The organism is Mycobacterium sp. 852014-52144_SCH5372336, from assembly GCF_001665615.1.
GTDB classification, from domain to species: domain Bacteria; phylum Actinomycetota; class Actinomycetes; order Mycobacteriales; family Mycobacteriaceae; genus Mycobacterium; species Mycobacterium neumannii_A.
In genome coordinates, this window is the sequence record NZ_LZSW01000057.1 from 56936 (window position 1) to 169651 (window position 112716).

Sequence of the window (112716 nt, forward strand, 5' to 3'; positions counted from 1 at the left end):
CATCGCCGCGGTTTCTGAGCTCGCTCATGCCGCGGGTGCAAAGGTGGTGCTGGACAACGTGTTCGCGACGCCGATCCTGCAGCAGGGTTTCCCGCTGGGGGCCGACGTCGTCGTCTACTCGGGAACCAAGCACCTCGATGGGCAGGGGCGTGTGCTCGGCGGTGCGATCCTCGGCGACAAGCAGTACATCGACGAGCCGGTGCAGAAGTTGATGCGCCACACCGGGCCCGCGCTGAGCCCGTTCAACGCGTGGACACTACTCAAAGGACTGGAGACGCTCGCGGTGCGGGTGGACTACCAGAACACGTCGGCGCAGCGAGTTGCGGAGTTCCTGGAGGAACACTCCGCGGTGAGCTGGGTGCGCTATCCGTTCCTCGAGTCACACCCGCAGTACGACCTGGCCAAGCGCCAGATGACCGGCGGCGGAACGGTTGTCACGTTCGAGGTTGCCGGCGGCAGCAAGGAGCGCGCGTTCGCGGCGCTCGACAAGCTGCGCATCGTCGACATCTCGAACAACCTCGGCGATGCCAAGTCGTTGGTCACCCACCCGGCGACCACCACCCACCGCGCGATGGGGCCGGAGGGCCGCGCCGCGATCGGGTTGGGTGACGGTGTCGTGCGGATCTCGGTGGGCCTGGAGGGAACCGACGACCTGCTCAACGATCTCGATCAGGCGTTGAGCTGAGTGTCCAAGCGCAGCGACGCAAAGAAGGCCCGCCGGCGCAAGCGGCAGGCGGCCCGCAACGAGCGTTGGATACCCGACACGGTGATGGACGCGCTGACCGAACAGACCGCGACGGCGGCGGTGCTCGAGGCCTTCGACGAGCGAATCACCGAGCGCGGCTGGGTGTTCGACGACGATCTCTCCGACGAGGAGTCCGCGCTGTGGTTCTACCCTCCCTCACAGGCCGAGGTGGCTGACGAAGATCTGGTGTCGGTGACGACCGTGGTGCTGACCGCTGACGACGCCGCCGACGTCGCGCACGTGGTGTTCGTGGGCACGGCCGACGACTACCAGTTCAACTTCGACGAGTTGTTCGAGTCGCTTGACGTCGTCGAGGCCTACCGGTTGGGCGATCCCGCACCGACGTTCCCGGTCTAGCGCCGGTCAGTCCTCGACGACGCCCTGCGCGGTGCGCGCCCGGTCCTCGTACTTCTTGCGGGCGGTCGTGTCGAAATCGAGGAACACCCGGTCCAGTCCCAGCTTGTTGTTGAGCCAACGACGCCCGCGCGGGCCGAGCATCTGCGCGGCCTGGGCGGTGAAGCGCAGCGGAGTCGGCACGGAGACATGGGTTTTCGGCTTGTCGAGGGTTTTGACGATCGCCGCGGCGATGTCCTCGGGCTCGACCGGTTTGATCGCCCCGCCGCTCTTGGTGCCCGAGATCAGCTCGGTATTGGTGAACGGCGGCATGATCACCGACACGTCGACGTTGTGCGCTGCGACCTCGTCGGCCAGCGCGGCCGTCAACCCGACCACACCGAACTTCGCGCCCACATATACGACCTGGCCCGGCACCGGGATCAGCCCCGACAGCGAGGCGATGTTGATGATGTGTCCGCTGCGCCGCGCGATCATGTCCGGCAGCACCAGCTGACAGCCCGTGATCACGCCGTAGAGGTTGACCTCAAGGGTCGACCGGATCGACTGCTCGGTCTCGTCGACGAACGGCCCGATGGGCATGACACCGGCGTTGTTGATCAACACGTCGATGCGACCGCCGCCCTCGGTGCGGGCCTTGTCGAGGAACGACGCGAACGACTCCCGGTCGGTGACGTCGAGCGGATAGCCTGACGCCTGCCCCAGGTTGCCCAACTGGGCGACGGCCGATTCCTGCAGTGCCACGTCGCGGTCGCCGATCACCACGCGGGCGCCGCGCGCCAGCAGCGCCTTGGCGGTCGCAAAGCCGATCCCGCGGGCGGCACCGGTGATCGCGATGGTCTTGCCCCTGATGTTGTCCATGCGGCCAAACTTTACACGTGTCAAGTTTGGTTGGGGAAGTGGTCATTCTCGGATCGGGCCGAGCCCTCGCGAGGTACAGGAATGGACGGGCCCGGTTCGCGTTGGACAGTGAGGTGAAACCCGTGTCGACCCAGCTCACGTTCGTCGCCGTTCGCCAGGACGACCCCTTGGCTGAGCCGTTGCTGGCCGAGTTGGCGGTCGAGTACTCGCAGCGCTACGGCTCGCCTGAGGACGCTGTGAGCAGGTGGCTGCGGGGACATCCGGCCGACGCGTTCGCCCCACCCGACGGAGACCTGGTGGTCGGGCTGCTCGGCGACCGGCCCGTCACCGGCGGTGCCTTCTGCCGGTTCGACCACACCACCGCCGAACTGAAGCGGATCTGGACCGACAGCCGACACCGTCGACAGGGCCTGGCGAAGGCGTTGCTCGGCGAACTCGAGGCCCGAATCGTCAGGCGCGGTTATCGGCGGGTCTACCTGACCACCGGTGACCGCCAACCCGAAGCGGAGGCGCTGTATGCCTCCGCCGGGTACCAGCGGCTGGAGCCGCTGCCCGCCGAGGGCGATGTGTTCCCGGTGGCGTTCGCGAAGGCGCTGCGATGAGCCGGCCGCCCGCTCTGAGACCGGTCAGGTCTGCAAAGCGGCCTATAGGCTGGGCTGCGGTGCCGGCCCGGAACGGACTTCCGCGGCGCCGGGGGTGATGGTGGCGTTGTCGCAAACGATGATCGGCTGGCTGCTGGTGCTGGGCGGTCTGCTGACGTTCCTGTTCGGAGTGGCGTCGCGGGTGTTCATCGGGCGTCGCCGCGAGACGAGGGCCGTCCGGATCATGGTGCACACCTTCCGCCGGACGGGCCTGGCCCGCCTGCTGTTCGGACGGTTCGAGAGCGATGTGCTCGATGACGACGAACTCGACGCCATGATCCTGATGCCGACCATCGTGATCGCCTGCGGGCTGTGCCTGACCGCGGTGTTCCTGCTCGGGTACCAGAAACTGGTCTAAGCGCGAGCCGCCGCTTCGGCCGCGTCGCGAATCGACCCGCGCCACACCGGGCCGTGCCCGGGCAGCAGCACCTCGGTGTCGAGCAGACCGAGGGCGGACAGGCTACGCACGCAACCGTCCTGGTCGTGGTTGAACAATCCGGGCAGAAGCTGCGGGCCGCCGCGCGTCGAGAGCGGGTGCCCGGTGACCAGCGCGTCGCCGCTCACCAGGACGCCGTCGACGAGAAACGAGCAGTGCCCACCGGTGTGTCCGGGCGTCGGGATCGCTATCGGCGTGCCCGGAAGCTTCGCCGCAACGTCCTCGGTCAGGGCCTGCGCGGTGGAAATGCCGTCGCGCAGCATGCCGCCCTTGCGGGTGATCGCCACCGACCACGTGAGATAGCGGGGGCGCCAGATGTGCTTGGCGATGTCGACCGGGGAGGCCTGTTCGAGGTACTCCCGTTTGGCGTGACCGACCTCGGCCGCGTGGCAATAGACCGGGGTGCCGTGTGTCTTCGCGAACCAGATCGCGGAGCCGAAATGGTCAATGTGCGCGTGGGTCAACAGGATTGCGCGCAGATCGTCGACGCCGAAGCCGAGCTCACGCAGCGACTGCAGAACGTCGTCGCGGTTGCCGGGGAAGCCGGTGTCGATCAGCATCACGCCCGTCTCGTCGGTCACGAGCGTCCAGTTGACGAGGTCCGTGTAGGCGAAATGGACGGTGTCGGTGATGGCGCTCAAGCCTGCTGCCATGCCGCGAGTCTATGCAAGGGAGTAGAAACGAACCCGTGGCTGAACTCAAACTCGGATACAAGGCGTCGGCGGAACAGTTCGCGCCGCGGGAACTGGTCGAGCTGGCCGTGGCGGCCGAAGAGCACGGGATGGACAGCGCGACGGTCAGTGACCACTTCCAGCCGTGGCGCCATGAGGGCGGCCATGCGCCGTTCTCGCTGGCGTGGATGACGGCGGTCGGTGAGCGGACCAAGAACCTCATCCTCGGGACGTCGGTGTTGACGCCGACGTTCCGATACAACCCCGCGGTGATCGCGCAGGCGTTCGCGACGATGGGGTGTCTGTACCCGAACCGGATCTTTCTCGGAGTGGGCACCGGTGAGGCGCTCAACGAGATCGCCACCGGGTACGAGGGCGACTGGCCGGAGTTCAAGGAGCGCTTCGCGCGGCTGCGGGAGTCGGTCAAGCTGATGCGCGAGCTGTGGCTGGGCGATCGGGTCGACTTCGGCGGCGAGTACTACCACACGAAGGGCGCCTCCATCTACGACGTGCCCGAGGGCGGAATCCCGGTGTACATCGCCGCCGGCGGGCCGGTGGTGGCCAAGTACGCCGGCCGCGCGGGTGACGGGTTCATCTGCACCAGCGGAAAGGGGGCGGAACTGTACAAGGACAAGCTGATCCCTGCCGTGAAGGAGGGTGCGGAGGCCGCAGGCCGCAACGCCGACGAGATCGACCGGATGATCGAGATCAAGATCTCCTACGACACCGATCCGGAGCTGGCGCTGGAGAACACCCGGTTCTGGGCGCCGCTGTCGCTGACCGCGGAGCAGAAGCACTCCATCGACGACCCGATCGAGATGGAGAAGGCCGCCGACGAGTTGCCCATCGAGCAGGTCGCCAAGCGCTGGATCGTTGCGTCGGACCCGGACGAGGCCGTCGAGAAGGTGAAGGACTACGTCGACTGGGGGCTCAACCACCTGGTGTTCCACGCCCCGGGCCACGATCAGCGCCGGTTCCTCGAACTGTTCCAGCGCGACCTCGAGCCGCGTCTGCGCCGTCTCGGCTAGGTCTCACGAGAAACCGTAATCACACACCATGATTCGAGTGCCGGCGACGGTTCTCGGCGTGCTTGCATTCGCGTTGGCGTTCGCGGGGCTGGCGTCGCGCTATCTGCCGGTCGACAACGAGATGGTGCTGGTGTTGGCCGCTGCATCGCCCTACCTGACCACAGCGGGTGTCGCGTCGATGGCGCTGTTCGCGGTGGCGCGGCGCTGGGCGGCGACGATCCTGGCCGCGACCCTGTGCGTGGTGATGCTCGCGGTGCTCGCCCCTCGTTATCTCGGGCCCGAGAAGACCGGTGTCCCCGCGGTCGCGTTACGGGTGCTCACTGCAAACCTCGGAATGGGCGGCGCGGACGCGCGGGCGGTGGTGGAGTTGGCGTCATCGACGGCCGACGTCCTCGTCGTACAGGAGATGACTCCGCAAGTGGCAGAGGCCATGTCGGGTGCCGGGCTCGACACGATCTTCGGCCACCGGGTGATCGACCCGCGCCCGATGGCTCATGGGATCGGGGTGTGGAGTCGTCATCCGATCGTGGCGTCGGGCACCGTCGACGGCTATCAGATGCCGATGCTGCGCACTCAGATCCGGGTTCCCGGGGTGAGATTCGACGTCACCGCGCTCGCGGTTCATCTGGCCGCTCCTTGGGTTCAGCCGCTGCGCTGGTTCACCGACGACATCGCGCGATTTCCCGAGACGTTGCGGGCGTTGGCCCATAGCGCCGGCTCCGGCGCCGTTGTCGTGGCCGGCGACCTCAACGCGACCTACGACATGAGTCCCTTCCGGCTGCTGTTGGACGCGGGGTACCGGGACGCGGCCGAACAAGCCGGCGCGGGCCTGGCCCGCAGCTACCCGAGCAGGCCGTGGCTGCCGCCGGTGGTCGGGATCGACCATGTGCTGCTGCGCAATTGCGCGGCCTCATCGGCGTACACCGTTGAAGTGCCGGGGTCCGACCACCGCGGACTCGCGGCCGTCGTCAACATTCCCGCGGACCCGACCGCGAGCTGAAAGTTGCGTCTCACGGAGCCGGGGCGGTCGGCGTCCCGACGTGCGATGGATCGGGAACCCGTCATCACCGGTCGCGCTGGTGATCACGAACAGCTGCGGGCTATCCGAAGCAAGCCAGATGTCCCACGTGTTGAAGGTTCGTAGTTGTCCTAGGCTGACATCCGTGTCTTCGCGCGACCCCGCTTACGCCGTCTACGTCGCATCCCCGGAAGGCGACACCGGTAAATCCACGATCGCGCTCGGCATCCTGCACCGGTTGACCGCCACGGTGGCCAAGGTCGGTGTCTTCCGCCCGATCACCCGGCTCGGTGAGGACAGTGACTACATCCTCGAAATGCTGTTGGACCACACCACGGCGGCTCTGGCCTACGACGATTGCGTGGGCGTCGGCTACGAGCAACTGCACGACGACCCCGACGGCGCACTGGCCGAGATCGTCGACCGCTACCACCGGGTGGCCGACCAGTGCGACGCGGTCCTGATCGTCGGCAGCGACTACACCGACGTCGCCACGCCCAGCGAGTTGTCGACCAACGCACGCATCGCGGCCAACCTCGGCGCTCCGGTCGTGCTGGCGGTCAAGGCCAAGGATCGGCGTCCCGAGGACGTCGCGAACATAGTCGATATCTGCCTCGACGAGATCGCCGCCCAGCATGCGCACACCGCAGCAGTCGTCGCCAACCGCTGTGACCCCGCGCAACTGACCGCGGTGCTCGACGCGTTGAAGGACTTCGAGCCCAAGTGTTACGCGCTGCCGGAGGAGCCGCTGCTGGTCGCCGCGTCGGTCGCCGAACTGCAGCAGGCCGTCGAGGGCGAATTGATCAGTGGCGATCCGGCGCTGCTTTCGCGTGAGGCGATGGATCTGATGGTCGCCGGGATGACGGCCGAACGCGTCCTGGAGCGGCTCAGTGAGGGCGTGGCCGTGATCGCGGCCGGCGACCGATCCGACGTCGTGCTCGCGCTCGCCAGTGCCCATGCCGCCGAAGGCTTCCCGTCGTTGTCCTGCATCATCCTCAATGGCGGGCTGCAACTACATCCCTCGATCTCTGCCCTCGTGTCGGGGCTGGGGCTACGGCTGCCGATCATCGCCACCGAATTCCGGACGTTCGAGACGGCAAGTCGGGTGGCCTCCGCCCGCGGCAGGGTGACGGCGACCTCCATGCGCAAGATCGACACTGCCATCGCGTTGATGGAAACCCACGTCGACATCGCGGACATGCTGGACCAGTTGGCCATCCCGATTCCGCAGGTGGTCACCCCCCAGATGTTCACCTACAAGCTGTTGGAGTGGGCGCGGTCGGACCGTAAGCACATCGTGTTGCCGGAGGGCGACGACGACCGCATCCTGACCGCGGCCGGTCGACTGCTGCACCGCGGCGTCGCCGAGCTGACAATCCTGGGCGAAGAATCTCAGATACGGGCGCGCGCAGCGGAATTGGGTATCGATCTCTCTGACGCCGTCGTTCTCGACCCGCAGACCAGCGACCTGTGCGACAAGTTCGCCGAGCAGTATGCCGAGATGCGCAAGCACAAGGGGGTCACGGTGGAGCAGGCGCGCGAAATCATCCATGACGTCTCCTATTTCGGCACCATGCTGGTGCACAACGAGATCGTCGACGGCATGGTCTCCGGTGCTCGGCACACCACCGCCCATACGGTGCGGCCGGCCTTCGAGATCATCAGGACGCTGCCCGACGTGTCGACGGTCTCCAGCATCTTCCTGATGTGCCTCGCCGATCGAGTGCTGGCGTACGGGGACTGCGCGATCGTGCCGGATCCGACCGCCGAACAGCTGGCCGACATCGCGATCTCGTCGGCGCGCACGGCGGCCAGCTTCGACATCGAGCCACGAGTCGCGATGCTGTCATATTCGACAGGCACCAGCGGATCCGGCGCGGACGTCGAAAAGGTGCGAGAAGCAACCGAATTGGTCATCCAGCGGGAGCCGGACCTGCTGGTCGACGGTCCCATTCAATACGACGCCGCCGTCGACGCCTCCGTGGCCAAGTCCAAGATGCCCGACTCGAAGGTGGCCGGCCGGGCGACAGTCCTGATCTTCCCCGACCTCAACACCGGGAACAACACGTACAAGGCGGTCCAGCGCAGCGCAGGCGCCATCGCGATCGGACCGGTGCTGCAAGGTCTGAAGAAGCCGGTCAACGACCTCTCACGCGGGGCGTTGGTGGAGGACATCGTCAACACCGTGGCGATCACCGCGATCCAGGCGCAGACGCTCTGATGGCTCGCAGCGTTCTGGTTCTCAACTCGGGGTCGTCGTCGCTCAAATACGCCGTCATCGAACCGGATTCGGAGACGATGGTGGTCGACGGCATCGTCGAGCGCATCGGGGAGGGGGAGGTACGCGACCACGCCGAGGCGCTGCAGACTGCGTTCGGCCAGATGGCCGAGGCGGGCCGGGGCCCCGACGCCCTCGATCTCGTCGCCGTCGGGCACCGTGTGGTCCACGGCGGCCCGGATCTGTACGAGCCGACGCTGGTCGACGACGCCCTGGTCGCCAGGATCGACGAGCTGTCTCCTCTTGCCCCGCTGCACAATCCGCCCGCGCTGCTGGGGATCAAGGAGGCGCGCAAGGCGCTGCCCGATCTACCGCATGTCGCAGTGTTCGACACCGCCTTCTTCCACGACCTGCCGGCCGCCGCGGCGACGTACGCGATAGACCGCGACATCGCCGAGCAGTGGCACATCCGTCGTTACGGCTTCCACGGCACCTCGCATCAGTACGTCAGCGAGCAGGCCGCGGCTTTCCTGGGCGTCCCGCTGGATTCGGTGCGCCAGATCGTGCTGCACCTGGGCAACGGCGCATCGGCCTCCGCCATCGTCGGGGGAAGACCGGTGGACACCTCGATGGGGCTGACGCCGATGGAGGGGCTGGTGATGGGAACCCGTTCCGGCGACATCGATCCCGGTCTGATGTTCTATCTGTGGCGCACGGCGAAGATGACAGTCGAGGACATCGAGGAGATGCTCAACCGTCGCTCCGGGGTGCGTGGGCTCGGCGGCGAGGTCGACTTCCGGATGCTGCATCAGCGCATCGAATCCGGAGACGCTTCGGCGCAACTGGCGTACGACGTCTACATCCACCGACTGCGCAAGTACATCGGTGCCTATCTTGCGCTGCTGGGCGGCGCGGACGTCATCACCTTCACTGCCGGAGTGGGGGAGAACGACGCGGCGGTGCGGCGTGACGCGTTGAGTGGCATGGCGCCGTTGGGCATAGAACTCGACGAGGTGCTGAACACCGGCCCCGACAAGAAGGCCCGGCGGATATCGGCCGACCGGTCTCCGACGACGGTGCTAGTTGTTCCCACTGATGAGGAGCTGGCGATCGCCCGCGCTTGCACGAACCTCATCGAGCACTGAGCGCGGCTTCTCGAGCGGGAGTTCCTGGGCGGAGTCGCAGATGGCCAGCAGCCGACGGACCTGCCTGCCACAGCGCACCTGCCAGTCGATGCCGTTCCGCGAGCAGATCACGTTGATGTAGTGCAGCGCGGCGAAGCCGGCGGTGCCGAAGAAGTCGACGAGCCGCAGATCGATCACCAGACGCCGAGTGCCCGCGACCTGACCTTCGACGTAGGTGGCCAGTGCCCGGCTGTTGGTCGCATCGATCTCCCCTTCGACCGTCACGAGGACCGTCGAACCATGCCGGTGGGACGCGGTGAAGCTGGCGCGATGGTGGTGTTCGCACTGATCGAAGGACCGAGGGTCGGGACGGAACACCCGGCAGGTTCCTACAGCGGACACGGTGCACTCCTGTTGTCGAGATGCAATTGAAGCCGCAGAGGCCGTCAGCAATGGCTGGCAGATGCTCAGCCGAGAGTTGGTCTCCAATGACCTCTGCATTTCGGCTGTGACCTCAACCTGTGATGCAGATTACTACGAAATCCGCGGCATGACCATTGAGTGTTACGACATGGGCAAACCCCGTAACGTCGGCGCCTCGCGCTTCGCGATTTGCTGTAAGCGCGACTGAATCCGTAGTTCTCACTCCCGCCGGGGTCACGGTGGTGAGATGGAATTTGCCCCGCTGGCAACGCGTCGAAATCCGCATGCAACCGCCGTCGGCTGGAATGTGCCCATCCGGTGCGACGAAGGAGCACACATGCCGAGTATCTACGAGCAGATCGGCGGCCACGAGGTCCTCGAAGGCGTCGTCGAGGACTTCTACATCCGCGTGCTGGCCGATGACCAGCTGGCCGGTTTCTTCACCGGAACAAACATGGCGCGGCTCAAGGGGCGACAGGTCGAGTTCTTCGCCGCCGCGCTGGGCGGGCCCGAGCCCTACACCGGCGCGCCGATGCGCCAGGTTCACCAGGGCCGCGGAATCACCGTCCACCATTTCAACCTCGTCGCGGGGCATCTGGCCGCGAGCCTGGCCGCTGCGGGGGTGCCTGCGGAGACGGCCGGTCAGATTCTCGAAGCCATCGCCCCGCTAAGCGACGAGATCGGCGGCCACGCCAGCGTCGCCTGACCGTCAGAACGTGCTGGTCGGACGGACGCTGTTGGCCAGATCCACAAGCGCGTAGCGGTGCGCCTGGGTCGGCGCCACCCGCGCGAGGGCGCGTAGTGAGGCCTCCACCCCCAACTGCAATCCGTGCTCGGTGAACGGGAACCCGAGGATGTGATTGGTGCTGGCGGTGTTGTCGGCCAGCCAGTCCATCGCGGTGCCCAGCACCAGCGCACGGATCTGCAACACTCGCGGCTCGGTGTCCGGCAGCGCCTCGACGCGCCGTGCGGCGTCGCGGATCTGTTGTTCGGTGATCTCACTCGACGACCGACCGGACAGCAAAGTGACCGCACTGGTCAACCGCGCCGTCGTGAAGTGCCGGGACATCGCGGGCACCTTGTCGAGGGTCTTCACCGCGGCGTCGCGCTCACCGGCGGCCGACTGCGCGCGGGCCAGGCCGAACCCCGCCGAGATCACCCCGTTGTCAGTGGACCACACCGTGTTGTAGAACTTGCCCGCGTCGGGGGTGCCCGCCAACTCGGCGGTGGCGGCCAAGGCCAGTTTGGGTGCCAGCTCGCCCGGCATGGTGTCGAGCACCTCGGTGAAATGCTTTGTCGCCGAGTCGTAACCGGCGGTCAGCAGCTCGGACACGGCCTTGAACCAGACGAGCCGCCATGGCCAGCCCACCCGCTCGGTGAGGTCGTCGAGCTTGCGCGTGGCCTTGGCCACGTCGCCGAGGTCGAGCAGCGCGCGCACTTCCATCAGCGGCAGTTCGACCGAGTCCGACAGGTCGATGCCTTCGGAGTCCAGCGCCCCGTGCCTGGCCGCGCGCAGCTGGTCGAGGGTCTGTACGGGCTGGCTCACCACGCTGGCCGACAGCACAGGCGCACCGACGTCGGTCGGGTCGACCAGGGGTACGGGGAGAGCCCTGACGATCTCCTGGGCGGTCAGCCGTTCGGAGTGCACCTGCCCGTCGAGGTAGACGTCGGTGTGGGCGACCAGAAGATCGATGCCGAACGTGGACCGCGTGGGCGAAAACACCGTGGACAGACCGGGTTTGGGGGACCCGGTGTCCTTCGCCACGACTTCGCGCAGCACGCCGAGCAGCTGTCCGGACATCTCGTCGGCGCTGCCGAACCGCCGCCGAGGGTCCGGGTCGATCGCCCGGCGCAGCGCCCGGCCGAACGAGTCGTACTCGGCCAGGACCGGATCGTCCTCGGGCAACCCGTGGACGTAGCGGCCCCTGCGGGTGCGCAGATTCAGCGTCAGCGCCGCGAGCGTGCGCCCGACGGTGTAGATGTCGGTGGCCACCGTCGGCCCCGTCCGCACGATCTCGGGAGCCTGGTATCCCGGGGTTCCGTAGAGATAGCCGAAGGAGTTGATGGTCGACACCGCACCGAGGTCGATCAGCTTGAGCTGTTCCTCGGTGATCATGATGTTCTCGGGCTTGAGGTCGTTGTAGGTCAGGCCGAGCGAGTGCAGATAACCAAGCGCAGGCAGGATTTCGAGCATGTACCCGATGGCCTGGGCCACCGGCAGCTTCTCACCCTTGGCCTGTTTGAGCGACGTGCCGCCGACGTACTCCATCACGATGTAACCGACGGGGTTGCCGTGCTGGTCGGCATGCTCGACGAAGTTGTAGATCTTCACGATCCCGGGATGGGTGACCTCGGCCAGGAACTGGCGCTCGGCCATCGCGATCTTCTGCGCCTCGGCGTCACCGGAATGCACCAGACCCTTGAGCACGACCGGCCGTTCGTTGACGTTGTGGTCGAAAGCCAGATAGACCCAGCCAAGGCCGCCGTGCGCGATACAGCCCTTGATCTCGTACTGGTCGGCGACCATGTCACCCGGATTCAGTTGTGGCAGAAACGAATACGGACTCCCACAGTGCGGGCACCAACCTTCCGACCGGGCGGGCTTGCCATCGCTGGAACGGCCGACGGGGCGCCCGCAGTTCCAACAGAACCGCTTGTTCTCCGCAACCACCGGGTTGGTCATCAGCGCTTCGAGCGGGTCCTTGGCCCGCACCCGCGGGATCTCGACCAGCCCACCGCCCAGGCGGCGCGTCCGCGACAAGGCTCGCGTCGTAGTGGTGGTCTGCTCCTGCGGCTCGGTGTCCCCGGTGCCCACCGACTCGTCGTCGTCGTCGAGGTGGGGCCGGAACACCGCCTCGGTCGCCATCGGGCGGATGGTCGAGGCCGAATCCATGCCCATGTCGTCGAAGCTCGCCGGCTGGGTGCCCGGGCCCTCGTCGTCGTAATCGTCCAGCTGGGTCTCGGCCATCAGTCGGAATACCTCGCGACCGGAGGAGCCGGCGCCGGCCCGAGCACCGTCAACCATTTGCGGTACAACGTGTTCCAGGTGCCGTCGCGGCGGATCCGCTCCAGCGTGCCGTTGACGTACCGGACCAGGCCGGTGTTCTGCCGGTTGACCCCGATGCCGTAGGGCTCCTCGTTGAGGCTCGGTCCGACGATGTGCAGGTACGGATCCTGTGACACCAGACCGGCGAGGATCGAGTCGTCGGTGCTGACGGCGTCGACCTGCCGCTGCTGCACCGCCACCAGGCAGTCGGCCCACGCGACCACCCCGACGATGATCGGCGGCGGCGTGATCTGGCGGATCCGCTCGAGCGATGTCGTGCCCTTCGCGACGCAGACACGGCGTCCCGAAAGGTCCGACGCCTGCCGGATCGTCGAGTCGCGCGGCGCCAGGATGCGTTGATTGGCGGTCAGATACGTCGTCGAGAACCCGATCAGCTTCTTGCGTTCGCACGTGATGGTCATGGTCTTGACGACGACGTCGACCTGATTGTTCTGCAACGCCGCGATGCGGTCCGCCGACGACAGGATGCGGTACTCCACCTGCGACGGGGTTCCGAATATGTCGCGGGCGATCTCACCGGCGATGTCGACGTCGAACCCGGTGATCTGCCCGGTGATCGGGTCCCGGAACGAGAACAGGTTGCTGCCGATGTCCAGCCCGACGATCAGCCGCCCGCGCGCTCGGATGTTCGCGACGGCCCTGTCGGCCTCGGCCCGGTTGGTGAACGGGCGAAGGCTCGCCGTGCGCTCACAGTCCTCGGTGTCGTCGCCGGGCGGCTGCACCGGTTGCGGCGGCAACTCCTCCATACCTGCCGGCGTGGGTGGTGGAAGCGTCACAGCCGGTGTGGGGATCACCGACGTCGCCTGCCCGCACCCGGTGAGCACCAGCGCGGCGGCGACGAGGATGCCGAAGAATTTGGTCACCGGCTGTCTGTTCTTCGCGCAAGCGCTCATCACCGGTACTCACTCAGCCTCGGCCACAACCCCAGCGCCACCGCGACCGCCGCGACGACGCTGAGCACAGCGGCGCCGACGGTCGCACCCGACAGCACCCGGTGTGCGTTGATGATGTCGTCGCGGAGTTGCTTACGGCTCTCTTCGATGCCCTGGCTCAACGCCTCGTCGAGCTTGTTGAACGCCGGCGTCGAGTCGTCTGCCCCGGTGCCCAGCGCCACCTGCGTGGCGGCCTGATAGTTGCCGACGCTGATGTAGGCGTTGATCCGATCGTCGGCGGCGCGCCAGCGCTTCAGCAGCTGCTCGGCCTCGCCGAGGTCGGTCTTGTCGATGGCGTCCTCGCGGGCCAGGTAATCGGCAAGCTGCTGCTGCATCATGTCGATGCGCTGGTAGTACGACTGTTTGCGCACCGTCTCGTCGCCGCGCCGGATCAACGACAGTGTCTCGTCGGCGCGGGCCTGCTGCGCGGTGATGGCCAGGTTGGTCACCGTCTTCAACGACTCGGCGGCCGTGTCCTTGGCGCTGCGACTGTCCGAGGTCGAGATGACCAGGGCCGTGCCCACCCAGATCAGCATGGTCAGAACCGCGAGACCGCCCGCGACGAAGCCGATGTTGATCCGCCTGCGCGTGCGCCTGGCCAGCCAACGGTTGGCGAACACCCCGAACAGCAGGGTCGCCAGGACCACCAGGATGACCGGGCCGGGGATGCGGGTGGACGCGCTGGTCTCGGCGTCCACTCGCTGTGAGGTCTCCTCGTAAAGCCGTTGGGCCCCGGGCAGGATCTGCGTCTGCATCAACGCCGACGCTTCCGACAGGTACGACGAACCCACCGGGTTGCCCGAACGGTTGTTGGTGCGGGCGGTCTCGACCAAGCCCGTGTATACCGACAACTCGGCGTTGATGCGGCCGAGCAACTGCACCAGATCCTCGTCGGTGAGCCCGCTCGACGCCCGAGTCACGGCCACCGACGCGTCCGTGATCGCCTGTTCGTACCGTTGCCGGACGTCGCGCGGTTCCGCTCCGGCGATGAAGGCGGTGGCCGCCGCGGCGTCGGCCACCGAAAGCGTGGTGTAGAGCTGCCCGGCGGCGAAGGAGAGCGGCTCGGTGTGGTTGAGCACGGTCATCAGCGCCTGCTGCCGGTCGTTGATCGTCGTCGAGGTGGCGAACGCGCTGGCGATGACGAGCGCGGACAGCACGACCCCGATGGTCAGGATGCGGCCGGGCGTGGTCCACAGGAACCACCAGCGTTGTTGTGCGGGCGTCGACGGCGACCGCGACGCGAGCGGCTCCGTCGACGGGTGCGCCAACTCCACAGTCACGTGCGCGCGGACCTCATCAGCATCGCTTTCCAGCTCGTCGTTTTCGACCGGTCCCACTCTATGAAAGAAGTCTAAGAGTTTCCGGCAGGCAGGGCGGCCCTATTGTTGAGGCGTGCGTGGCGACGGTGACGGATGGGTGGTTTCCCAAGGCCAGGCCTACTGGGGCAGGTACGGCGCGGCCGGCCTGTTGCTGCGGGCCCCCGGGCGCGACGGCGCGCCGGTGGTGCTGCTCCAACACCGGGCGGCCTGGAGCCATCAGGGCGACACCTGGGGTCTACCGGGCGGGGCGCGCGACAGCCACGAGACCCCGGAGCAGGCGGCCATCCGGGAGGCCCACGAGGAAGCGGGGCTGCCCGCCGAGCAGTTGACCGTGCGCAAGGTGGTGGAGACCAAGATCGTCGCGGGCGACGGGGTCAGCTGGAGCTACAGCACGGTCATCGCCGACGCCCAGGAGATGCTGCACACCGTGCCGAACCGGGAGAGCGCCGAGTTGCGTTGGGTGGCCGTCGACGACGTCGCGAAGCTGCCCCTGCACCCTGGCTTCGCCGCCAGCTGGCAGCGGTTGCGCGACGAGTTCGCCTCGATCCCTCTCCTGGTCAACCGGCACCTCTGAGCGCGGCCTTCAACTCTGCGGCCGCGGCCCGCGGGTCCTCGGCCGCGGTGATCGCCCGCACCACGACGACGCGCCGCGCGCCGGCCGCCAGCACCTGCGGTAACCGGTCGGTGTCGATTCCGCCGATCGCGAACCACGGCTTGTCGCTGTTCAATTCGGCGGTGTGCCGGACCAGATCCAGGCCGGGCGCCGGGCGGCCCGGCTTGGTCGGGGTGGGCCAGCACGGGCCGACGCAGAAATAGTCGACGGCCTCCTCGACCGCCGCCGCGACCTGATCCGCGTCGTGGGTGGAGCGCCCGATCACCGGCGCCTCACCGACGATGCCGCGCGCCACCGCCAGCGGAAGGTCGTCCTGGCCCAGATGAAGCACGTCGGCGCCGGCGGCCAGCGCGATGTCGGCGCGGTCGTTGACGGCCAGCAGCGCGCCGTGGCGGCGGGCCGCGTCGGCGAGCACCTCGAGCGCCTCGAGTTCCTGACGCGCCTCCAAGGGGCCCAACCGCTGTTCGCCGGGCGAACCCTTGTCGCGCAGTTGGATGAGGTCGACCCCGCCGGCGAGGGCGGCGTCGGCGAACTCCGCGAGGTCACCGCGCTCGCGCCGGGCGTCAGTGCACAGGTACAGCGACGCGCTGGCCAGGCGTTCTCGAGGTTCGTGCACACCGCGACGCTAGCGGCTCGTCGTTGGGGGCCTAACCAGCGGGTACTGTGGGTTGACGAACGCGGGAGTCCCGGGAGCGGGGACTGAGAGTGGGCATTCGAACCTGCCTTTACCGTCGCACCTGATCCGGGTCATGCCGGCGAAGGGAGGGATGTTGACCAACGCAAGCCTGGCCGTGATCGGCGGCGGCGTCATCGGGCTGGCCGTCGCCCGGCGCGCCCGCAGCGACGGCTGGGACGTGCGGGTGCACCGCACCGACGATCGCGGTGCGTCGTGGGTCGCAGGCGGCATGCTCGCACCCCACAGCGAGGGCTGGCCCGGCGAGGAGAAGCTGTTGCAGCTCGGCCTGGAGTCGCTGCACCTGTGGCACGGCGGCTTCCTCGACGGGCTGCCCGACGAGGTGGTCACCGCCCGCGAATCAATGGTGGTCGCCGTCGACCGCGCCGACGCGAGCGACCTCAAGACGGTGGGCGAGTGGCTTGCGGCTCAAGGGCATCCGGTAACGGCGACGACGTCGGCGCGCGACATAGAACCGCTTCTGGCCCAGGGCATCCGGCACGGATTCCGGGCTGAAACCGAACTGGCCGTTGACAATCGGCTGCTGGTGCGAGCGTTGGCCGTGCTGTGCGAAGGGCTCGGCGTGCAGTGGGCGCCCCCCGTCTCCGACCTCACCGAGGTGCAGGCCGACGCCGTGGTGATCGCGAACGGTATCGACGCCCCGACGCTGTGGCCCGGCCTGCCGATCCGGCCGGTCAAGGGTGAGGTGTTGCGATTGCGGTGGCGCCGCGGGTGCATGCCGGTGCCCCAGCGGGTCATTCGGGCCAGGGTGCACGGCAGGCAGGTATACCTGGTACCACGGGCCGACGGGGTCGTCGTCGGCGCTACGCAGTACGAGCACGGCCGCGACACCGCGCCCGCGGTGACGGGGGTGCGGGAACTGCTCGATGACGCCTGCGCGGTGATGCCCTCGCTGGGCGAATACGAACTCGCCGAATGCGCTGCGGGTCTGCGGCCGATGACGCCGGATGGATTACCGCTCGTCGAACGCCTCGACGAGCGCACACTGGTCGCGGCGGGCCACGGGCGCAACGGATTTCTTCTCGCCCCATGGACGGCCGAACGGATCGCGGCCGAACTCGATGTCACGATTGGAGCAATCAAATGAAGGTACTGGTCAACGACGAAGCGGTGGAAGTGGACGCCTCGACGACGGTCGCCGCGCTGCTGGCGCGTCTCGGCTTTCCGGAGAAGGGCATCGCCGTCGCGGTGGACTGGTCGGTGCTGCCGAAATCGGACTGGGACACCGCGCTGTCGGACGGTGCTCGCGTGGAGGTGGTGACGGCGGTGCAGGGTGGCTAGGCCCGACACCCTTCGCGCGAGCGGAGCATCGGTCACGAAGTTGACCATCGCCGGCCGCGAGTTCGGCTCGCGGCTCATCCTCGGCACCGGAGGCGCGGCCAATCTCGCCGTGCTCGAAGAAGCGCTTGTCGCATCGGGCACCGAGCTCACGACGGTGGCGATGCGGCGCGTCGACGCCGACGGCGGCACCGGCGTGCTCGAGCTGCTCAACCGGCTGGGTATCACGCCCTTGCCGAACACCGCGGGCTGCCGGGGCGCGGCCGAGGCGGTGATGACGGCGCAACTCGCCCGCGAGGCGTTGCACACCGACTGGGTGAAGCTGGAAGTCATCGCCGACGAGCGCACGCTGCTGCCCGATGCCGTCGAACTGGTAAGGGCGGCCGAACAATTGGTCGATGACGGTTTCACGGTCCTGCCGTACACCAACGACGATCCGGTGCTCGCGCGACGGCTCGAGGACATCGGGTGCGCGGCGGTGATGCCGCTGGGATCGCCGATCGGAACGGGACTGGGAATCGCCAACCCGCACAACATCGAGATGATCGTCGACGCCGCTTCGGTGCCGGTGGTGCTCGATGCGGGCATCGGCACCGCGAGTGACGCCGCGATGGCGATGGAGTTGGGGTGTGACGCCGTGCTTTTGGCCACTGCCGTGACACGCGCCGCCGACCCCCCGACCATGGCAGCGGCGATGGCGGCTGCGGTCACAGCGGGCCGTCTGGCTCGTAAGGCCGGCCGCATTCCGAAGCGGTTCTGGGCGCAGGCGTCCAGCCCGGCTCGATGAGTCGGTATGTCGCACTGGGTAGTTCGATGGCGGCGGGTCCCGGGATCCGGCCTCGCGCCGATGGTGCGCCCTGGGCCGCGGGCCGGTCAGCGCGCAACTATCCGCATCTGGTAGCCGCGACGCTGGGTCTCGACCTCGTCGACGTGACGTACTCCGGCGCGACCACCGCGAACGTCCTGTCGGATCCGCAACACGGTGCGCCGCCGCAGATTTCGGCTCTGACCGGATCCGAAGAGCTGGTGACGGTGACCATCGGCGGCAACGACGTAGGCTATGTGCCGATGCTGTTCGCGGCGGGCCTGCCACGCTTTGCCCGCAAGCTCCCGCTGCTGGGGACGGTGCTGCGCGGGCAACTGGATCCGCGGGCGCGCGATGACGCGCTCACGCAGGTCGCTGTGGCGCTCGAGGAGGTCGGCCGGACGGTGCGTGCCCGCTCACCTCGCGCGACGGTGCTGTTCGTCGACTACCTCACGCTGCTACCGCCGCCGGGCTTGCCCGCACCACCGTTGTCCGACACCGACGTGGCGACCGGACGCCACGTCGCCGACACGCTGGCGCGGCTGACCGCGGAGGCGGCCGCAGCCACCGGCTGCGGTCTCGTGCAGGCCGCCGAGCGCAGCGCCGCGCATCATGCGTGGTCGGCCGAACCGTGGACGACCCGGTTCGGGCTGACCGACTTGGTGAGACCGGGAAGGCCCGCACCCCTGCACCCCAATGCGGCGGGCATGCGCGCCGTGGCCGACCTCATCGTCGCGCAGCTGACGGGTTAGCGCCCGGGCGACGCTAACGTAGTGGGCAATGAGCCACACGAAGGTTTCCAAGCTGTCGAAGACAACGAAGACGATCGCCCTTATCTCAGCCGGCGTCGTCGCACTCGGGGGCTGCGGCCGTGACGAGGAGCCCCAACCGGTGGTGCAGCCGCCCACCACCCAGGCGGGGGTGTCGCAGGCCGCCGTCGAGTTCGCCAGGTCGCTCGCCCAGCGCACCTCCGCCGATGCGATGTACCAGCATCTGGTCCGGTTGCAGGAGATCGCCGACGACAACGAAGGTAATCGTGCACTGGGCACACCGGGTTACGACGCCAGCGTGGATTACGTGGCTGACATCCTGCGTGACAAGGGGTTTGAGGTCCAGACGCCGGAGTTCGAGGTGCGGCTGCCGTTCGCCGACGAACCCGCGCTGACCGTCGGCGGCGACGCGGTCAAGGCCAGACCGTTGAACTTCACGATCGGCACACCGCCGGGCGGGGTGTCGGGCCCGCTTGTGCTCGCCCGCGTCGAGGACTCCCCGGGCTGCACGGTCTCCGACTACGACGGCTTGCCCGTCGAGGGCGCCGTCGTGCTCGTCGACCGTGGCAAGTGTCAGTTCGCCGAGAAGGAGGAGGCCGCCGCCGAACGCGGCGCGGTGGCTCTGCTCGTCGCCAACAGCGAGGACAACGATGAGATGGGCGGCACCCTCGGCGAGGACACGGAGGCGACCATCCCGGTCGTCAGCATCACCAAGGCGGAGGGCGATCGGCTACGGGCCGAACCGGGAGACGTCACCCTCAAGCTGAATGCGGGTGTGCGCAAGGAGCGGACCCGCAACGTCATCGCCCAGACCCGAACGGGCGACACCGCAAACGTCGTGATGGCCGGTGCGCATCTGGACAGCGTCCCGGAGGGGCCGGGCATCAACGACAACGCGTCCGGTGTGGCGGCCGTGCTCGAGTCCGCAGTGCAGTTGGGCGGTTCCCCCGACGTTCAGAACGCGGTACGGTTCGGTTTCTGGGGTGCGGAGGAGGTCGGGTTGTTCGGATCGAACAACTATCTGGAGTCGCTGGATGTCGATGCCCTCAAGGACATCTCGCTCTATCTGAACTTCGACATGGTGGGCTCTCCGAACCCCGGCTACTTCACCTATGACGGGAATCAGTCCCTGCCGCCCGACGAGGAGGGCGCGATCGCCCGGGTGCCGGAAGGGGCCGCGGGCGTGGAACGCACGCTGGTGGACTACCTCGACGCGGCCGGAAAACCAGCCGAGGACACCAGCTTCGACGGTCGCTCCGACTACGACGCGTTCACCCTGGCCGGCATCCCGGCCGGTGGCACCTTCTCGGGCGCCGAGGCCAAGATGACGCCCGAGCAAGCCGAGCGGTGGGGCGGTGAGGCGGGTCAGCCGTTCGACCCCAACTACCACAAGGAATCGGACACCCTGCAGCACATCGACCGCACCGCACTCGGTATTCACGGGGCGGGCGTGTCCTACGCCGTCGGTATCTACGCCCAGGACCAGGGCGGGCCGAACGGAATCCCCACGCGCGATCTGCGCGTCCGTCACCCGCTCGCATCATGAAAAGATGGGCGGCCTCCCTCCGTTTGGTCGGCGTGGCGGGAGTCGTGATCGGAGTCGTCATTGGGGTCGTCGCCGCCATGACCTCGTGCTCATCGCCGGAGCCGGCGCCGCCGTCGCCACAGGAGATAGCGGACAAGGTCACCGCCGACGCGATGTTCACCCACCTGCAGAAACTGCAGCAGATCGCCGACACCAACGGCGGTAACCGCGCCAACGGCAAACCCGGATACGACGCCACCGTCGACTACGTCGCACAGTTCCTGCGCGACAAGGGATTCGACGTCCAGACCCCTGAGTTCGAGCTGCTCGACCGCAGTGTGGGCGGCAATCCGTCGATGCGGGTGAGCGGGCGCGAATATCCGGTCGACCAGGCCTCCTTGCTGATCACCACGCCGCGCGGCGGGCTGAACGCCGTGACCCTTCGCCCGGCGAAGGCCGCCGGTTGCCGGACCGCCGACTACGACGGCACCTCGGTGCGGGGCGCGATCGCCATCGTCGACGACACGGGCTGCTCGGTGGTCGCCAAACAGAACGCGGCCGTGTCGGAGGGCGCCGTCGGCCTGCTCGTCGTCAGCTCGCCCGGCGGCGGCGGGAGCCCGGCGGGCCTGTTCACGCCCGGCTACTACCAGGACCTGACCGTTCCCGTCGGGGTCATCGGCCGCGAAGCCGACGCCGCCCTGCGGCGAACCTCGGCGCCGGTACGCCTCGTGCTCGACCGTAAGCCGGTCATGAAGAAGACCCGAAACCTCGTGGCGCAGACCAAGACCGGGGACACCCGTAACGTCGTGCTCGCGGGTGCGCACCTGGACAGCTCGGCAGCCAGCCCCGGAGTGAACGACGATGGAACGGGTATCGCGGCGCTGCTGGAAGCTGCTGCGGCACTGGGTCCGCAGCCACCGGTCACCAACGCCGTCCGCTTCGTGTTCTGGGCGTCTGAGGAGAACGGGCTGGCCGGACCGACCAGGTATGTGCAAGGGCTCTCGCCCGACGAACTCGGAGACATCGCACTGTATCTGGGCTTCGACATGCTCGGTTCACCGAATGCCGGCTACTTCACCTACGACGGTGACCAGTCCGCGACCCCCAACCCGGCCATCCCCGCGCGGTCGGTGCCCGCGGGTTCGGCCGGTATCGAGCGGATGCTGGCCGGCTATCTCAACACGGCGGGCGTGCGGCCCGCGGACATGCCGCTGAGCGAATTCACCGACTACTACCCGTTTCTCGCTGCCGGCGTGCCGGTCGGCGGCCTGACTGCCGGTTCGTCACAACGTAAGAGCGAGATACAGGCTCGGCTTTGGGGCGGGCGGGCAGGTGTCCCCTTCGACCCGAACTACCGCACCAAGCGCGACACCGTCGAGAACGTCAACCGCGACGCGCTGTCGGTCCTGGGGCCTGCGGTCACCTATGCCGTGGCGACCTACGCGAGGTCGGTCGACGGCGTCAACGGTGTTCCGCCCCGGGACCAACGACAGCGGGCCGCTCGCTAGCCTGCCGGAATCCCAACAGCCGCATGCCGTGATAGACCGCCAGGGCCGCTATCGAACCCAGCGCGATTCCGGTGAAGGTCAAGGTGCCTGCGTGCCAGGTGAAGTCGGCGATGCCGATGATCAGCGGGATGGCCGCGGTCATCTGATTGACCGGCCGGGAGAAGTCGACCCGGTTGGTCAACCAGATCCGGACTCCCAGCACTCCGACGAGGCCGTAGAGCACCACGGTCGCCCCACCGAGCACGCCGGCGGGTATCGCCGAGATCGCCGCGCCGATCTTCGGGCACAGCGAGAGCAGGATCGCCACGGCGCCCGCAACCCAGTACGCCGCAGTGGAATACACCCGCGTCGCCGCCATCACGCCGATGTTCTCGGCGTATGTGGTGGTCGCAGAGCCGCCACCGAAACCGGCCAGCGTGGTGGCCACACCGTCGGCGGCCAGTGCCCGGCCCATCACCGGGTCGACATCGGTGGCGGTCATCTGGCCGACCGATTTCACGTGCCCGATGTTCTCGGCGACCAAGGCGATCACCGCGGGCAGAAACATCGGCAACACCGCGACGGTGAACGTCGGCGCCTGGAACTCCGGCAGCCCGAGCCACGGGGCGGCGGCGATCGGTGCGGTGTCGATCTCACCGAGCACCAGCGCGAGCAGGTATCCCCCAAAGCCGGCCAGGAAGATGGCCAGCCGGCCGATGATGCCGCGGAAGAACGCCAGCGTCGCCACCAGGAGCACCAGGGTGACGAGCCCGACCACCGGACCCTGTTCGAAGTTGGCTTTGGCCGAGGGCGCCAGGTTGAAGCCGATCAGCGCGACGATCGCGCCGGTGACCACCGGGGGAAGTGTGACGTCGAGCCAGTGCGTGCCGACCAGATGGACCAGGCCGCCGATCGCCACCAGTGCGAGACCGACCGCCACGAGTCCGCCGAGGGCGCTCCCCGTTCCGTGCGAGGCGACCGCCGCGGTGACCGGTGCGATCACCGAGAAGCTCGAACCCAGGTAGCTGGGCAGTCGGTTGCCGGTGATGAGCAGGAACAGCACCGTCCCGACGCCCGAGAACAACAGCGTCGTCGCCGGTGGGAAGCCGGTGAGGACGGGGACCAGGAAGGTGGCGCCGAACATGGCCACGACGTGCTGGGCGCCGAGTCCGATCGTCCGGCCCCAGCCGAGCCGTTCGTCGGGTGCCACGACGAAGTCATCGCCGGGGTCGGCGTCGACGCGCTTCCAGCTCAGCTCGATCACGGTCTAAGACGGTAAGCCAGCGCGCCCGCGAGCACCACGCAAGCGCCGGCCAGGACCGACGTTCCCGGAAGCAGCAACGCCAGGACCACACAGCCCGCCAGCCCGACCGCCGGCACCGTTCGGCGGCCGAGGGTCCAGGCCGAGGCGTTGGCGATCGCGTAGTAGACGAGGACGGTGAATGACGAGAAGCCGATCGCGGTGCGGAGGTCCACGGTGGCGGCGAGTGCGGCCACAACGACGCCGACGACGACCTCGGCGCGGTGTGGGCTGCCGAATCTCGGGTGCACGCGCGACAGCGTGTGCGGCAGGTGGCGGTCGCGCGCCATCGCCAGCGTCGTGCGCGACACCCCGAGGATGAGCGCCAGCAGTGACCCGAGGGCGGCCACCGCGGCGCCGACCCGCACGACAGGCTCCAGTGCCGGGAAGCCGGCCGAGGTCACCGCGTCGGCGAGCGGTGCGGCTGCCGAAGCTGTTGCCGCGCTTCCTAATTCAGCGACGACAGCGGCAGCGACGAGAGTGTACACCGCGAGCGTGATGGCCAGAGCGAGCGGTATCGCGCGCGGGATGGTGCGGGCGGGGTCGCGGACCTCTTCGCCCAGCGTCGCGATCCGTGCATAGCCCGCGAACGCGAAGAACAACAGTCCTGCGGCCTGCAGCACGCCGGCGACGGAGACCTCGGCGCCGGGCGACAGGCGGGCCAACTCGACCTCCCCGAAACCGAGGATGGTGACCACCACGGTGCCCAGCACCGCCAGAACCAGGGCGACGATGACGCGCGTCAGCAGCGCCGACTTACGGATGCCCGCGTAGTTCAGTGCGGTCAGTGCGGCGACCGCCCCGACCGCGACGCCACGGGCCGCCTCGGGCCACACGTAGTAGCCGACGGTGAGCGCCATCGCCGCGCACGACGCGGTCTTGCCGACGATGAAACTCCACCCCGCGGTGTAACCCCAGAACCGGCCGAGCCGCTCACGCCCGTAGACGTAGGTGCCGCCGGACTCGGGGTACCGCGCGGCCAGCCGGGCCGACGAGGTGGCGTTGCAGTAGGCGACGACGGCGGCGACCGCCAGCCCGATCAGCAGGCCCGAACCGGCCGCCGCGGCGGCGGGCCCGACGGCGACGAAGATGCCCGCGCCCAGCATCGAACCCAGCCCGATGACGACCGCGTCGAAGGTGCCGAGCCGGCGGGGCAGCGCAGGACCGGCCGGCGTGCTCACGCCGGAATGCTAGATCAGGCGTTGTTGTGGTGCGGATGCAACGACTCGCGGGCGGAGGTCGTCGCGGAGGCGACAAGCGCCACGAGCAGCCCGGCACCGCCGAGCAGCGCCAGCGGCACCGTCCACAGCCGTCGCATCAGCAGCGCCGACTCACACTGCTCGACGTAGTTCGTGTCGCCGCCGGCCGCGGCCGCCTGGGACAGGTCGCTGAGGTACCCGGTTCCACATTTGACCTGCCAGCCGTACTGGTCGTAGCTGTCCAGGAAGACCGGAAAGTTCAGCGCCAGCAGGGCGGCGCCCAGCACGACGGCGGCGATGATCCCGGTCCATGCGAGACGGTGGTGGTGGTCGGACACTGTGTTCCCCCGTTCATGTCATACACACGTCAGCGAACAGCAGCACCGGCCATGAGGCGATCGACCCCAGATACGAAACGACCAGGTCGGCGCCGGTCATGCCGTGCAGGTGGTCGGTGTGGGTGGTCGACCAGAACACGCCGACCAGCAGGTACGGCGTGCCGAGGACGAGCGCCACCACGATCAGCTCACCGATCGTGACCTGAAAGCCCAGAAGCTTGCGGAGCCCGCCGAACACACCATTATGTTAATCGCCATTCCGTGTGGTCTGGCAAGTTCGGAGCGATACCGACAGCAGTACTGGACCGGTGTGGCGGGGCTCGGTCCGATATCGTGTCTGCCATGTCGCGCACTCGGCCGGCGAGCGGTGACGCGGTCCGGCGCCGGCCGAAAGACCGAAAAGCCCAGATCGCCCGGGCATCCGCCGAGGCGTTCAGCACCCTGGGCTTCTACGGCGTGAGCATGGAGTCGATCGCATCGCGGGTGGGAATCTCGGCGGCCGCCCTCTACCGGCACTACGCGAGCAAGTACGACCTGTTCCGCGACGCCGTGCTCAGTCTGGGCCAGCAGCTGGTGGATGCCACCGCGTTCATCGACGAGGCCGATCTCGAGCACCCCGAAGCAGAACTGCGCCGGGTGGCCGCGGCGCTCATCGAGACCGCAATGGCTAACCGGGAGTCGGGCGGGCTGTACCGCTGGGAGGGGCGGTATCTGCGCGGCGACGACCAAGCGTCGCTGATCGCGCAGATGCGTACCGTCAACCGCCGCATCCAACGCCCCATCTGTGCCATGCGTCCGGATCTGACCTCCCATCAGCGCTGGACGTTGTCCATCGCGGTCCTGTCGGTCACCGGCAGCATCGTCGACCACCGGGCGAAGCTGCCCGCCGGCCAGGTGCGGGCGCTGCTGTCCGATCTCGCGACAGCGCTGGCCGCCACCGAGTTGCCCCACGGCGACGACGTCGCCGAGCAGCCGGTGGCACCCGTTCCCACCGCCGTCGAGCCGTCGCGATATGAAGCGCTGCTCAACGAATCCATGCGCTTGTTCAACATCAAGGGATACCGCGACACGGGCATGGAGGACATCGCCGCGGCCGTCGGCATGCCCGCGTCGGGGATCTACCGGTACTTCGCGGGCAAGAGCGACATCCTGGCCGCTGTGTTCCGACGGGCGGCCGACCGGCTCTCCGACGAGCTGACCGCGATCACCGCTGCCAACGCCGACCCCGAGGACGCCCTCACCGCGGTCATCGACGCCTACGTGGCCAGGTCGTTCGCACATCCCGAACTCGACTACGTCTACTACACCGAGCGGCTGCACATGTCGCCGACGGATCAGAAGATCCTGCGAAACATGCAGCGCACCACCGTGGAATCGGTGGTCGAGTTGGTGGTCGCCGTGCGCCCGGAGTGGACGCCGAGCCAGGCCCGATTCGCCGTGCACGCGGCCATGGCGTTGGTGATCGACCTGGGCCGGCTGATGCGGTACGCGAACTCGCCGCAGAACCGGGCGGTTCTGCAGCGGCTGCTGGACGTTACGCTGTTGGGTCGCTACCGGTTACGCGCGACGTTGCCCGCCAAGTAGGCGAGGTAGCCGAGCGTTCCGAGGGCCGCGACTTTGCGGGTCTTGCGGGCGGCCAACCCAAGTCCCAACGCCGTCTCGATACCGCCGTTGACATAAATGAACTGGCGGGTGTTGCGCGGGAACGCCTGCACCGTCACCGATTCGAACAGCTCCGGTTTGACGAAGTGGCTGAGCCCGACCCCGGCCAGGCCCAGGCCGGCCAACGTGGCCGCACGCGAACCGCTGCTCGATTCCTGAAGTGACACAGTCGGTGTTCCTCTCTGCTCACGCAATCCGATAGTCGCTCAGAGGATACTGTGACGCCTCTCTGATGGCTCTGCGGGTCGATACCGGCTGCAGCAGTGTGGCTTCGCCGTTCGGGTCGAAATAGTACGAACGTGAACCCGCGCAGTTGCCGGCCATGAACACCGAGTTGCCCATGAGCTTGGTCATCCGGTCCAGGTACCGAGCGTTGGCTTCCTCGGTGATTTCGAACGTCGTCGCGCCCCGGCGCTTCATCTCGCCGAACAGCCGATCCATGTGGCGCATCTGGTATTCCATCGTGTTGAAGAAGTTCAACCCGAGGAAGGCGTAAGGGCTCGCCATACTCAGATAGTTGGGGAAATAGGGCACCGTGACGCCCTGATAGGCCTGAAACCTCGTGTCGCGCCACCACTTGCCCAGGTTGCGCCCTTTGCGTCCGATGATCTCGATGGCCGGGAAGTTCGCCTCCCACAGGTCGAAGCCCGTCGCCAGTATGAGCGTGTCGATCTGGGTCTTCGTTCCGTCGGCGGCGACGACGCAGTCGGGTTCGATGCGTTCGATCCCCGAATCTTGAAGGTGCACATTGGGTTTCGTGAACGCACGGTTGTAGCTGTTGGAGAACGTCGGGCGTTTGCAGCCGAAGTCGTAATCCGGGGTCAACTTCTTGCGGAGTTCGCGATCGCGCACGGAGAAGAACCGGTGCATCTTGGCCACGTCGGATGCCGCGATGTTGAGGCGGCGAAACAGGAGCTGTCGGTGGCGCAGCCCGACGAAGAGAAAGAACTCGTAGATCGCGTCGGTCACAGCCCGAAGCGCGCGCTGCGTCAATGGGATCCGGGCGAACAGTCGCTTGAGGGCGCCGGGGATCGCGAAGTCGAGCCTGGGTACCACCCAGACCGGCGTTCGCTGGTAGACGGTCAGGTCAGCCGCCTTCTTCGCCAACTCCGGAATCAGCTGCACCGCGGTCGCGCCGGTGCCGATGATCGCTGCCCGGCGGCCCTCGAGGTCGTATGTGTGGTCCCACGCGGTGGTGTGCATGATCTTGCCCGCGAAGCTCGTGATCCCCGGGATGTCGGGTGTGTGCGGCTGCGACAGGAACCCGGTGGCCGTGATCAGGAAGCGCGCCGACAGCGTGTCACCACCGGCCAGCGTGACCCGCCACACCTCGGCTTCCTCGTCCCAACAGGCACCTTCGACGAGCGTGTTGAACCGCATGTGCCGACGTACGTCGTACTTGTCGGCGACGTGGGCCGCGTACTGCTTGATCTCGTCGCCGGTGGAGTACAGCCGTGACCAGTTCGGGTTGGGCTCGAAGTAATACGAGTACGTGGTCGTCGGCACATCGACGGCCAACCCGGGGTAGCGGTTGACGTGCCAGGTGCCCCCTAGGTCGTCCTCGCGATCGAGGACGACGAAGTCCTGATATCCCATCCGCTTGAGCTGGATGGCCGCGCCGATCCCCCCGAAACCTGCGCCCACGATGACGGCGTCGAGTAGTTCCGAAGTCATAGGAAAAACGGTACCGCAGCGACCAGGCAGTATCGGGGAGGCGTCAGCCCTTTAGCGAGCCGGTCCTCGGCGGATCGAGCGTCGCAATGCAGGTCACGGCCCGGTCACCCTGCTCCCAGGTTTCGGCCGTGGGATAGAGCACATACAGCTGAACGGAACTGTCCGTCATCGCGTCCGGTGCGTAAGCAGCCAGTTCGGGGCTGCATTTCTCGGCATAGGCGTCGATCGCCGCCTGGCCGGGGAAGTCGCCGTCGGGCATCTGAAGGACGGCGAAGACCTCACCGGCGTGGGTCTCGTCACACCCGACCGTCTTCACCGTCAGCACGCGGGTATTGGCGGGTATCTCGGCCAGGCAGTCGCCTTGCTTGACATCGGTCGCGGTCACCGTGCCGCTGCCGATGAGGAAGTACACCAGTAACGCCACCACGGCAACGGCCACCCACAGCGCCGACAGCACCAGGCCCGCGATCGCCAAACCGCGGCCGCCCTGACCCTCCCTGGCCTTCTTCAAACCGACGATGCCGCATACGACGCTGATGAGAACGCCGCCCAGCAGGCCGAAGACCAACGAGACGATGGCCCACCAGTTCGTGGGGCGCTGTTGGGGTGGCGCGTAATAGGACCCCTGCTGCGCGTACGGGGGCGGCGGCGGTGGCGGGTAGTTCGCTGGGGGAGGCGGCGGAGGGTGCACAGGTCCGGACGGCGGGTACGGATTGGATGGCTGCCCGCCATGAGACGGCGGTGGTCCGTACGGCGGCGGTCCGTACGGCGGGGGAGGGCCCGGCGGGGTTGTCACGCGGCAACCGTATCGTGGCCACCGCCTTCTAGCTGCGGATCGAACCCCACCGCTCGTTCTTGGCCATCGCGACGCACACCACCGACCGCGCCCCCTGCGACCAGGCTTGCGCGCTCGGATAACCGATGGCGAGCCGAAAGGTCGGTCCCTCCGGGATATTCGGCGCGTAGTCGAAGAACTTTCCGCTGCACTGGTCGCCGACCCTTCTCAGAGCGTCCTCGCCCGGGTACTCCCGCGCATCGGGTGCGCGCACGATCGCGAACACCTCCCCGTAGTGGGGCCCGTCGCAGTCGACTCGTTTGACTTCGTTCGGCAGAACGTCGGACTCACGCGTGCGCACACAATCTCCGAGCGCAAGGAGGTCGGCGCGCACCAGGGTCGTCATGCGTGGCTGGACGATGTAGAACCATCCGATCGCCGCCAGGGCGCCGACACCGGCCACGACGACCGCGACGATCACCCAGTGGCTAGGACGCACCCATCAACCGTAGTGCCGCATCGACCGCCAGCGCAGGCACATCGAGTGTCTTGGAGGCCAGATCGTGCCGGGCGCCGGTGATCTCGACGACTTCCGCGGGTGCGCCGATCAAGGCAGCCGCGGGCCGGAGTTCGTCGATCGAGCCGAACGGGTCGGCGGTACCGTGGGTGAACACCGTCGGTACCGCGATGCGCGGAAGATGTTCGGTGCGTACACGTTCCGGCTTGCCGGGCGGATGCAGCGGATACGAGAACAGTGTCAGCACGTCGATGTCGGCAACCCCGTCGGCCACCGCCATCGATGTCATCCGCCCGCCGTAGGAGTGCCCGCCCGCGATGACGGGGCCGTCGGCGAGCGTGCGGGCGACGTCGATGGCCTCGATGACTCCTTCCTGGTCGACCTTGGCGGATCCAGACGGCGGGCCCTTGGGCCGGCGGCGCCGGTAGGGCAGGTTGTAGCGCACCGCAAGCCAACCGCGTCCGGCCCACTCGTCACAGAGCCTCTTGAGTAGCAGTGCTTCCCTGCTGCCGCCGGCGCCGTGGGTGAGGACGACGACACCGGCGGGTTCGGCGTCGGGTTCGTGGGCGACACCCGCGATCGGTTCGAGGTTCACTCGATGAGCCTGAACAGCGCCGACACCGGGCCGTGACCGCGTCCCAACGGGTAAGCGGCACGCAGACATTCGGTGACCCAGCGTTTACCGAACGCGACGGCGTCGGGTACCGAATAGCCGTGTGCCAGCGCGCTGGCGATGGCTGCGGCCAACGTGTCACCGGCGCCGTGGTCGTGGCCGGTGTCGATGCGCGTGGCGTCGAATTCGTGGAACTCGGTGCCGTCGAACAGCAGATCGGGGCTCTGCGCCGACGCTCGCAGGTGGCCTCCCTTGACCAGTGCCCACTGCGGTCCGAGTGCGTGCAGTGCGCGGGCCGCCTCCCGCTGGGATGGGGGGTCGATGACCTCGATGTCGGTGAGCAGGCGCACCTCGTCGAGGTTCGGTGTCACCAATGTCGCCAGCGGAAACAGCTGTGCCCGCAGTGAATCCAGCGCACTGGGATGCAAAAGGGGATCACCGTGCATGGAGGCGCACACAGGGTCGACGACCAAGGGCACCGAACCGGCCATGCCCTGTGCGCGCCAGGTTTCGGCGACGGTGTCGATGATCTCCGACGACGCCAGCATCCCCGTCTTGGCTGCCTGCACGCCGATGTCGGAGGCCACGGCTTCGATCTGTCCCGCGATGACGTCGAGGGGAATCTCGTGAAAACCCTTGACCCCGACCGAGTTCTGAACGGTGACGGCGGTGACCGCAACCAGGCCGTGCACCGCGAGCAGAGCGAACGTGCGCATGTCGGCCTGGATTCCCGCGCCTCCGCCAGAATCGGATCCGGCGATCGTCATCACCCGCACCGGGGTGGTACGGGGCGGCGGCAGTGGCAGGTAGCTCATGCCAGCGGCAGGTACACGCGGTTGCCGTGTTCGGCGAATTCGCGTGACTTCTCGGCCATCCCCATCTCCATCGCGGCTTCGATCGCCTCCTCGCTGTCGAGCCCGTGCTTGGCAGCGTAATCGCGGACGTCCTGCGTGATGCGCATGGAACAGAACTTCGGCCCGCACATTGAGCAGAAGTGTGCGGTCTTGGCCGGTTCGGCGGGCAGCGTCTCGTCGTGGAACGCGCGGGCGGTGTCGGGATCCAGCGACAGTGCGAACTGGTCGTGCCAGCGGAACTCGAAGCGTGCGCGGGACAGCGCGTCGTCGCGTTCCTGAGCGTGGGGGTGTCCCTTGGCGAGATCAGCGGCGTGCGCGGCGATCTTGTAGGCGATGACGCCATCCTTGACGTCTTTGCGGTCGGGTAGGCCGAGGTGTTCCTTCGGCGTCACGTAACAGAGCATGGCGGTGCCGGCCTGCGCGATGATCGCGGCGCCGATGGCGCTGGTGATGTGGTCATAGGCCGGTGCGATGTCGGTCGCCAGCGGGCCCAGCGTGTAGAACGGCGCCTCCTCGCACCACTCCTCCTCGAGCCGGACGTTCTCGACGATCTTGTGCATCGGCACATGGCCGGGACCCTCAATCATCACCTGCACACCATGCGATTTCGCGATCTTGGTGAGCTCGCCGAGCGTACGCAGCTCGGCGAACTGGGCGGCGTCGTTGGCGTCGGCGATCGAGCCGGGCCGCAGGCCGTCACCGAGTGAGAACGTCACGTCGTAGCGCTGCAAGATCTGGCACAGCTCATCGAAGTGGGTGTACAGGAACGATTCCCGGTGGTGTGCCAGGCACCATGCGGCCATGATGGAACCGCCGCGACTGACGATTCCGGTGACACGCTTGGCCGTCAGCGGAACGTAACGCAGTAGCACGCCGGCGTGCACGGTCATGTAGTCCACGCCCTGTTCGCACTGTTCGATCACGGTGTCGCGGTACAGTTCCCACGTCAGAGCGGCCGGGTCGCCGTTGACTTTCTCGAGGGCCTGGTAGATCGGAACCGTGCCGACCGGCACCGGGGAGTTGCGCAGGATCCACTCCCGAGTCATGTGGATGTCGCGGCCGGTGGACAGGTCCATGATCGTGTCGGCGCCCCACCGGGTGGCCCACACCATCTTGTCGACCTCTTCGGCGATTGAACTGGTCACCGCCGAATTACCGATGTTGGCATTGACTTTCACCGCGAAGGCCTTGCCGATGATCATCGGCTCGGTCTCGGGGTGATTGTGGTTCGCGGGTATGACGGCCCTGCCCGCCGCGACCTCGTCGCGGACCAGCTCGACAGGGACTCGCTCGCGGGCGGCGATGAACGCCATCTCGGCGGTGATCTCGCCGGCAAGGGCCCGCTGCAGCTGCGTTCCGCGGTCGCGCACCACGCCCGGGCGCGCGGGCAAGCCCGCCTGCAGGTCGAGGGTTGCTGTCGGGTCGGTATACGGACCGGAGGTGTCGTAGAGGTCGAGATGCTCGCCGTTGGTCAGGTGCACCCGGCGCAATGGGACCTTCGCGCCGGGCACTTCGTCGAGCTCTCGATACACCTTCGTGCTGCCCTGGATCGGGCCGGTGGTGACGGACGGATTGACAGGACTGTTTGCGACGTGCGTCATTCGAGCTATCTCCCTACGCCGGCATTACCCGGTCAGGTTCGTACGGTCGACGGGCCCACCCGTCCTCTCAGCGCGCTGGTGCGCGCTCCCGTGTGTGGACACCTGTCACGCTAGCGCAGACGCGGAGGAATCGGGAAGGGGCGACGGGAGAATCGTCGGAAGTGGACCGTCGCGGTCACCCCAGTTCGATCAACACCGGGGCGTGATCGCTGGGGGTGCCGATGCGGTCCTTGCCGCTCTTGCGTTCCTCGCGGACGATCTCGGCGTGCGTGACGCGGTCGGCGAGCGCGGGTGAGCCGAGGATGAAGTCGATGCGCATGCCGCGGTTCTTCGGGAACCGCAGCTGTGTGTAGTCCCAATAGGTGTAGACCCCCGGTCCGGGAGTGAACGGCCGCACCACATCGGCGAAACCCGCTTCCACCACCGCGTTGAACGCCTCGCGTTCTGGAGCGGTGACGTGGGTGCTGCCTTGGTAGAACTCGACGCTCCAGACGTCCTCGTCGGTCGGCGCGATGTTCCAGTCCCCGACGAGCGCGATCTGCGCGGCCGGATCATCGGACAACCGCTTGTGTGCCGTATTGCGGAGCGCGGCAAGCCATTCCAGCTTGTACGCGTAGTGCGGCGAGCCGACGAACCGGCCGTTCGGCACGTACAGGCTCCACACCCGGACTCCGTTGCAGGTGGCACCGAGGGCGCGGGCTTCCGCGGCCGCCTCCGCCTCGGGCTTGTCGCTCCAGGTCGGCTGATCGTCAAAGCCCACCTGCACATCCTCGATACCGACGCGGGACGCGATCGCCACGCCGTTCCACTGGTTGAAGCCGCAGTGGGTCACCTCGTAGCCGGCGGCCAGGAACGGCATGACCGGGAATTGCTCGTCGTTGCACTTGGTCTCCTGCATCGCCAGCACGTCGACGTCGGCCCGCTCGAGCCAGTCGGTGACCCGTTCGACCCGAGCCCGAATCGAGTTGACGTTCCAGGTGGCGATCCGCATGGCTTACAGGCTACGAGCGTCGACATAACGGCTGCGGTGCTGCTTCTGGAAACCCATCGACCTGTAGAGGCCGAGAGCCACCGCGTTGTCGACCAGCACCTGCGCGTAGCCGCCGGTCGCACCCCGTTGGGCCCCCCAACCCAACAGCGTCGAACACAGTGCGCGCGCCAGACCCGCACCGCGGGCCCGCTCGTCGACCCGCACCGCCGACAGCCCGACCCAGCGCCGGCCGCACGGCGCCGTCGTCACGGCGGCCCTGCCGACGGCCGCACCGGGGATCGTCGCGAATGCGACCTCACCGTCGATGACGGCGGTCAGTACGTCGACAGGCACGGCGCGGCGGTACAGGTGCAGCCATGCGGCGTCGGGTGTCGTGGTCAGGGTCACGCGTTCGTCGACCACCGTGTCGCTCAAATCGCTTGTCAAGACCTCGGTCTCGAGGTGCGGCGACTTTGCGATCAGGCGGAACAGCCGATCGGGTATGGAAAGCCACGGCGTCAGCCCTCGCTCGCCGTACCAGCTGATGATCGTTGGAATGGCCGTGGCGTCGGCGTCAAAGCCCAGCGGGACAGCGGAATTACCGCGGTGCGTGTGGCCTCCTGAGGCGCGCAGCAGCCAGCCGCCCAGCCATTTCTGATCGACACCCGGCCACGCCAACGCCGCCGCGTGTTCGACGTTGCGGATGTCGGCGGTGCGCACTGGTGCGGCGGGCAGCTTCTTGATGGCGACGACATCGCCGAGGTCTACCCGTACGACGACCCCCCGTTTGGTCCGAATCCGCAGTGCCGCACCGTTGTCGACGACATGACCGACCACGTCGGTCAGCGGGGGTGTCGAACCGGCCGGCCGCCGGTAACGCACGGTCACCCGTGTGCCGATCGCGGGAAGCGCGGGCACGGTCAGTGACCGAACGGATCGGGGTCCTTACCGGGCATCCACGACAACCCCGGCACCCCCCAGCCGTGCGACTTCACCGCACGCTTGGCGCTGCGCGAATGCCTGCCGACCAAGCGGTCCAGGTAAAGGAAGCCGTCGAGGTGACCCGTCTCGTGCTGCAGCATCCGGGCGAACAGGTCGGTGCCCTCGAGGGTGATCGGATTGCCTTCGGCGTCCAGCCCCGTCACCCTCGCCCAGTCGGCCCGCCCCGTCGGGAACGACTCCCCGGGCACCGAAAGGCAACCCTCGTCGTCATCGTCCGGATCGGGCATGGTCTCGGGAACTTCGGAGGTCTCCAATACCGGATTGACGACCACACCGCGGCGGCGGGTGATGCGACCGCGCACCTCGGCGCAGTCGTAGACGAACACCCGCTTGGAGACGCCGATCTGGTTCGCGGCCAACCCAACCCCGTTCGCCGCGTCCATCGTGTCGAACAGGTCGGCGATCAAATCCGCGAGATCGGCGGGCAGCGAACCGTCCTCACCGACCGGGACCGGCTCGGTGGCTGTGTGCAGGACGGGATCTCCTACGATGCGTATCGGAACGACTGCCATAGTCGAAAATCTTAAGTCGGCAATCCTTGCTGCCCGACTCGCGGGCATGTCGAACCGCTCATCAGCCCATCACGTGGTTGAATGAGCGCCGAACCACAGCGATGTCATTCAAGTTGTCGGAAGGGTCCAAGAGCCAGATGGACGGCGCGATCGCGCGGACTGAACAATCCGGAGACAACTCTGAACTCTCCGACGGGCTGACTCGACGCGAGCACGACATTCTCGCGTTCGAGCGGCAGTGGTGGAAATACGCGGGCTCCAAGGAAGACGCCATCAAGGAGCTGTTCTCCATGTCGGCCACCCGCTACTACCAAGTGCTGAACGCGCTCGTCGACCGACCCGAGGCGCTCGCCGCCGATCCGATGCTGGTCAAGCGGTTGCGGCGACTGAGGGCCAGCAGGCAGAAGGCGCGGGCGGCACGCCGTCTCGGCTTCGACGTCACCTGAGTTTCCCGGGCCGTGAGGCCCGCTCGATAAGGTGGGCGCAATGAACCAGCGAGATTCGTCGGGTCTGCCCCTGCGCGCCATGGTGATGGTGCTGCTCTTCCTTGGCGTCGTTTTCCTGTTGGTGGCGTTTCAGGCGATGGGTTCCGACAGCGACGAGGAGGACACGCCGCCGCTGGCGACCGCGACGACCACCACCGCGACCACGACGTCGGAGGCGCCGGCACCGGCCGATGCCGAGGTCCGGGTCTTCAACATCTCCACCGTTGCGGGCGCGGCCGAGGGCACGGCCGGACGGCTGCGCGAGGCCGGCTGGAACGTCACCGAGACCGGCAACCTCGAACTGGCGGACGTGGCGGCCACCACCGTGTACTTCAGCGACGCGCCCGGCGAGCGGGAGGCCGCAGAAGAGGTGGGACGTCTGCTCGAGGCGCCCGTCGAACCGCGATTGCCCGCACTCGCCGAACAACCGCCGGGCGTCATTGTGGTGGTCACCGGTTAGGCTCGTGCACATGTTCAAGACCGTCGCCGCCGCTGCCTTGTTCGCTGTCCCCGCACTCGCCTTGAGCGCCTGTGCGGCGCCCGAGGAGCCCAGCAACGTGCAGGGCACCCCGCCGCCCGTCTGGACCGGATCTCCGCCTCCGTCGGCCCCGCCGGGTGAGGGCGGTGGTCACGGCGGCGGGCAGGCAGAAGGCCAAGGTCAAGGGCAGGGCGAAGGACAGGGCGCAGGCGAAACGCTCACCGCCGAATTGAAGCTTGCGGACGGCACACCGGTGGCGACCGCTGACATCCAGTTCAGTGGCGGCTACGCGACGATCAGCGTCGAGACCACCACGCCCGGGAGGCTGACGCCCGGCTTCCATGGCATGCACATCCATCAGGTCGGCAAGTGCGAGGCCAACTCGGTCGCGCCCACCGGTGGCGCGCCGGGGAACTTCAACTCGGCGGGTGGGCACTTCCAGGTGCCCGGCCACAGCGGTCATCCCGCGAGCGGTGACCTGACGTCGCTGCAGGTCCGCGAGGACGGTTCGGCCAGGGTCTTGACGACGACCGACGCGTTCACCGCCGAGGAACTCACTTCGGGCGCGGGCACCGCGATCATCATCCACGAGAAGGCGGACAACTTCGCCAACATTCCGCCGGAGCGCTACCAGCAGGTCAACGGTGACCCGCCGCCGGATGCGACCACTCTGGCGACCGGTGACGCCGGATCGCGGGTGGCATGCGGTGTTATCCGTACCGGCTAGCAGCCACATCGATTTCGTCGGCTCGCCCCGACCGACGGTCGGGGTCGAGTGGGAGTTCGCGCTCGTCGACGCGACGACGCGGGACCTGAGCAACGAGGCCACCGCGGTCATCGAGGAGCTCGGCGAGAACAACCCGCGTGTGCACAAGGAACTGCTGCGCAACACCGTAGAGATCGTCACGGGCATCTGCGATTCGGTGCCCGAGGCGATGAACGATCTGCGTTCGACGCTGGTGACCGCCCGCGAGATCGTCCGGGGTCGCGGGATGGAGTTGTTCTGCGCGGGCACGCACCCGTTCGCGAAGTGGTCGCCGGGCAGCCTGACCGACGCCCCCCGCTATGCCGAGCTGATCAAGCGCACCCAGTGGTGGGGCAGGCAGATGCTGATCTGGGGTGTGCACGTGCACGTCGGGGTCCGCTCCGCGCACAAGGTGATGCCGATCAACACCTCGCTGCTCAACCACTACCCGCATCTGTTGGCCCTGTCGGCGTCGTCCCCGTTCTGGGACGGTGAGGACACCGGCTATGCGTCCAACCGGGCGATGATGTTTCAGCAGCTGCCGACGGCCGGGCTGCCGTTCCACTTTCAGTCGTGGGCGGAGTGGGAGCGTTTCGTCTACGACCAGAAGAAGACCGGCATCATCGACCACATGAACGAAATCCGTTGGGATGTCCGGCCTTCGCCGCACATCGGGACGGTGGAGATCCGGATATTCGACGGTGTCTCCAATCTGCGCGAGTTGGGGGCGCTGGTGGCGTTGACGCATTGTCTGGTCGTCGACCTCGACCGGCGGCTCGACGCCGGTGAGTCGCTGCCCACCATGCCGCCGTGGCACGTGCAGGAGAACAAGTGGCGCGCAGCGCGTTACGGTCTCGACGCCATCATCATCCAGGATGCCAACAGCAACGAACGGTTGGTGACCGAGGACCTCGACGAGTTGCTCAACCGTCTCGAACCGGTGGCCGCGTCGCTGCACTGCGCCGACGAACTACGGCACGTCGCCGACATCTACGGGGGCGGCGGGTCGTATCAACGTCAACGCCGCGTCGCCGAGGAGCACGACGGCGACCTGCGCGCCGTCGTCGACGCCCTGGTCGCCGAACTGGAGCTGTAGACGTGGCGGCCATCCCGATGTTCCCGCTGCAGGTGGCGATGCTGCCCGGCGAGGAGCTTCCGTTGCGGATCTTCGAACCTCGTTACAGCGCACTGGTTTCGGACTGTCTGGCCACCGAGGACCCGGCGTTCGGCGTCGTGTTGATCACGGCGGGCAGGGAAGTGGGCGGCGGGGACGTCCGCAGCGACGTCGGCGCGCTGGCACACATCGGCGAGGTCGCCGATTTCGGTGATGGTCGCTACCGCCTCAAATGCGCGGTAGGCGAACGTATTCGGGTCATCGAGTGGCAGCCCGACGACCCGTATCCACGCGCAGCGGTAGAACCGTGGCCCGATCAGCCGGGTGAGCCCGTCGAGGCGGACGCCATCCGCGACGTCGAGGACCGCATGGTCGCGCTGTTCGAACGCATCGCCGCCGCACGCGGGGCCGAGGTCAACGGCCGCGAATTCGTGGCGGGTGCGGACGCGTCCGGCGATGCCGGTAAGTGGTTGTACACGTTGACCTCTCGCCTGCCGATGGGGCAGGCCGACCGCTACGCGGTGCTGGCTGCGCCGACCGTCGCCGAGCGGCTGGCTGCGCTGAGCGACGCCGTCGAGACCGTGACCGCAATGGTCGAGTTCGGCCTGTCGGGGGAGTAGTCATTCCGCGGTGAACTGCTCGTTGCGCAACCGTTCGAGCGCACGCCCGTCGGTGAGTTCGAGGCGATCCTCGGGATGCTTCCAGTAGTGGCGGACCATCCAATACAGCGTGCCGAAGCCGGGCTCGTATCGGTCGGCATTCGGTACGACGATCGGCTTACCGTCGTTGAGCACGAAAATAATTGGATTTCGAGTCCGCTTGTCGGCAACGTCGGCGATATCGACAATGTCAGCCCAACGCGCAGTGCGGGTTCGCAAGATGTCAGCGTGCTCAATGACGTCTGGTCCGATCCGAAGTCGGGCCACGCCACGGCCCCTGAGCATCGCCACCAGGCCGGTCAGTGAGAGAACCAGCAGGGTGATCATCAAGTACCGGTTGACGGTATCCCGCCCAGGCGTCGCGAAAGGGAGCTCCGCGACGCCGCGTGAAACGAACGCGAAATAGCATACCGATCCGATCGCGGCACCGACCAATGTGAGACTCCAACACCAGGCGATAAGCGGATTGACGCGCAGCGTCGTCCCGTGGGTGTCTGACTTGGCGTACTTCGTCGGCGATGAGAACCAGGTCGTGGCGAGCGTAACCAGGGCTCCGGAGAAGAACAACGTCAGTCCACCGGACGTTAACGCCGCAAGAACTGAGCCACGCTGCAGCGCCACCACTGTTTGCGCCACGCTGTAGCCAACCCCGCCTACAAAACCTAAGAGCCCGAACTTCGCCAGGGCTGACAACCTGTTGTCCCAGTTGCGCGGTGGCGGCGGTTTCTCTATGCGCCGCACAGCAGCTCACCGACCTTGGTCCCGACCGACTTCATCCACGCACCGCCAGCGACAGAGCCGCCGACCGCGAGAGCCGGAGCGACACCGGGAAACGGAACCGGACCACCCAACATTGCACCTCCCGCCGCACCGCCGGCATTGCCGACGAGCGCGAATGTACCGGCGAACACCGAAACACACTTGTCGGCGGGCGTGGGGGCGGCGAGGAAGTCATACATCGCCGACATGACACCGAGCGCGGGACCACCGTACTTGGCGCCCGCTCCGACTTTCTCCACGGCGTCCACGGACAACATCGGAATCTTGCCGCCCCCATCGATATGCGTTTCCAATCCCGTGAGGACATCTCCGATGCGGTCCGGGACGGTCTGGACGAGTAGCGGACTATCGGGAGGAAGAACGCCGTGGCGGCCGTCGGGCAAATTGAAAGCCGCAGTGCGCACGCCTTCCGGTGTTTCGTCGGTGACGTATTGCGTTCCGTCCGCCCAATTCATGATCGTCTTCTTGTATCCGCCGGGCGTACGCGTCGAACTAGTCCACGAGATCAGATTGCCGTCGGCGGCGTAGTGGTCATCGGTCGTCATGTCGGGAACGCCGTTCTTGTAGTCCGGTTCGTATTCGGTGATGACGTGCCTACTGCCGTCCTGCATGATCAGTGTCTTCTCGAAGTGGCCCTCATCGTTGTACCGCGACGTCGTCTCGCGGACGGTAGTGGCCATCTGCTCACCACGCACCGTCGCTCGCTGCATGAGCCCAATCGGGTTCCGAGGATCGGGTACATCGTCAGCCGGTCGCTGCGTACCGGGGAGCATCAAGCCCGGCAACCCGCCTGTCGCGGGGGGCGCGAAGCCGAACGGCTTCGCCGCGGCCATCACCTTGTCAGCTGTGCTTGTGTCGGCGTCGCCGACAGCGCCCAACAGTTCATTGATGACGGCCTGCTCGGTCGCAACTTGCTCCATCAACTCGGCGATCTGCTCCGCGCTTTGAGCCCCGGGATCGATCAGCACCACCCACCCCTCCAACACGCTGAGAGGGCCGCGGTCGATTTCATCAGCCTTGTCCAGCAGTGCTTTTCGTGCCGCCCCGATGGTGCCGGCGCTTTCACCGAGGGCGTTGCCGATCACGGTGGTGTAGCGGCTGAACTCCGAGGCGGTCTGGCGCGCGCGACCGAACATTGCCGATGCCGCGTCGTGCGCTTGGCCGGACCACGCCTTGGTCTCGGGCATGCGCTTGAGGTTGTTGTTGATTCGATCCACTGCCCGTTCCACCGATTCGCCAGCGGTCGTTACCGGAGGGCCGGTGAAATTCAGAGAGTCTGGGTTCCAGCCTTCGAGCCGGGTACGCGATGGCAGCACGGGTTCAGAAGATTCTCTTGAAATGCCCCGCAAGGTCCGAGTCGGTCACCTCGTAGGTGTTGCCCGCACCGCGGACTGCCTCGCCCATCTTGCTGACATTTGCGGCTATCGCGTCGACCCGCTCCGTCACATGCTCGCCAAGAAGCCGTGCGGCCCACTGAGTGGCGGAGCCGGGTAAACCGTCGGCGGCATCGCTCACTTTGTGGCCCACGTCAGCCTCACGGATCAATGACGACACCGTGTCGACCTGACCGGCGAACGCCTTGAGGATCTCGGGGTCAACCTCCATCGTTCAGAAGTTACCGGACGTCAGAGCCCCGCCGTGACGCTGATTTGGTTGACAGCGGTTGTCAGCAGATCCGTTGTCCCTCGACGAAAACTGTGCGCGGCGTGGTGTCGTCGGGCTCGCCGGCGGCGCACCGGCCGTAACGGTCCATCAGATCAGCGGCGCTGATCGAGGTCACGTCCCAACCACTCTCGGCGAGCCAGTCGGTCACCTCGGTGCGTTCCTCGGTGTACCAGAGGTCCTGTACGTCGAACGCGTCGTCGCTACCGTCGTTGCCGGCCTGTCTGCGGTACTCGGCCAGCTTCTCGCGGCGACTGGCCAGGTACTCCGGCTCGAAGAACTTCGCCCCGAACGACTCGACGGCGATGCGGCTGCCTTGCGCGCTGAGCCTGTGAATCCGTTCGAACAACAAGTCTTGTCCGCGTGCGGGCAGATACGGGAGGAGCCCCTCGGCGGCCCACGCGGTCGGCTCGCTCGCGTCGAACCCCGCGTCCCGCAGGGCCCGCGGCCAATCCTCGCGCAAGTCGATCGGCACCGGGACGTACTTGGCGGCCGGCTGAACTTCGTGTCGGCGCAATGTGTCGACCTTGAACGCCAGCACCCGGGGCTGGTCGATCTCGTAGACGACGGTGCCGCCGATCCACGGCAACCGCCAGGCCCGCGCGTCGAGCCCGGCCGCCAGAATCACCACCTGGTCGATGCCGTTGGCGCCCGCGGCGATGAAGAACTCGTCGAACCATTTGGTGCGCGACGCCGCGTAGCCGCCGATCGAGCGGATGCGTTCGGCCATGTGGGCAGGGGGCGGTTGCCAACCCTGTTCCACCGCCGCGTCGACGAACATCTGGGCGTAGGGATCGGTGAACAGCGGGCAGTCGGTGTTCTGCTCCAGCGCACGAGACCAGGCCACCCCCAGCGCCGTCGCGCCCACACTCTCGGTGATGCCCCAGCTGTCGTCGTCAGTCCTGGCCATCGGCGCCGCTTTCGGTGTGGTCGGCGAACTCGTCAATCTCGTCCGCGGTCAACAGATCGTCTCGGACGTTCTGTTCCCGATACGCGAGCTGGCCAACCCGGTTCGCCACCACCGGTGCGGTGATCACCGTGAACAAGCCGGTGAGTACGAGCATGCCGATATCGGCGTTGCCGCGCAGCCGTATCCCGGCGCCGATGATCACCAGCAGGAGCCCGAGCACCTGCGGCTTGGAGGCCGCGTGCATGCGCGTCAACGTGTCGGGGAAACGGACGATGCCGATCGCGGCGGTCAGCGCGAGCGACGAGCCGCCCAGCACCAGCACGCTCGTGAGGATGTCGAGTCCCGTCATCCTCGCCCCCCGATGGTGCGGGACTTGTCGACGTCGGGGACGCGGAATCGGGCGACGCTGACTGTGCCGACGAAGCTGATCAACGCCAATGCGGCCATGCCGTAGGTGACGGTGCTGTCCAGGCTGTAGGCGCTCCAGATGCCGATTCCGCACATCGCCACGGCGATGAGTGTGTCGACGGCGACCAGGCGGTCCAGTGTGCTCGGCCCGGCGAGGAGACGGAACATCGTGATCGCGGCGGCGGCGGTCATCATCACCGCGGCGATGACCCAGACGGTGATCATGCGCGCTGCGCCTTCGTATCTCGCTGGGGGCTCATACTTCGTGCTCCTCGTGCTCGTGCGCCGGGCGCCAGTCCTCGGGACGCTCGAACGTTCGGACCAGCAACCGTTCGATCACGGCCACCTGGTGGTAGAACGCGTGCAGCGCGCGGTCGGAGCCGACGTCGATGACATGCATGTAGAGCAGCCGGCGGGTCTGGTCGATCTCGAGCACGATCGATCCGGGAATCAGGTTGAAGATGACGACCGCCAACGACAGCACCAGGTCTGACTTCACGGAAAGCTGTGCCCGCAGAACGGCCGACAGTGGAGGGCGGGGTTTCACCGCCAGCAGCGCAACCTGTCCCGAGGACAGCACCAAACGGTAGGCGACCGTGAGGATGAGCCGGATCAGCGACAGCACGTGCACCTTGCCTTCGACCGGCACGGCGGGCAGGGGCAGCAGCCATGTGATCAACGCCGCAACGGCCGCACCCGAGAGCACATTCGCCGCGGAGAAGTTGCCCCACAGCAGGATCCAGACGAACACCAGCCAGCAGAAGATCCAGACGCGCAGCGCAACGCTTCTCATCATCGCGGCCCCACCACGGCAGTGATGTACTCGCTCCGGTCGAGTACCTCGTTGGAAGCCCTTTCGCTGTACGCGAATATCGGTCCGGCGAGCACCGTCAGCGCGAGCCCGGCCGCGATCAGCGCACCCGTGGGCCCGACCATCCCCGCCGGCATGCGGCCGACGTGGTCGCGGTCGACGAACTGGATGTCCTCGGGTTCGTCGAGCAACGCCGACGGCAGCGCCGCGGACAGATGGCCTTCGGGCGCGTCCTCGCGCGAGCGCCAGAACGCCTTGGTCCACACCCGCACGACCACGTACAGCGTCAGCAAGCTCGTCACCACACCGCCGGCCACCAGCGTCCAGGCCAGCACCGAGCCGTCCTGCGCGCCGGCCTCGAGCAGCGCGACCTTGCCGATGAAACCGGAGAACGGTGGTATGCCACCGAGATTGAGTGCGGGGATGACGAACACGAAGGCGAGCAGCGGGCTGGCGGCCGCCAAACCGCCCAGGCGGTCCATGGTCGACGCCCCGGCCTGGCGTTCGATCAACCCGACGACCAGGAACAGTGTGGTCTGCACCAGAATGTGGTGCGCCACATAGTAAATAGCGCCGGACATGCCGAGCTGGTTGGACAACGCGATACCGAACACCATGTAACCGATGTGACTCACCAGCGTGAACGACAGCAGTCGTTTGATGTCGCTCTGCGCGATCGCACCGAGGATGCCGATCAGCATCGTCAACAACGCGGCCACCAACAGCACCGGGTCGAGCCCTCCGTCGGGGAACAACAGCGAGTGCGCCCGAATGATCGAATAGACGCCGACCTTCGTGAGCAGGCCGGCGAACACGGCGGTGACCGGTGCGGGTGCGGTCGGATAGGAGTCGGGCAGCCAGGCCGAGAGCGGGAACACCGCGGCCTTGATGCCGAACGCCACCAGCAGCACGGCGAACATCGCCGAACGGACTCCGCCCGACACCTCGTCGAGTCGCACGGAGAGTTCCGCCAAGTTCAGTGTCCCGGTGGCACCGTAGACGAGGGCGAGGCCGAACAGGAAGATCAGCGACCCGACCATCGACACCATCACATACGAGATGCCCGCGCGCACACGGTCCTTGCTGGCTCCGACTGTCAGGAGCACGAAGCTCGCGGCCAGCAGCACCTCGAAACCGACGAAGAGGTTGAACAGGTCACCGGCTAGGAACGCCATGCAGACGCCGGCCGACAACACCAGGTAGGTGGGCATGAAGATCGACACCGGTTGGCGTTCGTCACCGTCGCGGACACCCTGTCCGATGGCGTAGAACACGACGGCCAGCAGCACGATCGCCGAGACGACGAGCATCAGCGCCGACAACCGGTCCACCACCAGCGTGATGCCCAGGGGACCCATCCCGGGCACGGACTGTCCCCAGCCGCCCACGTGGAGCACGAGCGTGCCGTCCCTGTCGGCGAGGTAGAGCAGCGCGCCACACACTGCGACGACGACCGACAACACGACGAGCGTGAGGAGCCGCTGCAGTCGTGGCCGCCGGCCCGCGATCAGCGTTGCCGCCGCGCCCAGCGTCGGGAGCAGGACGGGCAGGGGTATCAAGGTGGCCGCCAACGTCATGCGCAGTCCGCCTTCACTACTCGCCCCCGCATCACTTCGACCCCTCGTAACCGGGCAGGGCGTCCAGCTCGTCGGGTGCATCGGTGTCGCGGGCGGCTTCAGGCTGGGGCCGGTCCTCTTCGACGGCGGCGATGTCCTTCGAGGCCAACTCGGAGACCTTGGCGTCCTCGGGGTCGTCGCCCACTTCCTCGGCCGTGGTCAACCGATAGGTCCGGTAGGCCATCGCCAGCACGAACGCCGCGACGCCCATCGTGATGACGATCGCGGTCAGGATCATGCCTTGGGCCAACGGATCCGCGGTGGTCGTGTGCTCGTCGCTGCCCCGGCCCCAGATTGGGGGTTTACCGGCCGGGCCGCCGGCGATGAGGATCAGCAGGTTGATCGCATTGCTGATGAGCAAGAGCCCCAGCAACATTCGGGTCAGGTTGCGCTCGAGCAGCAGGTAGACGCCTGCGCTGGTGAGCCCGCCGAGCAGGATGAGGGGCACGAGCGAGGTGGTCATTGCGTAGTCACCACCGTCTTCTGCTCCTGGCCCAACTCCACGTCGATGCGGGCACCGAGGCTACGCAACACGTCGAGCACCAGACCCACGACGATGAGGTACACCCCGAGGTCGAAGAACAACGCGGTGACGAACTTGACAGTGCCCAACACCGGCACGTCGATCTCGATCAGCGCCGATGACAGCGCGGGCGCCCCCACCAGCAGCGAGGCCAACGCGGTACCGGCACACAAAGTGAGGCCCGCACCCAGGATCTTGCCCGCGTCCAGCGGCAGCGTCTCACCGAGTTCGTAGCGACCGCCGGCCAGATACCGCAGCACCAGCGCGAGCCCGGCGGTCAATCCACCGGCGAATCCGCCGCCTGGAGTGTTGTGTCCCGCGAAGAAGAAGTACGCCGACAACACCATGATCAGCGGGAAGATGACGCGGGTGGCGACCTCGAGGATCAACGACCGGTGCCGCGGGTCACGCAGTTCGCTGCCGCGCAGCCAGGTGATGTCGCCGGCCGCCGGGCTGGTGTTCACGATCGCCGGTAGCCGGCCGATGTCGGGCTGACCCGCATCCGAGACCCGCGGCGGTGCCCCGAACCTCCTGTGCCGGAACACCATTGAGGCGACGCCGGTCGCCGCGACCACGAGCACCATGACTTCGCCCATGGTGTCCCAGGCCCGGATGTCGACCAGTAGCACGTTGACGGCGTTGGCGCCGTGGCCGCGGTAGTACGCCGCCTCGGGGATCAACGAGGCGATCGGAGTTCCGGTGCGCGCGGCCATCGCGTACACCGCCAAGGTGGTCACGGTCGCACCCACCGCCAGTGCCAGCGCCGCCCGCGGCCACCGGTATCTGCGGATGTGGACCCGGTCGGCTTCGGCGGGCAACGTTCGCAGCACCAGGACGAACACCACGAGGGTCAACGTCTCGACCAGGAACTGGGTCAGGGCCAGATCCGGTGCGCCGTGCAGCGCGAAGATCACCCCGCACCCGTATCCGGTCACACCGACGAGCAGCACCGCCGCCAGGCGGTTGCGCATCACCAGAGCGCCGAGCGCGGCGGCCAGGATGATCAGACCGATCACCACCTGAAGCGGTGAACCCCACAGCCTGAACTGCGGGTGGTCGCGCGCACCCACCGCGAGCGCGATGGTGGGCACCAGCACCAGCGTCGACAGGATCGCGGCCTGGGTGGCCGGGATGGAACCGCGCTGGGTGACAGCGGTGAGTTCCACCGCCCACAGGTCGAGCCGGCGTATCACGGTGTCGTACACGTGGTCGGCGTTGCCGAGTGGTTCGCGCATCGTGCGGAACCGGCGCAACCGTTCGCGGCCGACGAAGGCCGCCACGCCGGTGGCGATCACCAGCACCGACAACAGCAGCGGCACGTTCACGCCGTGCCACAGCGCGAGGTGGTACTCGTTGTTGCCGCCGGGCACCGTGTCGGCGTAATCCTCCAGCACATCGCCGACCCCGACGGGCCAGATCCCGAAGGCCAGGCCCGCGGCCGCGAGGATGCCCGGCGCGATCATGAACGTGCGCTCGGGCCGGTGCATCTCGGCGACGCGGGTGCTCGGCTCGGGGCGCCCCTTGCGGCCGAACGCACCGAACAGGAAGCGCAGGCTGTAGATGGTCGTGAACACCGAGCCGATCACGACGCCGACCAGCACCACCGGGGCGAAGACCCCGAGGGTGGGGGTATGCAGCACGGTGGCCAGGTCGGTTTCCTTGGCGACGAAACCGAAGAACGGGGGCAGCGCCGCCATGCTGGCCGATGCGCCGACGGCGATGACGAACAGCGGCCGCGCCTTGGCGCCGAGCCAGGCCAGTCTGCGGATGTCGCGGGTGCCGGTGGCGTGGTCGATGATGCCGACGACCATGAACAGCGCCGCCTTGAACATGGCGTGTGCCACCAGCATCGCCAGTCCGCCGAGCATCATGTCGCTGCCGCCGGTGCCGACCATGACCGTGATCAGCCCCAGCTGACTGACCGTGCCGAAAGCCAGGATCAACTTCAGGTCGTACTCGCGCACCGCGCGCCAACCGGCCAGCAGCATGGTCAACAGGCCGAGCGAGACCACTATGGGCCGCCACACCGGGGAGTCGGCGAAACTGGGGCTCATGCGCGCGATCAGATAGACGCCGGCCTTGACCATCGCCGCGGCGTGCAGGTACGCGCTTACCGGGGTCGGTGCGGCCATCGCGCCCGGCAGCCAGAAGTGCAGCGGCACGATCGCCGACTTCGACAGCGCGCCGACGAGGATGAGCACCAGCCCGACCGACGCCGCCACCCCCGTCGGCGGGGATTCAAGGAGTTCGGAGAGCAGGTAGGTGCCCGCCATGTTGCCGAGCACGATGATGCCGACCAGCATGGCCAGGCCACCGAACGTCGTGACCAACAACGCCTGGGTTGCCGCCCGCCTGCTGGTCAGGCGTTCGGCGTAGTGGCCGACCAGAAGGAACGACAGCACCGAGGTGATCTCCCAGAACACGTAGAGCATCAGCAGGTTGTCGCTGGTGACCAGGCCGAACATCGCGCCGGAGAACGCGACCAGTTCGGCGGCGAAACTCGGCAACCGGTTCTCGATGCGGCCGTCGTGGTGGTGGAAGTAGTCGGCGCAGTAGAAAAGGACCAGCGCGCCGATGCCGAGAACCAGCACGCTCATGATCGCGGCGAGCGTGTCGAAGCGCAGCGTGATGTTCATCGACAGCTCGGGCACCCACGGCACGTCGACGGTGCTCGACCCCCCCGCGGACGGCCAGTTCTGCGCCACCCACACCAGGGACAGAAGCGGCACCATCGCCAGCGGATAGAAGGCCTTGCGCCCCCACTTGTGGACAAGCAGGGGCGCCAGCGCGGCGGCGACCGCGTGTGCGAGCAGGACGGCGAGCAGGGCACTCCGATCGGTTGTGTTGGTCAGCACGCGGCCGCCAACCGGAGAACTTATGGTCGGGGTGTCAGCCGAGTAAGGCTTCGGATTGCATTCTACGTGGGCCGATCGGGGCTACTATGCCCCGTCGTTGACACCACCGACCTCGCGGTGGTCGGTGCCTGCCGGACCGCACCGAAGCTCAGAAGTACCGCAGCCACACATATACCCAGGCCAGCAGGGTGCTGAGCAGCGTGACGACGATGCCGTAGCGGGAAAACTGCCAGAAGCTGATTCGGTGGCCGGCACGCTGGGCGATGCCGATCGCCACGACGTTCGCGCTTGCCGCGATCGCGGTGCCGTTGCCGGAGAAGCAGGCCCCCAGAGCGAACGCCCACCACAGCGCCCGCCCGGTCGCGGCATCGGGCGCCTGTGCCGCCATGTCCTCGACCACCGGCGCCATCGTGGCCGTGTACGGGATGTTGTCGACGAACGCGCCCAGGACGGCGGAACCGAACAGCAGGCCGGTGGCGGCAAGGAAGAAATCGTCGCCGAACAGATTGACCGCCGCATCGCCGATCCAGCCGATCACCCCGGTGTGCACGAGGCCGGCGACCATGACGAAGAGCCCCATGAAGAACACCAGGGTCGGCCACTCCACCTCGGGCAGAACCTCGTTGACGTCGACCTTGGTGACCAGCAGCATGATGCCCGCGCCGAGAAGCGCGACGATCGACGGTGCCACGTGCAGCACCGAGTGAAAACTGAACCCGACGATGACCAGCGCGAGCACCGCCATCGACCGCACCAGAAGGCGAAAGTCCTTGATGGCCCGTCGTTCCTGCAGCGCCATCACCTTGTCGACGCGCATCTCGCTGGCGCGCAACTCCGTCCGGAACAGCACCTTGGTGAACAGCACGAACAGCACGAAAATGATCGCCACGATCGGTGCCATGTGGATCAGGAAGTCGTTGAAGGTCAACCCCGCCCGGCTGCCGATGATGATGTTGGGCGGATCGCCGATCAGCGTCGCCGCACCGCCGATGTTGGACGCCAGCACCTCGGCGATGATGAACGGCTGCGCGGCGATCTCCAACCGGTCGCAGATGACGAGCGTCACCGGGGCGACGAGCATGATGATCGTCACGTTGTCCAGCACGGGCGAGGCCACCCCGGTGATCACCATCAGCATCACCATGAGCCGAAAAGGTTTGCCCCTGGCGCGTTTTGCGGCCCAGATGGCCAGGAAGTCGAAAATGCCGGTCTGTTTCACGACTCCGACGATGACCATCATGCCCAGCAGCAGGAAGATGACGTTCCAGTCGATGCCTTCGTGTTCGGAGTAGAAGACCTCCTCGCCGGGCGCGAGACCCAGAAGGGTCATCAGCCCGCCGGCGACCAGAACCGTCGTGACCTTGTTGGCGCGTTCTGTGGCCAGAAACCAAAAGGCGACGACGAAGATCGCTAGCGCCAGAAGCGGAGCCAGCACCGAACCGACGAATCAGTCGCTGGGACCGGCCACGGCCAAGCTGGTGAGCAACCGCTCCAGGGTCACCGCGCCGACGAGCTTGCCGCCGCTGTCGACCACGGCGATCAGCGGGCTGCGCTTGGTCGCCATCACCGTGGCGATCTCGAGCAGGGTGGCATCGGGTGCGACGGTCACCGGTTTGGCCACCGGCGTCGGCAGGCAGTCACCGACCGTCAGCCTGCCCGGCCCGTGCCAGAACAGGTCGGCGTGGATCTCGTCCACGGTGCGCACCAGGGCGGGGTCGTCGCGGTAGGACTCCGGGATGGTGAGTCGCAGCACCTGGGTGCCCGGCAGCACCGCGACGGGGTTGCGGTCGTCGTCGACCACGACGAGTCCGGGCAGTCGGTTGACCACCATCAGCTGCACGGCCTTGGACACCGGATCATCCATGCGGACCGTGGGAGGGGTCACGGCGATCTCATGTGCTTGCATGACTTCGTTCCATCCGGTCCCGGGGGTGTCGGCGGTAAGTGTCATCGTCCTCGATCTCCGTTCAGTTCGTGGACTCTCCGACGTTGTGTGAGCATCTCGGCCAGCCGTTCGGCGTCATCCGGGTCGAGGACGAGCTCCCACCCGGGCGCGTCGAAGCCGCAGCTGTCGGCGACGAACAGGTGGCGGACGCCGTGGTCGTCGATGATCAGGCTCAGCTGCTCGCCGTGCCGGGTGGTCATCTGGTGTACTGCTCGGTCGGCCGGCTCCGCGGTTCGAGAGTCATGCATGGTGAGGAAAGTTTCTGCGCCCGACGGCGGGCGCACCATCAGGGCTGACACCCATTCGGCGGGGGCGGCGCAGTGTATGGACAAATCCCGATCGGACGGTCCACGCTGGGAGCATGAAACGGGCGCGCACGCCGGCGACCGCGCTGTTTCGGCGGGTTTTCCTGATCAACGGGCTGATCTTCGCGTTGGGCACGTTGGCCCTGGCGATCTCACCCGCAACTGTGTCATCACGCATCAAGCCGACCGAGGTTCCAGTGCTTCTCATCGGGTTGGCGGTGATCTTGACCGCCAACGCGCTGCTGTTGCGCTCGAGTCTCGCCCCGCTCGACCGGCTCGCGACCTCGATGCGCAGGGTCGACCCACCGCGCCGAAGCGACCGCGTCGACCACAGCGGCAACGGCGACCTGCGCCACCTGATCGCGTCGTTCAACACGATGCTGGACCGGCTCGAAACCGAACGCACCACGGCGAGCGCGTCGGCGTTGGCCGCGCAGGAGAACGAACGCCAGCGCATCGCGCGCGAGTTGCACGACGAGATCGGTCAGACGTTGACGGTCGCGCTGTTGCTCCTCAAGCGGGCGGTGGACCGCGCACCCGCCGAGATCCACGGTGAGCTCGCCGACACCCAAGACGCTGTGCGCGCAGGCCTCGACGAGGTCCGCAGCATCGCGCGGCGCCTGCGGCCCGAGGCTCTCGAAGACCTCGGCCTGCACAGCGCGCTCAACTCGCTGTGCACCGACTTCACGAACGCGACCGGTCTACCCGTCGTCAAACACATTGTGCTGCAAGCGGATCGGCTGAAGCCCGATGTCGAGCTGGTGTGCTACCGCGTCGCTCAGGAGAGCCTGACCAACATCGCAAGGCACGCAGGAGCCACCAAGGCGTGGCTCGACCTGCACACCACCGCTGATCGGTTGACGATGCGCATCGCCGATGACGGTGTCGGCGGGGTGGTCAGTGAGGGGGCCGGGATCAACGGCATGCGTGAGCGCGCACTGCTGGTCGACGGCGACCTGACGATCACCTCACCGGCCGGTGAGGGCACCGAGGTGCTGCTGGCGATCCCGTCGCGGCGGTGCTGGTGATGCTCGCGCAACCGGCCCGCATCCTGCTGGCCGACGATCACGCTCTGGTGCGCAGCGGGTTGCGGATGATCCTCGACGCCGAGTCCGACCTGCAGGTGGTGGCCGAGGCGGCCGACGGTCACGAAGCGCTGGCGATTCTCGAGAACACCCCGACCGACCTGGCCATTCTCGACATCGCGATGCCGCGCATGACGGGCCTGCAGGCGGCGCGGGAGATGAACCGGCTGCACCCGCACGTCCGGATCCTGATCCTGTCGATGTACGACAACGAGCAGTACTTCTTCGAGGCGCTCAAGGCCGGTGCATCCGGTTACGTGCTGAAATCGGTCGCCGACCGCGACCTGCTCGAGGCGTGCCGGGCCACCCTGCGTGGGGAGCCGTTCCTGTACGCGGGAGCGGTGACGGCGCTGATCCGGGACTATCTACACCGCGCACGGCAGGGCGACGGGCTGCCCGACACCATCCTCACGCCGCGAGAGGAGGAGGTGCTCAAACTCATCGCCGAGGGCTACTCCTCGCGCGACATCGCCAACACGTTGGGCATCAGCGCCAAGACCGTCGACCGGCACCGGACGAACCTGCTGGCCAAGCTCGACCTGCAGGATCGAGTTGCGTTGACCCGCTATGCGATTCGTGCCGGGTTGATCGAGCCGTGACGGCGTTGGCACGGCGCGGGCGCTAACCCGTACCGCACCGGAAGCGCGTGGCCCAACAACCCGATCCCCGCGCCGAGGATCGGCCAGACCGGCCAGAAGTACCACGCACCCGCGGTGAGGCCGACTGCCAACCACACCGTCATCACGATCGCGACCATGGCCAGGTAGCCGGCCAGGTGGATCTGAACGCTGCGACGGGCCATTTGCCTGCGAGCCTCCCGGCGGCGGGGATCGTTGCGCCTGAGGCGCTCGACGGGCAGATCGGCGATGAGCTCGTGCAATTCCGGGCGGGTCGTGGCGGCAAAGGCGGCCTGCAGCCGCGCCTCGTACTCCGGCATCGCGAGGTAACCCTGCGCGAGGGCCTGGCCGAGTACGTCGGCCGTCTTCTCCCGGTCGGGGTCTCCGGCGCGGACGACCGGTGCGATGGCGGACATGCCGACCTCCCTCGATCTTGACAATGACAAGTTATCTCGACTATGCCGCATGAACTTGCCACTGTCAAGATGTTTCCCCTTGTTCCGCGAACGTGGGTTACCCGCACGCGTCCAGGGCGTTTGACGTGCGTCAAGCCCACTCTCGGCGAGGGATGCGCGGGCGTCGGGTGCGCGCCGGTCGAGCACGCGGCCGAAGGAACTGCGGCGGCGGAAGGAACTGCGGTGGCGAAAGGAGTCGCTCGCGGGAGGGCGGCTGGCGGAACCGAGCCGCTCGCGGGGCTAAAGAGTCAGCCGGCGGCCGAGAACGCCCGCAGCGATTCGACCTGTGCCGCGTCCAACGACGGGCGCACCGCCTCGCGCGCGGCCGCGACATCCTTGGCGGTGACATCGGCGGCGTCGATCGAGCGCCGCATCGCGGTCAGCGCCGCCTCGCGCAACAACGCGACGCAGTCGGCGGCGCTGTAGCCCTCGAGTTCCCCGGCCAGGGCGCCGAGATCGACGTCGTCGGCGAGCGGAACGGACTTGCCGGCCGTGCGCAGAATCTCGCGACGGGCCTCGGCGTCGGGCGGTTCGACGAACACCAGCTTCTCCATCCGGCCGGGACGCAGCAGCGCCGGGTCGATCAGATCGGGCCGGTTCGTCGCACCGACCACCACCACGTCGCGCAGCGGTTCGATGCCGTCGAGTTCGGTCAGCAGCGCCGCCACCACGCGGTCGGTCACACCAGAGTCGAAGCTCTGCCCGCGCCGCGGCGCCAGCGCGTCGATCTCGTCGAGGAACACCAGCGACGGGGCCGAGTCGCGGGCACGCCGGAACAATTCGCGCACGGCCTTTTCCGAAGAGCCGACCCATTTGTCCATCAGCTCGGCGCCCTTGACGGCGTGCACCGACAACCGCCCCGAACTAGCCAGCGCCCGCACCACGAACGTCTTGCCGCAACCGGGTGGGCCGTAGAGCAGCACCCCGCGCGGCGGCGCCACGCCGAGACGCTGAAACGTGTCGGGGTGCTGCAGCGGCCACAGCACCGCCTCGGTGAGCGCCTGTTTGGTGTCGGCCATGTCGCCGACGTCGTCGAGCGTCACCGAGCCGACCGACACCTCTTCGGTGGCCGAGCGTGACAGCGGGCGGATGACGGTCGTCGCGCCCAGCAGATCGTCCTGGACCAGCGCGGGCGGCTCACCGTCGGCGCTGGCGCGCGCCGCGGCACGCAGCGCCGCCTCGCGGACCAGCGCGGCCAGATCGGCGACCACGAATCCCGGTGTGCGCTCGGCGATCTCGTCGAGGTCGAGGCCCTTGGCGGGCACCTCGCGCAACAGCACCTCGAGCAGCTGCTTGCGGATCGCGCCGTCGGGCAGGCTCAGCCCGAGTTCGCGGTCGCACAGGTCGGGCGCGCGTAACCGGGCGTCGACGTTGTCTGGCTGCTGCGACGTCGCGACGAACGCCACACCGCGGGTGGCGACCGCGTTGCGGAGTTCGGTGAGGATCAGCGTGGCCACCGGTTCGGCGGTGGCAGGCAGCAGCGCGTCGATGTCGGTGATCAACAGCACGCCGCCGCCGTCGCGGACGGTCGCCACCGCCGACGCCACCCTCGCGATCCGGTCCTCGGCGCGTAGCGAGCCGACCTCCGGTCCGTCGAGTTCGACCAGTCGCCGGTCGGCGCAGACCGCACGCACCAGCGCTGCCTTGCCGACACCGGCCGGACCCGACACCAGGACACCCAGATTGGCTGTGGCACCAAGGGTTTCAAGCAGCTCGGGCCGGTCGAGTGCGAGCTTGAGCCATTCGGTCAGGCGCTGCGCCTCGGCCTGAGATCCTTTGAGGTCGTCGACGCTCAGCGCCGGTCGCGATGACTCCGGCGCGGTCACCACCACCTGACCCGTCGCAGCGTCCGAAGCGGGTGCGACGGATCCGCCCGAAGAGCCGTCGGCCCAGCAGACCGCCGAATTAGGTTGCACGCTCACGGGGCCCGCGGGATCGGTGCCGGTCACCGTCAACAGTTCGGAGGTCCAGGTGATGCCGACCGACGAGGCGAGTGCCGCGGTCGCGCGTGAAGACGGGATGTCGGGTCCCAGCTCCCGCGGCAGGAGCGACACCGTGTCACCGACCGTCATCACCTTGCCCAGCAACGCTTGTCGCAACGTGGCCTGCGAGATCGACTGGCTGGCCAGCCGCGAGCCCGACAGCGTCACCGATCGTGCGCCGTAGACGGTCACGGGCGCGACGAGCACGGTGGTGTCCTCGCGCAGCCCGGCATTGGACAGCGTGACGTCGTCGAGCAGCGCGGTGCCCGCGGGAACGCCGGCGGGCGCCTCGGCAGCCACCGCGGCGGTGGTGCGCGAACCGGTCAGCGACACCGCATCCCATTCGCGAATGCCCAGCGCGGCAATGGCTTCCGGATGCAGGCGCACCACACCCCTGCGCGAGTCGAGCGCCGAGGTGTTCAGCCGCGCGGTCAGCGTGAGGTGCGCCCGGGGAGCCGGGCGGTCGGACTGCAGTTCAGTCATGTCGGGAGCCGGGTCTGCGCAGTCCCAGTCGCATCACCGACCGGCGGTGCGGCTGGGCCCGGCGGATGGCCCGCCGGGCGGCGCGCTGCTGGCGTGGTTTGTCGTCCCAGACCTCCGGGTGCGCTGCCAGGAACCGGCGGGTGCGGATGGCGAACGGGATGTGCAGGACGTAGGCGGCGATGATGATCAGGATCACCAGGTAGCCGTAGAGGATCGCGGCGGCCACGCCGATCGCCACGAACGCCAGCAGCGGCGCGACCATGTTGGGCGGCACCGAGAACGTGTGGATCTTGCGCATCGGGATCGTGCTGACCACCAGCGCCGAGACGCCGAGCATCCAGATGACGACGGCGGGTTCCGAGGTCCACCAGCCGTCGCCGAACTGCATCTTGGCGGCCAGCGGACCGATCGCGCCGATCGCACCTGCCGGCGCGGGCATACCCACGAAGTACTTCTTCTCGTAGTCCGGTTTGTCGACGTCGAGCATCGCGTTGAACCTGGCCAGGCGCAGCACGATGCACACCGCGTACACCAGCACCACGATCCAGCCGGCCTCCGACTTCGACAGCAGCGTGCCGTACACGATGAAAGCCGGTGCGACGCCGAAGTTCACGGCGTCGGCGAGTGAATCGATCTCCTCGCCCATCTTCGACGTCGCCTTCAAGGCGCGCGCGATGCGGCCGTCGAGCGCGTCGAGTATCGCGGCGACCGCCAGAAACGCCATCGCCTCGGTCGGCCGGTCGTCCAGCGCCATCTTGACCGCACTCAGCCCCAGGCAGATCGCGGCAACCGTCATCGCGCTGGGCAGGATGCGCAGGCTGACGACGGAGCGCTTGATGCGGGGCCGGATCATGCCGGAGCCACCCGGTCGGCGACATCGGGCTCCACTTCCGCCAATACCGTCTCACCCGCCAGCGCGCGCTGTCCCACCGTCACCAGGATGCGCGATCCGGCGGGCAGGTACGTGTCCAACCGCGAGCCGTAGCGGATCAGCCCGTAGGTCTCGCCGATCGACAGTTCGTCGCCCACCTTGGCCTCGCACACGATGCGCCGTGCCACCAGGCCGGCGATCTGTACGGCGATCACCTCGACGCCGCCGGCGGTCCGGATCAGCACGCTGTTGCGCTCGTTGTCCTCGCTGGCCGCTTCCAGTTCGGCCGAGCCGAACAAGCCCGGTCGGTGCTCGACCGCGACGACCTCACCGCTGATCGGGGCGCGCTGCACATGCGCGTCGAACACCGACAGGAAGATGCTGATGCGGGGCAATGGTGTTGGGGGCAAACCGAGTTCGGCCGGTGGCGCAGCCTCCTCGATCAGGCAGATCAAACCGTCGGCGGGGGCGACGACCAGACCTGGCCGGGTGGGCGGTACGCGCGGCGGGTGGCGGAAGAACGCGGCGTTGGCGGCGGCCGATGCGAGCCCGGCACCGCGCAGCCACGGGTTCCGGCGCCCGAGCGCGGCCAGCGTCAGGCTCGCGCCGACGAACGGCAGCCCCGCCGGATGCATCGGGGGGATCGTGGTACGGGCCAGCGCCAAGAGCCGCGCGGGGCCGGATTTCAGGTCGGGGCGTCTGGCCATCGTCCCGCGATTCTACGGGCCGGGTGCGCGACGCGGCATTGGCCGGTCCGCCGCGAAATCAGGTCAGGTCCCACACCTGAACCGTCGACCCGGCCGAAAGAGCGTCGACATCCTCGGCGATCTCGAGCAGACAGTTCGCCGAGGCCAGCCACCGCAGGTGGTGTGAGGCCGGCGGTCCGTAGCTGATCACCGTCCCGGCCGCCGCGTCGAGCACGCCGCGACGGAACTGGCGTTTTCCGCGCGGCGAGCTGAGGTTCTCGGTCAGCACTGCGTCCCGGCGCGGCCGGGCGGGGTTCGGCAGCCCCATCGCGGCGCGCAGCGGCGCGCGCAGGAACACCTCGAAAGAGACCAGCGCGCTGACCGGGTTGCCGGGCAGCGTGACGATCGGGATGTCCCGCTGCAGTGATGCGGGCGAGCCCGCGGCGGTGATGACGCCGCAGCCCTGCGGCATGCCCGGTTGCATCGCGACCTTGACGAAGTCCACCGACCCGCCGTGGCCCGATGTCGCAGGCGTCGGAGCTCCGAGCGCATCCTTGACGACCTCGTACGCGCCCGCGCTCACCCCACCCGTCGTGATGATCAGGTCGGCGTCGCCGGTGTGCTCCGCAAGGGCGGCGCGGAACGATTCGACGTCGTCGCCGGTCATGGGGGAGGCCACCACGTCGGCGCCGGCGTCGCGCAGCGCCGCGGCGAGCATCACCGCGTTCGATTCGTAGATCTGACCGGGTGCCAGGGGTGTGCCGGGTGCGACGAGCTCGGTGCCGGTCGACATCACCAGCACACGTTGGCGCGGTATCACCGTCAACTCGGCAAGACCCAGTGCGGCGGCCAACCCGAGCGCGGCCGGTGTGACGAGCTGGCCCGCGCGCAGCACGGCAGTACCGGCCGTGACGTCCTCACCAGCGCGCCGGATGTGCTGGCCGTCCTTCGCGGCTGCGCGGATCTCCACGGTGTCGGTCGCCGCGTTCGTCGCCTCCACCGGCACCACCGCCGTCGCGCCGGTGGGAAGCATCGCTCCGGTCATGATCCGGTGCGCCGCACCGGGGTTCAGCGTCAAAAGGTCAGTACGGCCGGCGGGGATGTCCTCGGCGACGGGCAACCGGACCGGGTTATCGGGCGTGGCCGAAACGACGTCGTCGACCACGACGGCGTAGCCGTCCATCGCGGAGTTGTCGAAACCGGGCAACGACATCGGCGCGACGACGTCCTCGGCCAGCACCAAGCCCAGCGAGTCGGCGATGGGAACGCTGACCGCTGGACGGGCCGTGATCAACGCGGCGACGACGCGCTGATGCTCTTCGACGGTCCGCATCAGACGGGGTACGTGACGCCGGTCAGTTCCTCGGACATGGTCCACAACCGGCGCTGTATGTCTTCGTCGTGCGATTGTGCGCTCGAGGCAACGAGTTTCGGATGACCCTTCACCTCGCCGATACCGTCGGGGCCGTAGTACTGCCCGCCCTGCACGCCCGGGTCGGTGGCAGCGCGAAGCGTGGGCAGCGCACCCTTGTCCGCGGGTTGGGTGAAGATCTTCCACACTATGTCCGGAACGAAAACCGGTATGTAGCGCATCAATTCGGTGTCCGAGAACCCGGGATGGGCAGCGGCCGCGATGGTCGGCGCGCCGTCGGCTGCCAGACGCCGCTGCAGTTCGTAGGTGAACAGCAGGTTGGCCAGCTTGGACTGTCCATAGGCTTGAACCCGGTTGTATCCGGTCTCGAAGTGCGGGTCCTCGAAGCGGATTCGAGCCATGATCCGGTGGCCGACGCTGCTGACCGTCACAATGCGCGACCCGTCGACGCTGCGCAGGTTGTCGAGCAGCAGGCCCGTCAACGCGAAGTGGCCGAGGTGGTTGGTGCCGAACTGCATCTCGAAACCGTCTTTGGTGGTCTCGCGGCTCGGCACGTACATCACGCCTGCGTTGTTGATCAGCAGATCGATGCGTGGGTGCGCGGCGCGCAGCTCGTCGGCGGCCCTGCGGACGCTGTCCAGCGAGGAGAGGTCGAGTTCCTGCAGGCTGACCACGGCGTCGGGACTCGACTTGTTGATGCGGTCGACCGCTTCCTTGCCTTTGTCGAGGTTGCGCACCGCCAGCACCACCGCAGCGCCCGCGCCTGCCAGGGCAGCCGCGGTGTCATAACCGAGCCCGCTGTTGGCGCCTGTCACGATCGCGGTCCGCCCGGACTGGTCCGGCATGTCGGCCACGGTCCATTTGCTGCCCATGACGATCAACATACTCAGCGGCCGATGGACCCGCGGTTACCTAGGCTGGACGCCTGATGACCGAAGTCGTGGAATTCTTGGACCCCGCGAACAAGCCGAGCCGCAAGGCGCCACTGGTGTGGGCGATCGGGGCGGCGATCCCGTGGTCGTTCGCGGTGCTCGGACAACTGGTGTGGTTGGCGGTGGACCCGCGGCCCTGGTGGGTGCATGCGCTCGCGGCGCTGGGCACGCTGCTCGGCATCGTGACGTTCGTCGTCGTCGTTCCGTGGTGGCGGTACCGGGTGCACCGGTGGGACATCGATCCGCGGGCGGTGTACACCCGCACCGGTTGGTGGACCCAGGAGCGCCGCATCGCGCCGATCTCGCGCGTGCAGACCGTCGACACCGAACGCGGTCCGCTGGACCGGTTGTTCGGGCTCACGAACGTGACGGTGACGACGGCGTCGTCGGCGGGCGCGGTCCGCATCGTCGCGCTGGACACCGACGTGGCCGACGCGGTCGTCGCCCGTCTCACCGACATCGCCGCGCTGGGAACCGAGGACGCGACGTGACAGTGACCGGGTGGCAGCAGCCAGCTGGCGAGGAGTGGCAGCGCCTGAGCCCCCGGATGCTGTTGGTGCACCCCGTGCACGAGGTGATCCGTCAGCTCCCGGTGCTCGTCGGCACGTTGGTGCTCGGCTCGGCGACCGGTAACCCGCTTCTGGCTGTCGCGGTGCTGGGCATCACCGTCGCGATCGGCTTGGCGCGCTGGTTCACCACCACATTCCGCGTCGGGCCGAGCGATGTGCAGCTGCGCACCGGTGTGTTGCAGCGCAAGGAACTCTCGGTGCCGCGCAACAGGATACGGTCGGTGTCCACCGACGCCCGCCTGCTGCACCGGTTACTGGGGCTGACGGTGCTGCGGGTCAGCACCGGCCAGGAGGCCAGGGGTGACGCAGAGTTCGCGCTCGACGCCGTGCCCACCGAGCAGGTCGGCAGGCTGCGCGCGGTGTTGCTGGCTGAATCCCTTGCGGTGGAGGAGGACAAGCCGTCGGAACCCGGTCGCGTGCTCGCGCGGTGGACGCCGTCGTGGTTGCGCTACAGCCCGCTGAGCTTCACCGGCCTGGCGATGATCGCCGCCGCGGTCGGCGTGGCGTATCAGGTGGGCGTCGACAGCGGCGTGCACGAATCGGGCCTGGCCCGATCGTGGCTCGACACGGCCAGGAGCCTCGGCGTGGCGGCCGGCATCGCGCTCGGCGTGGCGGTGCTTGTGCTGGCCTCCGTCGTCCTCTCGGTGCTGCAATCGTTGTTGACGTACGGCAACCTCGAATTGCGAAGGGACTTCGAGGTGCTGCATCTGAAATACGGGCTGATCCGCGTCCGCGAAAACACCTTCGACATGCGCCGTCTGCGCGGCGGCACGCTCCGGGAACCGTTGCTGGTGAGGCTGTTCGGCGGCGCACGCCTCGACGCGGTGATGACCGGTGTCGGCGGAGGGGGTGAGTCGTCGCTGTTGTTGCCGCCGTGCCCCAAGCGCACCGCCGACGAGGTGTTGACGAATCTGATCGAATACCCCGACGCGGTGACCGGGCCGCTTCGTGCACACGGCCCCGTCGCCACGCGCAGGCGCTGGACCCGGGCGATGGTGCTGCCCGCCGCGGCGGTGGTGGCGCTGTTGGTGGCGCCGACGCCGATATGGGCGTGGGTGCTCTGGGTTCTGTTCTCCGGGTGCTGCGCGCTGCTGGCGTTCGACCGCGCACGGTCGTTGGGGCATCGCGTGGGAGACGGTTGGTTGGTCGCGCGTACGGGAAGCCTGCAGCGCCGCCGCGACTGCATCGACGCTTCGGGCATCATCGGCTGGACCGTGCGCCAGACGTGGATACAGCGGCGCGCGGGGGTGGCGACACTGGTGGCCGCGACGGCCGCCGGGGTCAAGCACTATCAGGTGATCGACGTACCCGCGGCGCTGGCGTGGTCGATTGCGGCGGAGGCGTCGCCGTGGGTGGCCGACACAGCATGGGCGCGCCGATAGCCGGACCCCTGGGTTCGCAGCACCCTCCACATGAACGCGGGTGCGAAGAGTTTCGCCGGCGGATCCACCATCCCTAGAACGCGCAGGAACCGCAGCGTGACCGCCGCATCTGTTTCGCAGGCCGTCAACACGCGTTCCAGGTAGGCGTTGCTCAGCCGGATCGACAGTGGCACAGTTCCTTCGACTTCGGGCAACGCCAGATCCGATCCGACGGCGGTCTGCCATGCGATGCGGATCGTCTTGGCGCTGGACCGGAAGAAGCGGCGGGCCAGATTCCTGTCGCCGCGCCGCAGGCAGTCGCGCAGCACGGTCGCCTCGACGGCCGCGACAGTCATGCCCTGTCCGTAGATGGGGTTGAAGCTGCACACCGCGTCCCCGAGCACCAGCAGCCCGTCCGGCAGCCGGCGCATCTTGTCGTAGCGGCGCCACCGGTTGGACGGCACACGGTAATTCACCACCGGCCCGAGCGGTTCGGCGTCCGCGAGGGCGGCCAACACATCTGGCGGCACGAAATCATCGACGAAATCCAGCATTTCAACGGCCGTATCCGGTACCTGGTGGCCGGCCATGGCTCCGATCGCGAACATCGTGGCGTCGTTCTCGTAGCACGCGGTCGCGAACATTCTGGGCCTGCCGTGCTCCGGCATGATCGCGATGAAGTGCTCGGCGATCCTGCCGGGTCTGATGCGCACCGGCTGGCAGGCGTACGCCAACTGCACGACCACCTCGTCTACCGGCGGGCGGTCATAGCCCAGTTGTTCGAGGAACAGCGGTGTCCGGGAACCGCGCCCGGTCGCATCGACGACGAGGTCGCCGTCCAGCATTCTCACCTCGCGGGTGTCACGGTCGATCACGTCGACGCCCGTCACCCGGCTGCGGTCGGTTGTCGCCCGCAGAGAGACCACGTCGTGCCGCTCCAGGATCGTCACGTTGGGGACCTCGCGCATGCGCCGCAACACATGCCAATCGAGAAACGGTCGGCTCTGGAAGTAGAAGGGCATCGAGTCGGGGGAGGGGCATCGGCCCGACTGCACGAGCCGGTGGCCGCCGGGCGAGAAGCAGAGCTTGGAGTAGTCGCCGTCCCATTTGACGGCGCCGTCCGCGACGAGTTCGTCGAGGATGCCCGGCAACAACTCCTCGAGCACCTGGGCCCCACGCGCGAGCAGGGCGTGGATCAGCTTGCCCTGCGGGACTCCGCGCCTGGGCGTGGGCCCGGTGGGCAGCGCGTCGCGCTCCACCACGGTGACCGTCCGATAGCTGTCCGCGAGAACCCTGGCGGTGAGCAATCCCGCCATACTCGCGCCGAGAACGACCGCTCGTTCGCCTACGACTGGCATCGCTCACCCCTCACCTCGAGATCCGTGGTCCGGTATCGGCCCTGGTAAGGAACAGTTTTCGGCGTCCAGCGAAGGCGCACTAGCGTAGGCCACTACTCGAATCCGTCAGACCTCCACGATTTGCGCGCACGCTTAGGCCGTTTACTGTCGGGCCATGGCTATCGGTGGGGTGCTGTTCGACATCGATGGCGTGTTGGTGACCTCGTGGCGTCCGATCGAAGGCGCGGCACAGACGGTCCGTTCGTTGACCGACAACCAGGTCGCCTGTGCGTACCTGACCAACACGACGACCAAGACCCGCGTGCAGATCGCCGAACTGCTCTCCGAAGCGGGGATGGCGGTCCGGCCCGACGAAGTCATCACCGCCGCGGTGCTGACCGCGCAATACGTGCGCGACCGGTATCCGGATGCGCGTTGCTTCCTGGTCAACAGCGGGCAGATCGCCGAGGACATGCCCGGCATCGACATCGTCTACTCGCACGAGTACAGCGGTCCCCGCGCACCGGAGACCCCGGACGTCATCCTGCTCGGCGGTGCGGGTCCGGAGTACAGCCACCTGACGTTGTCGTGGGTCTACGACTGGATGGCCCAGGGCGTGCCGGTGGTCGCGATGCACCGCAGCACCGCATGGACGACGACCGACGGATTGCGCGTAGACACCGGCATGTATCTGCTCGGCATGGAGGAGACCTCCGGACGCAAAGCCACCGCGGTCGGAAAGCCCGCCCCCGAGGGCTTCCTCGCCGCGGCGAGTCGGCTCGGGGTCGAAGCCGACGAGATGTACATGGTCGGCGACGATCTCAACAACGACGTGTTGGCGGCGCAGGTGGTCGGTATGACCGGCGTGCTGGTGCGCACGGGCAAGTTTCGCCAGGATACGTTGGATCGTTGGGCGGCAGATGAATTCGCGATGCAGCCGAATCATGTGATCGACTCCGTGGCCGACCTGCCGCAGCTTCTCGGACTGTAGGGGGACATCGATGTGGGAGCGCGTGCAGCAGCTGTTGCTGCAGCGGGGTATCAACACCTACCTGGAGCTGGCGCTGTGGATCACGCTGGTCTACATCGTGATCGGAGTGGGTTACGCGATGTTTCACATCGAGCTGATCGGCCAGCTCGAGGCGGCGCTGTCGGGTGACTTCACGATCTTCGCCAACATCGCGGCCCTGGTCGTGGCCGTCGCACTCTGGCCGCTGCTGTTGATCAGCTCGTGGGCGTGCGGGGTGGCCGGGTGCGGGGTTTTCTGACGATGACTTTCCGTGCCCGCCGCGGTCTGTATCAACATGACAGAACAACGCATCCACGCGACCACAACCGTCAACGCCCCGATCGAGACCGTGTTCGAGGTGCTCGCCGACCCGTCGACGCACCAGGCGATCGACGGCACCGGATGGGTCCGCGAGCCGCTCGACGGTGAATCCCTGACCGAGGTCGGCCAAGTCTTCCGGATGGGCATGTACCACGACAACCATCCCGAGAAGTACTACGAGATGGCCAACCGGGTCGAGGTTCTCGACCGGCCGCGCGCCATCGGGTGGCTGCCAGGCCAGGGTCCCGAGCAGCGCGGCTATCTGATGAACGGCACCGAACTCCAATGGGGCGGATGGCTCTGGCGATACGACCTCGACGCGGTGGCCGAAGACCGGACGGCGGTCACGTTGACCTACGACTGGTCGAACGTGGCGCCGGACATGCGCGACATCGAGTTCCCGCCGTTCGAACCGCAGCACCTCGACAACTCGCTGAAGAACCTGGCCTCGCTCGCCGAGTCGCGCGGGCAGGACCGCTAGGACTGCAGGCTGCGTACCGCCTCGATGCGGGCGCGGAGCTGATCGGTCGTCGCCGCCGCGACCGCCGGGCCGCCGCAGATCCGGCGCAGCTCCTTGTGGATCCAGCCGTGTGGTTTACCGGTGCGGTGGTGGGCGATGGACACCAGCGTGTTGAGTTCCTTGCGCAGCTCGCGCAGTTGGCCGTGGGTGGAGACCCGCGGCACCTCGCCGGAGGCGGTCTGGCGGGTGAGTTGTTCTTCTTGCCTGCGTCGCAACAGGTCCCGCATCTGGTCGGGGGCGAGCAGGCCGGGGATGCCGAGGTAGTCGGCCTCGTCCTCGCTGCCGACGGCCGCTGCCGTACCGAACGACGAGCCGTCGAAGATCACCTGGTCGAGCTCGGCGTCGGCGCCCAACATCTCGAAGCCGTTGTCGGTCTCGCCCGGCTCGTCCTTCGTCTTGTTGGCGTCCTCGAGGGCCGCGTCGTCCCACTCGCCCTGTGACTCGCGGTGCGGCTTGCCGAGCACGTGGTCGCGCTGTGCCTCCATCTCGCTGGCCAGGTCGAGCAGCGCGGGCACCGACGGCAGGAAGATGCTCGCGGTCTCGCCGGGGCGCCGGGAGCGGACGTAGCGTCCGATCGCCTGGGCGAAGAACAGCGGGGTCGACGCGGACGTCGCATACACGCCGACGGCGAGTCGCGGCACGTCGACACCCTCGGAGACCATGCGCACCGCGACCAGCCAACGGCTCGTGCCTGTCGCGTATTCGGCAATGCGGTCGGAGGAGCCGGGGTCGTCGGACAGAACGAGCGTCGGCGCCTCCCCGGTCAGCGTCGTCAGCACCTTGGCGTAGGCGCGGGCGGCTTTCTGGTCCGATGCGATCACCATCGCGCCCGCGTCGGGCACTCCGCCGTTGCGCAGCTGGGACAGCCGGGTGTCGGCGGCCTGCAGCACCGCCGGAATCCACTCGCCGTTCGGGTCGAGCACCGTGCGCCAGGCCCGCGCGGTCTGTTCGGCGTTGAGCGGTTCGCCGAGGCGCGCCGAAAACTCCTCGCCCGCACTGGTGCGCCAGCGTGCCTCACCGGAGTACGCCATGAACACCACGGGCCGCACCACCCCGTCGGCCAGCGCGTCGGAGTACCCGTAGATGTGATCGGCCCGCGACCGCATCACGCCGGTGCCGTCGGGCTCATAGGTGACGAAGGGGATCGGGCTGTCGTCGCTGCGGAACGGTGTACCAGTCAGCGCCAGCCGGCGGGTGGCGTCGTTGAACGCCTCGCGCATGGCCTCGCCCCAGCTCTTCGCATCGCCGCCATGGTGGATCTCGTCGAAGATGACCAGCGTGCGGTAGTTCTCGGTGCGCACCCGGTGCCGGGTGGGGTGGCTGGCCACCTGGGCATAGGTCACGACGACGCCGTGGTACTCCGACGAGTGGTGCGCGGCGCTGTTGGAGAACTTCGGGTCCAGCGACAGGCCGAGCCTGGCGGCCGCCAGCGCCCACTGGATCTTGAGATGCTCGGTCGGCACGACGACGGTGACGCGCTCGACGGTGCCGTCGGCCAACAGCTCGCCGGCCACGCGCAGGGCAAACGTCGTCTTACCCGCGCCGGGGGTGGCGACGGCGAGGAAATCGCGCGGTTTGGCGCCAAGATACCGCACCAATGCCCGACGCTGCCAGCCTCGCAAAGCCTGGGTGTCGGGCGCCGTGTCTGCCCGCACCCAAAGACTCCTCACTGATCGGACAGCAGCCTAGCGCAACGGATTACGGCCGCGCATCTCTGCGTGGCGTGTCGCCGGACCGCCGGTGTGGCGAACATGACCGGCGGCTGCAAACCACCGTTGAGCGCCGCGCCGCCGCCGCTGCGTCGCGACCCGCTGCGAGGTGCCCGCAGCAAACACCGTGCTTGTCCTGGCGCGAGGTGGGTACTCTGCGCCAACCATGTCGGCAACCCCCACTACCCCCAGCGACGACATCGACCCGTGCGTCCGTGTCTTCGGTACCCGCGTGCACAACTTACGGGGCGTCGACGTCGCCGCCCCGCGCGACGCGCTGGTGGCGTTCACCGGCATCTCCGGTTCCGGCAAATCGTCGCTGGCGTTCGGCACGATCTACGCCGAGGCGCAGCGCAGGTACTTCGAGTCGGTGTCTCCGTACGCGCGGCGCCTGTTACTGCCGACCGGTGCGCCCAAGGTGGACGACATCACCGGGCTGCCCCCAGCCGTGGCGTTGCAGCAGCGGAGGGGGGCGGCCACCTCACGGTCCACGGTCGGCACCGTCACGACGCTGTCCAACCTGCTGAGGATGCTGTTCTCCCGTGCCGGGACGTACCCGCGCGGCGCCACCGAACGACTCGACTCCGACGCGTTCTCCCCGAACACGGCCGTCGGCGCCTGCCCGAAGTGTCACGGTCTCGGCCGGATCCATGAGGTGACCGAGCAGACGCTCGTCCCGGACCCCTCGCTGACCATCCGCGAGGGCGCCGTCGCGGCGTGGCCGGGCGCCTGGCAGGGCCAGAACCTGCGCGACATCCTCATCACGCTGGGGTTCGACATCGACAAGCCCTGGCGGAAATTACCCAAGCGGCAACGTGATTGGATATTGTTCACCGACGAGCAGCCCACCGTCGAGATCGATCCGAGCCAGCATCCGGTCACGGCTGACTACTACTACAACGGAACCTTCTCCAGCGCCGAACGCCACGTCCGGCACACGCTGGCGAACTCGCAGAGCGCGATGATGCGCCGACGCGTCCTGCAGTTCGTCGACAGCGTCGAATGCGGGGTGTGTCACGGATCCGGGCTGCGACCCGAGGCGCTGAAGGTCACCTTCGCGAATCGCACCATCGCCGACTACGTGGCGATGCCGTTGGCCGAACTCGCCGATGCGCTGCGGTCGACCGCGGCCCGCAAGGACGCCGCCCCGGCGTTCGAGTCAACCGCATCCGGTGAGTTCACCGAGGTCGCCACGATGATCGCCGCCGACCTGGTCGCCCGCATCCAGGTGCTCATCGACCTCGGACTCGGCTATCTGACGCTGAACCGCCGCACTCCCACCGTGTCACCGGGTGAACTGCAGCGGCTGCGGCTGGCCACGCAGCTGCGAGCCGGATTGTTCGGGGTGCTGTACGTGCTGGACGAGCCGTCGGCCGGCCTGCATCCCGCCGATGCCGAGCCGTTGCTCGACGTGCTGGATCGCCTTCGGCGAGCGGGCAATTCGCTGTTCATCGTCGAGCACGACATGGATGTCGTGCGCCGAGCCGACTGGATCGTCGACGTCGGGCCCGGCGCGGGGGAGCACGGAGGGCGGGTGCTCTACAGCGGACCCGTCTCCGGGCTGAAGGACGCTGACGAGTCGATCACCCGTCGGTACCTGTTCGGTGACCAGGCGGCCGAACCGCGGACCCCGCGCGAGCCGTCGTCGCGGCTGCGATTGCGCGGCATCTGTTTTCACAATCTGCGCGACGTGGATGTCGACCTGCCACTCGGCGTCTACACCGCGGTCACCGGTGTGTCCGGTTCAGGCAAGTCGACGCTCGTCGTCAAGGTTCTCGGTGATGTGGTGAACCGCCATCTGGGCCGTGCCGTGGGTATGGCCGAAAGCGACAGCGACACCGACGATTCCGACGCCGAGATCGTCGACCTCGATCACGACGCCAGCATCGGGGTCAGGGCCGAGGGCGTCGAGGGGATAGACCGACTGGTCGCCGTCGACCAGCGGCCGATCGGGCGCACCCCGCGTTCGACGCTGGCCACCTACACCGGCCTGTTCGACGCGGTCCGACGGGTATTCGCCGCGACGCCGGCCGCACGCCGCCGGGGCTGGACGGCGGGCCGGTTCTCGTTCAATGTCGCAGAAGGCCGATGCGAGACCTGCCAGGGGGAGGGCTTCGTATCGGTGGAACTGCTGTTCCTGCCGGGCACCTACGCCACCTGCCCGACGTGCGGGGGTGCCCGCTACAACGAAGCCACGCTGCGGGTGCGCTACCGCGACCACACCATCGCCGACGTCCTGGCCATGACCGTCGACGAGGCCGCACAGTTCCTCGAAGACATCCCAGGTGCCTCGCGCAGCCTGACGACGCTGCGTGAGGTCGGGCTGGGATATCTGCGTCTCGGTCAGCCCGCCACCGAACTGTCCGGAGGCGAGGCCCAACGCATCAAGCTGGCATCGGAACTGCAGCGGCCCCGTCGCGGCCATACGCTCTACGTCCTCGACGAACCGACGACGGGACTGCATCCGGCGGATGTGGATCTCCTCGACGCCCAACTGCATCGCCTCGTCGACGCGGGCAACACGGTGGTGGTGGCCGAACACGACATGCGGATGGTCGCCGGGGTGGATTGGGTGATCGACCTCGGACCGGGCGCGGGCCACGACGGCGGCCGCGTCGTCGCGGCGGGCACACCGCAGAAGGTGAGCCGGGCGAAGGGCAGTCGCACGGCGCCGTATCTGGCCGCGCGGCTGGTCACTCGATGAAGAAGTTGTCGTTGGTAGAGCGTGAAACGGAGCGAGCGCCCCGGTCTCTTGCGAATATACGGAACGTAGGTCCCGTCAGTATGTTCTCCCGAGGTGACGACGTGAGTGTGACCGGTCGAGCGCCGCGTGCCGACGCCCTGCGCAATCGCGCCCGCGTGTTGGAGGTCGCTTACGACGCGTTCGCGACCGACGGCCTCGCGGTGCCTATCGACGAGATCGCGAGGCGCGCGGGTGTCGGCGCGGGCACGGTGCACCGCCACTTCCCGGCCAAGGTGGACCTGTACCGCGCGGTCGTCGAGAACCGCATCGACAGCCTCGTCGCCGAGGGTCGCGCCCTGACCGAGGATGTACCGCCGGGGGAGGCACTGTTCGTCCTGCTGCGCTCCCTGGTCCTGCATTGGGGAGCGGCCGATCGCGGCCTGAAGGACGCCCTGGCGGGAGAGGGCATCGACGTCGCAGCGGCCATCCCGGAGACCGAGCGGGCCTTCCTCGACCTCCTCGGCGGCCTGCTCGAGGCGGCTCAGGATGCCGGGACCGCCCGGCGCGATGTCGACGTGCTCGACGTGAAGGCGATCCTTGCCGGCTGCTTCGCGATCCAGGACGCCAATCCCGAAGAAGCCGAGCGGCTCACCGAGGTGGTACTGGACGGCCTGCGAGCGGCCTGAACGGGTCGCATGCGATCTTGCACTCGCCATGCCCGAGTGCTAGAAAGGCAATTGGCACTCGCGACCGGTGAGTGCTAGGTCGGGACGGTGAGGCAACGGGCCGCATCTGCGGAGCACACCCGAGCCGTCCGTCGCGGGCACTGCACCCGACCGCAGACGTGCCATCCCCAATCCGGAGGAACACTTCGCAATGGCCAAGACAATTGCGTATGACGAAGAGGCCCGCCGCGGCCTCGAGCGGGGCCTCAACAGCCTCGCCGACGCGGTAAAGGTGACGTTGGGGCCCAAGGGTCGCAACGTCGTCCTGGAGAAGAAGTGGGGCGCCCCCACGATCACCAACGATGGTGTGTCCATCGCCAAGGAGATCGAGCTGGAGGACCCGTACGAGAAGATCGGCGCTGAGCTGGTCAAGGAAGTCGCCAAGAAGACCGACGACGTCGCCGGCGACGGCACCACCACCGCCACCGTGCTGGCCCAGGCGCTCGTGCGCGAGGGTCTGCGCAACGTCGCGGCCGGCGCCAACCCGCTCGGCCTCAAGCGCGGCATCGAGAAGGCCGTCGAGAAGATCACCGAGACGCTGCTGAAGTCGGCCAAGGAGGTCGAGACCAAGGACCAGATCGCCGCCACCGCTGCGATCTCGGCCGGCGACACCCAGATCGGTGAGCTGATCGCCGAGGCCATGGACAAGGTCGGCAACGAGGGTGTCATCACCGTCGAGGAGAGCAACACCTTCGGCCTGCAGCTCGAGCTCACCGAGGGTATGCGCTTCGACAAGGGCTACATCTCGGGTTACTTCGTGACCGACGCCGAGCGTCAGGAAGCGGTCCTCGAGGATCCGTACATCCTGCTCGTGTCGTCCAAGGTGTCGACCGTCAAGGATCTGCTCCCGCTGCTGGAGAAGGTCATCCAGGCCGGCAAGCCGCTGCTGATCATCGCCGAGGACGTCGAGGGCGAGGCCCTGTCGACCCTGGTGGTCAACAAGATCCGCGGCACCTTCAAGTCCGTCGCCGTCAAGGCCCCGGGCTTCGGTGACCGCCGCAAGGCGATGCTGCAGGACATGGCCATCCTCACCGGTGGTCAGGTCGTCAGCGAAGAGGTCGGCCTCTCGCTCGAGACCGCCGACATCTCGCTGCTGGGCCAGGCCCGCAAGGTCGTCGTGACCAAGGACGAGACCACCATCGTCGAGGGCGCCGGTGACTCCGACGCCATCGCCGGCCGGGTGGCCCAGATCCGCGCCGAGATCGAGAACAGCGACAGCGACTACGACCGCGAGAAGCTGCAGGAGCGCCTGGCCAAGCTGGCCGGCGGTGTTGCGGTGATCAAGGCCGGCGCTGCCACCGAGGTCGAGCTCAAGGAGCGCAAGCACCGCATCGAGGACGCCGTGCGCAACGCCAAGGCGGCCGTCGAGGAGGGCATCGTCGCCGGCGGTGGCGTGGCCCTGCTGCAGGCCTCCCCGGCGCTGGACGAGCTCAAGCTGGAGGGCGACGAGTCCACCGGCGCGAACATCGTGCGCGTGGCGCTCGAGGCTCCGTTGAAGCAGATCGCCCTCAACGGCGGCCTGGAGCCCGGCGTGGTGGCCGAGAAGGTCCGCAACTCGGACAAGGGCGTCGGCCTCAACGCCGCGACCGGCGAGTACGAGGACCTGCTCAAGGCCGGCGTCGCCGACCCGGTCAAGGTGACGCGTTCGGCGCTGCAGAACGCGGCGTCCATCGCGGCGCTGTTCCTGACCACGGAGGCTGTCGTCGCCGACAAGCCGGAGAAGGCGGCCGCTGGTCCGGCCGACCCGACCGGGGGCATGGGCGGCATGGACTTCTAAGTCTGGAAACCTACTGGGAAAGCCCGGCTCCTCTCGAGGGGCCGGGCTTTTTCATGTCCGCTCGTATCGCCGAAAGTGGGTTACCCGCACGCGTATTCGCGCAGACCGTGACACAACCCCACTCTCGGCGGAACTACTTTTTCAGCGGGACGCAGTCGTGCAGGCAGTCCGGGCTCGTCGACGGCGACTCCGCGGTCGCCTTGCGGTGCAGAACCGCGCGCGACGGTTGGACCGACAACGACTCGCCCGCCTGATGCGCCTGACCGTCGACGATCAACGAATATCCACCGGCCTCACTCGGCGGCCACACGATGGTGACGTCGCCGTGGCGGGCGGTGTTCTCCCGCGTGTGCCGACCGACGGTCCCGACGTCGAGCCTGCCGTCGCGCAACACCGGGTCGACGGCGACGGTGTGGGCGCGGTAGTCGTCGCCCACGGAGATCAGATAGGCGAAGCCGAAGTCGCCCAGCACGTCGGTCAACCGGTCGAGATCCACCTTCACGCTCATAGGGCGAGGATACGTCCGCGCAGCGGCGCGTTAGGTTCTTGTATGCCCTTACCGCAGCCATCGTCTACCACCACCGCCGTCGTCACCGGAGCGTCGGCGGGCATCGGCGCCGACATCGCCCGCGAGCTCGCCGCGCGCGGTCACGGCGTCACGCTCGTCGCTCGTCGCGAAGAGCGGCTACGCGATTTGGCCGCCGAACTCGGCGACGACGTCCGCACCGAGACCATCGCGTGCGACGTCGCCGACCCCGAGGCCCGCGCGGCCCTGTTCGACCAGGTCGCCGAGCGCGGCCTCACCGTCGACATCCTCGTCAACAACGCCGGGATCGGCACGATCGGGTCGGTGACGAAATCGCCTGTGGCCGACGAGATCGCGCAGGTGCGCGTGAATGTCGAGGCCGTCATCGACCTCACCACCCGCGCGGTCCAGCAGATGGTGCCGCGTGGTCGCGGTGCGATCCTCAACGTGGGGTCCACCGCCGGCTATCACCCGTTCCCCGGCCAGTCCGGCTACGCGGGAACCAAGGCGTTCGTCAAGACCTACACCGAGGGCGTGCGGGCCGAGCTGGCGGGCACCGGCGTCACCGTCGCGATGCTCGCTCCAGGGCCGGTGCGCACCGAGTTCCTCCGGGCGGCGGGCATGGACGAGCGCGCGTTCGCCGCGGCATTCCCCAAGTTCATGTGGGTGCCGTCGCGCGAGGTGGCCAGGATCGGTGTCGACGCGCTCGAACACGACCGCGGCACCGTGATCGCAGGACGTCAGAACGTGCTGAGTACCCGCCTGCTGCAAGCGCTTCCGCGCGCTGTTCTGCTCAGGACGCTGCGCAGTCAGCATCCCGGGCTGCGCCGCGACCGCTCAGCGGTCTGACAGCGGCCAGCGCCGCATCCAACCCTCGACCGGCAAGGCCATGCCGTTGCACAGCGTGCAGATGGTGCGATACCAACCGACCGCGACCAGCAACTCCATCCGCTGCTCGTCATCGAGCTCGTCGCCAAGGGCGTGCCACGTCTGATCCGACCAGGTGCCGGTTCTCTCGACCTCGTCCACGGCGGCGATCAGTATCCGCTCGAAGTCGCTGAAGCCGGGGTCGTCGTCGAGAACCAGTGCGTCACATTCGCGTTCGCTGACCCCGGCGATGGGACCCCAGAATGCGGCCTGGCCGCCCCATTCGTACTCGCACCGCAGCAATGCGCAGATCCGCAGGATCGCGATCGTGCGCAACCGCGGCGGCAGACGCGCGTCGACGTAGAGCGACTCGCCCAGTTTGCGTAGCCGCGCAGCCAGATTCGGGTGCCTTTGCAGGCAGCGCACCAGCAGCAGCGGCTCGTAGGTGCGGGCGGGATGTCCCCAGCCGTTGATGCCTGCGGCGTCGGCCTCGCTCCACGGGGGAGCCAGCGGCGCGACCCTGCTCACGCAGTGGGCGCGGGTCGGCGACCGCGGATCAACTCGCCCGGACGCGCGGCGGTGGGAGTGCCGTTCTCGGCGATGATCTCGCCGGACACGACGGTCGCGACGTACCCCTCGGCACCCTGGTCCAGGCGCCGGCCGCCGGCGGGAAGGTCATAGGCGATCACCGGCCGGTGCAGACGCATTCCGTCGTGGTCGATGACGTTGAGGTCGGCCTTGTAACCGACGGCGATCCGGCCGCGGTCGGCCAGGCCGGCAACCCGGGCGGGCACCGAGGTCAGTTCGCGCACCGCCTCTGCCGCCGACAGTCGACCGGCCCCGCGATCACGTGACCAGTGCGTCAGCATGTACGTGGGAAAGCTTGCGTCGCAGATCATTCCGTAGTGGGCCCCACCGTCGCCGAGTCCGAGCACCACGTCGTCGCGACGGATCAGCTCCGCGACCGTGTCCAGGGTGCCGTCGCGGAAGTTGGCCAGGGTCACCAGGAGGATGGCGTGGCCGTCGTCGTCGAGCAGCCGGTCGTAGGCCTCCTCGAGCGGGCTGACGCCGCGGGCACGGGCGCGACTCGCGATGCTCTCGGACCGCGGGGGTTCGTAGTTCGGGGGATCGCCGAGCGGGAACATCCACTCGAACGCCTGCGCCGCGAACATCAGCGGATGGCCCTCGCCGACCGGCTGGTCCGACAGGATCCGTTGTCGCACTTCGGGTTTGCGCATCTCGGCGACGCGTTCGGCCAGCGACAGGGAAGCCAGTTCCTGGTAGCTGGGGTACATCACGAACGGGTTGCCCGACAACTCGAGGCCGAGCACCAACCCGATCGGCCGCGGGAAGATCTGCGCGGTGATCTCGCCGCCGTCGATGTTGGCCTTCTCGACCATCGTCAGCGCGTCGAGGAAGAACGGGTCGCCGGCGTTGCCGATCGCCAGGGTGAACGTCACCGGCAGGCCGACCTCCGCGGCGACCTCGAACACCGTTCGCAGCACGGGCTCGTAGTCGCCTGCCACCAGGTCGGGCACGAACTGGATCAACCCGCCACCGGCGTCGTCGATTCCGCGGGCGATCGCCTCGATCTCGGCGCGATCGGCGTCGTAACTGGGGATCGGCCGCCCGCTCTCGGTCTTGTGCAGCGTGAACCGCGACGACGCGAAGCCCAGCGCGCCGGCCTGTACGGCTTCGGCGGCGAGTTTGCGCATCATCGCCAGGTCCTCGGCGGTGGCCGGTTCGCGGTCGACACCGCGCTGCCCCATCACGTACACCCGCAGCGGGGAGTGGGGCAGCAGCGCGGCCACATCAATGTCCCGGCGTCGCTCCTCGAGCGCGTCGAGGAACTCCGGGAACGTCTCCCAGTGCCACGGCAACCCGTCGACCATCACCACACCGGGGATGTCCTCGACCCCGGCCATCACGTCGACGAGGACGTCATGGTCCTCCGGCCGGCACGGTGCGAACCCCACCCCGCAGTTGCCCATCACCACGGTGGTCACACCGTGCGCCGATGACGGCGTCAGGCGGTCCGACCAGATCGCCTGGCCGTCGTAGTGGGTGTGCAGATCCACGAACCCGGGGGTGACCAGGAGGCCCGTCGCGTCGATCTCCCGCGCGCCGGGCTCATCGACCCGTCCGACGGCCGCGATGACTCCTGCCGAAACCGCGACGTCACCGACGTAGGGCTCCCCGCCCAGGCCATCGACGATGGTGCCGCCTCTGATCACGAGTTCATATGTCATACGTCGAATCTACGATGAGCCCGTGATCGACCACTTCGGAATCAACTGCGCGGACTTCCAAAGGTCGAAGGCGTTCTACGACACGGTCCTGGGCGTACTCGGCTACACCCGCCAACTCGACTATCAGGTCGCCATCGGTTACGGCAGGGACGGCAAGCCCGACTTCTGGATCGCGGACATGAACGCCGGCGACGCGGCGGGCCCCAACCGCGAGGTGCACTTCGCGTTCGCGGCCGCCGACACCGATGCCGTGCAGGCGTTCTACGACGCTGCGATCCAGGCCGGCGCGGAGTCGCTGCACGCCCCGCGGCTGTGGCCGGAGTACCACCCCGGTTACTACGGCGCCTTCGTCCGCGATCCGGACGGCAACAACATCGAGGCCGTCTTCCACGGGGCGCGACCACCGGACTGACGTATACCGTCGAGGTCATGGCTGACTCAGGCGTGGCAGTGGCCCGCGAAATCCTGCGCGACGCGTTCACCCGGCTCAGCGAGCACGTGGAGAACCTCACCGACGGGCTGACCGACGAGACCGCGTTCTTCCGTCCCACCCCGACCGCCAACAGCATCGCGTGGCTGGTGTGGCACAGCGCCCGTCAGCAGGACGTCCAGCTCGCCGACCTCGCGGGCGCCGAGCAGGTCTGGTTGCGCGATGGGTGGGTCGACCGGTTCGGACTCGACCTCCCCCGCGAAGACATGGGTTACGGGCACAGCCCCGAGGAGGTGGGCCGCGTCCGCGCCCCTGCGGATCTGCTCGCCGGCTACGCGCACGCCGTGCACAAGGTGACGCTGGAGTACATCGCGTCGGTCACCGCAGATGAATTGAGCCGCGTCGTCGACGAGAACTGGGATCCACCGGTGACGGCGAGCGTGCGGCTGGTCAGCATCATCGACGACGGCGCCCAACACCTCGGCCAGGCGGCCTACATCCGCGGAATCACGTGACCCGACTGTGGCCGGCGCTCGCGCTGGTGGCGATGCTGCTGCTCGGCTGGGCGGTCGGCAAATCCTCGACGCCGGTCGACGACTGGTTCCAGGGTTTCGGCGACACCCCGGTGCGGCGCCTGGCCGTGATCGCCGATGCCCGCGTGCTGCTCGCCCTGGCTGTCGTGGTGTTGGCCGCCGCGTGCCTGCAACGGCGATGGTGGCTGGCGCTGATGACGGTCGTCGCGCCGGTGGCCGGAATCGCGGTCGTGCGGGCGCTCAAACCGATCTTCGACCGCCAGAAGGGAGGCGGGCTCGCCTATCCGAGCGGACATCTCACCGCGACCACCATCGTGTGGGGGCTGGTCGTCCTCGTGGCCGGTGCGGCGTGGTGGGTCGTGGTGACCGCGGTTCTCGCCGTGGCGCTGGCGATGCTCGGAGTCGCCACGACCTTTCACTACTTCACCGACGTGGTGGGCGGTGTGCTGTTCGGTTCGGCGGTCGTGTGGGCCGCCGCGCTCATCGCCCGGCGCGACCGCAGCGGGGGCCGCGATTCCCCGGCGGCCTCGGCTGGCTAACTCAAGCCGGTGCAACAATTGGCTGATGGCGTTGTCCGATAAGCCTCTGGGCTTGCGCGAGCGAAAGAAGCTGCGAACTCGTGCGACGATTCGGCGGGAAGCGTTTCGCCTGATCCAGGAGCAGGGTTACCAGGCCACCACCGTCGAGCAGATCTCCGCTGCCGCCGACATCTCACCGCGCACCTTCTCCCGTTACTTCCCGACCAAAGAGGCGGTGCTGATCTCCGACGATCACATCCCGCCGATCATCGACGCATTCGTCGCGGCGCCCGCCGACCTGTCGGTCATCGACGCCTACCGGCACGCCGTCGAGACCACGTTCAATTCGCTGACCCCCGAGCAGCGCGAAGAGGCCATGATCGGGCAGCGGCTGATGTACACCGTGCCCGAGGTGGCCGGCCTGCTCTACACCGAATATGTCCGGCTGATCGGCCTGATCGAAGACGCGCTGACGCAACGTCCCGGCGCGCCGACCGACCCCCGCGAGCGGCGCGTGCTGGCAGGGGCGATCGTCGGGGTGCTGATCGGCGCCTCGCACGGCACCCCACTGCCCGGCGACCCGATCTCGGACAGCCTGCAGGTGCTAGACCGGCTCATGAAGTAGGCGCGCGCAAACTTGACACGTGTCAACCCTGCTGCGATCTAGATCACATGCGACCGCTAGCATGGAGACATGACTGCGACGTCCGACGTTGAGCTGCCCGATACCAGCACCATCCGCAATCCCGCGACCGGAGCCGTCGCGGGCACCGTGCGATGGACCGACCCCGCCGACGTGCCGCGCATCGCGGCCGGCCTGCGCCAGGCCCAGCGCCAATGGGAGGCCCGCGGCGCCAAGGGCCGGGCCAAGGTGCTGGCCCGCTACGCCGTCTGGCTCGGCGACCACCGCGACGAGATCGAGTCGCTGCTGATCAAGGAGACCGGCAAGTCGGCCGTCGACGCGGCGCAGGAAGTGCCGCTGCTGATCATGATCGCGTCGTACTACATCAAGACCATGGAGAAGGCGCTGGCGCCCGAGAAGCGTCCTGCGCCGCTGCCGTTCCTGTCGATCAAGAAGATCGAGGTGCATTACCGGCCCCGTCCGGTCGTCGGCATCATCGCGCCGTGGAACTACCCGGTGGCCAACGCGCTGATGGACGCCATCGGTGCGCTGGCGGCGGGCTGCGCGGTGTTGCTCAAGCCGTCGGAGCGCACACCGCTGACGGCCGAGCTGCTGCTGCGCGGCTGGCTGGACTCGGGTGCACCGGAGGTGCTGGCGCTGGCACAGGGCACCCGCGAGGTGTCCGAGGCCGTCATCGACAACGCCGACTTCATCCAGTTCACCGGTTCCAGTGCGACGGGTGCGAAGGTCATGGAGCGCGCCGCTCGCCGGCTCACCCCGGTCAGCCTCGAGCTCGGCGGCAAGGACCCGATGATCGTGCTCGAGGACGCCGACATCGACCTCGCCGCCCACGCCGCGGTGTGGGGTGCGTTCTTCAACGCCGGGCAGACGTGCGTGTCGGTGGAGCGGGTCTACGTGCTCGAATCCGTCTACGACAAGTTCGTCGACGCGGTGGTGCGCGACGTCGAGAAGCTGAAGATGGGCGCGGGTGACGGCTTCGACTTCGGCTCGCTGATCGACGAGACACAGGTGGCCGTCACCACCCGCCACGTCGACGACGCGCTCGCCAAGGGTGCGCGGGCGCTGACCGGCGGCAAGCGCCCCGAAAGCGAGGGCAACTTCTACCCGCCCACGGTCCTCGTCGACGTCGACCACTCGATGCTCTGCATGACGGAGGAGACGTTCGGGCCGACGCTGCCGATCATGAAGGTCGCCAGTGTGGACGAGGCGATCCGGCTGGCCAACGACAGCCCGTACGGGTTGAGTGCCGCGGTGTTCTCCAAGGACATCGAGCGGGCCAACGACGTTGCGGTCGAACTGGATTGCGGTGCGGTCAACATCAACGACGTGATCTCGAACTTGATGTGCACGACCGCGCCCATGGGCGGCTGGAAGACCTCGGGTCTGGGTGCACGGTTCGGCGGGGCGGACGGCTTGCGCAAGTACTGCCGCCAGGAAGTGGTGGTCGCGCCGCGCACCAACGTCGGCGCCGGCGGCAACTACTACAACAACTCGCCCAAGGCGCTGAAGCGGATGAACACGTTGATGACGAAGCTGGCGCTGATCACCCCGAAGCGGGCCGCCAAGTAGCGAGCTCCTCGCCACCGCGTCGAGACTGGCTTCTGAGGCGGTTACGCGCGGTTCGTGTCAGAAACCGCGGTTTCGGGTAGGAGGATGCGCGTGCGCATGGTGGTGACGGTCTTCTTATGGGTCGTCACGACGGCGCTGCTGGCCGTCGCCGTCCCCACGATGTGGGCGCAGCGCAACGTGGTCGACGAGGGCGGATACGCCGCGCTGGCCCAGTCGGCCGCCGAGGACCCGCAACTGCAGAAGGCGATGGCAGGGGTGCTGGCCACCGAAGTCGCGTCGTACATGGGCGACAACGGCTACGACGCCGACAGCACCATCATCAGCGGGGTGGCCTCGGCCTACACCGCGAACCCGACGTTCCCCGAACAGTTCGCCCTGGCCAACATCGTCGGTCACCGCTGGATGTTCACCGACGGGGCCCAGCAGGTCGAGGGCACCGACGAGTGGATCCTCGACCTGGGCCCGATGCTCGCCGACGAATCGTTCCGCAGGACGCTGGGCAACGTCGGCGTCGCCACCCCCGAGTCGCTACCGGTCTCCGTGTCGATCACCGACAGCTGGCGGCCCGGTCAATTCAAACGGGTGTCGACGTGGGGGCCGTGGGTCAGCATTGGCGCGAGCATCCTCACCGGGGTGTTCGCCCTGTTGACGCTCGCGGCGGCCCGCAGTCGCGGCAGAGCACTTGCCGCCCTTGGCGTTTCGGCGCTCATCGTCGGTGCGGCCGGGTGGGCGGGCCTCGAGGTGGCGCGGCACTCCGTCAACGACACGTTGAACCGGCTGTCGGGGGACATCCGAGTGGTCGCCGACGTGATGGTGGCCCACGCCGAAGACAGCCTGCACCACTGGCTGAACCTCACCCTGGCCGCAGGCGGAGTGCTGGTGCTGTTCGGCGTGCTCGTGGCGATGCTCGGCGGGTTACGGCGACGCGACGTTTAGCCGACCTCGATATTGCTACCGTCAAGCCATGCCGTTCGTCACCGACATCGTGGGCCCGCAGCGGCCCGTCGAGACGTGGCCAACCCTGGTGGCGGGCGCACTGCGGCGGACCAGCACCATCGACACCCATCCCGATGGCGCTGCGGATTCCGATGTGGACCTGAGGGCGCGTGACGTCGTCGTCCGGTGCGGTGCGGTGGAGGTGCTCGACGAGATCGCCGTGCGCGCCCGCTTGGTCGACCGGGCCATCGAGACGATCGAGGCGGTCCCGGGCGACGACCGGCTCGGTCGCCTCGTCGGTAAGCGGGTAGGTCCCGGCTTCCGCTCCACGATCGGTGAACTGCTGCCCGCCGAGGTCCATGGCTCGACCCTGCTGCACCTGCTGCTCGACGATTGGGTCGGTGCGGCGCTGGTCTCCGGTTACGCGCTGCAGCACGCGACGATCATCGCGGGTACCGAGGAGAAGTTGCCGCCCGGCACCGCCGATCGCATGGCCGGTATCTGCGCAGGTTTCGCACCTGAGGCGTCGCTCGTGGGATACGCGCGACGCCTCGGCACCATCCCCTCGGTGCACGGCCCGCAGGCTCCGCCGATCGATATCGACGGTATGCACGCCGTCGAACCTCTTGGTGCACACGGCATGCGGCGATTGCGGCGCCTCGACCTGCACCCGGCGGAGCAGGGTGTGTCACGCTTCGACGCGCACTTCCGCGACTCCCACGTCGACGGCGACGGGGTCGAGACGATCGTGCACGAGTACACGCTCGCCGGCGCGGTCGACGTCGCGACGCGGACGATCAACGCGATCAGCGCGGACGTGCGTGTGCTGCCGTGGCAGGAATGCCCGGGCGCCGTCGGAAGCGCGCAACGCGTGCAGGGGATGAGACTCGCCGAGGTTCGCGACCGCGTCCGGCGAGAGTTCGTTGGCACCAGCACGTGCACGCACCTCAACGACACGCTGCGTGCGATCGCCGATCTGGACGCGCTCTTCGAGCTGCGTTCAGGGCTCGATGACGTGTGACGGATCGGGGCGCTTATCCGGCGGCGCCTGGCTGTAGTCGCCCCAGGGGCCGTCGCGCTGCTCGACAGCGGCCCGAACCCCGTGTGCGGCAGCGGTTTCGATGAAGGACAGCGCATCGGGGGTATTGCGCATCAGCCCGTCGAGGATGCCGCCGAGGGTTTGGGTGGAGGCCAGTCCCATGTTCTCGTAAGCCTGGTTGACGATCAGCTTCTGCGCCTGAAGCTGCGACAGCGGAATCGCGGCCAGCTTGCGTGCGATCTCTTTGACGCGGGCCTCGAGGTTCTCGAACGGTACCGACTCGTTGATGAGTTCGACTGCGGCGGCTTCCTTTCCGGTCAGCGGCTCACCAGTCAACGAGTGCCACTTCACCTTCGCCAGGCTCAGCCGGTACAGCCACATGCCGGTGAGGTAGGCGCCCCACATGCGGGCGTAAGGAGTGCCGATCACCGCGTCGTCACTGGCGATCACGATGTCGGCGCACAGCGCGTAGTCGCTCGCGCCGCCCACACACCAGCCGTGCACCTGGGCGATCACCGGCTTGGACGCCCGCCAGATCGCCATGAACTTCTGCGTGGGGCCGGTTTCGCGCGCGCTGACCATGGCGAAGTCCTTGCCCGGATCCCAACGACCGTCGGTGTTCATCGCATCGCCCCAGTGCGCGAAGCCACCGCCGAAGTCGTAGCCGCCGGAGAACGCGCGGCCGGCGCCACGCAGCACGATCACCTTGACGGCGGGATCACGCTCGGCCGCACCGATGGCCTTCTCGATCTCGTCGGGCATCGGCGGGACGATGGTGTTGAGGTGGTCGGGGCGGTTCAGGGTGATGGTGGCGATGGGTGGCTCGGCGGCATAGAGCAAGGTCTCGAATTGCGGCCCGGATTCTGGCGGCGTCATGGCCCAAGTTTGACAGAGAGGGCGCTGGCGCCGATTCTCGCGCCGAGGCGGTTCGCGCGTGATGGTGCACCCGGCTCGCAACACCGATTTAGGCTTGCCTCGCCTCTGATCAGCCAGAAGTGCTATGTTCAGCCTCTCCTAACTTCGAGGTGCTAATGAACCGGTTTCTTGCCTGGGCAACTCCCATCGCCGTCGTCGGCCTGATCCTGTCCGGATGCTCGAATGAGAGCTCGTCTTCTGGCAGCGAGACGACGTCGGCCACTGGAACCGCGACCGAGACGACGAGCGCCGCGCCCGCAGTCGATCCCGCGGTACTCGACAAAGCGGCCGCCGACTACAAGGCTTACGCGCAGAGCAACATCGACGAACTCCAGCGCGTGGTCAAGGTCTTCACCGATGCGGTGCGCGCCGGAGACCTCAAGGCCGCCCAGGATGCGTTTGCGCCTTCTCGCGCCCCGTGGGAACGCATCGAGCCCATCGCCGCCCTGGTCGAGGAGATCGACGGCAAGATCGACGCTCGCGTTGACGATTTCGCGGGCGTTGACGACCCGAAGTTCACCGGTTGGCACCGCCTGGAATACCTGCTGTTCGAGAAGAACACCACCGAGGGCGGGGCACCGTTTGCCGACAAGCTCGACAAGGACGTCGCCGACCTGAAGGCGCAGTTCCCGGCGGTCGAAGTGAAGCCGATCGACGTGTCCAACGGCGCGGCCGAGCTCATCGAAGAGGTGTCCGAAGGCAAGATCACCGGCGAGGAGGACCGTTACTCCAAGACCGACCTCTGGGACTTCGACGCCAACCTCCAGGGCGCCCGCGATGCCGTGAACACGCTGAGTGCCGCCCTGGTACAAGCCGATCCAGCTTTGCTGGGCAAGATCGAAGCGGGACTCAACTCGGTGTTCGACACGATGCGGCCGTTGCGCCGCGGTGACGGCTGGGTGTTGTTCTGCACCGAGAACGACCCCTACCCGTCGCCGCGCTGCCCCGAGGTCACCGTGACACCGGACATCATCGACAAGCTCAAAGCCGAACTCGCCGGGCTGTCGGAGAACCTGTCGCAGGTGTCGGGAGTGCTGAAACTGAAGTGAGCGAAGGCCGCTCGGGTCTGTCACGCCGAGGCTTCATCACCGGCGCGCTGGGCACGGGTGCCGCGGTGGGCGCCGGTGCAGCCCTCGCCGGATGCTCGAAGGATGATGCCGCTCCGGCCGCTGTCGCGGGGGCGCTCGTCCCGTTCGAAGGCGCCCACCAGACCGGCATCACCGCGCTGCCCATCCCCGAACAGGGATTGATCGCCTCGTTCAACGTGCTGTCGAAGGATCGCGACGGCCTCAAGCGTGCCCTCCAGGAGCTCACCGAAGAGATCCGCGGGCTGATGGCGGGCAGGCCGCCCGAGGTGCGCGACCCGGAGTACCCGCCCGTCGATTCGGGAATCCTCGGCGACCAGCCTCCCGCCGACAACCTGTCGGTCGTGGTCGGTGTGGGCGCATCGCTATTCGACGACCGGTTCGGGCTGGCCGATCGCAAGCCCAGGGAACTGGTCACGATGCCGTTTCTGGCCAACGACCGGCTGGATCCCAAACTGTCGCACGGTGATCTGTCGATCGTGATCGAGGCCGGGCACAACGACACGGTCATCTTCGCGCTGCGCCAGCTGATGCGCCGCACGCGCAGCGATCTGGTGATGCGGTGGATGGTCGACGGATACGCCAGGGGCATCGGCGCCGGGCGGGCCTCAGAGGCGGCGACTCCGCGAAATCTGTTGGGCTTCAAGGATGGGACGGCCAATCTCGATGTCGACGACGGCGCCGTCATGGACCGCCACGTCTGGGTCGGCCCGCAGGACGGCGAACCGCAGTGGGCGGTCGGCGGCTCCTATCAGGCGATCCGCATCATCCGCATGTTCGTCGAGTTCTGGGACCGCACCCAACTCGTCGAGCAGGAAGCGCTGATCGGACGCAGCAAGGTCAGCGGCGCACCGCTCGGACTCAGCGGTGAGTTCACCGACCCCGATTACCCAGAAGACCCCGACGGCAAGCGAATTCCGCTCACCGCTCACATCCGGTTGGCCAACCCGCGCACGCCGGAGACGGACGAGAACCTGATCCTGCGGAGGGGCTTCAACTACTCCCGGGGTTTCGACGGCGCGGGCCGACTGGACCAGGGTCTGGCCTTCATCGCCTATCAGCGCAGCCTGGAGAAGGGGTTCCTGACGGTGCAGCGCCGCCTCGCCGGGGAACCGCTCGAGGAGTACATCCTTCCGGTCGGCGGCGGCTTCTTCTTCATCCTGCCGGGCGTCACCGGTCCCGACCGGTACCTCGGCGACCAGCTGTTCAGCTGAGCATCGACCACAGGAACTCGTAGATGAGCGCCGAACGGAATGCGGTCTGGGCGTTGTCGGCCGCGCCCGCGTGACCGCCCTCGATGTTCTCGTAGTAGTGGACCGGATGCCCCGCATCCTCCAGGGCCGCGGTCATCTTGCGGGCGTGGCCCGGATGCACGCGGTCGTCGCGCGTCGACGTGGTGACCAGCACGGGCGGGTACCGGCGATCCGCCGAAATATTCTGGTAAGGGGAGTATTTCGAGATGAACTCCCAATCGTCGGGATCGTCGGGGTCCCCGTACTCGGCCATCCAGGAGGCGCCTGCGAGCAGCAGGTGGAACCGTCGCATGTCCAGTAGCGGCACACTGCACACCAACGCGCCGAACAGTTCCGGGTACCGCGTCAGCATCACGCCCATCAACAGGCCGCCGTTGCTCCCGCCCTGCGCACCGAGCTGCTCGACGGTGGTGATACCGCGCGCCACCAGATCGCGTGCCACAGCGGCGAAATCCTCGTAGACGAGATGCCGGTTCTCGCGCATCGCCTGCGTATGCCACGTCGGCCCGTACTCGCCCCCGCCGCGGATGTTCGCCAACACATACGTGCCACCACGGCTCAACCACAACCGGCCCAACACACCGGCGTAGCTTGGCGTGTTGGCCACCTCGAAGCCGCCGTATCCGCCCAACAGCGTGGGGCCCGGCGCCTGATTGTGACGGTGCCCCACAACGAAATACGGGATCATGGTGCCGTCGTCGGAGGCCACGAAGAACTGCTCGACCTGTAGGTCAGCGGCGTCGAAGAACGACGGCGCGCGTTTGACCTCTGCGACGGCGTCACCGGCCACGCCCCATAACAGCCGCGACGGCGTGTCGAAACCGCTCGAGTCGACGAAGATCTCGTCACCGTATTCGTCGGCGTCGACCAGCACCGTGTTGGTGTTCGGCGGGATCCCCTCAATGCCGGCTCGCTGCCACGCTGCCGGTGTCACAACCTCGACGTGGCTGACCACATCGACGAGCGTGACGAGGATCAGGCGGTCACGCGTCCACGCGTAGTCGTCGAGGCTGGAGTGCTCGTCGGGTTCGAACACCACGTGCAGATCCCGTGCGCCATCGAGGTATTCGAGGTAGTTCGCGGCAAGCAGGGAACCGGCGCGATAGGTCGTCGACCCGACCGTCCAATCTGTGCGCGGCCGGATCAACAGCCACTCGCGGTGCACGGATATCCCGGCGTCGGTCGGCACGTCGATGGGTATCAGCGTTTCGCCGCGCAACTCGTAACGTTCGCGATTGAAGAAGTCGAAGGCCCGCGTGATCAGCAACCGTTCGAATCCCGGTGTCGCGTCGTAGCCGCATCCCACGCTGACGTCGGCGATCTCACCCTCGAACAGGGTCTGCGCCTCGGCGAGCGGTTGCCCGCGCCGCCAGCGCTTCACGATCCGGGGATAGCCGGAGTCGGTCAACGACCCCGGTCCGAAGTCGGTGCCGACCAGCACGGTGTCGCGGTCCTGCCACGTGACGCTCGACTTGGCCTCGGGAAGTGCGAAACCGTCCGCGACGAACTGCCGTGTAGCCATGTCGAATTCGCGAACGACGGTGGCGTCTGCGCCGCCGCGGGACAGTTCGACGAGCGCGAGGGAGAAGTCCGGTTCGAGCACGTCGGCGCCGGCCCACACCCAGTTCTCGTCGTCTTGGTCGGCGAGCGCGTCGACATCGATCAGGACGTCCCACTCCGGCTGCTCGCTGCGGTAACTGTCCAGCGTCGTGCGCCGCCACAGCCCCCGAGGGTGGTCCGCGTCGCGCCAGAAGTTGTACAGGTGATCGCCCCGCCTACGGACGTAGGGGATACGGGCGTCGGTGTCGAGTACCTCCAGCGCCTCTCGCCGCATCTGCTCGAACCTCTCACCGCCGAAGCGCGTGATCGTCGGTTCGTTGTGCTTGCGCACCCAGTCCAACGCAACATCACCGGTGATGTCCTCGAGCCACAGATACGCGTCCTCATCCACGCGACCCATTGTCGCGGTCCGGTGCCCGACCGGCTCAGCCGGTGTGCCGTACCGGGAGCTACGCCTTTGCGGAAGAGTCAATTTTCTGCCGGAATGCCCCGCGCGAGCGCCCATGGTGAGTGATCATGACCTGGTCATCTTTTTTGTCCTAGTGAAGGAGATCGTCATGGCCGACCCACAGATCGTCGACACCGACGAGGTTCGAGAAGAAGAGGTTCAGCAGGAAATCGACCTGCTGCCGTCCTGATGACTGACGACTCATCGACGGCTCGGCACGTCGGTGAGATCGAAGAACTCGGCTACACCGTCGTCAAGGGAGTCCTCGAGCACGAGGCGATCGACGGCTACCTGAGCGATACGCGTCGGCTCGAGCGTGAACTGCCGACGGTGATCGCCAACTCGAACACCGTCGTCAAAGGTTTCCCCCGCCCGGGACAGAAGGCGCTCAACGGCGCCGATCACGACTGGGTCCGGATCGACAACCTGCTGCTACACGGTGCCCGATACGAGGCGCTCCCGACCAACCCGCGGTTGTTGCCGATCATCGAGGGGGTGCTCGGTCGGGACTGTCTGCTGTCCTGGTTCATGACGAGCAACCAGCTGCCGGGGGCGGTCGAGCAACGCCTGCATTGCGACGACGAGATGTATCCGATTCCGCGGCCACACCAACCGCTGCTCTGCAACGCGTTGATCGCGCTCTGCGACTTCACCGACGAGAACGGTGCGACCCGCGTTGTGCCGGGCACCCACCGGCTGGCAGCGATGCCGGCGGAACCCTATCCGCCGAGCACCCCGGTGGAGATGGCCGCCGGTGACGCGCTGGTGTGGAACGGCAGCCTGTGGCATACGGCCGGCGCCAACCGGACGAACAAGCCGCGTCCCGCCCTCACCGTCAACTACTGCGCGGGGTTCCTGCGCCAACAGATCAACCAGCAGCTCAGCATTCCCCGCGAGTTGGTGCGACGGCTGGACCCGCGACTCCGCGAACTGATCGGCTACGGCTTGTTCGCGGGGAAGATGGGCCGGATCGACTGGCGCCCACCCGCCGACTACCTGGGTTCCGAAGAGCATCCGTTCCTCGACTCGGTTCGCGACCGCTTGGAGCGGCCGCTCACGATCTGACGGTCGGCTGTTCGGGCAGCCGCAACGCGATGATCAGCGCGACCGCCGTGATGGCGGCGGCGACCGCGATGGTCGCCTGCGCCCCTGTCGAGAGTGCCGTCGCGAGCGCGGACGTATCGGCCGAGGGCGTCAGTCGCGAATGCGACGGCACCGCCGCGTCCAGCGCCGACCGGCCGGCCACACCGCTGAAGACTGCCGTGAGAATCCCCGCGCCGAGGGCACCGGCCAGAAGCCGCAGCGCGCTCTGAACGCCACCCGCAACCGCTGAGTCCTGTTCGGGCACTTCGTAATACGATATGTTGACCAGCCGCGCGTATGCGACACCCCAGGCCACGCCGTAGGCGACCAGCACCGCTCCCACGGCGGCCAGCGGTGTCTCCCAGGAGAGCAGGGCGATCAGGCCGAGCAGCAGAAGCGGCAGTGCCGCAAGGGCGTATCGGGCCACCGTGCGGTCGTCGAGTCGGCGAGCTAGGGCAGCCGCCGCCGGGCCGCTGAGCACAGCACCCGCGCCGTAGCAGGCCAGCACGACGCCGACCCCCAATTGGCCCACGCCGAGAACGAACCCCAGGACCAGCGGGAGGGCCAGTTGGAATCCGGTGTCCCCGATGGACATGAACGCGGAGCTGAATGTGGCCAGCCGAAAAGACCGGTACCGGAACAGGTGTGGCGGGGCGATGGTTTCTCGTCGCCGACGGATCCGCCTGCGCTGCACCGCGGCGAAAGCGGCGACGGCCGCGATCGTGACACCGAAAAGGCCGACGGCCGTGCGCACCTGGTCGTCGTAGCCGCCGCCTCCGAGGTCCACGGCCAGCGCAAGGCTGCCCGCACTTGCCGCCAACAGGAGCGCACCCCAAACGTCGATGTCGGCGAGACGCTTGCGGGGGTTCTCGGCCAACGTCGTGGCGATGCCCACCGCGGCCAGCACGCCAAGTAGCGCCGACCCGAAAAAGGCCCAGCGCCAACTGATCGCGGTGGCCGCCGCCGCGCCCCCGACAAGAGGTCCTATCACCGCCGCCAGCCCGATCGCCGCCGCCCACAAGCCGAAGGCGCGCTCCCGCTGCGGCCCACGTTGCGCGAACAGCGTGTTGAGCACGCCGAGACCGTTCGGCAGAGTAGCCGCCAACGCCAGTCCGGACAGCACGCGGCCGGCGAAAAAGGAGGGCAGATCCCAGGCGATGCCGCTGAGCACGCTTCCCGCGATGAACAGGGCAGTGGAGACGAGCAGCACGAAGCGGCGTCCAAGGACGTCACCGAGCCTGCCGAACAGGACCATGAATGCCGCCGCTGCGGCGAAGTACGCCGTGAACGCCAGGCCCAGATCGGCCACGGACAAACCGAGATCCCGTACCAGTGACGGGATGACGGCGTCGGCGATCGTGAAGTCGCTGATCGCCAACGTCACCGCCAGCAACACGAACCCGTAACTTGTCGAGGGCCGCGAACCGGGCGCGCGGTGTCCGGCCGTCGGTGACGGATGCACGCGACCATTGTGGAGGTCGCGAGGCACGGTAGGGGCACGCTGGCGCACCGATGTGATCGCGAGCACAATCGGCCATGATGCGAAAGACCGACCGCCATCGACCCGTCGCCTTCGCCGATGGCGACCGGCCGTCACAGGTCTCGTCAGATGTCTCAACGAGGAGGACACGATGACCGTTTACGCCCGCCCGGGTGCCGCCGACGCCCTGATGTCGTTCGAGTCGCGCTACGGCAACTTCATCGGCGGAGAATGGGTGCCGCCGGCCTCCGGGGAGTACTTCGAGAACCCGACGCCGGTGACGGGCCAGTCGTTCTGCGAGGTGCCGCGATCCGACGAAACCGATATCGAGGCAGCGCTGGACGCCGCACACGGCGCGGCCGCCGCATGGGGCAAGACCGCCGCGGGGGAGCGCGCCGTCATCCTCAACAAGATCGCCGACCGTATCGAGGCCAACCTCGAGTCGCTGGCGCTCGCGGAGTCGTGGGACAACGGCAAGCCCATTCGCGAGACGCTCAACGCCGACCTCCCACTGGCCGTCGACCACTTCCGTTACTTCGCCGGAGCGATCCGGGCGCAGGAGGGGTCGCTCTCCCAGATCGACGACGACACCGTCGCCTATCACTTCCACGAGCCACTCGGCGTCGTCGGGCAGATCATCCCGTGGAACTTCCCGATCCTGATGGCGACGTGGAAGCTGGCCCCGGCGTTGGCCGCCGGGAACGCCGTGGTGCTCAAACCGGCCGAGCAGACGCCGGCCTCGATCCTGTATCTGATGAGCCTGATCGGCGACCTGTTGCCCGCCGGTGTGCTCAACGTGGTCAACGGGTTCGGTTTCGAGGCGGGCAAACCGCTGGCGTCGAGCAACCGCATCGCCAAGATCGCGTTCACCGGCGAGACCACCACCGGCCGGCTGATCATGCAGTACGCGTCCCAGAACCTGATCCCCGTCACGCTCGAACTCGGCGGCAAGAGCCCCAACATCTTCTTCTCCGACGTGATGGCCGCCGCCGACGATTACCAGGACAAGGCGCTCGAAGGGTTCACGATGTTCGCCCTCAACCAGGGCGAGGTGTGCACGTGCCCGTCGCGCAGCCTGATCCAGGCCGACATCTACGACGAGTTCCTGGAGTTGGCCGCGATCCGCACCAAGGCCGTGCGACAGGGCGATCCGCTGGACACCGAGACGATGATCGGATCGCAGGCCTCCAACGACCAGCTCGAAAAGGTGTTGTCCTACATCGCGATCGGTAAAGACGAAGGCGCCCGCGTCGTCACCGGCGGTGAGCGCGCCGAACTCGGCGGCGACCTGTCCGGCGGCTACTACGTGCAGCCGACGATCTTCGAGGGCAACAACAAGATGCGGATCTTCCAGGAGGAGATCTTCGGGCCCGTCGTCGCGGTCACCTCGTTCACCGATTACGACGACGCGATCGCGGTTGCCAACGACACGCTGTACGGGTTGGGCGCCGGAGTGTGGAGTCGCGACGGCAACACCGCCTACCGCGCCGGCCGCGACATCAAGGCGGGTCGGGTGTGGACGAACTGCTACCACGCCTACCCGGCGCACGCCGCGTTCGGCGGATACAAGCAGTCCGGCATCGGTCGCGAGAACCACAGGATGATGCTCGACCACTACCAGCAGACCAAGAATCTGCTGGTGTCCTACAGCAACAAAGCGCAGGGGTTCTTCTGACGAGCGCTTGCGCGAGGAGGCGAGGATTCTGACGATGCCCGGGCGCGAACGTGGGTTACCCGCACACCAAACCGGACTTTCGCGTGCGGGTAACCCACGTTCGGCGCAACAAGAAGAAGAGCCGGCGCCGCCGCGGGCGCTGATCACCGCCGCGGCCGCCGATCTGCTGGCCCGACTGCAGGACAAGCATGGCGCGCTGATGTTCCACCAGTCCGGCGGCTGCTGTGACGGATCGTCGCCGATGTGCTACCCCGACGGGGAGTTCATCGTGGGCGATCGCGACGTGCTGCTCGCGGTGCTCGACGTCGGCGACGGGGTACCGGTGTGGATCTCGGGCTCGCAGTTCGAGGCGTGGAAGCACACCCAACTCGTGATCGACGTCGTCCCGGGCCGCGGCGGAGGGTTCAGCGTCGAAGCCCCCGAAGGGGTGCGGTTCTTGAGCCGAGGCCGGGCGTTCACCGGGGCAGAGATGCAGGCACTGGCCGTGACACCGCCTGTGACCGGAGCGGATTTCGAACGGGGCGTCCGACCGCCACCGCCGGAAACGCATATCGTCGGTAACCCAATCGATGCCTGTCCGATACCTGACGCGCCGGGCGGGTGAGCGGGGCTAAGCCGTTGTCCGCGTAGCCTTTCAACCGTGATACCGCTTCCCCGTGCATGGGTGCTGACCAGCGCGTTGCTGGTCGGTACGGCAGTGGGGCTGATCCTGGGGGTCGCCGCCACGCTGGTGATCGACGCGCCCATCCGGCCCGACGTCGTCGTGGCGCTCGTCGTCGGCGTACCCGCCGCGCTCGGCATGCTGGCGATCCTGGTGTCGGGTCGGCGGTGGGTGACGACCGCAGGCGCCTTCCTGCTCGGCGTCGCGCCCGGGTGGTTCGGGGTGCTGGTCGCGATCCAGGCGGTGCACGGTGCCTGAGACAACCGAAACGCTGCCCGGCGACCCGACGGAGCCGTACACCCCGACATTCACCACCGGTGAGTTCCAGGCGGTGATGGGAACGACGGCCGTCGCCGAGCACCCGTCGCAGCCGGTACCGATCCCGGCACAGCCCGTCGTGGTTCCCGGCAACCACCCCTACCTCAAGCGCTGGATGTTCGCGCTCGTCGTCGCTGGCGTCTGGGCGCTCGCCGCGTTGGCGGGATGGGGTCTGTACCACTGGTGGTACCACTCGATGGACAAGACGGCCCCGGTCTTCGTCGCGCTGGTCTTCGTGGTCACGGCGACGGTGGCCGGTCTACTTCTCGCGATGGTGCCCGACAGGCCCGTGGTGTCCGCGCTCGCGCTCGCGCTGATGTCGGCGCCGTTCGGAGCGGTCGCGGGGGCGGCGGTACTGCACGGTCTTTACTTCTGCGAGTGGGCCACCCGGTGTTTCGCAGGCGTGATCCCCTACTGAGTTGTCTCAGCGGCCGGTAGGTTCCCATGTCCGCATGGCCGCGTCGAGGCCCTGATCGTCCAACGCGCGCACCGGCAACGGTTCGTTGTCGTCGCCAGAACGCATACCGTCCAACAGGATCCCGACATAGCGACGCCACAGATCGGTGTCGACGTGTCCGGCGAACTCGCTGACCATTCCGGCGAGCAGGCTGAGCAGAGGCAGGTCGGTGTGTGAGATGTCCGAGCGCAGACGGCCGTCGTTCTGCGCTCGCTTGACGACTTGCACGGCCACCGGGTGAAGACGTTCCTGTGCCGCCACCACGCGGTCACCGCCGTAGGCTTTGCTGAACGCGATTTCCCGCAAGCCCCGGTCGGTAGCGGTCATCGCGCACAGATGCTCGACGAACCACACGAAGCCCTCCCACGGATCGTCGTGCTCCAGCGCGGTTTCAGCCAACGCAGTCATCTGATCCAGGCCGTCGACGAAGATAGCCTCGAGCAGTTCGTCTTTGGTCGCGAACCGCCGGTACACCGTTCCCACTCCCACCCCTGCGTACCGGGCGACGTCATTGAGGTTGGGCTCCAAACCTTTTGATGCGAACAGTTCACGGGCCGCTTGCAAAACGCGTGTGCGGTTGCGTTCAGCGTCTTTGCGCAGGGGGCGACACCCCAGCCGCGGCGACTCCGTCTCACCCACATCCATCCGGCCGAGTGTAATGCGGTCCACAGGAAAGCGGATTGACCTTGTCCGCTTCGTTCGTTAGCTTGGCTGACTAGCACTGCGCCCCTTCAGCTCGGGGTGGTCACAACGCCGGAAGGCCCGCACATTGACTCCCGTCGATCCATTTCCCGCACTGCTCGGGCGCGCTGATGCCGACCCGGGGGAGCGCCGGTCATGAAGCTGGTGACGCGCGTCTGGCTTCCCGTAATGATCCTGATCGCCGCGACGGCGGGCGTTCTCGCGGTGTCGCATTTCCGGGGCATCTTCGGTGCCGAACCCGCCCTGAAGACCCCGATCGGTGCCGACACCGCGGAGAAGTTCATCCCGAAGGTCGTCACCTATGAGGTCTTCGGTACGGGCACCGCCGTGGTCAACTATCTGGATCTCGACGGAAAGCCGGTGCGCGCCGGAACCGTGAGCCTGCCGTGGTCGCTGACGTTGGAGACCACAGCGCCGTCGGTAGCGCCGAACATCATCGCCCAGACCGACGGCCAGTCCATCGGCTGCCGCATCACCGTGGACGACGAACTCAAGGATGAGAAGATGGCTCAGGGTGTGAACGCCCAGACGTTCTGTCTGGTGAAATCCGCATGAGCGCACCGGTCGACGACGCGCCGACGAACCCCAACCCGATCGCCGCGCCGAAACGTCCGTGGCTTCCGCGGTTGATCCGCCTGTTCGCCCTGCCGATCATCGTGGGCTGGGTCGTCATCATCGGCTTCCTCAACACCGCGGTGCCGCAGCTCGAAGTGGTCGGCAAGCAGCGCGCGGTGTCGATGAGCCCACAGGACGCGCCGTCGATGATCGCGATGAAACGCGTCGGCACCACGTTCGAGGAATACGACACCAGCAGCTCGGTCATGGTCGTGCTCGAGGGCGAGAAGAAGCTGGGTGTCGAGGCGCTGGAGTTCTACGAACAGATGGTGCGCGACCTGCGCGCCGACACCGCACACGTGCAGTATGTGCAGGACCTGTGGTCTGACTCGTTCACCGCCGCGGGCGCGCAGAGCGTCGACGGCAAGGCCGCTTACACCCAGGTGTACATCGCCGGCGACCAGGGCGAGAGGTTGGCCAACGAGTCGGTGCACGCCGTGCGGGACATCGTCACCAAACACCCGACGCCTCCTGGTGTCGAGGTCTACGTCACCGGCGCAGCAGCGACGACGACAGACCAGAACGCCGTCGGCGACAAGAGCATGCGGACGATCGAGATGCTCACGTTCGGCGTCATCGTCGTCATGCTGTTGGTGATCTACCGGTCCATCGCCACGACGCTGGTGCTGCTCAGCATGCTCGCGATGGGATTGCTCGGCAACCGCGGGTTGATCTCATTTCTGGGTTACCACAACGTGTTTGGTCTGACCACCTTCGCCACCAACCTGGTGGTCACCCTGACCATCGCCACCGCCGTCGACTACGGGATCTTTCTGGTCGGCCGGTACCAGGAGGCCCGCCGATCCGGTGAGGACCGAGAATCGGCGTACTACACGATGTTTCAGGGGACCGCCCACGTCGTGGCGGCGTCCGGGTTGACCATCGCGGGCGCCACCTTCTGCCTGAACTTCACCCGGCTGCCCTACTTCCAGAGCATGGGCTATCCGATGGCCGCGGCGATGGTGTTCGGCATCGTGGTGGCCTTGACGTTCGGCCCCGCGTTGATCTCTGTGGTCAGCCGCTTCGGCCGCGTGCTCGAACCCAAGGCCAAGTCATCGACCCGGGCGTGGCGTCGGATCGGCACCTCGACCGTCCGCTGGCCCGGTGCGTTCGTGGTGGTTGCCGTCGCGGCGTGCCTGGTCGGCTTGCTCGCGCTGCCCAGCTACCACACGAGCTACAACGACCGGCTGTATCTGCCCGACGACATCTCGGCCAACGTCGGTTACGCGGCGGCGACCCGCCACTTCTCCGAGGCCCGGATGAACCCGGACGTGCTGATGGTCGAGACCGACCGCGACCTGCGCAACCCGGCAGGGTTCCTGATGATCGACAAGATCGCGAAAGCCCTTGCGGATGTCGAGGGAATCGCCCAGGTGCAGGCGATCACCCGGCCCGACGGCAAGCCGATCGAACACACGACGATCCCCTACATGATCGGCCAGCAAGGCGTCGGCCAGCTCATGTCCAACGACTACCAGCAGGGCGTCATCGACAACATCATGGCCCAGGCCGACGAGATGGCCCACACCATCGAGTCGATGGAGAAGATGAACTCGATCACCCGCGAACTGTCCGTGGTGTCGCGAAGTATGGCCGACAAGATGACCGACACGTCGCTGACTGTGCAGGAAGTGCGCGACAACATCGCCAACTTCGATGACTTCTTCCGCCCCGTGCGCAACTACTTCTACTGGGAGCCACACTGTTTCAACATCCCGGTCTGCTGGTCGCTGCGTTCGATCTTCAACAGCCTCGACGGCATCTCGACCATGTCCGACGACTTCCAGGCGATGGTTCCCGACATCAACCGGATGGCCGACCTGACGCTGGAGATGACCGCGGTGATGCCGGGGATGATCCAGTCGATGAAAAACCAGCGCCAGATGATGCTGAACCAATATCAGGTTCAGAAGGCGCAGCAGGACCAGACCATGGAGCAGCAGGAAGACAGCGCGGCGATGGGGGAGGCGTTCGACGAAGCCCTCAACGACGACTCCTTCTACGTTCCGCCCGAAGCGTTCACGAACGCCGACTTCATCCGCGGCATGGACCTGATGATGTCGCCGGACGGGCACGCCGTCCGGTTCACCATCATCCACCAGGGCGATCCGCTGACCGAGGAAGGCATTTCACGGATCGAACCACTGAAGAAGGCCGCGGCCGCCGCGATCAAGGGCACACCGCTGGAAGGTTCCTGGGTCTACGTCGGCGGTGCCGCGGCGATGTTCGACGACATGCAGCAGGGTGCCGATTACGACCTGCTGATCGCGGTCACAGCCGCGCTCCTGTTGATCCTCGTCATCATGATGGTGATCACCAGGGCCCTGGTCGCCGCTCTGGTCATCGTCGGAACCGTGGCGCTGAGCCTGGGCACGGCGTTCGGGATGTCGGTGGTGCTGTGGCAGCACATCATCGGCATCCCTCTGCACTGGATGGTCCTGCCGATGGCGATCATCGTGCTGGTGGCCGTCGGCGCGGACTACAACCTGCTGCTGGTGTCGCGGATGAAGGAGGAAGTCCACGCCGGACTGCGCACCGGCACCATTCGCGCGATGGCAGGCAGCGGCCCCGTCGTCACCGCCGCCGGGTTGGTGTTCGCGTTCACGATGGCGACGATGGCGGTCAGCGACCTGATCGTCATCGGCCAGGTCGGCACGACGATCGCGCTGGGCCTGATGTTCGACACGTTCGTGATCAGGGGATTGATGACGCCGTCGGTGGCCACTCTGCTCGGACGGTGGTTCTGGTGGCCGCTGCAGGTGCGCCAGCGTCCGCGCCCGGCGCCGTGGCCCCAGCCGATCCAACGCGATCCCGCGGGACATGGCGGACCGTTCGCCGATGCCCATTAGTGTGGGGGCGTGACCCACTATGACGTCGTCGTTCTCGGAGCAGGTCCCGGCGGGTACGTCGCGGCCATCCGCGCCGCACAGCTCGGACTGAACACCGCCATCGTCGAACCCAAGTACTGGGGCGGCGTGTGCCTCAACGTTGGGTGCATCCCGTCCAAAGCGTTGCTGCGTAATGCGGAGCTCGCGCACATCTTCACCAAGGAAGCCAAGCAGTTCGGCATCAACGGCGAGGCGACGTTCGACTACGGCGTCGCCTTCGACCGCAGCCGCAAGATCGCCGACGGCCGCGTCGCCGGCGTGCATTACTTGATGAAGAAGAACAAGATCACCGAGATCCACGGCTACGGCAAGTTCAAAGACGAGCACACGCTCGAGGTCGACCTCAACGACGGCGGCACCGAGACCGTCGAGTTCGACAACATCATCATCGCCACCGGCAGCAGCACCCGCCTGGTGCCCGACACGTCGCTGTCCGAAAACGTGGTCACCTACGAAGAACTCATCATGACGCGCGAGCTGCCGTCCTCGATCGTGATCGCCGGCGCCGGTGCCATCGGCATGGAGTTCGGCTACGTGATGAAGAACTACGGCGTCGACGTCACGATCGTCGAGTTCCTGCCCCGCGCGCTGCCCAACGAGGACGCCGACGTCTCCAAGGAGATCGAGAAGCAGTTCAAGAAGCTCGGCGTCAAGGTGCTGACCGGCACCAAGGTCGAATCGATCAAAGACAGCGGCGACGACGTCACCGTGTCCGTCAGCAAGGACGGCAAGTCCGAGGACATCAAAGCCGAAAAGGTGCTGCAAGCAATCGGTTTCGCGCCCAACCTGGAGGGTTACGGACTCGACAACACGGGCGTCGGGATCACCGAGCGCAAGGCGATCGACATCGACGACTACATGCGCACCAGCGTGCCGCACATCTACGCGATCGGCGACGTGACGGGCAAGCTGCAGTTGGCGCATGTGGCCGAGGCGCAGGGCGTCATCGCCGCCGAAACCATCGCAGGCGCAGAGACTCTGCCGCTCGGGGACTACCGGATGCTGCCGCGCGCGACGTTCTGCCAGCCGCAGGTGGCCAGCTTCGGGCTCACCGAAGAGCAGGCCCGCGAAGAGGGTTACGACGTCAAGGTCGCCAAGTTCCCGTTCACCGCCAACGCCAAGGCGCACGGCGCGGGCGACCCCAGCGGCTTCGTCAAGCTGATCGCCGACGGCAAGTACGGCGAGCTGATCGGCGGCCACCTGATCGGCCACGACGTCTCCGAGCTTCTGCCCGAGCTGACGCTGGCCCAGAAGTGGGACCTCACCGCCGCCGAACTGGCGCGCAACGTCCACACGCACCCGACCATGTCCGAGGCCCTGCAGGAATGCTTCCATGGCCTGCTCGGCCACATGATCAACTTCTGAGCCGGGGCCACACAGCAGCGTGGTTCAGACAACCAGCACGGCGAGGGCACTGTGGGTCGCCGGCATCGGCGGCTTGGTGATCGGCCATATCCTCTGGCTGGCCGGGATCTCCTTCGCCACCTCGACCTCCGACGTCAGCACCTGGGTGCTGGTGGTGGCCGCAGTGTCGTTTGTCGTGGGCGGTGCGGTCGGCTGGCTGGGCTGGCGGGCGTATCAGCGCAGAAGCGAGGTGTGGGCGGTGTTCCTGTGCGCGCTGCCGGTCTCGCCGGTGCTGCTGTCGCTGATCGTCCTCGGTATCACGTACCTCTAGCGCGCCGTTTGTGAAGATGCCGACGCTGACGGGCCGATGAGCGTCGTCGGATTCACAAACGAGCACTAGTCCGGGAAGTCCAGCGGCACTTTCAAAGTGGTGATCGTGGCCGCCAGACCGTCGTACTGGGCGGCCAGCATGCAGAACTCGATCAGCTGCGGTTTGGTCAGGTGCCTGGCCAACACGGCCCAGGTCTCGGGTGAGACGCCGCGGGTCACGACGAACTCGTCGGTGGCGGTGATCAACGCGCGCTGGCGGTCGGTCAGTCCTTCGGCGTCGGGACCCTCGAAGATCTTCTTCTGCACGTCCGGGCCGAGCCCCCGGGTGCGGGCCAAGCGGCGGTGCTGCTGCAGTTCGTATTCGCAGTCCCGGAGATGTCCGACGCGCAGGATGACGGTTTCGGCGTCCTGCACCGACAGCTTGCTCAGCATGCCAAGCAGCACACCGCTGTACGGCAGCCACGCCAGGAACAGAAGCCGGTGTTGGCCAAGCACATTGAAGAGGCTGAAGCGGGGCGCCCTGATCGCGCGGGCGCCGAGCTTGGCGATGGCCCAGTTCAGCGGGCCGAGTTCCTTGAATCCACCGGGCGCGATACGTGCCGACTCGGGTGCGCTCATCACAGCGAGTCTACGTGTGGTCGCCGAATCAAGGTCGACGTACCAGATAGGGCGAGACCGTGCTGCGGTGCTCGTCGATGTCGAGCGCACGGCCGAGGGCGGGGAAGGCCCGCTGCGGGCAGTTGTCGCGCTCGCAGACCCGGCAACCGGCGCCGATCGGCGTCGACACCTCCCCGGACAGGTCGAGCCCCTCCGAATACACGAGCCGATGGGCGTGGCGCAGCTCGCAGCCCAGGCCGATGGCGAACGTCTTACCCGGCTGCCCGTAGCGCTGTGCACGCCGTTCGACGGTGCGGGCCACCCACAGGTAGTTGCGCCCGTCGGGCATCTGCGCGACCTGCACTCCGATCTTGCCGGGGTTGGCGAACGTCTCATAGACGTTCCACAGCGGGCAGGTACCGCCGCTGGAGGAGAAGTGGAAGCCGGTGGCGGACTGGCGCTTTGACATATTGCCTGCGCGGTCGACGCGGACGAAGGATAGCGGCACACCGCGCATCGACGGCCGCTGCAGGGTCGACAGCCGGTGCGCGATCGTCTCGTAGCTGACCGAGTAGAACGCCGAAAGCCGCTCGACGTCGTAGCGGAAGTTCTCCGCGACATCGTGAAACTGCGCGTACGGCAACACCATTGCGGCGGCGAAGTAGTTGGCCAGGCCCAGTCGCGCCAGCCGCGTGGACTCGTCGCTGGTGAACTTGCCCTCGTCGACGAGCTTGTCGATGAGGTCGCCGAATTCCAGATACGCCAGTTCGACGGCCATCTTGAACACGGTCTGCCCGGATGAGAGGTGGTTGTTGAGCTCGAGTGTCTTCGTCTCGGGGCTGTACCGGTGCAGCACCGATTCGCCGAGTTCCATGCGGTGGACGATGCGCACGCCGTGCACCATCGTCAGTCGGTCCGACAATTGGCGGGCGAGCTCCGAGCGGTGCATCGCCATGCGGATGGTGAGGTCTTCGGCCGCGGTGTCGAGTTCGTGCAGATAGTTCTGTCGTTGGTAGAAGTAGTCGCGCACCTCCTCATGGGGCATGGTGATCGCACCCGAGCCAGAACTGAAGCCGCCGCCCGCGGCGAACCTGTCCTCGGTGGCCGCCGCCAGTCGGGTGGTGGTCAGCTGGTAGCGGCGGTGGAGGTTGACCATCGCGCGGGCGAGGTTGGGGTGCGCAGCGACCATGTCCGCGATCTCGGCCAGGTCGACGTCGATATCGAGGTCGCGGTCGAGGGTGACCTCGCGTAGCTCCGCGACCAGACGGGTGTCGTCCTCGGAGGCGAAGAAGGTGGCGTCGACGCCGAACACCTCGGTGATTCGCAGCAGGACGGCCACGGTCAGCGGCCGCACGTCGTGCTCGATCTGGTTGAGGTAGCTCGGCGAGATGTCGAGCATCTGGGCAAGCGCCGCCTGGCTGAAGCCACGCTCGCTGCGAAGTTGCCGAACCCGCGAGCCGACAAACGTTTTCGCCACGTCAGCCAGCGTAGCAACGGTGCGAAGGTGCTCTTCGCATTGTTGGCAATCCGCCGCTGTGGCAATATCGGCGGTCGTGAACGAGAAGCAGGGATCGGGAACGGGCCCGGCCCAGGGCCTGGCCAAGGCCATGATGCCGGTCCCTGATCCGCACCCCGACGTCTTCGACATCGAGTGGCCGCTCCGGGTGGCCGACGTGGACCGCGAAGGCCGGCTCAAATTCGACGCCGCGACGCGCCACATTCAAGACATCGGCTCCGACCAGTTGCGCGAACTGGGGTTCCAGGAGACCCATCCGCTGTGGATCGTGCGCCGCACGATGATCGACATGATCCGCCCGATCGAGTTCCAGGACATTCTGCGGCTGCGTCGTTGGTGTTCGGGAACGTCGAACCGATGGTGCGAGATGCGGGTGCGCATCGACGGCCGAAAGGGCGGCCTGATCGAATCCGAGGCGTTCTGGATCAACATCAATCGCGAGACGCAGGGACCCGCGCGCATATCCGACGACTTCCTCGAGGGATTGCGGCGTACGACCGACGTCAACCGCCTGAGGTGGAAGGAGTACCTGTCGGCGGGCAGCCGCGAGGACGCCGATGACATCCGCGAGTTCCCGACGCGGGTCAGCGACATCGACATCTTCGACCATATGAACAACGCGGTGTACTGGTCGGTGATCGAGGACTACCTGCATCACCATCCGGAGCTGGCGCGGTACCCGCTGCGGGTGACCATCGAACACGACGCCGCGGTCGCCCTTGGCGACAGGATGGAGATTCTCAGCCACACCTATCCGCCGGGTTCGACGGACAAATTCGGTCCGGAGCTGACGGACCGCACTGTTACAACGCTCACATATGCGGTCGGCGACGAGGCCAAGGCCGTCGCCGCGATCTTCAACCTCTGATCATGATCGGTTTAACAGTACGAGCGTACTGACCTGCGGAAATCGCCTACTCATCGGTAACTTCTGAACCGGTCAAGCGCACCCGGTTCTTCGCAAGATTCGCAAATCTGAGGGAGTGGTTGGCGAAAGTTGGCATTCAAAACGGCTGGACCTGCGCTAATGGACTGAGGCATCCTCGTAGTAGCGAAACTGCTAAACCGTTTGGGCGTTAACAAGCCGGGCTACTCCGGCGGCGCCGCGGCGATAGTGAACAGATCGAAGGAGCGCCATGTCAACCGTTGGCAAGCCGAAGAGTGCCGAAGAAATTCAGCGCGACTGGGACACCAATCCCCGCTGGAAGAACGTCACCCGCGACTACTCGGCCGAGGACGTCGTTGCGCTGCAGGGCACCGTCGTCGAGGAGTCCACGCTGGCCAAGCGTGGGGCGGAGATCCTGTGGAACCAGCTGCATGACATGGAGTTCGTCAACGCGCTCGGCGCGCTGACCGGCAACATGGCCGTCCAGCAGGTGCGCGCCGGGCTGAAGGCCATCTACCTGTCCGGGTGGCAGGTCGCCGGTGATGCGAACCTGTCCGGTCACACCTACCCCGACCAGAGCCTGTACCCGGCCAACTCGGTGCCGCAGGTCGTGCGCCGGATCAACAACGCGCTGCTTCGCGCCGACGAGATCGCCAAGGTCGAGGGCGACACCTCGGTCGAGAACTGGCTGGTGCCGATCGTCGCCGACGGCGAGGCGGGCTTCGGCGGTGCGTTGAACGTCTACGAGCTGCAGAAGGCGATGATCGCCGCCGGTGTCGCGGGTTCGCACTGGGAGGATCAGCTGGCATCGGAGAAGAAGTGCGGTCACCTCGGTGGCAAGGTGCTGATCCCGACGCAGCAGCACATCCGCACCCTGACCTCGGCACGCCTGGCGGCCGACGTCGCCGACGTCCCGACCGTGGTCATCGCGCGCACCGACGCCGAGGCGGCCACCTTGATCACCTCCGACGTCGACGAGCGCGATCAGCCGTTCATCACCGGTGAGCGGACCAAGGAAGGCTTTTACACCGTCAAGAACGGCATCGAGCCGTGCATCGCGCGCGCCAAGGCCTACGCGCCGTACGCCGATCTGATCTGGATGGAGACCGGCACCCCCGACCTCGAGCTGGCCAAGAAGTTCGCCGAGGGCGTGCAGGCCGAGTTCCCGGACCAGATGCTGGCCTACAACTGCTCGCCGTCGTTCAACTGGAAGAAGCACCTCGACGACGCGACGATCGCGAAGTTCCAGAAGGAGCTGGGCGCGATGGGCTTCAAGTTCCAGTTCATCACGCTGGCCGGCTTCCACGCGCTGAACTACTCGATGTTCGACCTGGCTTACGGCTACGCCCGCAACCAGATGTCGGCATACGTCGAGCTGCAGGAGCGCGAATTCGCCGCCGAGGAGCGGGGTTACACCGCAACCAAGCATCAGCGCGAGGTCGGCGCCGGCTACTTCGACCGGATCGCCACGACGGTGGACCCGAACAGCTCGACGACCGCGCTGAAGGGTTCGACCGAAGAGGGTCAGTTCCACTAAGTCAGGCCCCCTAGACCAGGCCCAGTAGGCTCACGAGGCCCAACGGCTTGTCATCAGGCCCCGTCCTTATATTGGGCGGGGCCTGATGTTATGGAGAGGACGCAAGTGAGCATTGAACGAGTCGGTGTGGTCGGCGCCGGACAGATGGGCAGCGGCATCGCGGAGGTGGCCGCGAAAGCCGGCGCCAGCGTCGTCGTCTACGAGCCGTCCGAGGAACTCGTCGAGGCCGGGCGCAAGCGGATCACCGGCTCGTTGGAGCGGGCCGCGAGCAAGGGCAAGCTGTCGGAGGCCGACCGCGATGCGACGTTGGCGCGGCTGTCGTACACCACCGATCTGTCCGACCTGGCCGACCGTCAACTCGTGATCGAGGCGATCATCGAGGACGAGGCCGTCAAGGCCAAGGTCTTCGCCGAGCTCGACGCCGTCGTCACCGATCCCGACGCGGTCCTCGCGTCGAACACGTCGAGCATCCCAATCATGAAAATCGCTGCGGCAACTAAGAATCCGAGTCGCGTGCTGGGGCTGCACTTCTTCAACCCAGTGCCGGTGCTGCCGCTGGTGGAGCTGGTCAACACGCTGGTGACCTCCGAGGAGGCGCTGCAGCGGACCGAGCAGTTCGCGAGCGAGGTGCTCGGCAAGCAGGTGGTGCGGTGCAGCGACCGCTCCGGGTTCGTCGTCAATGCGCTGCTGGTGCCTTATCTGCTCTCGGCGATCCGGATGGTGGAGGCCGGCGTCGCCACGGTGGAGGACGTCGACAAGGCAATCGTGGCCGGGCTCTCACATCCGATGGGCCCGCTGCGGCTTTCGGACCTGATCGGTCTGGACACCATGAAGCTGATCGCAGACTCGATGTTCGACGAACTCAAGGACCCGCACTACGCGCCGCCACCGCTGCTGCTGCGGATGGTCGAGGCGGGGCAGCTCGGCAAGAAGTCAGGCCGGGGCTTCTACAGCTACTAGCGCCGAGCGCACGCCCATCAAACGGGGCAGCCGCGGCTCCTGAGCGCCTCGCGTACCCGGCGCACTATCTCGGTTCGTTGATACCGTAGGTGACGCGCGCTGACCCGCACGATAAGCCAGCCTTGCGCGGCCAAGAACTCCAGCCGTTCGATGTCTCCGGCGTGAATGTCCGGACTGGTCCAATGCTGCACTCCGTCGTACTCGACGCCCACTTTCCACTGGCACCAGCCCATATCGATTCGGCGATTGCCAACGCGAATCTGCGTGGCCGGGTGAGGCAACCCATTACGGACGAGCAGCAGGCGAAGCTCGGTCTCTTTCGGCGATTCCGCGCCGCCATCGACGAGATCCATTGTCGCGCGCAGTTCACGGATGCCCCGTGCGCCGGGATAGCGGTTCGCGATGCCCTGCACTTCGGCGACGGTGCACCCGGTCGCGTTGAGCAGGGCGTCGATTCGCATGATCCCCAGATCCCCCGGCACGCGCCGACCTAGGTCATAAGCCGTGCGAGCGGGTGTCGTACAGTCGAAACTTCCTCGCAGGCAGACCTCGTCATCGGCGAGCGTCCCACTGTAGATGACGATTCCGCGCGGAGATCGATGCCGTATTCGTGCCAGTTCCGCCGGTCCGTCGGGCGGTAGCCAGCGAGTTCCGAACATCGCCGCGGCCGAATGGCCGAATAGAGTCGCTTGTCCGCGGGACCAAAGCCATGCGGCATGTGCTCGAACACGCGCGTCGAGTTCCATTCCTGTCGGCGCGTATATGTTGTGGTGCACCTTGAGGTAGTTGGTGCGTAGGTCGTGACGTGTCACGATGCCGGCTGCGAGTGCGTCGCTGCCCACGATGAGACGGTCCATATCCAGTTAGATGCGAAAAGCGCTATACCGGTTCCACGAGACTGCGGTTTATGAGAGGAATCGGCCGAAATTCGTCAGAAACCGCAGTCTCGGCGCCTACGACTCGAGCAGGCGCCTGCGTTCCGCGTCGACGTCGAAATCCGCAGACGGGTATGACAAGTCGAGGGCCTCGAGCGCTTCGATCAGCAGTTCGGTGACGGCGAGCCGGCTGTACCACCGGCGATCGCAGGGCACCACATGCCACGGCGCATAGTCCGTCGACGTGCGGTCCAGCACCGCCTGGTAGGCCTCCTGATACTGGGGCCATTTGAGGCGCTCGTCGATGTCGCCGGGGTTGTACTTCCAGTATTTCGTCGGGTCGTCGAGCCGTTCGAGGAGCTGCTTCTTCTGCTCGTCCAACGAGATGAACATCGCCACCTTCACCAGAGTCGTTCCACCGTCGACGAGTTCACGCTCGAACGCGTTGATCTCGTCGTAGCGCGCACCCCAGACCTCCGGCGGCACCAGGTTGTGCACCCGAACGATGAGCACGTCCTCGTAATGCGACCGGTCGAAGACGCCGATATGTCCCGGCGGCGGCAACGCGCGCCGGATCCGCCACAGGAAGTCGTGCGCCAGCTCCTCCGGTGTCGGTTTGCCAAATGCGGTGTAGCGTACGCCCATCGGGTTGACCGCTCCGACAACATGTTTGACGATACCGCCCTTGCCCGCGGCATCCATGCCCTGCAGCACGAGCAAGACCGAGCGGGCGTCGTCACGGCCTTTGGAACTGGCGTAGAGCATCTCCTGCAGCTCGGCGAGGCGATTGCTGCGGGCCGCTTGCACCGGCGCCGCATCGGCTTTGGCGCCGTCGAAACCCGGTGTCGCCGAGGGGTTCAGATCGGCCACCTTGTCGCCGGTCCGAAACCGCACCGCGTCGGCGATGGGCGAGGTGACCGGGTCCGGGCTCACTGATCGTCTTGCGTCGGGGGCGGAAGCACCGGCGACGGGTGTGGTTGGCCGCGGAACGCCTCGAGTGACCCGCCCACTTCGACGATGCCGCACAACGCATTCCACGACAGCATGGTCAGGTAGTCGATCAGCTCGTCGGAGCTCATGCGCCGGTTGGACATCCACGAGTGCGTGGCAAGCTGAACACCGCCGACCGTGTGGTACGCCCACGGCTCGACGCCGCCGGTGTCCATACCGGCCTCCTGCATCCGGCGCCGCAGCATCACCGCCAACATGCGGGCGATGATCTGCTCGGACGTGGCGACCGCGCGGCTCTTGCTCGCCGAGTTGTTCGCCATCACGAACTGATAGGGCTCGGGTTCGGCCGCCACCGTTTCGACGTAGACCCGGATCACCTCGCGAGTGAGTTCAAAGCCGTCCAGGTTCGACGACAGCGCCGCGGCCATGTTCGGGATCAGCGTCGTCTGCGCGAACCGCATCATCACCGCGGTCGTGAGGTCGTTCTTATCGACGAAGTAGCGGTACAGCACCGTCTTCGAGACGCCGATCTCGGCCGCGATCTCGTCCATACTGACGCCACTACCGAGTCGGCGGATCGCCTCAAGGGTGCCATCCACCAGCTCGTTGCGGCGCTCTACCTTGTGCTTGTGCCAACGCCGCTTGCGGCCGTCTGTCTTGACCGCGATCGCCTCGGACTGTTGTGCCACTATCCCCGTGATCCGTTCCGTAGTTCCCCTCGATAGTACGGCCGATCTTGACACCTCGCGTTGTCGGTCCGAGCTGCCGCGCGTCGTAGCGGATGATGGAGAAGTGGCACATAGACCGAGCGCCGGACGGCACGCCCCGACGGCTCCGCCCGCCCCGCGGAGAAGCTTTGCCGAGTCCCTGGCCGGGGCCGACTCCGTAGCCGATGCGGAGCGCCGCCGTTCGCTGCGGCGCATGAAGGTCGTCGCGCTGAGCTTTCTCGTCGGCGCCTCGGTCATCTTCCTCATCTGCACCTGGGCCCAGTCCGCTGGTATCGCTCCGGACTGGGTGGGCTATGTGCGCGCCGCCGCCGAGGCCGGCATGGTCGGCGCCCTGGCGGACTGGTTCGCGGTCACCGCCCTGTTCAAGCACCCACTCGGCATCCCGATCCCGCACACCGCGATCATCAAGCGCAAAAAGGACCAGCTCGGCGAGGGGCTCGGCGCCTTCGTTCGCGAGAACTTCCTGTCTCCTGAAGTCGTGTCGGCGAAGCTGCGCAACGCCGAAGTGGCAGGCCGGCTGGGCAAGTGGCTCTCCGAACGCTCACACGCCGAACGCGTTGCCGCCGAAACCGCCACCGTGCTGCGGGTTCTGGTGGAGATGCTGCGCGACGAGGATGTGCAGCAGGTGCTCGACCGGATGATCGTCAAACGCATCGCCGAACCGCAGTGGGGTCCGCCCATCGGTCGCGTGCTGGCCACGCTGCTGGCCGAACACCGGCAGGAAGCTCTGCTGCAACTGCTCGCCGACCGCGCCTTCCAGTGGTCGCTCAACGCCGGGCCCGTCATCGACCGGGTGATCGAACGCGACTCGCCCACCTGGTCCCCACGCTGGGTGGACCACCTCGTCGGCGACCGCATCCACCGCGAGTTGATGGACTTCACCGACAAGGTGCGCCGCAACCCGGACCACGAGCTGCGGCGGTCGGCGACCCGTTTCCTGTTCGAGTTCGCCGACGACCTCCAGCACGATCGGGCCACCATCGAGCGCGCCGAGAACGTCAAGGAACAGGTCATGGCCCGCGACGAGGTCACGCGCGCGGCCGAGACGGCATGGACGGCGGCCAAGCGCATCTTGTTCGAGTCGGTGGACGACCCCTCATCGACGCTGCGCACGCGGGTCGCCGACTCGGTGATGCTGATCGGGGACTCGCTGCGCGACGACGCCGACCTGCGCGACAAGGTGGACAACTGGATCATCCGGGCGGCCCAGCACCTGGTCGCCCAGTACGGCGTGGAAATCACCGCGATCATCACCGAAACAATCGAGCGGTGGGACGCCGACGAGGCCAGCCGCCGTATCGAACTCCACGTCGGACGCGACCTGCAATTCATCCGGATCAACGGCACCGTGGTGGGCGCGCTGGCGGGCCTGGTCATCTATTCCGTAGCCCAACTTATATTCTGACCTGCGCTAACGAGTGCTTGCAAAAGTTAGCACTGCGTCGTACGGTAGGGGTGTCGCTTTTTGGATACCCGAGGCACGGAGGGCTTCGTATGTCGCAGGATGACAATCTTGCCGTCGTGGTGTCTAACGCTGCGCAGACCGCCGCCCAGGACATCGGCACGTTCATCCGGACGCAACGCGAAGCCGCTCAGGTATCCGTACGACAGTTGGCCGAGAAGGCCGGCGTCAGCAATCCCTACCTCAGCCAGATCGAGCGGGGATTGCGCAAACCCTCTGCCGACGTGCTCAACCAAATCGCCAAGGCGCTGCGGTTGTCGGCTGAGGTGCTCTACGTGCGGGCCGGGATTCTCGAGCCCAGCGAGAAGAGCGAGGTGCGCGACGCCATCGTCAACGACACGGCGATCACCGAGCGGCAAAAGCATGTGCTGCTCGACATCTACACGTCGTTCTGTCAGCAGAACGAGGCCGAGGTTGACGAGGCAGGTAGCGACACAGAACAGGAGTCGTCGACTGAATAGAGACTCCGGCTTCTGAACACGAACGCAACCGAACCACATCCTCAGAAAGGAACACCATGGCCAAGAACACTCCCGCCAAGAACCAGCCCACCCCCGACGACCTGAAGGCGCCGTTGCTCGCCGCCGTCGGTGCCGCCGACCTCGCCCTCGAGCGGGTCAACGAGATCGTCGCCGCCCTTCGTGAGCGCGCCGACGACGCCCGTACCGACTCGCGTAGCCGCGTCGAGGAGACCCGTGCGCGGATCGACCGACTGCAGGACGACCTGCCGACGCAGTTCGGTGAGCTGCGCGACCGTCTGAGCTCCGATGAGCTGCGCAAGTTCGCCGAGACCTACGCCGAGGCCGCGCAGACCACCTACAACAAGCTCGTCGAGCGCGGTGAGGCCGCACTCGAGCGCCTGCGCAGCCAGCCCGGCTTCAGCGAGGCCGCCGGCCGGGTCGAGGGGTACACCGACCAGGCCGTCGAGCTGACCCAGGAGGCGCTGGGCAACGTGGCCGCGCAGACGCGCGCCGTCGGTGAGCGCGCCGCCAAGCTGGTCGGCGTCGAGCTGCCGAAGAAAGCCGACCAGGGTGCCGCGCCGGTGAAGAACACCGCTAAGAAGGCCCCTGCCAAGACGCCGGCCAAGAGCCCGGCGAAGAAGACGCCGGCCAAGAAGGCCCCGGCCAAGAAGGCGACGGCCAAGAAGGTCACCCAGAAGTAAGGACTCGACAGCGGGTCGCAAGGCCCAAAGTCGACCGAGGGGACGTCACCCGCTTAGTCTTGATGCGTGCAGCTCCAAGGCTTGGTGGGTTACGTCCTCTTCTTTTTGCAGATCGCCGTGCTGGCGACGACGGTGTACGCGTTCGTCCATGCGGCGATGCAACGGCCGGACGCCTACCCGGCCGCCGACAAGCTGACCAAGCCGGTCTGGTTGGTCATCCTCGGGGTCGCAGGGCTGCTCGCGCTGGTTTTGGGTTCTGTGCTGGGCCCCGCCATCGCAGCCGTCGCGGCCGGTGTCTACCTGGTCGACGTCCGACCCAAGCTGCTCGAGGTCCAGGGGAAGTCCCGATAGTGCGCAGAACCATTGCGGTCGTCGTCCTGGCGGCCGGCCTCACCGCGCCTGCGCTGGCGGCGCCCGTGGCATCGGCGAATCCACCTGCCAACCCGACGGTGCCTGCCCCGCCGTTCGTCGATCACGTCGAATGGGCCAAGTGGGGCGATTTGTCGAGTCTGCGCGTGTACCCGACCGCGGCAGGCAGGCAGTCGTCCGGGCTGGCCACTTCGGCCCAGGGCGAGGTGGCCTGGGCCGAGGTGCTGGCGCTCGCACCCGATGCGGATATCCCGGGCATGAGGCCCCAATTCGTCTGTCACTGGGAATTCGCCGAGTACTACCAACCCGGCAAGACCAGTTGGAATCTCGAGCCGTGGCGACCCGAGGTCCCCTACGAGCAGATGGTGGAAACCGGCTGCAACCCCGGCGGTACCGAAGAGCCGTTCTGATGGCACGCACCTACCTACGCGACGAGGTCGCCGGACTGGTCGATCACACACTGCTCAAACCCGAAGCCACCGAGGGCGACGTCGCCGCGGCCGCACAGGAGGCTGCGGCGCTCGGCGCTTACGCCGTATGCGTGTCGCCGTCGATGGTTTCGGTCGCCAGACGGTCCGGTTCGCCGTCGCAGCTGGTGTGTGCGGTCGTCGGATTCCCTTCGGGCAAACATCTTTCGGCGGTCAAAGCCAGTGAGGCACGGCTCGCGGTGGAAGACGGCGCCGGCGAGATCGACATGGTGATCGACGTGGGAGCCGCGCTGGACGGCGACTTCGCGGCGGTGCGCGCCGACGTCGAGGCCGTGCGTACCGAAGTCGGTGCCCGCGCGACGCTGAAAGTGATCGTCGAGTCCGCCGCGCTGCTCCTGCTCGCCGATGAGCAGACCCTGCTGGCCGCCTGCCGGGCCGCGGCGGACGCGGGTGCCGATTTCGTCAAGACCTCCACGGGATTTCATCCCGCAGGCGGGGCGTCGCTACGTGCAGTGGAACTGATGGCGACGGTGGGTCCCCAGGTCAAAGCCAGTGGCGGTATCCGGACCGCCGATGCCGCGATTGCGATGCTGAACGCAGGCGCCACCCGGTTGGGGCTGTCGGGGACCAGGGCGGTACTCGAGGGCTTTCCGAAACCCGACCGCCGCCAGTAATTTACGTTGGTCACCGATATTTGCCGTATAGTGACGTCCGCCCCCGACGGCTGGAACCACCGCACTCTGCGCACGGGAAACCGTGGATAGGACCTGATCATGATGACTCAAAGCGGTTTGCTTCGCCGAGCGCTGGCCGGAGCGGGGGTGACCGCGGTGCTGGCGACGGGCGCGTTCACGGCCGGCTGCGCCTCGCAAGAGGAGAAGGCACCGGAGACGTCGACCACCACGACGACGACCACAACCACCACCACGGCGCCGCCTCCGCCCGCCACGCCGACGGAGAAGGCGCCGCGCATCGATCCCAATGAGCCGAACCCGTTCTCGCCCACCGTTCATGCGCCGCCGGCTCCCGGTCCGACGCCCGGACGACACCGCGGTCCTCACGGCCAGTAGGCGCGGGGTCCACCGGCCCTGGGCCCTCCTCACCGCCGCGCTGCTGATCGCAGCGTCGGGGGCGTGTGCCTCACGCACCCCGGCGGTGATCAGCGGCCCCTATGCGGCGCTGCTGGCGAGCTCGACCGACCTGGGTCCGTCACGTTCGGCGGACGCGCAAGTCACCGTCACGCTCAGCGGACTGCAACGTCCGGCCGCCTTGATGGGCTGGGCGGGCGACCGCGACCTCTGGGTGCGCTGGCGGCCCGGCGACAGGTGGGCGATCGTCGAGGGCGCTGCCGGGGATCTCGCGCGGGCATTCGGGATTCCGTTGCGCGACTACCGGTCTGCCAAAGGGGAGGAGTTCTACGCCTCGCCCGAACAGCCGGCGATACCGCCGCAGGTACGCGGCGACGTCACCGCGGTCGGGCGGGTGATGAGCTACACCCCGTACCGCATGAAGCGGCCCGACTTCGTTCCCCTTGACGTACCCAAGGGCGGGCTGACGCCCGACGGACTGTTGTCGGCGTACAACGCGACGCCGTTGGCGGACGTCGGTTTCACCGGTGAGGGCGCGACAATCGTCATCTTCGCGTTCGACAGCGTCGAACAAGACGACCTCGACCTGTTCGCCGACAGCTCCGGACTACCCCGGTTCATCCCCGAGATCGTCGGCGGGAAGCCGTCCGAGGTGCACGGTGAGACGGCGATGGATCTGCAAGTGGCACACGCCATTGCACCCGATGCACGGCTTGTCGTGGTCAACGCCAGGCCGACGGTGGAGGGCGACGGCACATACGAAAAGCTCGGGAGGCTGTTCGAACAGGTCGACCGCGACTACCCCGGAGCGGTGTGGAGTCTGTCGATCGGATGGGGATGCGAGGCGTTCGTCACCGCGGCGGATCTGGCTCCGGTCGAGGCGGCGTTGACGGCCGCCCAGCGACGCGGCACCACGGCGTTCGACGCCAGCGGGGACACCGCGGGCCTGGAGTGCAAAGGCGGAGACCGATGGTCGGCTCCGCCCGGCCCCGACGACATCGGTGTCGATGCGGTCGCATCACTTCCCACGATGACGTCGGTCGGAGGCACCACGTTGTCGACCGGTACGCGCGGGCAGTGGCTGGCCGAACACGCGTGGGTGGATTCCCCGCTGTCGCAGGGCAGTAGCGGCGGGGTGGCGAAGCTGTTCGCCCGTCCGGCGTGGCAGGACAAACTGGATGTCGAGCGTGACACCGAGCGCCGCCGTCTGCTCCCCGACGTCTCCGCGGTCGCCGATCCGTTCACCGGTGTGCGGTTCATCTTCGGCGAGCGCGAGGTGGTCGGCGGCGGTACGTCGCAATCGGCGCCGATCTGGGCGGCACTCACCGTGCTGATGAACCAGTACCTGCTGGCCAACGGTGGACGGCAGGTCGGAAACTTCAATCCGGTGCTGTATCAGGTGGCCTCCGGGTCGCGTCTGCCCGGCTTCCGGGATGTGACCAAGGGCGGCAACGCGGTCGATCTGGCGTCACCGGGGTACGACCTGGTGACGGGCCTCGGCACCCCTAACACCGAGAACCTCGCCCGCAACATTCTCTACCTGCAGAAGACGTCGCGTTGACCGAAGCGTCACCACGCCGCCGCCGTCGGTGGCGAGATCCCTTGACGAGCACCCTGTTTCCGCATGTGGCGGCTTCGTCGAGGACGACGTTCGGGCTGGCGCTGGCAGCGCTGGCGGTGATGCTGGTCGGGTTCGCGGTGCTGCGTTGGCAGGCGCCGCTGATCGCGATCGGAGCGGTCGGTGTGGCGCTGGTGTTCGTCGTCTATCTGCGTCAGGCAGGTCACGACGTACCGGCACGTCAGTTGGTGCTGACCGCTGCGCTGGCTGCGGCACTCGGCGCCGCGTGGGCGTTGATAACCGGCAACATCGTGGCCGAGTCTCACGACGTCGCACTCAGCGGCGGCGAGCTCGATCGCGAAAAGCTGTTGATAGGCACCGCGATACCGGTCGGCGGTGCGCTCGCGATGCTGATCCCGCCGGCAGTGCTGCGGTTGCGCCGCGGCGTGCGTCGACTGCCGCTCGACGGTTACGCGGTCGGCGCGTTGAGCGCCGTGGTGTTCACGTCGGCAGCGACTTTGGTCAGACTGGCCCCACAGTTCGCGACCGGCGTCAGGGCCGAAGACCTTTGGGTCAGCGCGCTTCTGGTGCAGGCCGGTATCCAGGGGTTGACCCTGCCGCTGACCGCGCTCACGCTCGGCGGACTCGTCGGCATCGCGCTGTGGGCGGGCCGGCAGAGGATGATCGTCGCGAGTGTGGTTGTGACGCTGGTGCTCTACATGGTCATGGGTGTCACCGAGTACGCCCCGGTACCGCACATTGTGCACCTGATCGTCCATGTCGTGATCGCCGCGGTCGCACTGGCTGCGCTGCGCAGTGGACAGCGGACCCTGGCTCCGGAGCTACCGGTGCGGAGCCTCGAGGAAGGCATGGGCCGCGCGCGGGTGCTTGCGACGCTGGGTGCGGGCGCCGCCATCGCGGTGACGGCCGGTGTCGTGGCGGCCGTGCTCACCACCCCCGACATCCCGAAGATCGTGTGCCCGCCCGATTGTGGACGCCCACCGATCGGCGAGCCCATCGAATCCAACCCCCGTTTCTATGCCGCCGACGGGACGTTCTCCGTCCAATACCCGGGGCCCGGCAGCGCGTACGAGGCCACCCTGCTTCCCGATGGGGTCGAACTCGACTTCACCGGCGGCGACACCGGCATGCTCGAGCTGTTCGGTCTGCCCGCCGAAAACCGGACCGCCAAGCAGGTCGCCCAGGACCTGATCGAGGAGTACTACCCCGACGCCACAACGGAATACGAGGTCCCCAACGCGATGGTCGGCTACGAACGAGGCTACGGCGTCGTCGCCGACGACTATCCGCAGGACGCCAGCGGCAGCTTCACCCGGCTTCGGCTGATCGTGATGGTCGCGGTCAAAAACGATGTCGCGCTGGTGGCCTCGGCCATCGGCCCGTACCGCGAATTCACCCCCGACTTCGGCACCGGGCATCCATCGGGTGCGAACCTGCAGCTGGCGATCGATATGGGCAAGTACGTCAACAGCTTCCGCTGGACCGGTGTCACCGACTGAGGGTCACAGCTCAGCGAAGCACGGATCCTGCTGACCCTTCGGGATGTCGGCGTTGCGGGTCGAGAACCGGCTCACCACGCCGTCATCGGTGACCTCCACCGAATCGGCTTTGATGTTCATCGGGTAGTTCTTCGTCAGC

117 protein-coding genes, 1 pseudogene and 2 riboswitches (2 of these 120 only partly in view) are annotated in these 112716 nt (G+C 67.3%); of the genes and pseudogenes, 62 read left to right on the forward strand and 56 right to left on the reverse strand.

The features are described 5' to 3' along the window. A protein-coding gene (locus A5759_RS18770) for an O-succinylhomoserine sulfhydrylase (RefSeq protein ID WP_068200278.1) crosses the window boundary here: on the forward strand, window positions 1–685 show its 3' portion. Its footprint begins 542 nt before the window's first position; only the last 685 of its 1227 coding nucleotides appear in the window; the start codon falls outside the window, past its left edge; its stop codon occupies window positions 683–685. Continuing rightward, window positions 686–1102, forward strand: a complete 417-nt coding sequence (locus A5759_RS18775) for a hypothetical protein (protein WP_068200282.1) — start codon at window positions 686–688, stop codon at window positions 1100–1102. It abuts the gene before it with no gap. A 6-nt stretch (window positions 1103–1108) separates the two neighbouring features. Here A5759_RS18775 and A5759_RS18780 read toward each other — a convergent pair whose 3' ends face one another. Continuing rightward, window positions 1109–1960 carry an SDR family oxidoreductase gene (locus tag A5759_RS18780; RefSeq protein WP_066846164.1) on the reverse strand — a complete coding sequence of 284 codons (852 nt, stop codon included), beginning with the start codon at window positions 1958–1960 and terminating at the stop codon, window positions 1109–1111. 122 nt (window positions 1961–2082) lie between these two features. Between A5759_RS18780 and A5759_RS18785 the strand changes: the two genes are divergently transcribed. Together A5759_RS18785 and A5759_RS18790 are read left to right on the forward strand one after the other, a co-directional pair. Continuing rightward, entirely contained in the window at window positions 2083–2562 is a 480-nt protein-coding gene (locus A5759_RS18785; RefSeq protein ID WP_156616966.1) for a GNAT family N-acetyltransferase, read from the forward strand. 97 nt (window positions 2563–2659) lie between these two features. After that, complete coding sequence (locus tag A5759_RS18790; RefSeq protein WP_068200287.1) at window positions 2660–2959, forward strand: hypothetical protein; 300 nt, start codon at window positions 2660–2662, stop codon at window positions 2957–2959. Here A5759_RS18790 and A5759_RS18795 read toward each other — a convergent pair. After that, window positions 2956–3690 carry an MBL fold metallo-hydrolase gene (locus tag A5759_RS18795; protein ID WP_068200289.1) on the reverse strand — a complete coding sequence of 245 codons (735 nt, stop codon included), beginning with the start codon at window positions 3688–3690 and terminating at the stop codon, window positions 2956–2958. The genes A5759_RS18790 and A5759_RS18795 overlap by 4 nt on opposite strands. A 35-nt stretch (window positions 3691–3725) precedes the next feature. Between A5759_RS18795 and fgd the strand changes: the two genes are divergently transcribed. The 4 genes from fgd (at window position 3726) to A5759_RS18815 (ending at window position 9117) form a co-directional block, all read left to right on the forward strand. After that, window positions 3726–4736, forward strand: a complete 1011-nt coding sequence (gene fgd, locus A5759_RS18800; RefSeq protein ID WP_068200291.1) for a glucose-6-phosphate dehydrogenase (coenzyme-F420) — start codon at window positions 3726–3728, stop codon at window positions 4734–4736. 28 nt (window positions 4737–4764) lie between these two features. Beyond that, window positions 4765–5736: an endonuclease/exonuclease/phosphatase family protein gene (locus A5759_RS18805; RefSeq protein ID WP_068200293.1), complete on the forward strand. Its 972-nt coding sequence runs from the start codon at window positions 4765–4767 to the stop codon at window positions 5734–5736. Between the two features lie 163 nt (window positions 5737–5899). Then, a complete protein-coding gene (gene pta, locus A5759_RS18810) occupies window positions 5900–7975 on the forward strand; it encodes a phosphate acetyltransferase (RefSeq protein WP_231984695.1) in 2076 nt (691 codons plus the stop codon). Next, window positions 7975–9117, forward strand: coding sequence for an acetate kinase (locus A5759_RS18815; RefSeq protein WP_064399795.1), 1143 nt, complete (start codon window positions 7975–7977; stop codon window positions 9115–9117). Before pta ends, A5759_RS18815 begins: the two co-directional genes overlap by 1 nt. Here A5759_RS18815 and A5759_RS18820 read toward each other — a convergent pair. Beyond that, window positions 9052–9498: an STAS domain-containing protein gene (locus tag A5759_RS18820; RefSeq protein WP_064399794.1), complete on the reverse strand. Its 447-nt coding sequence runs from the start codon at window positions 9496–9498 to the stop codon at window positions 9052–9054. The genes A5759_RS18815 and A5759_RS18820 overlap by 66 nt on opposite strands. A 358-nt stretch (window positions 9499–9856) precedes the next feature. Between A5759_RS18820 and A5759_RS18825 the strand changes: the two genes are divergently transcribed. Further along, the gene (locus A5759_RS18825) at window positions 9857–10225 is read left to right on the forward strand and encodes a group 1 truncated hemoglobin (RefSeq protein ID WP_068200295.1); all 369 of its coding nucleotides are present in this window, start codon (window positions 9857–9859) and stop codon (window positions 10223–10225) included. 3 nt (window positions 10226–10228) lie between these two features. Here A5759_RS18825 and A5759_RS18830 read toward each other — a convergent pair whose 3' ends face one another. Genes A5759_RS18830 through glnX form a run of 3 tightly spaced genes read right to left on the reverse strand, consistent with a single transcriptional unit; the run spans window position 10229 to window position 14798 of the window. Then, window positions 10229–12487 carry a serine/threonine-protein kinase PknG gene (locus tag A5759_RS18830; protein ID WP_068200298.1) on the reverse strand — a complete coding sequence of 753 codons (2259 nt, stop codon included), beginning with the start codon at window positions 12485–12487 and terminating at the stop codon, window positions 10229–10231. Continuing rightward, the gene (locus A5759_RS18835; RefSeq protein ID WP_068200301.1) at window positions 12487–13479 is read right to left on the reverse strand and encodes a glutamate ABC transporter substrate-binding protein; all 993 of its coding nucleotides are present in this window, start codon (window positions 13477–13479) and stop codon (window positions 12487–12489) included. Before A5759_RS18835 ends, A5759_RS18830 begins: the two co-directional genes overlap by 1 nt. Continuing rightward, on the reverse strand, window positions 13479–14798 hold the full coding sequence (gene glnX, locus A5759_RS18840) for a protein kinase G-activating protein GlnX (RefSeq protein ID WP_068200629.1): 1320 nt from the start codon (window positions 14796–14798) through the stop codon (window positions 13479–13481). Before glnX ends, A5759_RS18835 begins: the two co-directional genes overlap by 1 nt. Before the next feature lie 112 nt (window positions 14799–14910). Here glnX and A5759_RS18845 point away from each other — a divergent pair, with 112 nt between their 5' ends. Then, window positions 14911–15411 (forward strand): NUDIX hydrolase, encoded by a 501-nt coding sequence (locus tag A5759_RS18845; RefSeq protein WP_068200304.1) that lies wholly within the window; start codon window positions 14911–14913, stop codon window positions 15409–15411. Here A5759_RS18845 and thiE read toward each other — a convergent pair. Next, window positions 15395–16066: a thiamine phosphate synthase gene (gene thiE / locus A5759_RS18850; RefSeq protein WP_068200307.1), complete on the reverse strand. Its 672-nt coding sequence runs from the start codon at window positions 16064–16066 to the stop codon at window positions 15395–15397. The two genes, A5759_RS18845 and thiE, sit on opposite strands and share 17 nt — an antisense overlap. Before the next feature lie 51 nt (window positions 16067–16117). Then, a riboswitch (TPP riboswitch) is annotated at window positions 16118–16232 on the forward strand. Here thiE and thiO point away from each other — a divergent pair. From thiO to A5759_RS18880, 6 genes are all read left to right on the forward strand, one after another. Further along, window positions 16218–17231 (forward strand): glycine oxidase ThiO, encoded by a 1014-nt coding sequence (thiO, locus tag A5759_RS18855; RefSeq protein ID WP_068200309.1) that lies wholly within the window; start codon window positions 16218–16220, stop codon window positions 17229–17231. Its footprint overlaps the riboswitch before it by 15 nt. Beyond that, complete coding sequence (thiS, locus tag A5759_RS18860) at window positions 17228–17425, forward strand: sulfur carrier protein ThiS (RefSeq protein ID WP_064399789.1); 198 nt, start codon at window positions 17228–17230, stop codon at window positions 17423–17425. Before thiO ends, thiS begins: the two co-directional genes overlap by 4 nt. Then, window positions 17418–18209: a thiazole synthase gene (locus tag A5759_RS18865; RefSeq protein ID WP_068200311.1), complete on the forward strand. Its 792-nt coding sequence runs from the start codon at window positions 17418–17420 to the stop codon at window positions 18207–18209. The genes thiS and A5759_RS18865 overlap by 8 nt, the downstream gene beginning before the upstream one ends. Further along, window positions 18206–18979 carry an SGNH/GDSL hydrolase family protein gene (locus tag A5759_RS18870; protein ID WP_068200314.1) on the forward strand — a complete coding sequence of 258 codons (774 nt, stop codon included), beginning with the start codon at window positions 18206–18208 and terminating at the stop codon, window positions 18977–18979. Before A5759_RS18865 ends, A5759_RS18870 begins: the two co-directional genes overlap by 4 nt. A gap of 28 nt (window positions 18980–19007) precedes the next feature. Then, entirely contained in the window at window positions 19008–20543 is a 1536-nt protein-coding gene (locus A5759_RS18875) for a M28 family metallopeptidase (protein WP_068200317.1), read from the forward strand. Further along, window positions 20540–22030, forward strand: a complete 1491-nt coding sequence (locus A5759_RS18880; RefSeq protein WP_068200320.1) for a M28 family peptidase — start codon at window positions 20540–20542, stop codon at window positions 22028–22030. The genes A5759_RS18875 and A5759_RS18880 overlap by 4 nt, the downstream gene beginning before the upstream one ends. Here A5759_RS18880 and A5759_RS18885 read toward each other — a convergent pair. The 4 genes from A5759_RS18885 to A5759_RS18900 are packed head-to-tail and all read right to left on the reverse strand — an operon-like array spanning window position 21984 to window position 25084. Beyond that, entirely contained in the window at window positions 21984–23273 is a 1290-nt protein-coding gene (locus A5759_RS18885; protein WP_068200322.1) for a uracil-xanthine permease family protein, read from the reverse strand. The genes A5759_RS18880 and A5759_RS18885 overlap by 47 nt on opposite strands. Beyond that, complete coding sequence (locus A5759_RS18890; RefSeq protein ID WP_156616967.1) at window positions 23270–24490, reverse strand: APC family permease; 1221 nt, start codon at window positions 24488–24490, stop codon at window positions 23270–23272. Before A5759_RS18890 ends, A5759_RS18885 begins: the two co-directional genes overlap by 4 nt. A gap of 14 nt (window positions 24491–24504) precedes the next feature. Further along, on the reverse strand, window positions 24505–24846 hold the full coding sequence (locus A5759_RS18895; protein ID WP_066846238.1) for a hypothetical protein: 342 nt from the start codon (window positions 24844–24846) through the stop codon (window positions 24505–24507). 13 nt (window positions 24847–24859) lie between these two features. Beyond that, a complete protein-coding gene (locus A5759_RS18900; RefSeq protein WP_068200324.1) occupies window positions 24860–25084 on the reverse strand; it encodes a hypothetical protein in 225 nt (74 codons plus the stop codon). A gap of 104 nt (window positions 25085–25188) precedes the next feature. On the opposite strand from A5759_RS18900, the gene A5759_RS18905 reads away from it, so the two are divergent. Further along, window positions 25189–26430 carry a TetR/AcrR family transcriptional regulator gene (locus A5759_RS18905; protein WP_068200326.1) on the forward strand — a complete coding sequence of 414 codons (1242 nt, stop codon included), beginning with the start codon at window positions 25189–25191 and terminating at the stop codon, window positions 26428–26430. Here A5759_RS18905 and A5759_RS18910 read toward each other — a convergent pair. The 10 genes from A5759_RS18910 to A5759_RS18955 form a co-directional block, all read right to left on the reverse strand. Beyond that, entirely contained in the window at window positions 26397–26675 is a 279-nt protein-coding gene (locus A5759_RS18910; protein WP_068200329.1) for a hypothetical protein, read from the reverse strand. The genes A5759_RS18905 and A5759_RS18910 overlap by 34 nt on opposite strands. Window positions 26676–26694: 19 nt before the next feature. Further along, complete coding sequence (locus A5759_RS18915) at window positions 26695–28182, reverse strand: NAD(P)/FAD-dependent oxidoreductase (RefSeq protein ID WP_068200331.1); 1488 nt, start codon at window positions 28180–28182, stop codon at window positions 26695–26697. Window positions 28183–28225: 43 nt separating this feature from the next. Beyond that, window positions 28226–28978 (reverse strand): DUF4190 domain-containing protein, encoded by a 753-nt coding sequence (locus A5759_RS18920; RefSeq protein WP_064419981.1) that lies wholly within the window; start codon window positions 28976–28978, stop codon window positions 28226–28228. Between the two features lie 28 nt (window positions 28979–29006). Then, the gene (locus A5759_RS18925) at window positions 29007–29456 is read right to left on the reverse strand and encodes a septum formation family protein (protein ID WP_131805109.1); all 450 of its coding nucleotides are present in this window, start codon (window positions 29454–29456) and stop codon (window positions 29007–29009) included. Continuing rightward, the gene (locus tag A5759_RS18930; RefSeq protein WP_068200335.1) at window positions 29446–30069 is read right to left on the reverse strand and encodes an alpha/beta family hydrolase; all 624 of its coding nucleotides are present in this window, start codon (window positions 30067–30069) and stop codon (window positions 29446–29448) included. The genes A5759_RS18925 and A5759_RS18930 overlap by 11 nt, the downstream gene beginning before the upstream one ends. Beyond that, window positions 30066–30902 (reverse strand): bifunctional hydroxymethylpyrimidine kinase/phosphomethylpyrimidine kinase, encoded by an 837-nt coding sequence (gene thiD / locus A5759_RS18935; protein ID WP_068200338.1) that lies wholly within the window; start codon window positions 30900–30902, stop codon window positions 30066–30068. The genes A5759_RS18930 and thiD overlap by 4 nt, the downstream gene beginning before the upstream one ends. Continuing rightward, window positions 30899–32542, reverse strand: coding sequence for a phosphomethylpyrimidine synthase ThiC (gene thiC, locus A5759_RS18940; protein ID WP_068200343.1), 1644 nt, complete (start codon window positions 32540–32542; stop codon window positions 30899–30901). The genes thiD and thiC overlap by 4 nt, the downstream gene beginning before the upstream one ends. Beyond that, window positions 32536–32644: riboswitch (TPP riboswitch) on the reverse strand. (Overlaps the previous gene by 7 nt.) A 73-nt stretch (window positions 32645–32717) precedes the next feature. Next, entirely contained in the window at window positions 32718–33533 is an 816-nt protein-coding gene (locus A5759_RS18945) for an exodeoxyribonuclease III (protein WP_068200346.1), read from the reverse strand. A 3-nt stretch (window positions 33534–33536) separates the two neighbouring features. After that, on the reverse strand, window positions 33537–34430 hold the full coding sequence (locus tag A5759_RS18950; protein WP_068200349.1) for a GNAT family N-acetyltransferase: 894 nt from the start codon (window positions 34428–34430) through the stop codon (window positions 33537–33539). Between the two features lie 2 nt (window positions 34431–34432). Next, complete coding sequence (locus A5759_RS18955; protein WP_068200351.1) at window positions 34433–35026, reverse strand: peptide deformylase; 594 nt, start codon at window positions 35024–35026, stop codon at window positions 34433–34435. Between the two features lie 137 nt (window positions 35027–35163). Here A5759_RS18955 and A5759_RS18960 point away from each other — a divergent pair, with 137 nt between their 5' ends. The 5 genes from A5759_RS18960 to A5759_RS18980 are packed head-to-tail and all read left to right on the forward strand — an operon-like array spanning window position 35164 to window position 38468. After that, a complete protein-coding gene (locus A5759_RS18960; protein ID WP_064351385.1) occupies window positions 35164–35472 on the forward strand; it encodes a DUF3263 domain-containing protein in 309 nt (102 codons plus the stop codon). A 40-nt stretch (window positions 35473–35512) separates the two neighbouring features. Continuing rightward, entirely contained in the window at window positions 35513–35971 is a 459-nt protein-coding gene (locus A5759_RS18965; protein ID WP_197506114.1) for a LytR C-terminal domain-containing protein, read from the forward strand. 10 nt (window positions 35972–35981) lie between these two features. Further along, complete coding sequence (locus A5759_RS18970) at window positions 35982–36716, forward strand: superoxide dismutase family protein (protein ID WP_068200358.1); 735 nt, start codon at window positions 35982–35984, stop codon at window positions 36714–36716. Beyond that, window positions 36697–37830 carry a glutamate--cysteine ligase gene (locus A5759_RS18975; RefSeq protein ID WP_068200632.1) on the forward strand — a complete coding sequence of 378 codons (1134 nt, stop codon included), beginning with the start codon at window positions 36697–36699 and terminating at the stop codon, window positions 37828–37830. The genes A5759_RS18970 and A5759_RS18975 overlap by 20 nt, the downstream gene beginning before the upstream one ends. Window positions 37831–37832: 2 nt before the next feature. Further along, window positions 37833–38468: an LON peptidase substrate-binding domain-containing protein gene (locus tag A5759_RS18980; protein WP_156616968.1), complete on the forward strand. Its 636-nt coding sequence runs from the start codon at window positions 37833–37835 to the stop codon at window positions 38466–38468. Here the strand turns inward: A5759_RS18980 and A5759_RS18985 are convergent, their stop codons facing one another. The 13 genes from A5759_RS18985 to A5759_RS19045 form a co-directional block, all read right to left on the reverse strand. Then, entirely contained in the window at window positions 38469–39248 is a 780-nt protein-coding gene (locus A5759_RS18985; protein ID WP_156616969.1) for a hypothetical protein, read from the reverse strand. After that, entirely contained in the window at window positions 39236–40504 is a 1269-nt protein-coding gene (locus A5759_RS18990; RefSeq protein ID WP_082962197.1) for a hypothetical protein, read from the reverse strand. The genes A5759_RS18985 and A5759_RS18990 overlap by 13 nt, the downstream gene beginning before the upstream one ends. A 103-nt stretch (window positions 40505–40607) precedes the next feature. Beyond that, entirely contained in the window at window positions 40608–40892 is a 285-nt protein-coding gene (locus A5759_RS18995; protein ID WP_068200368.1) for a type VII secretion target, read from the reverse strand. A 61-nt stretch (window positions 40893–40953) separates the two neighbouring features. After that, the gene (locus A5759_RS19000; RefSeq protein WP_068200371.1) at window positions 40954–41859 is read right to left on the reverse strand and encodes an SAM-dependent methyltransferase; all 906 of its coding nucleotides are present in this window, start codon (window positions 41857–41859) and stop codon (window positions 40954–40956) included. After that, window positions 41846–42208, reverse strand: coding sequence for a monovalent cation/H(+) antiporter subunit G (mnhG, locus tag A5759_RS19005; RefSeq protein ID WP_064399765.1), 363 nt, complete (start codon window positions 42206–42208; stop codon window positions 41846–41848). Before mnhG ends, A5759_RS19000 begins: the two co-directional genes overlap by 14 nt. Further along, on the reverse strand, window positions 42205–42492 hold the full coding sequence (locus tag A5759_RS19010) for a monovalent cation/H+ antiporter complex subunit F (protein WP_064399764.1): 288 nt from the start codon (window positions 42490–42492) through the stop codon (window positions 42205–42207). Before A5759_RS19010 ends, mnhG begins: the two co-directional genes overlap by 4 nt. A gap of 31 nt (window positions 42493–42523) precedes the next feature. Then, window positions 42524–43060, reverse strand: a complete 537-nt coding sequence (locus A5759_RS19015) for a Na+/H+ antiporter subunit E (protein WP_197506125.1) — start codon at window positions 43058–43060, stop codon at window positions 42524–42526. Further along, window positions 43060–44655 carry a Na+/H+ antiporter subunit D gene (locus A5759_RS19020; RefSeq protein WP_064425395.1) on the reverse strand — a complete coding sequence of 532 codons (1596 nt, stop codon included), beginning with the start codon at window positions 44653–44655 and terminating at the stop codon, window positions 43060–43062. Before A5759_RS19020 ends, A5759_RS19015 begins: the two co-directional genes overlap by 1 nt. Before the next feature lie 31 nt (window positions 44656–44686). Beyond that, entirely contained in the window at window positions 44687–45157 is a 471-nt protein-coding gene (locus tag A5759_RS19025; protein WP_064425396.1) for a Na(+)/H(+) antiporter subunit C, read from the reverse strand. After that, a complete protein-coding gene (locus tag A5759_RS19030; RefSeq protein ID WP_068200637.1) occupies window positions 45154–48042 on the reverse strand; it encodes a Na+/H+ antiporter subunit A in 2889 nt (962 codons plus the stop codon). The genes A5759_RS19025 and A5759_RS19030 overlap by 4 nt, the downstream gene beginning before the upstream one ends. Before the next feature lie 178 nt (window positions 48043–48220). Continuing rightward, window positions 48221–49507 carry an SLC13 family permease gene (locus A5759_RS19035; RefSeq protein ID WP_066845562.1) on the reverse strand — a complete coding sequence of 429 codons (1287 nt, stop codon included), beginning with the start codon at window positions 49505–49507 and terminating at the stop codon, window positions 48221–48223. A 12-nt stretch (window positions 49508–49519) separates the two neighbouring features. Next, window positions 49520–50023: a CBS domain-containing protein gene (locus A5759_RS19040; RefSeq protein WP_231984696.1), complete on the reverse strand. Its 504-nt coding sequence runs from the start codon at window positions 50021–50023 to the stop codon at window positions 49520–49522. Then, on the reverse strand, window positions 50020–50217 hold the full coding sequence (locus A5759_RS19045; RefSeq protein ID WP_066845564.1) for a hypothetical protein: 198 nt from the start codon (window positions 50215–50217) through the stop codon (window positions 50020–50022). Before A5759_RS19045 ends, A5759_RS19040 begins: the two co-directional genes overlap by 4 nt. A 161-nt stretch (window positions 50218–50378) precedes the next feature. On the opposite strand from A5759_RS19045, the gene A5759_RS19050 reads away from it, so the two are divergent. Continuing rightward, complete coding sequence (locus tag A5759_RS19050; RefSeq protein ID WP_068200378.1) at window positions 50379–51350, forward strand: histidine kinase; 972 nt, start codon at window positions 50379–50381, stop codon at window positions 51348–51350. Continuing rightward, on the forward strand, window positions 51350–52006 hold the full coding sequence (locus A5759_RS19055; RefSeq protein WP_068200639.1) for a response regulator transcription factor: 657 nt from the start codon (window positions 51350–51352) through the stop codon (window positions 52004–52006). Before A5759_RS19050 ends, A5759_RS19055 begins: the two co-directional genes overlap by 1 nt. Here A5759_RS19055 and A5759_RS19060 read toward each other — a convergent pair. From A5759_RS19060 to A5759_RS19085, 6 genes are all read right to left on the reverse strand, one after another. Beyond that, window positions 51973–52440 (reverse strand): DUF1707 domain-containing protein, encoded by a 468-nt coding sequence (locus tag A5759_RS19060; protein ID WP_068200381.1) that lies wholly within the window; start codon window positions 52438–52440, stop codon window positions 51973–51975. The genes A5759_RS19055 and A5759_RS19060 overlap by 34 nt on opposite strands. A gap of 287 nt (window positions 52441–52727) precedes the next feature. Then, entirely contained in the window at window positions 52728–54944 is a 2217-nt protein-coding gene (locus tag A5759_RS19065) for an AAA family ATPase (RefSeq protein ID WP_068200384.1), read from the reverse strand. Continuing rightward, window positions 54937–55797: a phosphatidylcholine/phosphatidylserine synthase gene (locus A5759_RS19070; protein ID WP_068200387.1), complete on the reverse strand. Its 861-nt coding sequence runs from the start codon at window positions 55795–55797 to the stop codon at window positions 54937–54939. Before A5759_RS19070 ends, A5759_RS19065 begins: the two co-directional genes overlap by 8 nt. Continuing rightward, entirely contained in the window at window positions 55794–56522 is a 729-nt protein-coding gene (locus tag A5759_RS19075) for a phosphatidylserine decarboxylase (protein WP_068200390.1), read from the reverse strand. The genes A5759_RS19070 and A5759_RS19075 overlap by 4 nt, the downstream gene beginning before the upstream one ends. Window positions 56523–56580: 58 nt before the next feature. Next, window positions 56581–57834, reverse strand: coding sequence for a gephyrin-like molybdotransferase Glp (gene glp / locus A5759_RS19080; RefSeq protein ID WP_068200393.1), 1254 nt, complete (start codon window positions 57832–57834; stop codon window positions 56581–56583). After that, window positions 57834–58745 (reverse strand): SDR family NAD(P)-dependent oxidoreductase, encoded by a 912-nt coding sequence (locus A5759_RS19085; RefSeq protein WP_068200640.1) that lies wholly within the window; start codon window positions 58743–58745, stop codon window positions 57834–57836. The genes glp and A5759_RS19085 overlap by 1 nt, the downstream gene beginning before the upstream one ends. Before the next feature lie 56 nt (window positions 58746–58801). Here A5759_RS19085 and A5759_RS19090 point away from each other — a divergent pair, with 56 nt between their 5' ends. Both A5759_RS19090 and A5759_RS19095 read left to right on the forward strand, forming a co-directional pair. Beyond that, window positions 58802–59296 carry a PH domain-containing protein gene (locus A5759_RS19090; RefSeq protein WP_068200396.1) on the forward strand — a complete coding sequence of 165 codons (495 nt, stop codon included), beginning with the start codon at window positions 58802–58804 and terminating at the stop codon, window positions 59294–59296. Window positions 59297–59352: 56 nt separating this feature from the next. Continuing rightward, window positions 59353–60756 carry a PH domain-containing protein gene (locus A5759_RS19095; RefSeq protein WP_156616975.1) on the forward strand — a complete coding sequence of 468 codons (1404 nt, stop codon included), beginning with the start codon at window positions 59353–59355 and terminating at the stop codon, window positions 60754–60756. Here A5759_RS19095 and A5759_RS19100 read toward each other — a convergent pair. After that, the gene (locus tag A5759_RS19100) at window positions 60666–62093 is read right to left on the reverse strand and encodes an NAD(P)/FAD-dependent oxidoreductase (RefSeq protein WP_068200402.1); all 1428 of its coding nucleotides are present in this window, start codon (window positions 62091–62093) and stop codon (window positions 60666–60668) included. The two genes, A5759_RS19095 and A5759_RS19100, sit on opposite strands and share 91 nt — an antisense overlap. 154 nt (window positions 62094–62247) lie before the next feature. Here A5759_RS19100 and A5759_RS19105 point away from each other — a divergent pair, with 154 nt between their 5' ends. Genes A5759_RS19105 through A5759_RS19115 form a run of 3 tightly spaced genes read left to right on the forward strand, consistent with a single transcriptional unit; the run spans window position 62248 to window position 63883 of the window. Continuing rightward, the gene (locus A5759_RS19105; RefSeq protein ID WP_068200404.1) at window positions 62248–63063 is read left to right on the forward strand and encodes an HAD-IIA family hydrolase; all 816 of its coding nucleotides are present in this window, start codon (window positions 62248–62250) and stop codon (window positions 63061–63063) included. Between the two features lie 10 nt (window positions 63064–63073). Continuing rightward, window positions 63074–63340: an addiction module protein gene (locus A5759_RS19110; protein ID WP_066845598.1), complete on the forward strand. Its 267-nt coding sequence runs from the start codon at window positions 63074–63076 to the stop codon at window positions 63338–63340. 36 nt (window positions 63341–63376) lie between these two features. Further along, a complete protein-coding gene (locus A5759_RS19115; RefSeq protein WP_068200643.1) occupies window positions 63377–63883 on the forward strand; it encodes a polyketide cyclase in 507 nt (168 codons plus the stop codon). On the opposite strand, the gene A5759_RS19120 is transcribed toward A5759_RS19115, so the two are convergent. After that, window positions 63880–65577, reverse strand: coding sequence for a DEAD/DEAH box helicase (locus A5759_RS19120; RefSeq protein ID WP_068200408.1), 1698 nt, complete (start codon window positions 65575–65577; stop codon window positions 63880–63882). The genes A5759_RS19115 and A5759_RS19120 overlap by 4 nt on opposite strands. 220 nt (window positions 65578–65797) lie before the next feature. On the opposite strand from A5759_RS19120, the gene A5759_RS19125 reads away from it, so the two are divergent. The 3 genes from A5759_RS19125 (at window position 65798) to groL (ending at window position 70816) form a co-directional block, all read left to right on the forward strand. Continuing rightward, on the forward strand, window positions 65798–68335 hold the full coding sequence (locus tag A5759_RS19125) for an excinuclease ABC subunit UvrA (RefSeq protein ID WP_068200411.1): 2538 nt from the start codon (window positions 65798–65800) through the stop codon (window positions 68333–68335). 101 nt (window positions 68336–68436) lie between these two features. Beyond that, complete coding sequence (locus tag A5759_RS19130; protein ID WP_068200645.1) at window positions 68437–69000, forward strand: TetR/AcrR family transcriptional regulator; 564 nt, start codon at window positions 68437–68439, stop codon at window positions 68998–69000. 190 nt (window positions 69001–69190) lie between these two features. Then, window positions 69191–70816 (forward strand): chaperonin GroEL, encoded by a 1626-nt coding sequence (gene groL / locus A5759_RS19135; protein ID WP_068200414.1) that lies wholly within the window; start codon window positions 69191–69193, stop codon window positions 70814–70816. A gap of 133 nt (window positions 70817–70949) precedes the next feature. Here groL and A5759_RS19140 read toward each other — a convergent pair whose 3' ends face one another. Next, a complete protein-coding gene (locus A5759_RS19140) occupies window positions 70950–71324 on the reverse strand; it encodes a hypothetical protein (RefSeq protein WP_068200417.1) in 375 nt (124 codons plus the stop codon). Window positions 71325–71366: 42 nt separating this feature from the next. Here A5759_RS19140 and A5759_RS19145 point away from each other — a divergent pair, with 42 nt between their 5' ends. Further along, window positions 71367–72191: an SDR family oxidoreductase gene (locus A5759_RS19145; RefSeq protein WP_068200420.1), complete on the forward strand. Its 825-nt coding sequence runs from the start codon at window positions 71367–71369 to the stop codon at window positions 72189–72191. On the opposite strand, the gene A5759_RS19150 is transcribed toward A5759_RS19145, so the two are convergent. Next, complete coding sequence (locus tag A5759_RS19150) at window positions 72180–72737, reverse strand: carboxymuconolactone decarboxylase family protein (protein WP_068200423.1); 558 nt, start codon at window positions 72735–72737, stop codon at window positions 72180–72182. The genes A5759_RS19145 and A5759_RS19150 overlap by 12 nt on opposite strands. Continuing rightward, window positions 72734–74458, reverse strand: coding sequence for an amidohydrolase family protein (locus A5759_RS19155; protein WP_068200426.1), 1725 nt, complete (start codon window positions 74456–74458; stop codon window positions 72734–72736). Before A5759_RS19155 ends, A5759_RS19150 begins: the two co-directional genes overlap by 4 nt. A gap of 22 nt (window positions 74459–74480) precedes the next feature. Here A5759_RS19155 and A5759_RS19160 point away from each other — a divergent pair, with 22 nt between their 5' ends. From A5759_RS19160 to A5759_RS19190, 7 genes are all read left to right on the forward strand, one after another. Beyond that, complete coding sequence (locus A5759_RS19160) at window positions 74481–74870, forward strand: VOC family protein (protein WP_068200429.1); 390 nt, start codon at window positions 74481–74483, stop codon at window positions 74868–74870. 17 nt (window positions 74871–74887) lie between these two features. Beyond that, window positions 74888–75403, forward strand: coding sequence for a mycothiol transferase (locus tag A5759_RS19165; protein ID WP_068200432.1), 516 nt, complete (start codon window positions 74888–74890; stop codon window positions 75401–75403). Beyond that, window positions 75400–75960, forward strand: coding sequence for a phosphoesterase PA-phosphatase (locus A5759_RS19170; RefSeq protein ID WP_082962198.1), 561 nt, complete (start codon window positions 75400–75402; stop codon window positions 75958–75960). Before A5759_RS19165 ends, A5759_RS19170 begins: the two co-directional genes overlap by 4 nt. A 25-nt stretch (window positions 75961–75985) precedes the next feature. Next, window positions 75986–76564 (forward strand): TetR family transcriptional regulator, encoded by a 579-nt coding sequence (locus A5759_RS19175; protein ID WP_068200434.1) that lies wholly within the window; start codon window positions 75986–75988, stop codon window positions 76562–76564. A 69-nt stretch (window positions 76565–76633) separates the two neighbouring features. Further along, window positions 76634–78151, forward strand: coding sequence for an aldehyde dehydrogenase family protein (locus A5759_RS19180; RefSeq protein WP_068200437.1), 1518 nt, complete (start codon window positions 76634–76636; stop codon window positions 78149–78151). A gap of 90 nt (window positions 78152–78241) precedes the next feature. Continuing rightward, window positions 78242–79087, forward strand: coding sequence for a hypothetical protein (locus A5759_RS19185; protein ID WP_068200649.1), 846 nt, complete (start codon window positions 78242–78244; stop codon window positions 79085–79087). Between the two features lie 28 nt (window positions 79088–79115). Further along, the gene (locus A5759_RS19190; RefSeq protein WP_068200440.1) at window positions 79116–80108 is read left to right on the forward strand and encodes a DUF2889 domain-containing protein; all 993 of its coding nucleotides are present in this window, start codon (window positions 79116–79118) and stop codon (window positions 80106–80108) included. On the opposite strand, the gene A5759_RS19195 is transcribed toward A5759_RS19190, so the two are convergent. Beyond that, window positions 80088–81002 carry a crotonase/enoyl-CoA hydratase family protein gene (locus A5759_RS19195; RefSeq protein WP_068200443.1) on the reverse strand — a complete coding sequence of 305 codons (915 nt, stop codon included), beginning with the start codon at window positions 81000–81002 and terminating at the stop codon, window positions 80088–80090. The genes A5759_RS19190 and A5759_RS19195 overlap by 21 nt on opposite strands. 155 nt (window positions 81003–81157) lie before the next feature. On the opposite strand from A5759_RS19195, the gene A5759_RS19200 reads away from it, so the two are divergent. Together A5759_RS19200 and A5759_RS19205 are read left to right on the forward strand one after the other, a co-directional pair. Then, window positions 81158–82090, forward strand: a complete 933-nt coding sequence (locus A5759_RS19200; protein ID WP_068200446.1) for an EfeM/EfeO family lipoprotein — start codon at window positions 81158–81160, stop codon at window positions 82088–82090. Beyond that, window positions 82087–83340, forward strand: a complete 1254-nt coding sequence (locus tag A5759_RS19205) for a Dyp-type peroxidase (RefSeq protein ID WP_068200449.1) — start codon at window positions 82087–82089, stop codon at window positions 83338–83340. The genes A5759_RS19200 and A5759_RS19205 overlap by 4 nt, the downstream gene beginning before the upstream one ends. On the opposite strand, the gene A5759_RS19210 is transcribed toward A5759_RS19205, so the two are convergent. Continuing rightward, window positions 83333–85339 (reverse strand): prolyl oligopeptidase family protein, encoded by a 2007-nt coding sequence (locus tag A5759_RS19210; RefSeq protein ID WP_068200452.1) that lies wholly within the window; start codon window positions 85337–85339, stop codon window positions 83333–83335. The genes A5759_RS19205 and A5759_RS19210 overlap by 8 nt on opposite strands. Before the next feature lie 237 nt (window positions 85340–85576). Between A5759_RS19210 and A5759_RS19215 the strand changes: the two genes are divergently transcribed. Then, the gene (locus tag A5759_RS19215; protein WP_068200456.1) at window positions 85577–86452 is read left to right on the forward strand and encodes a phytanoyl-CoA dioxygenase family protein; all 876 of its coding nucleotides are present in this window, start codon (window positions 85577–85579) and stop codon (window positions 86450–86452) included. Here A5759_RS19215 and A5759_RS19220 read toward each other — a convergent pair. Continuing rightward, window positions 86442–87932: an MFS transporter gene (locus A5759_RS19220; protein ID WP_197506118.1), complete on the reverse strand. Its 1491-nt coding sequence runs from the start codon at window positions 87930–87932 to the stop codon at window positions 86442–86444. The genes A5759_RS19215 and A5759_RS19220 overlap by 11 nt on opposite strands. A gap of 169 nt (window positions 87933–88101) precedes the next feature. Between A5759_RS19220 and adh the strand changes: the two genes are divergently transcribed. From adh to A5759_RS19240, 4 genes are read left to right on the forward strand one after another with little or no spacing between them, the layout of a single operon-like run. Continuing rightward, window positions 88102–89625, forward strand: a complete 1524-nt coding sequence (gene adh, locus A5759_RS19225) for an aldehyde dehydrogenase (protein ID WP_068200462.1) — start codon at window positions 88102–88104, stop codon at window positions 89623–89625. A 34-nt stretch (window positions 89626–89659) separates the two neighbouring features. Continuing rightward, entirely contained in the window at window positions 89660–90229 is a 570-nt protein-coding gene (locus A5759_RS19230; protein WP_082962200.1) for a DUF779 domain-containing protein, read from the forward strand. Window positions 90230–90265: 36 nt separating this feature from the next. Further along, entirely contained in the window at window positions 90266–90544 is a 279-nt protein-coding gene (locus A5759_RS19235) for a putative holin (RefSeq protein WP_064399728.1), read from the forward strand. Beyond that, entirely contained in the window at window positions 90537–91022 is a 486-nt protein-coding gene (locus A5759_RS19240) for a hypothetical protein (protein WP_068200465.1), read from the forward strand. The genes A5759_RS19235 and A5759_RS19240 overlap by 8 nt, the downstream gene beginning before the upstream one ends. A 6-nt stretch (window positions 91023–91028) precedes the next feature. Here A5759_RS19240 and A5759_RS19245 read toward each other — a convergent pair whose 3' ends face one another. After that, window positions 91029–91706: a TetR/AcrR family transcriptional regulator gene (locus A5759_RS19245; protein ID WP_068200467.1), complete on the reverse strand. Its 678-nt coding sequence runs from the start codon at window positions 91704–91706 to the stop codon at window positions 91029–91031. A 192-nt stretch (window positions 91707–91898) separates the two neighbouring features. Here A5759_RS19245 and A5759_RS19250 point away from each other — a divergent pair, with 192 nt between their 5' ends. From A5759_RS19250 to A5759_RS19265, 4 genes are read left to right on the forward strand one after another with little or no spacing between them, the layout of a single operon-like run. Then, window positions 91899–92318, forward strand: a complete 420-nt coding sequence (locus A5759_RS19250; RefSeq protein WP_068200469.1) for an MmpS family transport accessory protein — start codon at window positions 91899–91901, stop codon at window positions 92316–92318. Continuing rightward, on the forward strand, window positions 92315–95227 hold the full coding sequence (locus tag A5759_RS19255; RefSeq protein ID WP_068200472.1) for an RND family transporter: 2913 nt from the start codon (window positions 92315–92317) through the stop codon (window positions 95225–95227). Before A5759_RS19250 ends, A5759_RS19255 begins: the two co-directional genes overlap by 4 nt. 9 nt (window positions 95228–95236) lie before the next feature. Then, window positions 95237–96631, forward strand: coding sequence for a dihydrolipoyl dehydrogenase (gene lpdA / locus A5759_RS19260; protein ID WP_068200474.1), 1395 nt, complete (start codon window positions 95237–95239; stop codon window positions 96629–96631). A 19-nt stretch (window positions 96632–96650) separates the two neighbouring features. Continuing rightward, the gene (locus A5759_RS19265) at window positions 96651–96941 is read left to right on the forward strand and encodes a hypothetical protein (RefSeq protein WP_156616971.1); all 291 of its coding nucleotides are present in this window, start codon (window positions 96651–96653) and stop codon (window positions 96939–96941) included. Window positions 96942–97006: 65 nt separating this feature from the next. Here A5759_RS19265 and A5759_RS19270 read toward each other — a convergent pair whose 3' ends face one another. Together A5759_RS19270 and ramB are read right to left on the reverse strand one after the other, a co-directional pair. Further along, window positions 97007–97558: a carboxymuconolactone decarboxylase family protein gene (locus A5759_RS19270; protein WP_064399721.1), complete on the reverse strand. Its 552-nt coding sequence runs from the start codon at window positions 97556–97558 to the stop codon at window positions 97007–97009. Between the two features lie 28 nt (window positions 97559–97586). Beyond that, window positions 97587–99014 carry an acetate metabolism transcriptional regulator RamB gene (gene ramB / locus A5759_RS19275; RefSeq protein WP_068200477.1) on the reverse strand — a complete coding sequence of 476 codons (1428 nt, stop codon included), beginning with the start codon at window positions 99012–99014 and terminating at the stop codon, window positions 97587–97589. Window positions 99015–99144: 130 nt separating this feature from the next. On the opposite strand from ramB, the gene A5759_RS19280 reads away from it, so the two are divergent. The 3 genes and pseudogenes from A5759_RS19280 to A5759_RS19290 form a co-directional block, all read left to right on the forward strand. Then, on the forward strand, window positions 99145–99921 hold the full coding sequence (locus A5759_RS19280) for an acyl-[acyl-carrier-protein] thioesterase (protein WP_068200655.1): 777 nt from the start codon (window positions 99145–99147) through the stop codon (window positions 99919–99921). A 268-nt stretch (window positions 99922–100189) separates the two neighbouring features. Then, the gene (gene aceA, locus A5759_RS19285) at window positions 100190–101476 is read left to right on the forward strand and encodes an isocitrate lyase (RefSeq protein WP_064399719.1); all 1287 of its coding nucleotides are present in this window, start codon (window positions 100190–100192) and stop codon (window positions 101474–101476) included. Between the two features lie 84 nt (window positions 101477–101560). Next, a pseudogene (locus A5759_RS19290) lies at window positions 101561–102436 on the forward strand (3-hydroxybutyryl-CoA dehydrogenase); the annotation flags it as partial. A gap of 17 nt (window positions 102437–102453) precedes the next feature. Here the strand turns inward: A5759_RS19290 and A5759_RS19295 are convergent. The 3 genes from A5759_RS19295 to A5759_RS19305 form a co-directional block, all read right to left on the reverse strand. After that, window positions 102454–103293 (reverse strand): endonuclease domain-containing protein, encoded by an 840-nt coding sequence (locus tag A5759_RS19295; RefSeq protein WP_068200484.1) that lies wholly within the window; start codon window positions 103291–103293, stop codon window positions 102454–102456. 96 nt (window positions 103294–103389) lie between these two features. Further along, window positions 103390–104244 carry a polyphosphate kinase 2 family protein gene (locus tag A5759_RS19300; protein WP_068200485.1) on the reverse strand — a complete coding sequence of 285 codons (855 nt, stop codon included), beginning with the start codon at window positions 104242–104244 and terminating at the stop codon, window positions 103390–103392. Next, on the reverse strand, window positions 104241–104951 hold the full coding sequence (locus A5759_RS19305) for a TetR/AcrR family transcriptional regulator (RefSeq protein WP_068200487.1): 711 nt from the start codon (window positions 104949–104951) through the stop codon (window positions 104241–104243). Before A5759_RS19305 ends, A5759_RS19300 begins: the two co-directional genes overlap by 4 nt. 73 nt (window positions 104952–105024) lie before the next feature. Between A5759_RS19305 and A5759_RS19310 the strand changes: the two genes are divergently transcribed. From A5759_RS19310 to deoC, 6 genes are all read left to right on the forward strand, one after another. Continuing rightward, a complete protein-coding gene (locus A5759_RS19310) occupies window positions 105025–106395 on the forward strand; it encodes a DUF445 domain-containing protein (RefSeq protein WP_197506128.1) in 1371 nt (456 codons plus the stop codon). Window positions 106396–106484: 89 nt separating this feature from the next. Next, complete coding sequence (locus A5759_RS19315; RefSeq protein ID WP_064419938.1) at window positions 106485–106913, forward strand: helix-turn-helix domain-containing protein; 429 nt, start codon at window positions 106485–106487, stop codon at window positions 106911–106913. Between the two features lie 56 nt (window positions 106914–106969). Continuing rightward, complete coding sequence (locus A5759_RS19320; RefSeq protein ID WP_068200492.1) at window positions 106970–107614, forward strand: heparin-binding hemagglutinin; 645 nt, start codon at window positions 106970–106972, stop codon at window positions 107612–107614. Between the two features lie 66 nt (window positions 107615–107680). Beyond that, complete coding sequence (locus A5759_RS19325; RefSeq protein ID WP_064351279.1) at window positions 107681–107965, forward strand: DUF2516 family protein; 285 nt, start codon at window positions 107681–107683, stop codon at window positions 107963–107965. Next, entirely contained in the window at window positions 107965–108393 is a 429-nt protein-coding gene (locus A5759_RS19330; protein WP_082962201.1) for a DUF2599 domain-containing protein, read from the forward strand. The genes A5759_RS19325 and A5759_RS19330 overlap by 1 nt, the downstream gene beginning before the upstream one ends. Next, entirely contained in the window at window positions 108393–109085 is a 693-nt protein-coding gene (gene deoC, locus A5759_RS19335) for a deoxyribose-phosphate aldolase (protein ID WP_068200495.1), read from the forward strand. The genes A5759_RS19330 and deoC overlap by 1 nt, the downstream gene beginning before the upstream one ends. 107 nt (window positions 109086–109192) lie before the next feature. Here deoC and A5759_RS26590 read toward each other — a convergent pair whose 3' ends face one another. After that, on the reverse strand, window positions 109193–109417 hold the full coding sequence (locus tag A5759_RS26590; protein ID WP_068200497.1) for a hypothetical protein: 225 nt from the start codon (window positions 109415–109417) through the stop codon (window positions 109193–109195). A 5-nt stretch (window positions 109418–109422) separates the two neighbouring features. Between A5759_RS26590 and A5759_RS19345 the strand changes: the two genes are divergently transcribed. Next, window positions 109423–111060: a S53 family peptidase gene (locus A5759_RS19345; protein WP_231984697.1), complete on the forward strand. Its 1638-nt coding sequence runs from the start codon at window positions 109423–109425 to the stop codon at window positions 111058–111060. Between the two features lie 41 nt (window positions 111061–111101). After that, entirely contained in the window at window positions 111102–112577 is a 1476-nt protein-coding gene (locus A5759_RS19350; RefSeq protein WP_068200498.1) for a hypothetical protein, read from the forward strand. Between the two features lie 3 nt (window positions 112578–112580). On the opposite strand, the gene A5759_RS19355 is transcribed toward A5759_RS19350, so the two are convergent. Then, window positions 112581–112716 carry the 3' end of a DUF2993 domain-containing protein gene (locus tag A5759_RS19355; RefSeq protein WP_068200501.1) on the reverse strand. Its footprint extends 764 nt past the window's final position, so only the last 136 of its 900 coding nucleotides appear in the window; its start codon lies off the right edge, out of view; the stop codon is at window positions 112581–112583.

Excerpts from the sequence above, each read along its gene's own strand:
- A5759_RS18955 (WP_068200351.1), bottom strand. The coding sequence starts at position 35,026 with ATGGCAGTCGTTCCGATACGCATCGTAGGAGATCCCGTCCTGCACACA.
- A5759_RS19345 (WP_231984697.1), top strand. The coding sequence starts at position 109,423 with ATGCGCCGCCGGCTCCCGGTCCGACGCCCGGACGACACCGCGGTCCTC.
- mnhG (WP_064399765.1), bottom strand. The coding sequence starts at position 42,208 with ATGACGGGACTCGACATCCTCACGAGCGTGCTGGTGCTGGGCGGCTCG.
- A5759_RS18880 (WP_068200320.1), top strand. The coding sequence starts at position 20,540 with ATGAAAAGATGGGCGGCCTCCCTCCGTTTGGTCGGCGTGGCGGGAGTC.
- A5759_RS19315 (WP_064419938.1), top strand. The coding sequence starts at position 106,485 with ATGTCGCAGGATGACAATCTTGCCGTCGTGGTGTCTAACGCTGCGCAG.
- thiD (WP_068200338.1), bottom strand. The coding sequence starts at position 30,902 with ATGAGCTACCTGCCACTGCCGCCGCCCCGTACCACCCCGGTGCGGGTG.
- A5759_RS19255 (WP_068200472.1), top strand. The coding sequence starts at position 92,315 with ATGAGCGCACCGGTCGACGACGCGCCGACGAACCCCAACCCGATCGCC.
- groL (WP_068200414.1), top strand. The coding sequence starts at position 69,191 with ATGGCCAAGACAATTGCGTATGACGAAGAGGCCCGCCGCGGCCTCGAG.
- A5759_RS19200 (WP_068200446.1), top strand. The coding sequence starts at position 81,158 with ATGAACCGGTTTCTTGCCTGGGCAACTCCCATCGCCGTCGTCGGCCTG.
- glp (WP_068200393.1), bottom strand. The coding sequence starts at position 57,834 with ATGCGGACCGTCGAAGAGCATCAGCGCGTCGTCGCCGCGTTGATCACG.
- A5759_RS19280 (WP_068200655.1), top strand. The coding sequence starts at position 99,145 with ATGATGCCGGTCCCTGATCCGCACCCCGACGTCTTCGACATCGAGTGG.
- A5759_RS19140 (WP_068200417.1), bottom strand. The coding sequence starts at position 71,324 with ATGAGCGTGAAGGTGGATCTCGACCGGTTGACCGACGTGCTGGGCGAC.
- A5759_RS18965 (WP_197506114.1), top strand. The coding sequence starts at position 35,513 with ATGAACCAGCGAGATTCGTCGGGTCTGCCCCTGCGCGCCATGGTGATG.
- A5759_RS19095 (WP_156616975.1), top strand. The coding sequence starts at position 59,353 with ATGCTGTTGGTGCACCCCGTGCACGAGGTGATCCGTCAGCTCCCGGTG.
- A5759_RS18875 (WP_068200317.1), top strand. The coding sequence starts at position 19,008 with ATGAGCCACACGAAGGTTTCCAAGCTGTCGAAGACAACGAAGACGATC.
- A5759_RS18830 (WP_068200298.1), bottom strand. The coding sequence starts at position 12,487 with ATGGCCGAGACCCAGCTGGACGATTACGACGACGAGGGCCCGGGCACC.
- A5759_RS19250 (WP_068200469.1), top strand. The coding sequence starts at position 91,899 with ATGAAGCTGGTGACGCGCGTCTGGCTTCCCGTAATGATCCTGATCGCC.
- A5759_RS18805 (WP_068200293.1), top strand. The coding sequence starts at position 4,765 with ATGATTCGAGTGCCGGCGACGGTTCTCGGCGTGCTTGCATTCGCGTTG.
- A5759_RS19065 (WP_068200384.1), bottom strand. The coding sequence starts at position 54,944 with ATGACTGAACTGCAGTCCGACCGCCCGGCTCCCCGGGCGCACCTCACG.
- aceA (WP_064399719.1), top strand. The coding sequence starts at position 100,190 with ATGTCAACCGTTGGCAAGCCGAAGAGTGCCGAAGAAATTCAGCGCGAC.
- A5759_RS18780 (WP_066846164.1), bottom strand. The coding sequence starts at position 1,960 with ATGGACAACATCAGGGGCAAGACCATCGCGATCACCGGTGCCGCCCGC.
- A5759_RS19190 (WP_068200440.1), top strand. The coding sequence starts at position 79,116 with ATGCCGTTCGTCACCGACATCGTGGGCCCGCAGCGGCCCGTCGAGACG.
- thiC (WP_068200343.1), bottom strand. The coding sequence starts at position 32,542 with ATGACGCACGTCGCAAACAGTCCTGTCAATCCGTCCGTCACCACCGGC.
- A5759_RS19055 (WP_068200639.1), top strand. The coding sequence starts at position 51,350 with ATGCTCGCGCAACCGGCCCGCATCCTGCTGGCCGACGATCACGCTCTG.
- A5759_RS18795 (WP_068200289.1), bottom strand. The coding sequence starts at position 3,690 with ATGGCAGCAGGCTTGAGCGCCATCACCGACACCGTCCATTTCGCCTAC.
- A5759_RS18815 (WP_064399795.1), top strand. The coding sequence starts at position 7,975 with ATGGCTCGCAGCGTTCTGGTTCTCAACTCGGGGTCGTCGTCGCTCAAA.
- A5759_RS19000 (WP_068200371.1), bottom strand. The coding sequence starts at position 41,859 with ATGGCCAGGACTGACGACGACAGCTGGGGCATCACCGAGAGTGTGGGC.
- A5759_RS19025 (WP_064425396.1), bottom strand. The coding sequence starts at position 45,157 with ATGACCACCTCGCTCGTGCCCCTCATCCTGCTCGGCGGGCTCACCAGC.
- A5759_RS19180 (WP_068200437.1), top strand. The coding sequence starts at position 76,634 with ATGACTGCGACGTCCGACGTTGAGCTGCCCGATACCAGCACCATCCGC.
- A5759_RS19210 (WP_068200452.1), bottom strand. The coding sequence starts at position 85,339 with ATGGGTCGCGTGGATGAGGACGCGTATCTGTGGCTCGAGGACATCACC.
- A5759_RS18970 (WP_068200358.1), top strand. The coding sequence starts at position 35,982 with ATGTTCAAGACCGTCGCCGCCGCTGCCTTGTTCGCTGTCCCCGCACTC.
- A5759_RS18995 (WP_068200368.1), bottom strand. The coding sequence starts at position 40,892 with ATGGAGGTTGACCCCGAGATCCTCAAGGCGTTCGCCGGTCAGGTCGAC.
- A5759_RS18945 (WP_068200346.1), bottom strand. The coding sequence starts at position 33,533 with ATGCGGATCGCCACCTGGAACGTCAACTCGATTCGGGCTCGGGTCGAA.
- A5759_RS19050 (WP_068200378.1), top strand. The coding sequence starts at position 50,379 with ATGAAACGGGCGCGCACGCCGGCGACCGCGCTGTTTCGGCGGGTTTTC.
- A5759_RS19270 (WP_064399721.1), bottom strand. The coding sequence starts at position 97,558 with ATGAGCGCACCCGAGTCGGCACGTATCGCGCCCGGTGGATTCAAGGAA.
- A5759_RS19085 (WP_068200640.1), bottom strand. The coding sequence starts at position 58,745 with ATGGGCAGCAAATGGACCGTGGCCGACATGCCGGACCAGTCCGGGCGG.
- A5759_RS19115 (WP_068200643.1), top strand. The coding sequence starts at position 63,377 with ATGACAGAACAACGCATCCACGCGACCACAACCGTCAACGCCCCGATC.
- A5759_RS18960 (WP_064351385.1), top strand. The coding sequence starts at position 35,164 with ATGGACGGCGCGATCGCGCGGACTGAACAATCCGGAGACAACTCTGAA.
- thiO (WP_068200309.1), top strand. The coding sequence starts at position 16,218 with ATGTTGACCAACGCAAGCCTGGCCGTGATCGGCGGCGGCGTCATCGGG.
- A5759_RS19110 (WP_066845598.1), top strand. The coding sequence starts at position 63,074 with ATGTGGGAGCGCGTGCAGCAGCTGTTGCTGCAGCGGGGTATCAACACC.
- A5759_RS19320 (WP_068200492.1), top strand. The coding sequence starts at position 106,970 with ATGGCCAAGAACACTCCCGCCAAGAACCAGCCCACCCCCGACGACCTG.
- A5759_RS19295 (WP_068200484.1), bottom strand. The coding sequence starts at position 103,293 with ATGGACCGTCTCATCGTGGGCAGCGACGCACTCGCAGCCGGCATCGTG.
- A5759_RS18915 (WP_068200331.1), bottom strand. The coding sequence starts at position 28,182 with ATGACTTCGGAACTACTCGACGCCGTCATCGTGGGCGCAGGTTTCGGG.
- A5759_RS19105 (WP_068200404.1), top strand. The coding sequence starts at position 62,248 with ATGGCTATCGGTGGGGTGCTGTTCGACATCGATGGCGTGTTGGTGACC.
- thiS (WP_064399789.1), top strand. The coding sequence starts at position 17,228 with ATGAAGGTACTGGTCAACGACGAAGCGGTGGAAGTGGACGCCTCGACG.
- A5759_RS19045 (WP_066845564.1), bottom strand. The coding sequence starts at position 50,217 with ATGACCACCCGGCACGGCGAGCAGCTGAGCCTGATCATCGACGACCAC.
- A5759_RS19090 (WP_068200396.1), top strand. The coding sequence starts at position 58,802 with ATGACCGAAGTCGTGGAATTCTTGGACCCCGCGAACAAGCCGAGCCGC.
- A5759_RS19165 (WP_068200432.1), top strand. The coding sequence starts at position 74,888 with ATGGCTGACTCAGGCGTGGCAGTGGCCCGCGAAATCCTGCGCGACGCG.
- deoC (WP_068200495.1), top strand. The coding sequence starts at position 108,393 with ATGGCACGCACCTACCTACGCGACGAGGTCGCCGGACTGGTCGATCAC.
- A5759_RS19075 (WP_068200390.1), bottom strand. The coding sequence starts at position 56,522 with ATGGCCAGACGCCCCGACCTGAAATCCGGCCCCGCGCGGCTCTTGGCG.
- A5759_RS19155 (WP_068200426.1), bottom strand. The coding sequence starts at position 74,458 with ATGACATATGAACTCGTGATCAGAGGCGGCACCATCGTCGATGGCCTG.
- A5759_RS19215 (WP_068200456.1), top strand. The coding sequence starts at position 85,577 with ATGACTGACGACTCATCGACGGCTCGGCACGTCGGTGAGATCGAAGAA.
- A5759_RS19145 (WP_068200420.1), top strand. The coding sequence starts at position 71,367 with ATGCCCTTACCGCAGCCATCGTCTACCACCACCGCCGTCGTCACCGGA.
- A5759_RS18835 (WP_068200301.1), bottom strand. The coding sequence starts at position 13,479 with ATGAGCGCTTGCGCGAAGAACAGACAGCCGGTGACCAAATTCTTCGGC.
- A5759_RS19070 (WP_068200387.1), bottom strand. The coding sequence starts at position 55,797 with ATGATCCGGCCCCGCATCAAGCGCTCCGTCGTCAGCCTGCGCATCCTG.
- A5759_RS19010 (WP_064399764.1), bottom strand. The coding sequence starts at position 42,492 with ATGATCACCGTCTGGGTCATCGCCGCGGTGATGATGACCGCCGCCGCC.
- A5759_RS18905 (WP_068200326.1), top strand. The coding sequence starts at position 25,189 with ATGTCGCGCACTCGGCCGGCGAGCGGTGACGCGGTCCGGCGCCGGCCG.
- A5759_RS18825 (WP_068200295.1), top strand. The coding sequence starts at position 9,857 with ATGCCGAGTATCTACGAGCAGATCGGCGGCCACGAGGTCCTCGAAGGC.
- A5759_RS19125 (WP_068200411.1), top strand. The coding sequence starts at position 65,798 with ATGTCGGCAACCCCCACTACCCCCAGCGACGACATCGACCCGTGCGTC.
- A5759_RS19195 (WP_068200443.1), bottom strand. The coding sequence starts at position 81,002 with ATGACGCCGCCAGAATCCGGGCCGCAATTCGAGACCTTGCTCTATGCC.
- adh (WP_068200462.1), top strand. The coding sequence starts at position 88,102 with ATGACCGTTTACGCCCGCCCGGGTGCCGCCGACGCCCTGATGTCGTTC.
- A5759_RS19230 (WP_082962200.1), top strand. The coding sequence starts at position 89,660 with ATGCCCGGGCGCGAACGTGGGTTACCCGCACACCAAACCGGACTTTCG.
- A5759_RS18870 (WP_068200314.1), top strand. The coding sequence starts at position 18,206 with ATGAGTCGGTATGTCGCACTGGGTAGTTCGATGGCGGCGGGTCCCGGG.
- A5759_RS19040 (WP_231984696.1), bottom strand. The coding sequence starts at position 50,023 with ATGACACTTACCGCCGACACCCCCGGGACCGGATGGAACGAAGTCATG.
- A5759_RS19015 (WP_197506125.1), bottom strand. The coding sequence starts at position 43,060 with ATGAGAAGCGTTGCGCTGCGCGTCTGGATCTTCTGCTGGCTGGTGTTC.
- A5759_RS18790 (WP_068200287.1), top strand. The coding sequence starts at position 2,660 with ATGGTGGCGTTGTCGCAAACGATGATCGGCTGGCTGCTGGTGCTGGGC.
- A5759_RS19060 (WP_068200381.1), bottom strand. The coding sequence starts at position 52,440 with ATGTCCGCCATCGCACCGGTCGTCCGCGCCGGAGACCCCGACCGGGAG.
- A5759_RS19100 (WP_068200402.1), bottom strand. The coding sequence starts at position 62,093 with ATGCCAGTCGTAGGCGAACGAGCGGTCGTTCTCGGCGCGAGTATGGCG.
- A5759_RS19175 (WP_068200434.1), top strand. The coding sequence starts at position 75,986 with ATGGCGTTGTCCGATAAGCCTCTGGGCTTGCGCGAGCGAAAGAAGCTG.
- A5759_RS19245 (WP_068200467.1), bottom strand. The coding sequence starts at position 91,706 with ATGGATGTGGGTGAGACGGAGTCGCCGCGGCTGGGGTGTCGCCCCCTG.
- A5759_RS19020 (WP_064425395.1), bottom strand. The coding sequence starts at position 44,655 with ATGACGTTGGCGGCCACCTTGATACCCCTGCCCGTCCTGCTCCCGACG.